97 protein-coding genes and 3 pseudogenes are annotated in these 109,327 nt (G+C 58.1%); 61 read left to right on the forward strand and 39 right to left on the reverse strand.

The features are described from left to right. Positions 1–44: 44 nt before the first annotated feature. From NTD87_RS02295 to NTD87_RS02320, 6 genes are all read left to right on the forward strand, one after another. Positions 45–953 carry a carbohydrate ABC transporter permease gene (locus tag NTD87_RS02295; RefSeq protein ID WP_262111715.1) on the forward strand — a complete coding sequence of 303 codons (909 nt, stop codon included), beginning with the start codon at positions 45–47 and terminating at the stop codon, positions 951–953. Further along, positions 946–1,782, forward strand: a complete 837-nt coding sequence (locus NTD87_RS02300) for a carbohydrate ABC transporter permease (protein ID WP_262111586.1) — start codon at positions 946–948, stop codon at positions 1,780–1,782. Before NTD87_RS02295 ends, NTD87_RS02300 begins: the two co-directional genes overlap by 8 nt. Before the next feature lie 3 nt (positions 1,783–1,785). Then, on the forward strand, positions 1,786–2,946 hold the full coding sequence (locus tag NTD87_RS02305; protein ID WP_262111588.1) for an ABC transporter ATP-binding protein: 1,161 nt from the start codon (positions 1,786–1,788) through the stop codon (positions 2,944–2,946). 209 nt (positions 2,947–3,155) lie between these two features. Further along, the gene (locus NTD87_RS02310) at positions 3,156–4,502 is read left to right on the forward strand and encodes a carbohydrate porin (protein ID WP_262111590.1); all 1,347 of its coding nucleotides are present in this window, start codon (positions 3,156–3,158) and stop codon (positions 4,500–4,502) included. A 126-nt stretch (positions 4,503–4,628) separates the two neighbouring features. Further along, positions 4,629–5,483, forward strand: coding sequence for a D-hexose-6-phosphate mutarotase (locus NTD87_RS02315; protein WP_262111591.1), 855 nt, complete (start codon positions 4,629–4,631; stop codon positions 5,481–5,483). Positions 5,484–5,648: 165 nt separating this feature from the next. After that, positions 5,649–6,608, forward strand: coding sequence for a MerR family transcriptional regulator (locus NTD87_RS02320; protein ID WP_262111592.1), 960 nt, complete (start codon positions 5,649–5,651; stop codon positions 6,606–6,608). Between the two features lie 3 nt (positions 6,609–6,611). On the opposite strand, the gene NTD87_RS02325 is transcribed toward NTD87_RS02320, so the two are convergent. Continuing rightward, positions 6,612–7,217, reverse strand: a complete 606-nt coding sequence (locus NTD87_RS02325) for a hypothetical protein (protein WP_262111594.1) — start codon at positions 7,215–7,217, stop codon at positions 6,612–6,614. 245 nt (positions 7,218–7,462) lie between these two features. Between NTD87_RS02325 and NTD87_RS02330 the strand changes: the two genes are divergently transcribed. From NTD87_RS02330 to NTD87_RS02345, 4 genes are all read left to right on the forward strand, one after another. Beyond that, positions 7,463–7,918, forward strand: coding sequence for a flavodoxin (locus NTD87_RS02330; RefSeq protein WP_262111595.1), 456 nt, complete (start codon positions 7,463–7,465; stop codon positions 7,916–7,918). A gap of 191 nt (positions 7,919–8,109) precedes the next feature. Continuing rightward, positions 8,110–8,892 carry a class II aldolase/adducin family protein gene (locus tag NTD87_RS02335; protein WP_262111596.1) on the forward strand — a complete coding sequence of 261 codons (783 nt, stop codon included), beginning with the start codon at positions 8,110–8,112 and terminating at the stop codon, positions 8,890–8,892. After that, on the forward strand, positions 8,892–9,794 hold the full coding sequence (locus NTD87_RS02340) for an alpha/beta fold hydrolase (protein WP_262111597.1): 903 nt from the start codon (positions 8,892–8,894) through the stop codon (positions 9,792–9,794). The genes NTD87_RS02335 and NTD87_RS02340 overlap by 1 nt, the downstream gene beginning before the upstream one ends. Positions 9,795–9,934: 140 nt before the next feature. Next, on the forward strand, positions 9,935–10,846 hold the full coding sequence (locus NTD87_RS02345) for an SDR family oxidoreductase (RefSeq protein WP_262111598.1): 912 nt from the start codon (positions 9,935–9,937) through the stop codon (positions 10,844–10,846). A 58-nt stretch (positions 10,847–10,904) separates the two neighbouring features. Here the strand turns inward: NTD87_RS02345 and NTD87_RS02350 are convergent, their stop codons facing one another. Together NTD87_RS02350 and NTD87_RS02355 are read right to left on the reverse strand one after the other, a co-directional pair. Beyond that, positions 10,905–11,162, reverse strand: coding sequence for a hypothetical protein (locus tag NTD87_RS02350; protein WP_262111599.1), 258 nt, complete (start codon positions 11,160–11,162; stop codon positions 10,905–10,907). Then, complete coding sequence (locus tag NTD87_RS02355) at positions 11,162–13,234, reverse strand: S-type pyocin domain-containing protein (protein ID WP_262111600.1); 2,073 nt, start codon at positions 13,232–13,234, stop codon at positions 11,162–11,164. The genes NTD87_RS02350 and NTD87_RS02355 overlap by 1 nt, the downstream gene beginning before the upstream one ends. Before the next feature lie 872 nt (positions 13,235–14,106). Here NTD87_RS02355 and NTD87_RS02360 point away from each other — a divergent pair. From NTD87_RS02360 to NTD87_RS02375, 4 genes are all read left to right on the forward strand, one after another. Beyond that, positions 14,107–15,900 (forward strand): DUF1302 domain-containing protein, encoded by a 1,794-nt coding sequence (locus tag NTD87_RS02360; RefSeq protein WP_262111601.1) that lies wholly within the window; start codon positions 14,107–14,109, stop codon positions 15,898–15,900. Positions 15,901–15,922: 22 nt separating this feature from the next. Further along, the gene (locus tag NTD87_RS02365; protein WP_262111602.1) at positions 15,923–17,290 is read left to right on the forward strand and encodes a DUF1329 domain-containing protein; all 1,368 of its coding nucleotides are present in this window, start codon (positions 15,923–15,925) and stop codon (positions 17,288–17,290) included. A 140-nt stretch (positions 17,291–17,430) separates the two neighbouring features. Beyond that, entirely contained in the window at positions 17,431–19,986 is a 2,556-nt protein-coding gene (locus tag NTD87_RS02370) for a LuxR C-terminal-related transcriptional regulator (protein WP_262111603.1), read from the forward strand. 152 nt (positions 19,987–20,138) lie between these two features. Then, positions 20,139–22,601: a dermonecrotic toxin domain-containing protein gene (locus NTD87_RS02375; RefSeq protein WP_262111605.1), complete on the forward strand. Its 2,463-nt coding sequence runs from the start codon at positions 20,139–20,141 to the stop codon at positions 22,599–22,601. A 25-nt stretch (positions 22,602–22,626) separates the two neighbouring features. Here the strand turns inward: NTD87_RS02375 and NTD87_RS02380 are convergent, their stop codons facing one another. Further along, a complete protein-coding gene (locus NTD87_RS02380; RefSeq protein ID WP_262111608.1) occupies positions 22,627–23,415 on the reverse strand; it encodes an IclR family transcriptional regulator in 789 nt (262 codons plus the stop codon). A 166-nt stretch (positions 23,416–23,581) separates the two neighbouring features. Here NTD87_RS02380 and hmgA point away from each other — a divergent pair, with 166 nt between their 5' ends. Genes hmgA through maiA form a run of 3 tightly spaced genes read left to right on the forward strand, consistent with a single transcriptional unit; the run spans position 23,582 to position 26,845 of the window. Next, a complete protein-coding gene (gene hmgA / locus NTD87_RS02385; RefSeq protein WP_262111612.1) occupies positions 23,582–24,886 on the forward strand; it encodes a homogentisate 1,2-dioxygenase in 1,305 nt (434 codons plus the stop codon). Between the two features lie 3 nt (positions 24,887–24,889). Next, a complete protein-coding gene (fahA, locus tag NTD87_RS02390; RefSeq protein ID WP_262111614.1) occupies positions 24,890–26,194 on the forward strand; it encodes a fumarylacetoacetase in 1,305 nt (434 codons plus the stop codon). 12 nt (positions 26,195–26,206) lie between these two features. Continuing rightward, the gene (gene maiA, locus NTD87_RS02395) at positions 26,207–26,845 is read left to right on the forward strand and encodes a maleylacetoacetate isomerase (RefSeq protein WP_262111615.1); all 639 of its coding nucleotides are present in this window, start codon (positions 26,207–26,209) and stop codon (positions 26,843–26,845) included. 166 nt (positions 26,846–27,011) lie between these two features. Here the strand turns inward: maiA and NTD87_RS02400 are convergent, their stop codons facing one another. After that, positions 27,012–27,872, reverse strand: a complete 861-nt coding sequence (locus tag NTD87_RS02400; RefSeq protein ID WP_178098709.1) for a MurR/RpiR family transcriptional regulator — start codon at positions 27,870–27,872, stop codon at positions 27,012–27,014. Positions 27,873–28,078: 206 nt separating this feature from the next. Here NTD87_RS02400 and zwf point away from each other — a divergent pair, with 206 nt between their 5' ends. The 4 genes from zwf (at position 28,079) to NTD87_RS02420 (ending at position 32,053) form a co-directional block, all read left to right on the forward strand. Continuing rightward, the gene (zwf, locus tag NTD87_RS02405; protein ID WP_262111616.1) at positions 28,079–29,548 is read left to right on the forward strand and encodes a glucose-6-phosphate dehydrogenase; all 1,470 of its coding nucleotides are present in this window, start codon (positions 28,079–28,081) and stop codon (positions 29,546–29,548) included. Further along, on the forward strand, positions 29,535–30,248 hold the full coding sequence (pgl, locus tag NTD87_RS02410) for a 6-phosphogluconolactonase (RefSeq protein ID WP_262111617.1): 714 nt from the start codon (positions 29,535–29,537) through the stop codon (positions 30,246–30,248). Before zwf ends, pgl begins: the two co-directional genes overlap by 14 nt. Before the next feature lie 17 nt (positions 30,249–30,265). Then, positions 30,266–30,931 (forward strand): bifunctional 4-hydroxy-2-oxoglutarate aldolase/2-dehydro-3-deoxy-phosphogluconate aldolase, encoded by a 666-nt coding sequence (locus tag NTD87_RS02415; RefSeq protein ID WP_262111618.1) that lies wholly within the window; start codon positions 30,266–30,268, stop codon positions 30,929–30,931. 396 nt (positions 30,932–31,327) lie between these two features. Further along, positions 31,328–32,053, forward strand: a complete 726-nt coding sequence (locus NTD87_RS02420) for an intradiol ring-cleavage dioxygenase (RefSeq protein ID WP_262111619.1) — start codon at positions 31,328–31,330, stop codon at positions 32,051–32,053. A 42-nt stretch (positions 32,054–32,095) separates the two neighbouring features. Here the strand turns inward: NTD87_RS02420 and NTD87_RS02425 are convergent, their stop codons facing one another. The 4 genes from NTD87_RS02425 to NTD87_RS02440 form a co-directional block, all read right to left on the reverse strand. After that, positions 32,096–33,277, reverse strand: a complete 1,182-nt coding sequence (locus NTD87_RS02425) for an aminotransferase class V-fold PLP-dependent enzyme (protein WP_262111621.1) — start codon at positions 33,275–33,277, stop codon at positions 32,096–32,098. Between the two features lie 20 nt (positions 33,278–33,297). Continuing rightward, positions 33,298–33,534: a DUF3820 family protein gene (locus NTD87_RS02430; protein ID WP_262111622.1), complete on the reverse strand. Its 237-nt coding sequence runs from the start codon at positions 33,532–33,534 to the stop codon at positions 33,298–33,300. A gap of 119 nt (positions 33,535–33,653) precedes the next feature. Further along, on the reverse strand, positions 33,654–34,124 hold the full coding sequence (locus NTD87_RS02435; RefSeq protein ID WP_071553717.1) for a MaoC family dehydratase: 471 nt from the start codon (positions 34,122–34,124) through the stop codon (positions 33,654–33,656). Between the two features lie 42 nt (positions 34,125–34,166). After that, positions 34,167–35,111: an alpha/beta hydrolase gene (locus NTD87_RS02440; protein ID WP_262111626.1), complete on the reverse strand. Its 945-nt coding sequence runs from the start codon at positions 35,109–35,111 to the stop codon at positions 34,167–34,169. A 229-nt stretch (positions 35,112–35,340) separates the two neighbouring features. Here NTD87_RS02440 and fadD2 point away from each other — a divergent pair, with 229 nt between their 5' ends. Both fadD2 and fadD1 read left to right on the forward strand, forming a co-directional pair. Continuing rightward, complete coding sequence (gene fadD2 / locus NTD87_RS02445; protein ID WP_262111627.1) at positions 35,341–37,029, forward strand: long-chain-fatty-acid--CoA ligase FadD2; 1,689 nt, start codon at positions 35,341–35,343, stop codon at positions 37,027–37,029. A gap of 374 nt (positions 37,030–37,403) precedes the next feature. Further along, positions 37,404–39,104, forward strand: coding sequence for a long-chain-fatty-acid--CoA ligase FadD1 (fadD1, locus tag NTD87_RS02450; protein ID WP_262111628.1), 1,701 nt, complete (start codon positions 37,404–37,406; stop codon positions 39,102–39,104). A gap of 186 nt (positions 39,105–39,290) precedes the next feature. On the opposite strand, the gene NTD87_RS02455 is transcribed toward fadD1, so the two are convergent. Next, complete coding sequence (locus NTD87_RS02455) at positions 39,291–39,668, reverse strand: hypothetical protein (RefSeq protein WP_262111630.1); 378 nt, start codon at positions 39,666–39,668, stop codon at positions 39,291–39,293. A 290-nt stretch (positions 39,669–39,958) separates the two neighbouring features. On the opposite strand from NTD87_RS02455, the gene NTD87_RS02460 reads away from it, so the two are divergent. Continuing rightward, positions 39,959–40,903, forward strand: a complete 945-nt coding sequence (locus tag NTD87_RS02460) for a YihY/virulence factor BrkB family protein (RefSeq protein WP_262111631.1) — start codon at positions 39,959–39,961, stop codon at positions 40,901–40,903. A gap of 2 nt (positions 40,904–40,905) precedes the next feature. After that, entirely contained in the window at positions 40,906–41,445 is a 540-nt protein-coding gene (def, locus tag NTD87_RS02465; protein WP_262111633.1) for a peptide deformylase, read from the forward strand. On the opposite strand, the gene NTD87_RS02470 is transcribed toward def, so the two are convergent. Continuing rightward, on the reverse strand, positions 41,442–41,867 hold the full coding sequence (locus NTD87_RS02470) for a GNAT family N-acetyltransferase (protein ID WP_262111635.1): 426 nt from the start codon (positions 41,865–41,867) through the stop codon (positions 41,442–41,444). The genes def and NTD87_RS02470 overlap by 4 nt on opposite strands. 360 nt (positions 41,868–42,227) lie before the next feature. Here NTD87_RS02470 and NTD87_RS02475 point away from each other — a divergent pair, with 360 nt between their 5' ends. From NTD87_RS02475 to NTD87_RS02490, 4 genes are all read left to right on the forward strand, one after another. Then, positions 42,228–43,169, forward strand: a complete 942-nt coding sequence (locus NTD87_RS02475; RefSeq protein WP_262111637.1) for a fatty acid desaturase — start codon at positions 42,228–42,230, stop codon at positions 43,167–43,169. A gap of 9 nt (positions 43,170–43,178) precedes the next feature. Then, the gene (locus NTD87_RS02480; protein ID WP_262111639.1) at positions 43,179–43,970 is read left to right on the forward strand and encodes a phosphate/phosphite/phosphonate ABC transporter substrate-binding protein; all 792 of its coding nucleotides are present in this window, start codon (positions 43,179–43,181) and stop codon (positions 43,968–43,970) included. A gap of 153 nt (positions 43,971–44,123) precedes the next feature. Next, complete coding sequence (locus NTD87_RS02485) at positions 44,124–44,669, forward strand: sigma-70 family RNA polymerase sigma factor (protein ID WP_262111641.1); 546 nt, start codon at positions 44,124–44,126, stop codon at positions 44,667–44,669. After that, positions 44,666–45,679, forward strand: a complete 1,014-nt coding sequence (locus tag NTD87_RS02490; RefSeq protein ID WP_262111642.1) for an ABC transporter substrate-binding protein — start codon at positions 44,666–44,668, stop codon at positions 45,677–45,679. The genes NTD87_RS02485 and NTD87_RS02490 overlap by 4 nt, the downstream gene beginning before the upstream one ends. Before the next feature lie 26 nt (positions 45,680–45,705). On the opposite strand, the gene gstA is transcribed toward NTD87_RS02490, so the two are convergent. After that, the gene (gene gstA / locus NTD87_RS02495; protein ID WP_262111643.1) at positions 45,706–46,314 is read right to left on the reverse strand and encodes a glutathione transferase GstA; all 609 of its coding nucleotides are present in this window, start codon (positions 46,312–46,314) and stop codon (positions 45,706–45,708) included. A gap of 99 nt (positions 46,315–46,413) precedes the next feature. Between gstA and NTD87_RS02500 the strand changes: the two genes are divergently transcribed. From NTD87_RS02500 to NTD87_RS27935, 3 genes and pseudogenes are all read left to right on the forward strand, one after another. Beyond that, positions 46,414–47,292 carry a LysR family transcriptional regulator gene (locus NTD87_RS02500; protein WP_262111644.1) on the forward strand — a complete coding sequence of 293 codons (879 nt, stop codon included), beginning with the start codon at positions 46,414–46,416 and terminating at the stop codon, positions 47,290–47,292. A 555-nt stretch (positions 47,293–47,847) separates the two neighbouring features. Next, positions 47,848–48,516 (forward strand): annotated as a pseudogene (locus tag NTD87_RS27930) (PAS domain-containing protein); the annotation flags it as partial. Between the two features lie 114 nt (positions 48,517–48,630). Continuing rightward, positions 48,631–49,062, forward strand: a pseudogene (locus NTD87_RS27935) (methyl-accepting chemotaxis protein); the annotation flags it as partial. Positions 49,063–49,142: 80 nt separating this feature from the next. Here the strand turns inward: NTD87_RS27935 and NTD87_RS02515 are convergent. From NTD87_RS02515 to NTD87_RS02525, 3 genes are all read right to left on the reverse strand, one after another. Beyond that, positions 49,143–51,053 (reverse strand): IucA/IucC family protein, encoded by a 1,911-nt coding sequence (locus NTD87_RS02515; RefSeq protein ID WP_262111645.1) that lies wholly within the window; start codon positions 51,051–51,053, stop codon positions 49,143–49,145. Positions 51,054–51,224: 171 nt separating this feature from the next. After that, entirely contained in the window at positions 51,225–51,968 is a 744-nt protein-coding gene (locus NTD87_RS02520) for an NAD-dependent epimerase/dehydratase family protein (RefSeq protein WP_262111646.1), read from the reverse strand. Between the two features lie 317 nt (positions 51,969–52,285). Further along, the gene (locus NTD87_RS02525) at positions 52,286–53,317 is read right to left on the reverse strand and encodes a LacI family DNA-binding transcriptional regulator (RefSeq protein ID WP_262111647.1); all 1,032 of its coding nucleotides are present in this window, start codon (positions 53,315–53,317) and stop codon (positions 52,286–52,288) included. A gap of 215 nt (positions 53,318–53,532) precedes the next feature. On the opposite strand from NTD87_RS02525, the gene NTD87_RS02530 reads away from it, so the two are divergent. Both NTD87_RS02530 and NTD87_RS02535 read left to right on the forward strand, forming a co-directional pair. Next, positions 53,533–54,066 (forward strand): gluconokinase, encoded by a 534-nt coding sequence (locus tag NTD87_RS02530; RefSeq protein WP_262111648.1) that lies wholly within the window; start codon positions 53,533–53,535, stop codon positions 54,064–54,066. A gap of 85 nt (positions 54,067–54,151) precedes the next feature. Continuing rightward, positions 54,152–55,504, forward strand: coding sequence for a GntP family permease (locus tag NTD87_RS02535; RefSeq protein ID WP_262111649.1), 1,353 nt, complete (start codon positions 54,152–54,154; stop codon positions 55,502–55,504). A gap of 118 nt (positions 55,505–55,622) precedes the next feature. Here the strand turns inward: NTD87_RS02535 and alaC are convergent, their stop codons facing one another. After that, positions 55,623–56,840 carry an alanine transaminase gene (gene alaC, locus NTD87_RS02540; protein WP_262111650.1) on the reverse strand — a complete coding sequence of 406 codons (1,218 nt, stop codon included), beginning with the start codon at positions 56,838–56,840 and terminating at the stop codon, positions 55,623–55,625. Positions 56,841–57,070: 230 nt separating this feature from the next. On the opposite strand from alaC, the gene NTD87_RS02545 reads away from it, so the two are divergent. The 3 genes from NTD87_RS02545 (at position 57,071) to NTD87_RS02555 (ending at position 59,111) form a co-directional block, all read left to right on the forward strand. Then, positions 57,071–57,733 carry a LysE family translocator gene (locus NTD87_RS02545; protein ID WP_262111651.1) on the forward strand — a complete coding sequence of 221 codons (663 nt, stop codon included), beginning with the start codon at positions 57,071–57,073 and terminating at the stop codon, positions 57,731–57,733. Positions 57,734–57,799: 66 nt separating this feature from the next. Beyond that, positions 57,800–58,288, forward strand: coding sequence for a GyrI-like domain-containing protein (locus NTD87_RS02550; RefSeq protein WP_262111652.1), 489 nt, complete (start codon positions 57,800–57,802; stop codon positions 58,286–58,288). A gap of 325 nt (positions 58,289–58,613) precedes the next feature. Further along, entirely contained in the window at positions 58,614–59,111 is a 498-nt protein-coding gene (locus NTD87_RS02555; RefSeq protein ID WP_262111653.1) for a GNAT family N-acetyltransferase, read from the forward strand. A gap of 4 nt (positions 59,112–59,115) precedes the next feature. On the opposite strand, the gene NTD87_RS02560 is transcribed toward NTD87_RS02555, so the two are convergent. Next, positions 59,116–59,601 carry a GNAT family N-acetyltransferase gene (locus tag NTD87_RS02560; protein ID WP_262111654.1) on the reverse strand — a complete coding sequence of 162 codons (486 nt, stop codon included), beginning with the start codon at positions 59,599–59,601 and terminating at the stop codon, positions 59,116–59,118. A 263-nt stretch (positions 59,602–59,864) separates the two neighbouring features. On the opposite strand from NTD87_RS02560, the gene NTD87_RS02565 reads away from it, so the two are divergent. Genes NTD87_RS02565 through NTD87_RS02575 form a run of 3 tightly spaced genes read left to right on the forward strand, consistent with a single transcriptional unit; the run spans position 59,865 to position 61,962 of the window. Continuing rightward, positions 59,865–60,209 carry a YciI family protein gene (locus NTD87_RS02565; RefSeq protein WP_262111655.1) on the forward strand — a complete coding sequence of 115 codons (345 nt, stop codon included), beginning with the start codon at positions 59,865–59,867 and terminating at the stop codon, positions 60,207–60,209. 26 nt (positions 60,210–60,235) lie between these two features. Then, on the forward strand, positions 60,236–60,727 hold the full coding sequence (locus NTD87_RS02570; protein WP_262111656.1) for an SRPBCC family protein: 492 nt from the start codon (positions 60,236–60,238) through the stop codon (positions 60,725–60,727). Further along, entirely contained in the window at positions 60,727–61,962 is a 1,236-nt protein-coding gene (locus NTD87_RS02575) for an RNA polymerase sigma factor (protein WP_262111657.1), read from the forward strand. The genes NTD87_RS02570 and NTD87_RS02575 overlap by 1 nt, the downstream gene beginning before the upstream one ends. A gap of 220 nt (positions 61,963–62,182) precedes the next feature. On the opposite strand, the gene NTD87_RS02580 is transcribed toward NTD87_RS02575, so the two are convergent. Next, positions 62,183–63,037: a LysR family transcriptional regulator gene (locus NTD87_RS02580; RefSeq protein ID WP_262111658.1), complete on the reverse strand. Its 855-nt coding sequence runs from the start codon at positions 63,035–63,037 to the stop codon at positions 62,183–62,185. A gap of 88 nt (positions 63,038–63,125) precedes the next feature. On the opposite strand from NTD87_RS02580, the gene NTD87_RS02585 reads away from it, so the two are divergent. Then, on the forward strand, positions 63,126–63,563 hold the full coding sequence (locus NTD87_RS02585) for a multidrug/biocide efflux PACE transporter (RefSeq protein WP_262111660.1): 438 nt from the start codon (positions 63,126–63,128) through the stop codon (positions 63,561–63,563). A 54-nt stretch (positions 63,564–63,617) separates the two neighbouring features. Here the strand turns inward: NTD87_RS02585 and NTD87_RS02590 are convergent, their stop codons facing one another. Beyond that, positions 63,618–64,376: an SDR family NAD(P)-dependent oxidoreductase gene (locus NTD87_RS02590; protein WP_262111662.1), complete on the reverse strand. Its 759-nt coding sequence runs from the start codon at positions 64,374–64,376 to the stop codon at positions 63,618–63,620. Positions 64,377–64,497: 121 nt separating this feature from the next. Here NTD87_RS02590 and NTD87_RS02595 point away from each other — a divergent pair, with 121 nt between their 5' ends. After that, positions 64,498–65,394, forward strand: coding sequence for a LysR family transcriptional regulator (locus tag NTD87_RS02595; protein WP_262111663.1), 897 nt, complete (start codon positions 64,498–64,500; stop codon positions 65,392–65,394). Between the two features lie 117 nt (positions 65,395–65,511). On the opposite strand, the gene NTD87_RS02600 is transcribed toward NTD87_RS02595, so the two are convergent. Further along, complete coding sequence (locus NTD87_RS02600) at positions 65,512–66,234, reverse strand: TylF/MycF/NovP-related O-methyltransferase (protein WP_071553741.1); 723 nt, start codon at positions 66,232–66,234, stop codon at positions 65,512–65,514. Further along, on the reverse strand, positions 66,234–67,097 hold the full coding sequence (locus tag NTD87_RS02605) for a helicase associated domain-containing protein (protein WP_262111664.1): 864 nt from the start codon (positions 67,095–67,097) through the stop codon (positions 66,234–66,236). Before NTD87_RS02605 ends, NTD87_RS02600 begins: the two co-directional genes overlap by 1 nt. Positions 67,098–68,027: 930 nt before the next feature. Between NTD87_RS02605 and NTD87_RS27940 the strand changes: the two are divergent. The 3 genes and pseudogenes from NTD87_RS27940 to NTD87_RS02615 form a co-directional block, all read left to right on the forward strand. Further along, positions 68,028–68,138: pseudogene (locus NTD87_RS27940) on the forward strand (hypothetical protein); the annotation flags it as partial. A gap of 228 nt (positions 68,139–68,366) precedes the next feature. Next, positions 68,367–69,071: a methyl-accepting chemotaxis protein gene (locus NTD87_RS27945; protein WP_410017449.1), complete on the forward strand. Its 705-nt coding sequence runs from the start codon at positions 68,367–68,369 to the stop codon at positions 69,069–69,071. Positions 69,072–69,183: 112 nt separating this feature from the next. After that, positions 69,184–69,615 carry a hypothetical protein gene (locus NTD87_RS02615; protein ID WP_262111667.1) on the forward strand — a complete coding sequence of 144 codons (432 nt, stop codon included), beginning with the start codon at positions 69,184–69,186 and terminating at the stop codon, positions 69,613–69,615. A gap of 64 nt (positions 69,616–69,679) precedes the next feature. On the opposite strand, the gene NTD87_RS02620 is transcribed toward NTD87_RS02615, so the two are convergent. Together NTD87_RS02620 and NTD87_RS02625 are read right to left on the reverse strand one after the other, a co-directional pair. Beyond that, positions 69,680–70,000 (reverse strand): PepSY domain-containing protein, encoded by a 321-nt coding sequence (locus tag NTD87_RS02620; protein WP_262111669.1) that lies wholly within the window; start codon positions 69,998–70,000, stop codon positions 69,680–69,682. A 164-nt stretch (positions 70,001–70,164) separates the two neighbouring features. Further along, a complete protein-coding gene (locus NTD87_RS02625; RefSeq protein ID WP_262111671.1) occupies positions 70,165–71,292 on the reverse strand; it encodes a glycerophosphodiester phosphodiesterase in 1,128 nt (375 codons plus the stop codon). Positions 71,293–71,542: 250 nt separating this feature from the next. Here NTD87_RS02625 and NTD87_RS02630 point away from each other — a divergent pair, with 250 nt between their 5' ends. Next, positions 71,543–71,872, forward strand: coding sequence for a DUF2025 family protein (locus NTD87_RS02630; RefSeq protein WP_262111672.1), 330 nt, complete (start codon positions 71,543–71,545; stop codon positions 71,870–71,872). Here NTD87_RS02630 and NTD87_RS02635 read toward each other — a convergent pair. Beyond that, positions 71,860–72,192 carry an antibiotic biosynthesis monooxygenase family protein gene (locus NTD87_RS02635; RefSeq protein WP_262111674.1) on the reverse strand — a complete coding sequence of 111 codons (333 nt, stop codon included), beginning with the start codon at positions 72,190–72,192 and terminating at the stop codon, positions 71,860–71,862. The genes NTD87_RS02630 and NTD87_RS02635 overlap by 13 nt on opposite strands. Further along, complete coding sequence (locus tag NTD87_RS02640) at positions 72,189–72,899, reverse strand: CTP synthase (RefSeq protein ID WP_262111676.1); 711 nt, start codon at positions 72,897–72,899, stop codon at positions 72,189–72,191. The genes NTD87_RS02635 and NTD87_RS02640 overlap by 4 nt, the downstream gene beginning before the upstream one ends. Before the next feature lie 15 nt (positions 72,900–72,914). On the opposite strand from NTD87_RS02640, the gene NTD87_RS02645 reads away from it, so the two are divergent. After that, positions 72,915–73,877 carry a LysR family transcriptional regulator gene (locus NTD87_RS02645; RefSeq protein WP_262111678.1) on the forward strand — a complete coding sequence of 321 codons (963 nt, stop codon included), beginning with the start codon at positions 72,915–72,917 and terminating at the stop codon, positions 73,875–73,877. Here the strand turns inward: NTD87_RS02645 and NTD87_RS02650 are convergent. Together NTD87_RS02650 and NTD87_RS02655 are read right to left on the reverse strand one after the other, a co-directional pair. After that, on the reverse strand, positions 73,862–74,398 hold the full coding sequence (locus tag NTD87_RS02650) for a DUF1003 domain-containing protein (protein ID WP_262111679.1): 537 nt from the start codon (positions 74,396–74,398) through the stop codon (positions 73,862–73,864). The two genes, NTD87_RS02645 and NTD87_RS02650, sit on opposite strands and share 16 nt — an antisense overlap. Before the next feature lie 164 nt (positions 74,399–74,562). Beyond that, positions 74,563–75,195: a TetR/AcrR family transcriptional regulator gene (locus NTD87_RS02655; RefSeq protein WP_262111680.1), complete on the reverse strand. Its 633-nt coding sequence runs from the start codon at positions 75,193–75,195 to the stop codon at positions 74,563–74,565. Between the two features lie 202 nt (positions 75,196–75,397). On the opposite strand from NTD87_RS02655, the gene NTD87_RS02660 reads away from it, so the two are divergent. Continuing rightward, the gene (locus NTD87_RS02660; RefSeq protein ID WP_262111682.1) at positions 75,398–76,453 is read left to right on the forward strand and encodes an MBL fold metallo-hydrolase; all 1,056 of its coding nucleotides are present in this window, start codon (positions 75,398–75,400) and stop codon (positions 76,451–76,453) included. A gap of 82 nt (positions 76,454–76,535) precedes the next feature. Here NTD87_RS02660 and NTD87_RS02665 read toward each other — a convergent pair whose 3' ends face one another. From NTD87_RS02665 to NTD87_RS02675, 3 genes are all read right to left on the reverse strand, one after another. After that, a complete protein-coding gene (locus NTD87_RS02665) occupies positions 76,536–76,856 on the reverse strand; it encodes a helix-turn-helix domain-containing protein (protein WP_262111683.1) in 321 nt (106 codons plus the stop codon). Positions 76,857–76,885: 29 nt separating this feature from the next. Then, a complete protein-coding gene (locus NTD87_RS02670; RefSeq protein WP_262111684.1) occupies positions 76,886–77,203 on the reverse strand; it encodes a helix-turn-helix domain-containing protein in 318 nt (105 codons plus the stop codon). Positions 77,204–77,297: 94 nt separating this feature from the next. Beyond that, complete coding sequence (locus tag NTD87_RS02675; protein WP_262111685.1) at positions 77,298–78,257, reverse strand: hypothetical protein; 960 nt, start codon at positions 78,255–78,257, stop codon at positions 77,298–77,300. A 213-nt stretch (positions 78,258–78,470) separates the two neighbouring features. Here NTD87_RS02675 and NTD87_RS02680 point away from each other — a divergent pair, with 213 nt between their 5' ends. The 3 genes from NTD87_RS02680 (at position 78,471) to NTD87_RS02695 (ending at position 83,795) form a co-directional block, all read left to right on the forward strand. Beyond that, complete coding sequence (locus NTD87_RS02680) at positions 78,471–79,448, forward strand: hypothetical protein (protein ID WP_262111686.1); 978 nt, start codon at positions 78,471–78,473, stop codon at positions 79,446–79,448. Between the two features lie 34 nt (positions 79,449–79,482). After that, on the forward strand, positions 79,483–82,995 hold the full coding sequence (locus NTD87_RS02685) for an alkaline phosphatase family protein (RefSeq protein ID WP_262111688.1): 3,513 nt from the start codon (positions 79,483–79,485) through the stop codon (positions 82,993–82,995). 554 nt (positions 82,996–83,549) lie between these two features. After that, positions 83,550–83,795 carry a type II toxin-antitoxin system Phd/YefM family antitoxin gene (locus NTD87_RS02695; protein ID WP_262111689.1) on the forward strand — a complete coding sequence of 82 codons (246 nt, stop codon included), beginning with the start codon at positions 83,550–83,552 and terminating at the stop codon, positions 83,793–83,795. A 304-nt stretch (positions 83,796–84,099) separates the two neighbouring features. On the opposite strand, the gene NTD87_RS02700 is transcribed toward NTD87_RS02695, so the two are convergent. From NTD87_RS02700 to NTD87_RS02730, 7 genes are all read right to left on the reverse strand, one after another. Continuing rightward, positions 84,100–84,492, reverse strand: a complete 393-nt coding sequence (locus NTD87_RS02700) for a very short patch repair endonuclease (protein ID WP_410017450.1) — start codon at positions 84,490–84,492, stop codon at positions 84,100–84,102. A 135-nt stretch (positions 84,493–84,627) separates the two neighbouring features. Continuing rightward, entirely contained in the window at positions 84,628–85,341 is a 714-nt protein-coding gene (locus NTD87_RS02705) for an HNH endonuclease signature motif containing protein (protein ID WP_262111692.1), read from the reverse strand. 117 nt (positions 85,342–85,458) lie between these two features. Next, complete coding sequence (locus NTD87_RS02710; RefSeq protein WP_262111694.1) at positions 85,459–85,992, reverse strand: Bro-N domain-containing protein; 534 nt, start codon at positions 85,990–85,992, stop codon at positions 85,459–85,461. 901 nt (positions 85,993–86,893) lie between these two features. Beyond that, positions 86,894–88,129 (reverse strand): ATP-binding protein, encoded by a 1,236-nt coding sequence (locus tag NTD87_RS02715; protein WP_262111695.1) that lies wholly within the window; start codon positions 88,127–88,129, stop codon positions 86,894–86,896. Between the two features lie 14 nt (positions 88,130–88,143). Continuing rightward, the gene (locus NTD87_RS02720; RefSeq protein WP_262111697.1) at positions 88,144–89,280 is read right to left on the reverse strand and encodes a DNA cytosine methyltransferase; all 1,137 of its coding nucleotides are present in this window, start codon (positions 89,278–89,280) and stop codon (positions 88,144–88,146) included. Positions 89,281–89,414: 134 nt separating this feature from the next. Then, positions 89,415–90,662: a ribonucleotide-diphosphate reductase subunit beta gene (locus NTD87_RS02725; RefSeq protein ID WP_262111699.1), complete on the reverse strand. Its 1,248-nt coding sequence runs from the start codon at positions 90,660–90,662 to the stop codon at positions 89,415–89,417. 663 nt (positions 90,663–91,325) lie between these two features. Beyond that, positions 91,326–91,589 carry a DUF2790 domain-containing protein gene (locus NTD87_RS02730; RefSeq protein ID WP_262111701.1) on the reverse strand — a complete coding sequence of 88 codons (264 nt, stop codon included), beginning with the start codon at positions 91,587–91,589 and terminating at the stop codon, positions 91,326–91,328. Between the two features lie 415 nt (positions 91,590–92,004). On the opposite strand from NTD87_RS02730, the gene acs reads away from it, so the two are divergent. Continuing rightward, positions 92,005–93,960, forward strand: a complete 1,956-nt coding sequence (acs, locus tag NTD87_RS02735; RefSeq protein WP_262111702.1) for an acetate--CoA ligase — start codon at positions 92,005–92,007, stop codon at positions 93,958–93,960. A 384-nt stretch (positions 93,961–94,344) separates the two neighbouring features. On the opposite strand, the gene NTD87_RS02740 is transcribed toward acs, so the two are convergent. After that, positions 94,345–94,644, reverse strand: a complete 300-nt coding sequence (locus NTD87_RS02740) for a hypothetical protein (RefSeq protein ID WP_262111703.1) — start codon at positions 94,642–94,644, stop codon at positions 94,345–94,347. 36 nt (positions 94,645–94,680) lie between these two features. Here NTD87_RS02740 and NTD87_RS02745 point away from each other — a divergent pair, with 36 nt between their 5' ends. The 5 genes from NTD87_RS02745 to argR all read left to right on the forward strand — a co-directional run bounded on the left by NTD87_RS02745 (position 94,681) and on the right by argR (position 98,830). After that, the gene (locus NTD87_RS02745) at positions 94,681–95,457 is read left to right on the forward strand and encodes an ABC transporter substrate-binding protein (protein ID WP_262111705.1); all 777 of its coding nucleotides are present in this window, start codon (positions 94,681–94,683) and stop codon (positions 95,455–95,457) included. A 92-nt stretch (positions 95,458–95,549) separates the two neighbouring features. Continuing rightward, positions 95,550–96,239, forward strand: a complete 690-nt coding sequence (locus NTD87_RS02750; protein ID WP_145016252.1) for an ABC transporter permease — start codon at positions 95,550–95,552, stop codon at positions 96,237–96,239. Continuing rightward, entirely contained in the window at positions 96,236–96,934 is a 699-nt protein-coding gene (locus tag NTD87_RS02755) for an ABC transporter permease (RefSeq protein ID WP_019693167.1), read from the forward strand. The genes NTD87_RS02750 and NTD87_RS02755 overlap by 4 nt, the downstream gene beginning before the upstream one ends. 38 nt (positions 96,935–96,972) lie before the next feature. Next, positions 96,973–97,737 (forward strand): ABC transporter ATP-binding protein, encoded by a 765-nt coding sequence (locus NTD87_RS02760; RefSeq protein ID WP_262111707.1) that lies wholly within the window; start codon positions 96,973–96,975, stop codon positions 97,735–97,737. Positions 97,738–97,849: 112 nt separating this feature from the next. Beyond that, the gene (argR, locus tag NTD87_RS02765) at positions 97,850–98,830 is read left to right on the forward strand and encodes a transcriptional regulator ArgR (RefSeq protein WP_262111708.1); all 981 of its coding nucleotides are present in this window, start codon (positions 97,850–97,852) and stop codon (positions 98,828–98,830) included. A 34-nt stretch (positions 98,831–98,864) separates the two neighbouring features. On the opposite strand, the gene NTD87_RS02770 is transcribed toward argR, so the two are convergent. Continuing rightward, entirely contained in the window at positions 98,865–103,898 is a 5,034-nt protein-coding gene (locus NTD87_RS02770; RefSeq protein WP_262111710.1) for a dermonecrotic toxin domain-containing protein, read from the reverse strand. 307 nt (positions 103,899–104,205) lie between these two features. Here NTD87_RS02770 and NTD87_RS02775 point away from each other — a divergent pair, with 307 nt between their 5' ends. From NTD87_RS02775 to astD, 4 genes are all read left to right on the forward strand, one after another. Next, complete coding sequence (locus tag NTD87_RS02775; protein WP_262111712.1) at positions 104,206–105,426, forward strand: aspartate aminotransferase family protein; 1,221 nt, start codon at positions 104,206–104,208, stop codon at positions 105,424–105,426. Positions 105,427–105,641: 215 nt separating this feature from the next. Further along, on the forward strand, positions 105,642–106,661 hold the full coding sequence (gene aruF / locus NTD87_RS02780; protein ID WP_262111713.1) for an arginine/ornithine succinyltransferase subunit alpha: 1,020 nt from the start codon (positions 105,642–105,644) through the stop codon (positions 106,659–106,661). 98 nt (positions 106,662–106,759) lie between these two features. Then, on the forward strand, positions 106,760–107,785 hold the full coding sequence (gene astA, locus NTD87_RS02785; protein WP_262111714.1) for an arginine N-succinyltransferase: 1,026 nt from the start codon (positions 106,760–106,762) through the stop codon (positions 107,783–107,785). Next, positions 107,782–109,251: a succinylglutamate-semialdehyde dehydrogenase gene (gene astD, locus NTD87_RS02790; protein ID WP_262111718.1), complete on the forward strand. Its 1,470-nt coding sequence runs from the start codon at positions 107,782–107,784 to the stop codon at positions 109,249–109,251. Before astA ends, astD begins: the two co-directional genes overlap by 4 nt. Positions 109,252–109,327: the final 76 nt, after the last annotated feature.

The raw sequence follows: 109,327 nt of genomic DNA on the forward strand, positions 1-109,327 counted from the left end.
GGGGTCACTGTGCGCATTCACTTCTCTTCACCTGGATTATCCCGATGAGCTCTGTGGCGGTTTTCAGCAAAGCCTCACCGTTCGACGCACTGCAGCGCTGGCTCCCCAAACTGGTTTTGGCGCCAAGCATGCTGATCGTCCTGGTTGGCTTTTACGGTTACATCATCTGGACGTTTGTTCTGTCCTTCACCAATTCCAGCTTCATGCCGAGCTACAAGTGGGTCGGCCTGCAGCAATACATCCGGTTGATGGAGAACGACCGCTGGTGGGTCGCGAGCAAAAACCTCGCGGTCTTCGGCGGCATGTTCATCGGTATCAGCCTGGTGCTCGGGGTATTCCTGGCGGTGCTGCTGGATCAGCGCATTCGCAAGGAAGGCTTCATCCGCACCATCTACCTGTACCCGATGGCGCTGTCGATGATCGTCACCGGTACCGCCTGGAAATGGCTGCTGAACCCGGGCCTGGGGCTGGACAAGATGCTGCGTGACTGGGGCTGGGAAGGTTTTCGCCTGGACTGGCTGGTGGATCAGGATCGTGTGGTCTATTGCCTGGTGATCGCCGCGGTATGGCAAGCCTCCGGGTTTGTGATGGCGATGTTTCTGGCCGGCCTGCGTGGTGTCGATCAGTCGATCATCCGTGCCGCTCAGGTCGACGGTGCGAGCCTGCCGACCATCTATTTGAAGATCGTCCTGCCGAGCCTGCGTCCGGTGTTTTTCAGCGCCTTCATGATCCTTGCGCACATCGCGATCAAGAGCTTCGACCTGGTGGCGGCGATGACGGCGGGTGGTCCGGGTTACTCCTCCGACCTGCCGGCGATGTTCATGTATTCCTTCACCTTCAGCCGTGGCCAGATGGGCATTGGTTCGGCGAGCGCGATGATGATGCTCGGCGCGATCCTGGCGATTCTGGTGCCGTACCTGTACTCCGAACTGCGAGGCAAGCGCCATGATTAATCAACCGCGTTTGAGCTTCAGTCGCGTGGCCATTTACGCCACCTTGTTACTGGCGGCGGCGGTCTACCTGATTCCACTGGTGGTGATGCTGCTGACCAGCTTCAAGTCCCCGGAAGACATCCGCACCGGCAACCTGCTGAGCTGGCCTCAAGTGATCGACGGCATTGGCTGGATCAAGGCCTGGGACGTGGTAGGTGGCTACTTCTGGAACTCGGTGAAAATCACCGTGCCGGCAGTGCTGATTTCGACCTTCATCGGTGCCATGAACGGTTATGTGCTGTCGATGTGGCGCTTCCGTGGCTCGCAATTGTTCTTCGGCCTGCTGTTGTTCGGTTGCTTCCTGCCGTTCCAGACCGTGCTGCTGCCAGCTTCCTTCACCGTCGGCAAGCTCGGCCTGGCCAATACCACCACCGGCCTGGTGCTGGTGCACATCGTCTACGGGCTGGCGTTCACCACGCTGTTCTTCCGCAACTACTACGTGAGCATTCCGGATGCGCTGGTGAAAGCGGCGCGGCTGGATGGCGCGGGGTTCTTCACCATCTTCGGGAAGATCCTGCTGCCGATGTCGATTCCAATCGTGATGGTCTGCCTGATCTGGCAATTCACCCAGATCTGGAATGACTTCCTGTTCGGCGTGGTTTTCGCCAGTGGCGATGCCCAGCCAATCACCGTGGCCCTGAACAACCTGGTCAACACCAGCACCGGGGTCAAGGAATACAACGTTGATATGGCGGCGGCGATGATCGCCGGGTTGCCGACACTGCTGGTCTACATATTCGCTGGCAAGTATTTCCTGCGTGGGCTGACGTCCGGCGCGGTCAAGGGGTAGAACATGGCAACTCTCGAATTACGTAACGTCAACAAGACCTACGGCAGCGGCTTGCCGGACACCCTGAAAAACATCGAACTGAAGATCGATGACGGTGAATTCCTGATCCTCGTCGGCCCGTCCGGTTGTGGCAAGTCGACCTTGATGAACTGCATCGCCGGCCTGGAAAACATCAGCGGCGGGGCGATTCTGGTGGACGACGCCGACATCAGCGGCATGAGCCCCAAGGATCGCGATATCGCCATGGTGTTCCAGTCCTACGCGCTGTACCCGACCATGAGCGTGCGCGACAACATCGCCTTCGGCCTGAAGATACGCAAAATGCCGGCCGCCGAGATCGACGAAGAAGTCGCTCGCGTCGCCAAGCTGCTGCAAATCGAACACCTGCTCAGCCGCAAGCCGGGTCAGCTTTCCGGTGGTCAGCAACAGCGCGTGGCCATGGGCCGTGCGCTGGCGCGGCGGCCGAAGATTTATCTGTTCGACGAACCGCTGTCCAACCTCGACGCCAAGCTGCGGGTCGAGATGCGCACCGAAATGAAACTGATGCACCAGCGCTTGAAAACCACCACGGTCTACGTGACGCACGACCAGATCGAAGCCATGACCCTGGGCGACAAGGTTGCGGTGATGAAGGACGGGATCATTCAGCAGTTCGGTACGCCAAAGCAGATCTACAACGACCCGGCCAACCTGTTCGTGGCGAGCTTCATCGGTTCGCCACCGATGAACTTCATCCCTCTGCGTTTGCAGCGCAAGGACGGCCGTCTGCTGGCGCTGCTCGACAGTGGCCAGGCGCGTTGCGAGCTGCCGCTGGGCATGCAGGACGCCGGCCTTGAGGATCGCGAAGTGATCCTTGGCATGCGCCCGGAGCAAATCGTTTTGGCGAACGGCGAGGCCAACGGCCTGCCGACCATTCGCGCTGAAGTCCAGGTTACCGAGCCGACCGGTCCCGACACCCTGGTGTTCGTCAATCTCAACGAAACCAAAGTCTGCTGCCGCCTGGCGCCTGACGTTGCGCCGGCCGTGGGCGAGACCCTGACCCTGCAATTCGATCCATCGAAAGTGCTGCTGTTCGATGCCAAGACGGGTGAGCGTCTGGGGACGGCCGGTCAAGCGCAAACCGAAGCGCGCGGCGACAACGTCGCTCAATTCAAAGGCAGATGAAGATCAAAAATGTGGGAGCGAGCCGGCTCCGGGCGGCGTTCCGACGATGACGGTGTGTCAGTCGACATCGATGTTGAATGAACGTCCGCTATCGCGAGCAGGCTCGCTCCCACAGGGGGATATGCGGCGCGCTGTTTGTCACTCGCCGCAACCGCTGTAAACCGCGTTAGATAAAAACAGTTAATAACAATAAAGACGAGGATGTAGGGATGAAGAAGAAAAACAACGCTCAGCTTATCTGCCAGTTGTCAGCTGTTGCGGTGATGACCATGGCCGGTAACGTACACGCGGCTGACGCGTTCAGCGCCGACTCCAAGTGGATGACGGGTGACTGGGGGGGCGAGCGGACCAAGCTGATCGAACAAGGTATCGACATCAAGGCGGACTACGTCGGTGAAGTGGGTGGCAACCTGCGCGGCGGCTACAACGACGACAAGACTGCGCGTTACGCCGACCAGTTTGGCCTGGGCGTGGCGTTGGACCTGCAAAAACTGATGGGCTGGGATAACACCCAGGCCAAGATCCAGCTCACCAATCGTAACGGTCAGAACATCTCCAATGACCGTGTCGGCGACCCGCGTGCCGGCACCTTGAGTTCCTCGCAGGAAGTCTACGGCCGTGGCCATATGGTCCGTCTGACTCAATTGTGGGTCCAGCATCAGTTCCTCGACAATAAACTGGACGTCAAAGCCGGTTACTTCGGCGAAGGCGAAGACTTCAACACCTTCCCTTGCGAGTTCCAGAACCTGGCATTCTGCGGTTCCCAAGCGGGTAACTGGGCGACCGGTATCTGGTTCAACTGGCCGGTCATGCAGGCGGCGCTGCGCGTGAAGTACAACATCACGCCTGAGTTCTATGCGCAGATCGGCGCGTACAACCAGAACCCATCGCAACTGGAGCACGGTAACGGCTTCAAGCTCAGCGGCAGTGGCACCAAGGGCACCGTCTTGCCAGTCGAACTGGTCTGGTCGCCGAAGGTCAACGACCTGCCGGGCGAATACCGTGTGGGTTACTACAAGAGCACGGCCGACGCCAATGACGTTCTCAAGGACAACAACGGTCAGGACGCCGCGACCACCGGTAACGGCTACCGCGTTCACGATAGCAAGCACGGCTACTGGTTCGTTGCGCAGCAACAACTCACCAGCCACAACGGTGACGCTTCACGCGGTCTGAACATCGCGGCCAACGCCACTTTCCATGACAAGGACACCAACGTCGTCGACAACTACCAGTCGCTGATGTTTGTGTACAAGGGCCCATTCGACGCACGTCCAAAAGATGACGTCGGGATCGGTTTTGCCCGTATCCATGTCAACGACGATGTGAAGAAAAACGCCGAGTTGGTCAACGCCGCCAATGGTGTCACCGACTACGACAATCCGCTGTTCTCGCCACTGCGTTCCACCGAGTACAACTACGAGATCAACTACGGTTTCCACGTTACCAACTGGCTGACTGTGCGTCCTAACCTGCAATACATCACTCACCCGGGCGGTGTCGATCAAGTCGACAACGCGGTGGTCGCCGGTTTGAAAATTCAGTCGGTGTTCTAACGCAGCTGCGATAAGCTCCTCTCCATGTGCGCATTTTGCGGACGGCCAAGGCTGTCCGCTTTTTTTTGGGGCGGCGCAGCCCCGTAGCTCCTATCGGTATGGCAATGATTTTCAGGACCGCGGCACATGCATGAGCATCCGCTACAACGCTTCTTCAAATCCCTGCGCGAGCGCCCGGTGTTTGCCTGGGAGCGCTATCAGCAGCGCGAGGTGCTGGTGATCGACCATCCGCTGTGTCAGGCGGTGTTCAGTCGTCAGGGTGCGCAGTTGCTGCATTTCCAGCCCAAGGGCCAAAAGCCCTGGCTCTGGTGCGCGGCGAAGTGGCCGCAGGTTGGGGCGATTCGCGGTGGCGTGCCGGTGTGCTGGCCGTGGTATGGCCGTCATCCGAGCGAAAACGCCTGGCCGTCCCATGGTTGGGCACGGCTGATCGACTGGAAGCTGATCGACAGCAGCAGCGATGACGACGGCGTGCGTCTGCATTGGCAATTGCAGCTATGTGACTGGCAGGTGGACCTGCACGCGCACTTGGGTGAGCGTATGGATTTGCGCCTGAGCACCGAGCATCAGGACAGTCTGCCGTGCCAACTGAGCCATGCATTGCACGCCTACTGGCGTATTGGTGACGTTGGTGAGGTAGCGCTGTCTGGACTCGATGGCGTGCAAGGTTATGACCAGCTCAAGCGTGAGTTTTGTGAGCAAAAAGGCGAGTTGCGGGTTGAGGGTGGCTGTCAGCGGGTGTTCCAGCACGAGGGCGAGTTGCAGCTCAAGGATCACGCCTGGCAGCGCCAGTTGTGCATCGACACCGGTGACAGCGCCGACACGGTGGTCTGGCATCCCGGGTCACGGCCGCTGCTGGGCGTGAGCTGGAATGAGATCTCGGAGTTTATCTGCGTAGAGGCGGCCAGTGGTGGCAGCGATAGCTTGAGCCTGGCCCCCGGGGAGCGGGCGCATTTGAGTTTGCAGGCGCGGGCGGGGGCTTAGCTCAGGGTAGGAGGCGTACTAGAGGGCTGCGTTTAAAAACAAGCAAGGATTATTCCTGGTTTTGTGAAAAGCGCCAGATATGTTTGTCAGATATACACCTCTTGCAATGTAGGAAGATGATGAGGGATAAATAGGATCCAATCTGGTACGGACGTTCCAAGATTTATGGTGACTATCACTGAACCTCCCCAGGCCTTGCAGTTTTCTCACCTGGAAAAACAGGAGCGAATGTTCCCGATTCGGGAGGTGGCGCGCCTGACGGGAGTCAATCCAGTGACCCTGAGGGCCTGGGAGCGACGTTATGGTTTGATTCAGCCGACACGCACTGAAAGTGGACATCGGCTGTATTCCATAACCGATATAGAGCGGGTTCGCAGCATTCTTGGCTGGATCGGACGGGGCGTGGCAGTCAGCAAAGTGGCCAGGATTCTGGCGAAGACCGGTGCGGTTCAGGTGCTGTCGAGCAGCATCCCGGATGAGCTGGTTCAGGCCGACTATGTCCAGTGGCAAACTCAGATCAAAGCAGCGCTCAGCCATTTTGACGATGTGGAGTTGGGGCAGATTTACGGCCAGGTATTTTCTACCTACTCACTGACGGTGACGTTCCAGGACATTTTAATGCCGCTGTGGGCGCAGTTACTCCAGCAACATGACCTGTTTGGACAAGCCAGCGAGTGGGTGATGCTGGATGGTTTCCTTCGAGCCAGGGTTCTCCAGCGTCTGGTTTTGATGCGAGGTTTGCAGTCGATACGGATAGTCATCGCAGCGATCGAGGGGCACTGTCGTGAGCTTGAGTTGCTGTTGGCTGCTTTGTATCTGGGCAGTAGCGAGGTGGGCGTCAGGGTGCTGGCACTGGGGCAGCCATTTGATGAGCTGACCCTGGTCTGTGAAAAGATCAAGCCGCACGCGCTGGTGCTGTTCTCCAATCAAGCGCCGACATCTGACTTCATACGCCGTCTGAATCGCCTGGCGATGGGCCTGGATTGCCGCCTGATGCTCGCCGGTGATTCGGCGGATCTGGCACAGGAAAGCCTGTCCGGGTCGTCGATTGGTTGTCTGGGAAGTGAAGGGGTGTTGATGCAGCAGCGTCTGCAGCAGTATCTCGCGGGAACGCTCGATACCTGACGCTCAGATGTGCAAGGCGGGATGTGTCAGGCGATGCTGCTGAAGGATGTACTGGCGCAGGCGTTCGGTTTCATCCTTGTCGCTCTGGCTGAGCCGATAGGCGTAATAGCCCTGTTCGGTTTCTCGTTCGTAAGCCCCGCGTAACGCAATGCGTTCGTAGCCCGAAGGGCTGAACCACAACGCAAAACTCTTCGGCGGTTTGGTCCGGTTACGGACTTCCAGCAAAATCCCTTTGAACGACACTTCGTGCACCCACAGCGTGCCGGGCTGGCCTTTGGCATTCTCTAGCGCTACGGGCTCCTCAAGCGCCAGGCGCCAAGGGCGAACCATCGGCCCGTCTTCGTAAATGCTCGGTACGCCCAGGCGCAAATGCAGGGCATGAAACTCATCCTCCACCAGGTGCAGTGGAAAGGTTATTTGCTGATTTTCGAAGTGTGCCTGGAGGGTCACCTGCTCATTGGCCGCCAGGCGTGTCAGCAAGTCGCGGATTTGCGATCCCCCATTAACCAACAGGCTCGACGTCGCATCGCGCACGTTGAGCTGCGGGTTGTGCTGCATGGTCTGGATGAAATCCAATTCATCCTGAGTCAGGAGGGCATCGCGGTGCATGGCTTGCTCGAAAGATATAATTACAAAGTCATTGGTGATTGTAGTTAATGACCATTAATTCGACAGCTTGTTTTGACCGTTTGTCGCTTTGAGTGCGTTCATTTTCTGTGTTGAATGAGGTACTGCATTTTATGACATGTTTACCAGCTGTCCACTGGCCGTCAGCGCCAGGGGAGAGGCAATCGCAGTTTCTTTACGCCAGCTGTTAATATCCCGGCCTTTTACTCAGCTTCAGGATCAGATTGATGAAAGTCGCCATCCTTTCCGGCTCGGTGTACGGCACGGCTGAAGAAGTCGCCCGGCATGCCGCCACCCTTCTCAAGGCTGCAGGTTTTGAAACGTGGCACAACCCGCGTGCAACCCTGGCCGATGTTCAGGCATTTGGGCCCGAAGCCTTTCTGGTCGTGACGTCGACCACCGGCATGGGCGAGTTGCCGGACAACCTGCAACCGCTGTATTCGATGATTCGCGATCAGTTGCCCGCCGCTTGGCGCGGTTTGCCGGGAGCGGTGATCGGTCTGGGGGATGCGAGCTACGGCGACACCTTTTGCGGTGGCGGCGAACAAATGCGCGAGCTGCTCGGTGAGTTGGGCGTGCGTGAAGTGCTGCCCATGCTGCGCCTGGACGCCAGCGAAAGCGTGACCCCGGAAACCGACGCCGAACCTTGGCTGGCGGAACTGATCAGCGCGCTGCGCGGCTGACCGGGTTGTTGAACCTGTTTGCAGCGCCGCTGTTGGCCCAGGTGTTGTGACAGCGTTCACGCCATTTAGCGGCCGACGGCTTGCTGACCCGGTAGGTCAGTAAGCTGGCTGCCAATGCAACTACACGAGTCCCGACAGCTGACTAAACTGCCTTCACACCCATAAAATAATAAAAACCGGAGGTCCTTGCCGTGAGTGTAGCCCCCGTTCAACCGACACCCGATGTCAAAGGCCAGGTCAGTGCCGCCGAGTGGCAAACCCGTGTGGATCTGGCGGCCTGTTATCGGCTGGTGGCCCTGTATGGCTGGGACGATCTGATCTTCACCCACATCTCGGCCAAGGTGCCGGGTACTGAAGATTTTTTGATCAATCCGTTCGGGATGATGTTTCACGAAATCACCGCGTCCAGCCTGGTCAAAGTCGATCAGGCCGGCAACAAGCTGATGGACAGCCCCTACGAGATCAATCCCGCCGGCTACACCATCCACAGTGCCGTGCATGAGGTGCGTCACGACGTGGTCTGTGTGCTGCACACCCACACGGCTGCCGGTGTGGCGGTTTCCGCGCAGAAGCAGGGCGTGTTGCCCATCAGTCAGCAGTCACTGTTTGTCCTGTCCAGCCTGGCGTATCACGCCTATGAAGGTGTCGCACTCAACCATGAAGAAAAGGTGCGCCTGCAAGCCGACCTCGGTGAAAACAATTTCCTGATGTTGCACAACCACGGGCTACTGACCTGTGGCAGCACCATTGCCGACACCTTTTTGATGATGTTCACCTTCCAGCGTGCCTGCGACATCCAGGTGCTGGCGCAGAACGGCGGGGCGCAACTGATTGCTATCGAACCGCAGATCCTGGCAGGCGCCAAGGCGATGATTGCCGGCGTGACCAAGAGCGCTCAAGGAATGGGCGGCGCGCTGGCCTGGCCGGCGTTGCTGCGCAAACTCGATCAACAAGCCCCGGGTTTCAGACTCTAATGCCACTCGCCGAGATTCCACTATGCGTCTGGCGCAAACGCGGCCAGAGCTTCGTCTTCCGTGGCCAGACCATCCGCTATTGGGTCGCCGGGCAGGGCGAACCTCTGTTGCTGCTCCACGGTTTCCCCACCGCCAGCTGGGATTGGCATTACCTGTGGCAGCCGTTAGCCCAGCGTTATCGGGTGATCGCTTGCGACATGCTCGGTTTTGGCGATTCGGCCAAGCCGATGGACCATGCATACTGCCTGTTGGAGCAAGCCGATTTGCAGCAGGCACTGCTGGAGCATTTGGGCGTCCGGTCGCCAGTTCACCTCCTGGCGCATGATTACGGTGACAGCGTGGCTCAGGAATTACTGGCCCGGCATGCTGAAGCGCGCATCGAGATTGGCAGTTGTGTGTTCCTCAACGGAGGCCTGTTTCCCGAGACTCATCGGCCGGTGTTGATGCAGAAACTGTTGCTCAGCCCATTGGGCTGGATGATCGGGCGGGCGTTTAGCCGGGATGGGCTGGTCAGGAGTTTCCGACAGATCTTTGGCCCCCAGACCCGTCCGAGTGAAAGCGAGCTGGATGATTTCTGGAGCCTGATCGACAACAACCACGGCACACACATCATGCACAAGCTGATCAACTACGTGCCGCAACGCCGCATGCAGCGGGAGCGCTGGCTCCGGGCCATGCAAGCTGGCGCCGTCCCGCTACGCGTGATTGATGGCGAAGCCGATCCGGTGTCCGGCGCCCATATGGTCGAACGTTATCGGCTGCTGATTCCCAATCCGGACACGGTGTTGCTGGCCGGGATTGGCCATTACCCGCAAATCGAGGCGCCGGTTCAGGTGCTCAAACACTACTTGGCATTTCGTGAGCAACTGAATCCCCCCGCGCTGAAGACTGCCTGTTCCTGACCGGTTCGAAAAAATCGCAGCCTGGACTCATCATCCCCCAGCCTTATTGCGCACCATTCAGCCTCAGCCCTGTTGATTGTGACCACTTGCACCGTGCCTGACACTCGGACTCACTGTCCCTGGCCTGCTGGAGTTTGGTAATGAAAGAGTCTGTGCGCTTCGAAGATAAAGTCGTGATCGTCACCGGTGCAGGCGGCGGCCTCGGACGGGCTCATGCGCTGTTGTTCGCCAGGCAGGGCGCCAAGGTACTGGTCAACGATCTCGGTGGCTCGGCTCAAGGTGAAGGTGCCAATGCGTCGGCAGCCGACCGTGTGGTGGCAGAGATTCGTGAGGCTGGCGGCACTGCCGTGGCCAACCACGATTCGGTGACCGACGGCGACAAACTGGTGCAGCACGCCCTCGATGCCTTTGGCCGCATCGACGTGGTGGTCAACAACGCCGGGATTCTGCGCGACAAGACGTTCCACAAAATGGACGACAGCGATTGGGACCTGGTTTACCGCGTCCATGTCGAAGGTGCTTACAAAGTCACCCGCGCCGCGTGGCCGCACATGCGTGAGCAAAACTACGGTCGAGTGATTTTCACCGCTTCGACCTCGGGCATCTATGGCAACTTCGGCCAGTCCAACTACGGTATGGCCAAACTCGGCCTGTATGGTCTGACCCGCACCCTGGCCATCGAAGGCCGCAAGAACAACATTCTGGTCAACGCCATCGCACCCACGGGCGGTACGCGCATGACCGAAGGCCTGATCCCGCCGCAAGTCTTTGAACAGCTGAAACCGGAACTGGTCAGCCCACTGGTGGTGTATCTGGCCAGCGAAAACTGCCAGGAAACCTCCGGCCTGTTCGAAGTCGGTGGTGGCTGGATGGGCAAAGTGCGCTGGGAGCGCAGTCTCGGCGCCGGGTTTGATCCGCGTGAGGGGTTCTCGCCAGAAGACGTTGCTGCCCATTGGGAGCAGATTTGCGACTTCGAAGGTGCAGCGCATCCCAAGGACAACATTGAGGCGCTGAAGGAAATGATGGCGAATTTGCAGAAGTATTCGCTTTAAGAAATCTGGGCCACCAAGCCGCACAGATGCGACTTGGTGGCTTCTCCGGCGTGTTTGGCTAGCCGTATCGATTTTCTGTTACGAAGCTGGGGGCTTTCCAATTAAGGCCTTTAGTCGCCAGCCCTTTTTCTCCCTTTGCCAATACCCCGTTTTCGAAGAGTCGTGCATAGACGCGTTGAAGTTCTCCGTGTCGGGTAGCTTCAGGTTTGTATCTCCCTATCATCATGTCCAAATGGGGCGTTGCTTTTACCAGTGCGAAGACCGTAACGATATCTTCCAGAGATTCATTCTTCACAATTTGCTCAATAGTATTCATTACCACATCTCCTTCAGAAATCTTTGATAGTCGCGTTTATCTTGTTCCTCTGCGGCGGCTAGTGCATTCGGCGTATAGAGTAGCGAGGGATCGTCTTTCAGTTTGAAGTCTTCCAACGTTGCAGTATGAACATTATTCCATACCGAGGAGTCTGCATCAGGCATCTCAGTGTCTCCATAGCCCAGAGCTCTAAATCTTTCGAGTTCCCTTATTTCATGAGTGTAGAAGCGTTTATCGGTGTCAGTTATCTCAAGCTCTCCTTTGAGAATTCTCTCCAGCCGATCGATCATCACTTTATTGGCATCAGACGGAAGAAACCGAGACGTATGCAAATTGACCATATTGACTCCTTCTTGGGAGGCGGTTGCAGACCGCCACTCCATTTCTAAAACTGGCCCACCTGTCTGTTCAGGATTGAAATCACGTCCGCTGTGTTCTCCCTCGACAACTGCTCCCTCATATGGGCTGTTGAACACAACATAGAGCGGCGGAATGCCCGAATCAGCCGGAAACACCGTGATGAAGCCACCAAAACTATAGAGATCCAACTCCGGAAATACATCGATCCGTCCTTCGACGGCAGTCACGGTAGTGCCGTTATAAACGAAAATGTTCGGCTCGCTCTTTGGAAGCGTAGTTGACGCGTTGTCCGGTTCCACAATTGGCGTCCAGGTCATGCCGGTGGACGACGCATCGGGGGTGTAGGACCTGTAGACGTTTATATCCGGATCGCGGGTGGCGAGCCGCACCGGCACTTTAGAAGGCACCGTCGTTCCGTTCGTGACTGCAACAAAGAACTCCGTTGTGTTGCCCACAGCTTTGGAGCCAATAGCCACCGGCAGTTCAATTTCTCCATTCACCGCCGCAATGACGTGCAAGTCATGGAGATCGTCGGGTGTGAGATCTGAAAGCGGAACGCTCAAGGCGTGAAGGTCACTGTTAGCCAATGGTGAGGGGAACAGCAGCGCCGCAAACCCGCCAATAATCGCGCCTGCCGAGGCGGTTGCTGCTGTGATCACGGCCGACACAGCCGTTCGCAGAGCCGCTTTCAAGGCAAGATTGGTCTCTATGCTTGTGGCAAGGTTTCCCGCTGCAACAGTAAAAACCGGTCCAACCGCGGCAGCGTGACCTGATACGGGAAACGGGCGATTGATCTGGGCGTTTTCAAGCGACGCTATTAGCGATCTAAGCCTCGCGGACTGTGCCTCTCGTTCTGCTCGTGCCTTTGCCGCATTTTCTTCTCGTGCTTTAGCTTCTTGCGCTATGCGCACCTGTTCGGCTAGCGCCGCGAGATGCGCTTGTTCGGCAGCGACGTGCCGCGCGGCTGCTTCTGCTGCAACCTGAGCCTGCTCGTTGGCCAATCGCTGAGCTTGTGCCAATGCTGCAACCCGCGCCTGCTCTCGAGTCTGGGCCTCTGCTTGCGCGTTCATATGTGCCAATTGTGCTGCGACCCTCTGAGCTTCCTGTTCCGCAGCCATACGGGCCTGATCATCTGCCTGAACAGCGCGGAGAAAGTTCTGCACATTGACGGATTGCTGGTTGAGCAACTGGATCGTTTGGGACAACAGGCGTGCGTCGTGGGCCGCCCTGTATGACGCGGTCCAGGCCTGCATCGCAGAGTCGACCGACTTTCCCATGGTCGAGGCTCTTGGGTGGAACTCATGCAAAGACCTGCCAATGGGGTCGACGCCATAAAAACTATTGGCGATCGCCGTTTTGCCATGAAACTCAGCGGTCTTTCGAAGCAACAGCGTGTGACGCACGCCCAACTCGCGAATGATCGCGTCGGCGGGTGGAAGCGGGGCGGTTGAACCTTCCAGTCTTGTTGCGGCCAGTTCATGCTCAATGGTCTGCGGTAGTTGACTTATTCGGATTGCATACTCCTGCTCCGAAGTCTGGATGACGGCCAGCAAGGTGTTAAAAGTTGTATCGACTATCGAATGGAAACCGAAGTGACCGCTGTAAGGAATGGTTGCAAAGTCGTTGCTGAAACCTCCACCTATGAGATCTATACCGGGTGGTGGCTGAGCACCAATGTAGAGTGCTTGAAGTTCCAGGGGAGGGTTTTGCATATTCATATCCTTTTGAATGTGCGCGATGTTTTAAAAGTAATAGTCTTGTTGTATATGGGGATGTTGCTTTGTGTGATTTAAAGTTACATCAGAAATAGAGGTTGTGGGTCTGAGAGGTGCGTGAGTCGTTACACGCAATGTTGAGTGAGGTTTCGACGGCACGGGAATAAAGACAGGATTATCGCTGGAGTAAAAAGATGTTTCTTATAGGACTTGCGGAAACTTATTGTAGGAAAACGAAAGGTCGTCGTTTACCGGAATGCCACCCATAAAAAAGGCCGCTGCAAACGCAGCGGCCAAGGTAAGACGTTGGATCCAGGAGCTACAAATCAACGTCAGTGAACACGGGACGATGAGCTGAAAAGGTTTCAATTCATCTGGATTCTGTCGCTCATCAGGCGGGAGGGTCACACCTCGGTACTCAGTGCTTTCGGCCCCACCATTGCCCTGAACGCCCGGCAAGAATAAGTGCTTATCGCCAAAGGAAAAATAGCGATTCGGTACAATGACTGTTACAACCTCGACAACAGTCGCGGCCACATACACCGTAGCAGCTGGCGAAGCCTGCGTTCGAGTGCGTAGCGCTCGTAAATCCTGACTGCAAGGTTGTCCTGACAAATCGTGGTGCCTGATTTCACGACGGCTTCGCCGCCGAACGCAGCCTTCGCCAGCTGCGACGGAATCCGTGTCTGGACCACGCCATGCGCGCCACTGATAACCCTTCATCCAGCCCATCCATGCCCGGCGTAAAACCCCGGCCCATGCGGGGATTCATCCTTTGGAGGTACAACGCGAATACCTCCTTGGTGCGCTTATCTCGCCCATAAGGCGGCAGTAGGGTGAGGCCTTCTGTCACTCACCGGGGAAGACGCATGACAAAAACAATAATGCGCGCCATCTTCACGCCGCAGGCGCTCGCCGTTGCGGTTGCCTTGGGTTGTTGCGCCCAGGCGCAGGCCGTCGATTTCAATATCGGGGAAATCGAAGGCACATTCGATTCTTCGCTGTCGATCGGCGCAAGCTGGGGCATGCGTGATGCCGACAAATCGCTGGTTGGCATCGTCAACGGCGGCACCGGCCAGTCATCGACCGGTGACGATGGGCGTTTGAACTTCAAGAAAGGGCAAGCCTATTCGGAAATCTTCAAGGGCATCCATGACCTCGAACTGAAATACGGCGATAGCGGCGTCTTCCTGCGGGGTAAATACTGGTACGACTTCGCGCTGCAAAACCGCGACCTGGAATTCAAGAACGTCAGCAACGACGACCGCAAGGAGGGCGCCAAATCTTCCGGTGGGGAGATCCTCGATGCCTTTGTCTATCACAACTACTCCATCGCCGACCTGCCGGGCACCGTACGCGCCGGTAAGCAGGTGGTCAGTTGGGGCGAAAGTACTTTCATCGGCAACTCGATCAACAGCATTAACCCCATCGACGTCTCGGCATTTCGCCGTCCCGGAGCGGAAATCAAGGAAGGCCTGATTCCGGTCAACATGCTGTTTGCCTCCCAAGGGCTGACCGACCAGCTCACGGTGGAAGGTTTCTATCAGTTGCAGTGGGACGAGACCGTTCTGGATAACTGCGGCACCTTCTTCGGCGTCGACGTGGCGGCTGAAGGCTGCACCAAGGGTTACACCGTCGGCAGCCCGGCGATTGCACCGTTGCAGCCGATTGCCGCAGCTTATGGCCAGGGCTTCGAAGTCAGCCGCGAAGGGGTGATCGTCCAGCGCGCCAGCGACCGTGATGCCCGTAATTCCGGGCAGTGGGGTACAGCGCTGCGCTGGCTCGGCGACGATACCGAGTACGGCCTGTACTTCATGAATTACCACAGTCGCACCCCGATTGTCGGCACCATCACTGCTGGCCGCTCGACGCTGTCAGCGCTCCCCGGCATTGTCGGCACCGCCAACTCGATTGCCCCGGGCACCGGTTCCGCCCTGGCGCAAAGCGTGATGCTCGGACGCGGCCAGTACTACCTCCAATACCCGGAAGACATTCGCCTGTACGGCGCGAGCTTCGCGACCACCTTGCCCACAGGCACAGCCTGGACCGGAGAAATCAGCTATCGGCCAAACGCTCCGATTCAGGTCAACACCAATGACCTGACGCTGGCACTGCTCAACCCGATTGCCGGTGGCGCCGCGTCGCCGATCAAGACCACGCCAGGCGCGGATAACAGTGGCTTTCGGCGCAAGGAAGTGACCCAGGTGCAAAGCACCCTGACGCACTTCTTCGACCAGGTACTCGGCGCGGAACGCTTGACCGTAGTCGGCGAGGCGGCGGTGGTGCGGGTCGGTGGTCTGGAGCCGCGCAGCCAATTGCGTTACGGCCGGGACTCGGTCTACGGCCAGTACGGCTTCGGCGGCGACACCGACGGTTTTGTCACCTCGATGTCCTGGGGGTATCGCGCGCGGGCGATCCTTGATTACGCCAACGTGATTGGCGGGATCAACCTCAAGCCCAACCTCTCCTGGTCCCACGACGTCAGCGGTTACGGCCCCAACGGTTTGTTCAACGAGGGGGCCAAGGCCGTGAGCCTTGGGGTCGATGCCGACTACCGCAACACCTACACCGCGAGCCTCAGTTACACCGACTTCTTCGGTGGCCATTACAACACCCTGACGGACCGCGACTTCCTCGCGTTGAGCGTCGGCGTGAACTTCTGATTTGTCTGAGAAGGATGATTTTATGCGCAAGATGATTCTGCAATGCGGTGCCCTGGCCCTGAGCTTGTTGGCAGCCAACGTGATGGCGGCAGTCTCGCCTGAAGAAGCCGCAAAACTGGGTACCAGCCTGACGCCGCTTGGCGCCGAGAAAGCCGGGAACGCCGACGGTTCGATTCCGGCCTGGACCGGTGGCATCCCTAAAAATGCCGGTGCGGTAGACAGCAAAGGCTTTTTGGCGGACCCGTTCGCCAGTGAAAAACCACTGTTCACCATCACCACGGCCACGGTCGACAAATACAAGGACAAACTTTCGGACGGTCAGGTGGCGATGTTCAAACGCTACCCGGACACCTACAAGATCCCGGTCTACCCGACCCACCGCACGGTGGCCGTGCCGCCGGACATCTACGAGTCGGCCAAGCGCAGCGCGCTGAACGTCACCAGCATCAACGACGGTAACGGTTTGGCCAACTTCACCGGTAACCGTTACTACGCCTTCCCGATTCCGAAGAACGGCGTCGAGGTGTTGTGGAACCACATCACCCGTTATCACGGCGGTAATTTAAAACGCATCATCACTCAGGTGACCCCGCAGACCAACGGCGCCTACACACCGATTCGCTTCGAGGAGGAGATCGCCGTACCGCAACTGATCAAGGATATTGATCCGGAAAAGGCCGCCAACGTGCTGACCTTCTTCAAGCAGTCGGTGACCGCGCCGGCCCGCTTGGCCGGTAACGTCCTGCTGGTTCACGAAACCCTTGATCAGGTGAAAGAGCCGCGCCTGGCGTGGATCTACAACGCTGGACAACGTCGCGTACGCCGTGCTCCGCAAGTGGCGTACGACGGGCCGGGCACCGCCGCCGACGGTCTGCGGACCTCGGACAACTTCGACATGTTTTCCGGTGCGCCGGATCGCTATGACTGGAAGCTGATCGGCAAGAAGGAAATGTACATTCCGTACAACAGCTACAAGCTCGATTCACCGAGCCTGAAGTACGACGATGTGATCAAGGCCGGGCACATCAACCAGGACTTGACCCGCTATGAGCTGCACCGGGTCTGGGAAATTGTCGGCACGGTCAAACCGAGCGAGCGGCACATCTACGCCAAACGCCACATGTACCTCGACGAAGACAGCTGGCAGGTGGCGCTGGTGGACCACTACGACGGTCGCGGTCAACTCTGGCGTGTGGCCGAGGGGCATGCCCAGTTCTACTACGATCACCAGACACCGGCTTACACGCTGGAAGCGCTCTACGACATCATCGCCGGCCGTTACATTGCCCTGGGGATGAAGAACGAAGAGAAGCACAGCTTCGAATTCGGCTTCGACGCCAAGGCTGCCGACTACACCCCGGCAGCCTTGCGCGCCGAGGGCGTTCGGTAAGGTTTTTGACCCATCGGCTGAGTAAAAGGTGACCTGCGGGTCACCTTTTTTATGGGCACCAATCAGCGCCCTGAATGTTTCTCAACAAGGCACTGGCAGAGGGATAGGGTTGCGTCACAACTATAAAAAGGCACACTGCAATGACCGCCATGACTCAGTGTCTGGACCGTCCAGGATTCCTGCCCCGTTTGTCTTCCCTGCACCTGCCGCGCAAGCGCCTGACCCAGCCGTTGCTGACGTCAACTGCACGGGTGAAATGGCTCTGCGCTCCCGCAGGCAGCGGTAAAAGTGCGCTGTTCGCCGAGTGCCTGCTGCAGAGGCCACCGCAGTGCATGGTTTACTGGTTGCCCTTGAACGGCGTGCTGCAAACTCCCGCCGAGTTCTGTCGAACGTTGGCGCAAGCGTTAGGGCTTGCGGTGCAAGACGAGCCGAGTCTGTTGGCGTACCTGATGCGATTGCAGACACCGACCTGGTTGTTTCTCGATGACTATTGCCGCGAACCGGCTCCGGAGCTGGACGCCTTGCTTGATCGCCTGCTGGCCCTCAGCAGCCCGGCCCTGATCTGGTGGCTGGGTGGGCGACGACGTCCGCATTGCAACTGGCCGCGCTTGTTGCTTGATGACGATTTGTACGAGTGTGCAAGCGCTGAGCTCGCATTCAACCGTGAAGAAATCCAGCAGTTGATCGATAAGCTCCCGCACCCTATGTGTGCGAACGCCAGTGAACGAATCTTTCAGCGCAGTGGTGGTTGGTGCGCCAGCGTGCGGGTCGCCTTGCTCGATGGCAGCGGGAGCAGTGCCACTGAACTCAAGCAAGAGCGTTCGGCGACCTTGCTCGATTACCTCGATTACGAGTTGTTCAGCGTTCTGTCACCGGAACTGTCCGAAGCCTGGCGAGTGCTCGCCCATCTGCCACGATTCAACGTCGGGCTCTGCGAGCATCTGTTTGGCGCGGGCGAGGGGGGGCAATGGTTACGAACCTTGCAGGAACTCGGTTGCTTCATCGAGCCCTGGGAGGACTCGGCAGACTGGCTGCAGGTGTTCCCGCCGCTGGCGAAGCTGGTGCGCGATGTTGAATGGGAGGCAGGCCGCTCGTGGCATCGTCGGGCCTGTCAGTGGTTCATGGCCGGGCAAGACTGGCAAGTGGCGTTCGAGCAGGCACTATTGGCCGAAGAGTTCGAGGTCGCGGTCAGCCTGTTGCAGCACTTCAGTTTCGAGCATTTGTTCCAGCATCAGAATGTGCTGTTGCTGCTGCGCCTGCATGAACGACAAGGTGCCGACTTGATGTTGGGCAGTGCGCAGTTGGTCGGGTTGATCACGGCTGCATTGTTGTTCGCTGGCCGCTTCGAGCAGGCGGGCGTCTGTATTGAGCAAATGGCGCGATTCGCACCGCAACCGTCGGCCAGTTTGCAGCGTCAACTGGTGGCGCGCTGGCAGGCGCAGCAGGGTTGGTTGTTGCACCTGCAAGGGCAGATGGATCCCGCGCGTGCACATTTTCTCGAGGCGTTGACCGAGCTGCCAGCCATCGCCTGGCCGGCACGTTTGCTGTGCTTGTCCGGGTTGACTCAGCAAGCCTTGCTCAAGGGTGAACTCGATGTGGCTCAGGCGTTCAATCGCCAGGCGTTGTGCCTGGCGCGAGCCCAGGGGGCGCTGCTGTTCGAGGGCTTGCTGGAGCTTGATCACGCGCAGTTGCTTGAGCAGCGCGGTGCTGCGCATCGCGCCGAAAGCCTGTTAGGCAGCATCAATGAATTGCTTTGCCAGCAAGCCAAATACGCTACGCCATTGCTGGGGCGGATTGCCTTGCGTCGTGGGCGGCTGGCCCTGAGTCAAGGCCATGACGCGCAAGCTGCCGAGTTTTTTGAGTCGGGACTCCAGGCGTGTGTGCACAGTCAGGACAAGCGTGCGTTGTACGGTTTTCTGGGGCTGGCCCAAGTGGCCGCCAATCGGGGCGATTACGCGCAGGCCTTCGTCTGCTTGCGAGATGCGGAGCGAATGATGCAGCGCCAGCACATTCCCGATACCGTTTATCGCGGTGTGCTGCTGCAAGTCAGCAGCCACTTCTGGTTGCAGCAGGGGCGCCCGGAGTTGGCCCACGAGGCCCTGACACGGGTGCTACGCCACTATCACGGGCCCGACGCACGACAGGCTCCGCCAGCGACGCTGGAGTTGATCCCGGGTCTGGAATATCTGTTGATACTGGCCGAGGTTCATCTGGGGCAGGCGCAAGCACCTTTGGCCCGACTCGAGACCCAGTTACAGTGCGCACGACAGCGGGGGATGTCGGGGCTGCAAGCGCAAGTGCATCTGGTGATGGCCGAAGTCGCCTGGCTGACGGGCAACCTGTTGTCTGCCCGGCAGTCGTTGCAAGAAGGATTGGCACTGGTCGAGCGCTGCAACGTGCAACAGGCGTTGCGTGATGTGCAGTTGCGTCAGCCACGGTTACTGGACGCTCTTGAATGTGTCGAGTCGGGTAGTCGTCCGCAGGCCCAGGCCCTTGCGCACAGTCCGTTGAGTCAGCGTGAAATAGAGGTGCTCAAGCTAGTGGCCCAAGGTAACTCGAACCAACAAATTGCCGATCTGTTATTCATATCCTTACATACAGTAAAAACCCATGCGCGACGAATTAATGGGAAGTTGGGTGTGGAGCGTAGAACTCAGGCTGTTGCTCAGGCAAAGTTTTTGGGGGTGCTGGGTTAGTTAAAATTTATAGTGGTGTTTATGGGGAGGCTTGTAATACAAGATTGGAAAGATATTGGGTTTTGATACCTGATGGGTTGTGCTCTAGATTGGCGCTCTTAAATAAGTGAGCGGCGGTTTGCCGTTTTATAAAGTGCCAAAAGGAAGAGTGCATGAATATCAAGGTTCCAATAACAATGCCGGTTGACAGGGTTCAGGAAGAACTTCCACGTCCATCGAAACGAGTAATGGCTGAGCAACCTCACCATATACCGGACTGGTTGCAGCGTGCCAGTGAAGAAGATCGTCAGTATTATCTTAATACAGAACAATCCCTGGCAAAAAATGAGCAGGTGCTGGAGAAGCTGCTGGCAGAAATCAAATCCCTCAAGGCTTGCGCACATTTCTTTGCTCAAGAGTTGGTCAGAACGCTTACCGGGGAACTCATCGACCCGGAGCGGATTTTCGTCAATGCTCGCCATACGTTCTATGTCGGGCAGCAGAAGGTCGTTCAGCGCAATCGGCTGACCCTTCCCGAGTTCCTGCTCAATGGTCTGCATGATGTGGCCTCTTTTCCTCTGGAGATCGTCCTCGAAGGTGAGGCGCTGCCTTCAGGCTTTACTGAGGAAGACCTCCTGGAGGCGATGAGAGGCCCGCGTCTGCGTCCGTGGTATGCCGAAAAGTTTGAAGAGAAATACCGAAATGAAGCCGTATTGCACGCTCTGCAGGCGGTGTTGGACAGTCGTACGGACCTGAGCTCGTTCAGCGCCAAACTGCAGGGGCATATCAGCACCGATAGCTTCGACATCGTCGATCGTGCCAGTCAGGGTATCGGACAAAACTCCCTGGGAAGTCTTTCGCTTATTGGTTCAAAAGTCGCCTTCCGGGGGATGATCGTTTATTGCGGACCGGAAGGTGAAGACGGTCCTTGCGTTCTCTATTCGCCGGAAGCTCCTGGGGGCCAGGTCTGGTACGAGTTCATCAGCATCAGGCAACTGAATACCCATATCATCCACCTGACGCGTCAGCCCGAAGGACGCAGCTACCTGCTCCAGCAGTCTCATGTCAGTGATCGAGACGCTGGTCTCGATGCGTATTTCAGGGATGTACAGGAGTTACCGAGCCAGTGGGGCGGTATCCAGCGCGACCCTTGGCCGGTGTCCGGTCCCGGCGCGTTACGCCAGGCTGTTTTGCTCGATGTCGGTTGGCTGAGGGGTGAAATGGCAGCGGTCATTCCCGCTGGTTATAGCTCGGCCTCGTCTGACCAACAAGGGTATTTCGCCCGGTTGAACACCGAGCTTAAAGCGTTGACCCGGCTTGCCACCCGCGAGACAGCGCTGATCAGCTACGAGAAGTTTGCGTTCAACCTCGTTAAACAGAGGGTTGAAGATGTTCTGACGGAATACGATGAAACAGTCGTCGTGAATCCCGATCTGATGGTGGTGGAACTGGATGAGTCGCAAGAGATGAGCTTGTCTCAACTCATCATCAAAGAACATCACATTACGGAAGAGAGCGGGCCGATCCATAACCCGGGACTCTACCCAAGACTGCGTTTGTCATATGGCCATCCAGCCATTTCTGATCAGTTGATGTCCGACGTATTGATGAAATACATCGTGGGCTGGTCGAAGACCTTGCGTCCGGGTGAGCGCTATATCGACATGCTGTCCACGGACTATCTGGATAAAAATGCGCCTGGTTACGCACTGAAGCGCGACGTGCATGTGAACGTGCAACTGCATGAAATGCAGCGCGCCGCGTTATCGGAACTCTTCAGCGGTAGGCTTGATCAGCAACAACGTTGGAGTATCTATGAGGCCGTTGAGCGGTTGCGCGATGAGGGGGCGTATGAAGACCCCGAGTCCCCTCAGCGCAACGGTGTGTACACGTTTCATCTGGAGGGCGGCAGGATCGAGGGCGTTTATGTTTTTCGCCTGATGAACAACGGTGTGGCCGAGGACTTGTTGTATACCCCTCATGCCCCGGATGACCGATGGTTTCGACCGTTGGCCGAGTTCGCCAAGTCGGTGAAGGTGAAAGGGTTAGGCAGTTATTACTGTAAGCGCGCCAAGTTCACTGACCAGCGGAAGGTTAACACTTACATCGAAAAAGTGCAGCGCAGCAGTGCCTACGTCGAGCCGCCGCGGCTGCAACTTGATAACCGTGTACATGACTTTTCTCTTTCTTACGCTGATATGATCAATCAGGTCATTGATGGTGTGGATGCTCAAACCACGAGTCTTGCCGAGTTGGTTGGCAAGCTGGTTTACGACGCGGCAGTAGCGGCAGTCACTGTTGTAGGCTGTGTGTTCCCGCCGATCGGTTTTGGACTGAGCGCCGTGGTGATTGCAAAAGGGGTGTTCGAAGGGGCCAAGGCTTATCACGAAGGTGATTATAAGGCGCTGTTCTCCAGCTACCTGGATTGCATGCTGGAACTGACTACGATGCGCATTGGCAAGTTGGGTTTTTCGCAGGTGCAGAAGGCGATTGCCAAGCGGTTAGGCGATGCGAATACCTGTTTGAGCGTGGTCTCTGCGTGCACCGGAAAAACAGTGGATCTGGCGGTGATGACGGCGTTGATGAAGGAGGCACTTGAGGAGCCTGAATCCAGCGAGCAGACGCTGCTGGAGTAAACACAGGCGTTCAGCGCCGAACGATTTAACCGACGACGGGCTCATAGCCCATCCGCCAACTCACGGCCCGGGTCGCCGCCAGCAATCGCTGCGCCGCCGGGCCGTTTTCGTCGGCGTGAAACAACGAAGTCGGGCCGACGATTGTCAGCACCGCCGCCACCTGGCCGACCGCATTGAACACCGGTGCCGAGAGCGCATCGACTCCCGGCATCAGCAAACCATGGACATGATGCAGACCGCGTTCGCGGATCTGTTCGCACAAGGTTGCGTAGGCCTGCCCGTCAGCCAAGGGATGGGCGGTCGTTGCTTGCAGTTCCAACGCACGTAGTTCAACGGTTTCGCGATTCGGCAAAAAAGCGCTGAACACCAGACCGGTGGATGAACTGAGCAGGGGCAGCACCGAACCCAGTTGCGTCACCACCGTCACTGCCCGCACCGCTGGTTCGATATGCACCACGGTCGCGCCCTGGTTGCCCCACACCGCCAAAAAGCAGGTTTCATTCAAGTCGTCGCGCAACTCGGCCAGCGGCAGGGCGGCGACTTTCAGCACGTCCATACTGTTTAAAGCGGCCAGGCCAACGCGCAAGGCTTCGCGGCCGAGGCCGTAATGGTTGGTGGCGGTGTTTTGCTCGGCAAAACCGCTGGCGATCAGCGCCTGCAAATAGCGGTGAACCTTGCTCGCTGGCATTTGCACGTGTTCGGCCAGACGCGACAACGACGTCGACGGCGACAACTCGGCCAAGGCCTTGAGGATGTCGGTGCCGACCTCTGCCGAGCGGACTTTCTGTTTACCGTTGCTGTCGCTGGTGCTCATGGAGGCGGTGTAATCCTGGGACGAATGGGCGTCTTTATAACTTGACGGTCAATACCAATCAAATTACGTTATGCGTAATCTGATTACGATAAAAATAACCTGGGCCTGCCAAGACTTCTGAACAAGAAGCCATGGGCTACGGCCTACTCCCTGTTCAGGAGGCTCCATGAACCTCGATTCAACGGCGCCGGCGCTGGCTTATCAGTCAGGCTTCGGTAACGAATTCAGCAGTGAAGCGCTGCCCGGCGCACTGCCCGTCGGCCAGAACTCCCCGCAAAAAGCCCCTTACGGTCTCTACACCGAATTGTTCTCTGGCACCGCGTTCACCATGGCGCGCAGCGAAGCGCGACGCACCTGGATGTACCGCATTCAGCCGTCGGCCAATCACCCGGCGTTCGTCAAGCTGGAGCGGCAATTGGCTGGCGGACCGTTGGGCGAAGTGACACCCAATCGCCTGCGCTGGAACCCGTTGGACATTCCTGGCGAACCGACCGACTTCATCGACGGTCTGGTGAGCATGGCCGCCAACTCGGGTTCGGAAAAACCGGCCGGGATCAGCATCTATCACTACCGCGCCAATCGCTCCATGGAGCGGGTGTTCTTCAACGCCGATGGCGAGTGGTTGCTGGTGCCGGAGTCAGGTCGGTTGCGCATCGTCACCGAGCTTGGCGTGCTGGAACTGGAACCGCTGGAAATCGCCGTGCTGCCACGCGGTTTGAAGTTCCGCATCGAACTGCTTGACCCACAAGCCCGTGGCTACCTGGCCGAGAACCATGGTGCGCCGCTGCGCCTGCCGGACCTCGGGCCGATTGGCAGCAACGGCCTGGCCAATCCACGGGACTTCCTGACCCCGGTCGCTTATTACGAAGACCTCAAGCAACCGACCACCCTGGTGCAGAAATTCCTGGGTGAGTTGTGGGGCTGCGAGCTCGACCATTCGCCGCTGAACGTGGTCGCCTGGCACGGTAATAACGTGCCGTACAAATATGACCTGCGCCGCTTCAACACCATCGGTACGGTCAGCTTCGATCATCCGGATCCATCGATCTTCACCGTGCTGACCTCGCCGACCAGTGTTCACGGTCTGGCCAACCTCGATTTCGTGATCTTCCCGCCGCGCTGGATGGTCGCCGAAAACACCTTCCGTCCACCGTGGTTTCACCGCAACCTGATGAACGAATTCATGGGCCTGATCCAGGGCACCTACGACGCCAAGGCTGAAGGCTTCCTGCCGGGTGGCGCATCGTTGCACAGTTGCATGAGTGCTCACGGGCCGGATGGCGATACCTGCACCAAGGCCATTAACGCCGAGCTTGCGCCGAGCAAAATCGACAACACCATGGCCTTCATGTTTGAGACCAGCCAGGTATTGCGCCCAAGCCGTTTCGCCCTCGATTGCCCGCAATTGCAAAACACTTACGATGCTTGCTGGGCCTCGCTGCCCGCTACTTTCAACCCAAATCGGAGATAACCCATGACTCAGACCACCCCCACTCGTAGCTGGGTTGCCTCCGCCAACGGCCACGCAGACTTCCCGCTGCAAAACCTGCCGCTGGGCGTGTTCAGCACACAGGGTTCGGCGCCGCGCAGCGGTGTGGCGATCGGTGAGCATATTTTCGATCTGCAAGCGGCGCTCGAAGCCGGTCTGTTTGACGGTGCCGCGCGCACCGCAGTGGAAGCCACCCGTGGCGGTCAGTTGAACGCTTTCTTCGACCTCGGTCGTGGTGCTCGTGTTGCCTTGCGTGAGCGTCTACTGGAACTGTTCGCCGAAGGCAGCACCCTGCACGGCAAGATCGAAGCCCAAGGCGCGAAACTGCTGCCATTGGCCGCCGATTGCCAGATGCACCTGCCAGCAAAGATCAATGACTACACCGACTTCTACGTCGGCATCGAGCACGCGCAAAACGTCGGCAAACTGTTCCGCCCGGACAACCCGTTGCTGCCGAACTACAAGTACGTGCCGATTGGCTATCACGGCCGTGCGTCGACCATTCGCCCGTCCGGCACTGACGTGCGTCGTCCGAAAGGCCAGACCCTGCCGGCCGGCCAGACCGAGCCGACGTTTGGCCCATGCGCTCGCCTGGACTATGAACTGGAGCTCGGCATCTGGATCGGCCAGGGCAATGAGATGGGCGATTCGATTGCCATCGGTGATGCTGCCGAGCACATCGCCGGTTTCTGCTTGCTCAACGACTGGTCGGCGCGCGACATCCAGGCCTGGGAATACCAGCCGCTGGGTCCGTTCCTGTCGAAAAGCTTCATCACCAGCATCTCGCCATGGGTCGTCACCGCTGAAGCACTGGAACCGTTCCGCCGTGCCCAACCGGCGCGTCCGGAAGGCGACCCGCAGCCGCTTCCGTACCTGTTCGACAAACGCGATCAGGCGGCGGGTGCCTTTGATATCGAACTGGAAGTGCTGCTGATCACTGAAGCCATGCGTGAACAGAATCTGCCCGCCCATCGCCTGACGCTGAGCAACACCCAACACATGTACTGGACCGTGGCGCAAATGGTCGCGCACCACAGCGTCAACGGTTGCCAGTTGCAGGCCGGCGACCTGTTCGGTTCGGGCACCTTGTCGGGGCCGCAAAACGGTCAGTTCGGCAGTCTGCTGGAAATCACCGAAGGCGGTAAAAAACCGATCGAACTGGCCTCGGGCGAGGTGCGCAAGTTCCTTGAAGACGGCGACGAAATCATCCTGCGTGCACGTTGCAGCCGTGACGGTTTCGCCTCCATTGGTTTCGGCGAATGCCGCGGCAAAATCCTGCCAGCGCGCTAAGAGGCTCAGGCTATGGAACTCTTTACCTACTATCGCTCGACATCGTCCTTTCGGGTGCGCATTGCCCTGGCACTCAAAGGCCTGGATTACCAGGCACTGCCGGTCAATCTGATCGCGCCGCAGGGGGGCGAACACAAGCAACCGGCTTATTTGCAGATCAACCCGCAAGGCCGGGTTCCGGCCTTGCGCACCGATGAAGGCGAGTTGCTGATCCAGTCCCCGGCGATCATCGAGTACCTGGAAGAGCGTTATCCGCAGGTGCCGCTGCTGTCCAAGGACCTGGCCAAACGCGCGCATGAGCGAGCGGTGGCGTCGTTGATTGGCTGCGACATTCATCCGTTGCATAACGTCAGCGTGCTCAATCAACTGCGCCAACTCGGTCATGATGAGCCGCAAGTGGTGCAGTGGATCGGCCACTGGATCACTCAGGGGTTGGCGGCGGTCGAGCAGTTGATTGGCGATGAGGGTTACTGCTTTGGCAGTGCGCCGGGGTTGGCGGATGTCTACCTGATCCCGCAGCTGTATGCGGCCGAGCGGTTCAACATTTCTCTTGAGGCTTATCCGCGGATTCGCCGGGTGGCGGCGCTGGCGGCGCAGCATCCGGCCTTCATCAAAGCCCATCCGGCGAATCAGCCCGATACCCCGAAGTAACGCCAAACCTGCAGGCGCAAGTGCCTGGAGCCAGTCGGCGAATACCTTGTGGGAGCGAGCCTGCTCGCGATGGCGGCCTGACAGTCAAGATTGATCTTGAATGTGATGGCCTCATCGCGAGCAGGCTCGCTCCCACAGGTCCTGCGCCTTATCTCGCTCGCCGACCTTAGTTAAACTCATCCCCAATCGGATACCGGCTGGCGTTGAGGCTTTCCTTGATCTTGCGCAGGTGCGGCTGGAAGTCGACGCCGCGGCGCAGGGTCATGCCGGTGGCGAGCACGTCGAGTACCGTCAGCTGGATAATCCGCGAGGTCATCGGCATGTAGATGTCGGTGTCTTCCGGCAGCGGGATGTTCAGGCTCAGGGTGCTGGCCTTGGCCAGTGGCGAACCTTCGGCAGTCAGGCCAAGCACCGAGGCACCGTTCTCGCGGGCAATGCGCGCCACTTCCACCAGTTCACGGGTGCGTCCGGTGTAGGAAATGATCACGAACAGCTCACCGGTATGGGCCACCGACGCAATCATCCGCTGCATCAGCACGTCGGCGTGGGCGGTGACCGCCAGGTTGAAGCGGAAGAACTTGTGCTGCGCATCCAGGGCCACCGGGGCTGACGCACCGAGGCCGAAGAAGTGGATCTGCCGGGCCTGGATCAGCAAGTCCACGGCGCGGCTGATCAGGTTCGGGTCCAGTGCCTGGCAGGCGCTGTCCAGTGAAGCAATGGCGCTGCCAAAGATTTTCTGGGTGTAGGCTTCAGGATTGTCGTCCGCTTCCACCGCACGGCTGACATACGCCGCGCCGCTGGCCAGGCTTTGAGCCAGCTGCAGTTTGAGTTCCGGGTAGCCGCTGACACCGAACGAACGGCAGAAACGGTTGACCGTCGGCTCGCTGACCGAGGCGGCCTGGGCGAGGGCGGCAATACTGAAGCGAGTGGCCTGCTGTGGGTTGAGCAGGATGACTTCGGCGACCTTGCGTTCGGCCTTGTTCAGGTCTGCAAGGCGATTCTGGATTTGTTCCAGTAAATTTCGCACGCGGTCCATTCATGTTCCTTAGGTCGGCTATGCAGATTGGGCCTGTGAAGCGGCCCATAATGGTGACCTATCCTACTGATGGCCCCGACCGACCACCACTTGGAATCTGTATTTTGGAAAAATGTTGTGGTTATTACTACATTTTTCCTTGAGCGATGCCTTAAAAAAAGGTATTTGTAGCTTAACTTGATAAAAGAACAAACATCATGCCTTCGATTACGGTTGAACCGTGCACCTTTGCCTTGTTCGGCGCCTTGGGCGATCTGGCCCTGCGCAAGCTGTTTCCTGCCTTGTACCAACTTGATGGCGCCGGTCTGCTGCACGAAGACACGCGTATTATCGCACTGGCCCGTGAACCGGGCAGCGAGCAAGAGCATCTGGCCTTTATTGCCCGCGAGCTGCGCCATTACGTCGAGGACAAGGAACTCGACGAAGCCGTGGTCGAACGCTTCCTGGCACGTCTGACGTACCTGCATGTCGACTTCCTCAAGACTGACGACTATATCGCCTTGGCGGAACTGGCCGGCACGGCGCAGCGGATGATTGCCTACTTCGCGACGCCGGCTGCGGTGTACGGCGCGATTTGCGAGAACCTGGCGAAGGTCGGTCTGAGCGAAAATACCCGTGTGGTGCTGGAGAAACCGATCGGTTCGGACCTGGAGTCGTCGCGCAAGGTCAACGATGCGGTGGCGCGGTACTTCCCGGAAAATCGCACCTATCGCATCGACCACTACCTGGGCAAAGAGACGGTGCAGAACCTGATCGCCCTGCGTTTCGCCAACAGCCTGTTCGAAACCCAGTGGAACCAGAACTACATTTCCCACGTGGAAATCACCGTCGCCGAGAAGGTCGGGATCGAGGGCCGCTGGGGTTACTTCGACAAGGCCGGCCAGCTACGGGACATGATTCAGAACCACCTGCTGCAGCTACTGTGCCTGATCGCCATGGACCCGCCCGCCGACCTCTCGGCCGACAGCATCCGTGACGAGAAAGTCAAAGTGCTCAAGGCGCTGGCGCCGATCAGCCCGGAAGGCCTGACCACTCAGGTCGTGCGCGGCCAGTACATCGCCGGTCACAGCGAAGGCAAGTCGGTGCCGGGTTATCTGGAGGAAGAAAACTCCAACACCCAGAGCGACACCGAAACCTTCGTCGCCCTGCGTGCCGATATTCGCAACTGGCGTTGGGCCGGCGTACCGTTTTACCTGCGTACCGGCAAGCGCATGCCGCAGAAGCTGTCGCAGATCGTCATCCACTTCAAGGAGCCGTCGCATTACATCTTTGCCCCCGAGCAGCGCTTGCAGATCAGCAACAAACTGATCATCCGCCTGCAGCCGGACGAAGGTATTTCCTTGCGCGTGATGACCAAGGAACAAGGTCTGGACAAGGGCATGCAGCTGCGCAGCGGCCCGTTGCAGCTGAATTTTTCCGATACCTATCGCAGCGCGCGGATTCCCGATGCCTACGAGCGGTTGTTGCTGGAAGTGATGCGTGGCAATCAGAACCTGTTTGTCCGTAAAGATGAAATCGAAGCCGCGTGGAAATGGTGTGACCAGTTGATCGCCGGATGGAAGAAGTCCGGTGATGCGCCCAAGCCGTACGCGGCCGGGTCCTGGGGACCGATGAGCTCCATTGCACTGATCACGCGGGACGGGAGGTCTTGGTATGGCGATATCTGAATTCAAACTGCCTCAGGGCGTCAGCGCCCATGAGTTTCGCAGCCCTGTGCTGCTGGCCGAAGGCCTGGCACTGACGGTGGCCAAGCAACTGAGCGACGCGATTGATGCGCGGGGCACCGCGACGCTGGTGGTCTCCGGTGGACGCAGCCCGGTGGCGTTTTTCCAGCACTTGGCCAAACAGGCGCTGGATTGGTCGAATGTGGTCGTCAGCCTGGCCGACGAGCGTTGGGTACCCGTGGAGCACGCCGACAGCAATGCCGGTCTGCTCAAGCGCTACCTGTTGCAAGGTCCGGCGGCCCAGGCGCAGTTCCTGAGCCTCTATAGCGCTCAAGCGAACCTTGAGCAAGCTGCGCAGCACGCCGACCGCTTGCTTGCCGAGTTGCCGACAATCGACGTGCTCGTGCTGGGGATGGGCGACGACGGTCACACCGCTTCGTTGTTCCCCAACAGCCCGAACCTGGCCGAAGCCTTGCGGGTCGACGGCACACGCCGTTGCTGGCCGATGCTGGCGCCGACCGTGCCGCATCAGCGCCTGACCATGAGCCGCGCGCTGCTGGCCTCGGCACAGTTCACTGTTCTCTCGATTTCCGGTCAGTCCAAGCTGACCACCCTGAGTGCCGCACTGGCCGGTGACGATGTCGCCGCAATGCCGATTCGCGCGTTTCTGCAACCCACGTTAGAGATTTACTGGTGCCCATGAGCCAAGGATCAGCCGCTATGACAAACACCCAACCGACCGTTTCCATGGCGGACAAAGTTGCCCTGATCGATAGCCTCTGCGTCAAGGCGCGGATTTTGCCGGTGATCACCATTGCTCGCGAGCAAGACATTTTGCCGCTGGCCGATGCCCTGGCGGCGGGTGGGTTGACGGCCCTGGAAGTGACCCTGCGTTCGCAGTTCGGTCTCAAGGCCATTCAGGTTCTGCGTGAGCAGCGCCCGGAGCTGGTCACCGGTGCCGGCACCGTGCTTGATCGCAACATGCTCGCCGCCGCTGAAGCCGCGGGTTCGCAGTTCATCGTGACGCCAGGCATTACCCGTGACCTGCTGGAAGCCAGCGTTGCCAGCCCGATTCCTTTGTTGCCGGGTATCAGCAATGCCTCCGGGATCATGGAGGGCTACTCCCTGGGCTATCGCCGTTTCAAGCTGTTCCCGGCGGAAGTCAGCGGTGGTGTGGCAGCGATCAAAGCCCTTGGCGGCCCGTTCGGCGAAGTGCGCTTCTGCCCGACTGGCGGTGTTGGCCCAGCCAACATCAAGAGCTACATGGCGCTGAAAAACGTAATGTGCGTCGGCGGTAGCTGGATGCTTGATCCTGAGTGGATCAAGAACGGCGACTGGGCACGCATTCAGGAGTGCACCGCCGAGGCGCTGGCCCTGCTGGACTGATTGGTTTTACCGGCTGTTTTTACGCAGAATCGTTGTAGTTGTGTTCTACGGCTTTACGGCGCACTTGGTCGGTGCGCCGTTTTTTTTGCCTACAGAAAATCTACGATTTTTTTCGTTCTAACCCCCGTAGCAGCTGCCGAGCCCGCGAGGCTGCGTTCGGCCGCGCAGCGGTCGTGAAATCAGGCAACGCGTTTTTCCAGGCAAACCGCGTATGCAGGATTTGCGAGGACTTCGTCCTCGAACGCAGCCTCGCGGGCTCGGCAGCTGCTACGGACGTAGTCCTTCACCGTATTTCAACGTTGTGTAGATACCTATGCTTCAGAGGCATACATAGTTACCGCAACCCACCCCGGAGAGCTCTTTATCCTGCGAGCAACTTATGGAAGAGAGCGACTCATGGACGAAAACGCAGCAATCACGGCACCCGAGCCAGTCTGTTTATTGGCCCCTGAACAGATCGCCGGCCCTTACTTCAGAAACCCCAGGTTGATCCGAAGGAACATCAGTGAAGGCGCCAGTGGCATTCCCTTGCTGCTCAAACTGAGCCTCATTGATGTCAAAAATGGCGAGCCGGTGACGGATGCCCTGGTGGACATCTGGCACTGCAATGCGCGAGGGGCCTATTCGGGCTGGAGCAAGATCGATCCGGATAAAGAGGTCGATGTCGGCGATATCGGCTCAGTCCCGCGTACGGATGACGACACTTACCTGCGCGGTGGGCAATTCACCGACCGCAAAGGTGTTGTCAGGTTTACCACGATTTATCCGGGCTTCTATGCAGGGCGAAGCGTGCACATCCACGTTGCCGTTCGAATCGTTTCCGGCAGCAATTACCTGGACGCACGGCACGTGGCCTGGGTCGGCCAACTGTACCTCCCCGAAGTGACGTCACGTCCGGTACTGGGCGCCAAAGACTATTCCGGGCGCAGTATTGCGCCGCTGCGCAACGATCAGGACGAGCTCTTTACCCGGATGCATGGGGAGGACTCGATATTGAACGTCCACACCATTGGCCGTGATTCCTGGGAAGACGGTTTTTTCGGGCAGTTGACCATTGGTATCGACAAGCACGCGATGTCCGCACAAATCAAACCCGAAGACTTCGACATCTATACCGTGTGAACACCGGGGTTGCGGTCAAACCCCGGTGCACATCGCCGCACATCAGCTCAGATCGATCAGTGCTTGAGCTACCCGATGCATGTCCCGTGCGGTGCTGGTCAGGCCCGGTGTAATGCGAATGCAGGTGCCGCACGCTGAGCCGCTGCGGGCTACGGTGAACAGGCTGTACTCGTTGAGCAGACGGTCGACCATCGCTTGCTGGTCGGCCTGCCGGGTGAAACGCATCGAAGTGATGCCGCAATACAGTCGCTGGTCATCCGGGGTCATGACTTCAATGCCCGGCACGTCGCGAACAGCCTCGACCCACAGATTGCGCAGGTAATTGAGTCGCGCACCTTTGGCGGCCGCGCCGCCGATGGAACGATGCTCTTCGAACACCAGTGGTAACGTCAGTAACGCCGGGATGTTGGGTGTGCTGTAAGGCGTGCGCGAGCGGATGTCGGTGACCGGGAAATGAAACTCGCCCATGTCGGGATCAATATCGGCCAGGCGCTGTGGGGCGATGTAGATGAACCCCAGGGTCAGTGGCGCGCCGATCCATTTGTGCAGGTTGTAGCCGGCAAAGGAGATACCCAGATCATCAAGGTTGAATTCGATCTGGCCGAGGGCGTGGGCACCGTCGAGGATTACATCGACCCCGTGCTCTTTGGCCGCGGCGGCGATCGCCTTGACCGGCATCACCAGACCGGTGCGATGGGTGACGTGGGTCAGCGCCATCAGCTTGAGCCGTGGGTAACGCACGAACGCCTCGCGGTAGCTGGCGACCAATGATTCGAAGCTGGCGGGATGGGAATGCTCGATCTCGATCACTTCGACACCGCGATGGTGTGCCAGCCAGCGCATCGCACTTTTGACCGTGTCGTATTCCAGATCGCAGAGCAGGACCTGATCACCCGGCTGTAAACCGTTGTAGTTGCGAATCAGCGATTGCAGCGCGTCCGAGGCGCTGCGGGTCAGGGCAACCGCTTGCGCGGGTACCCGTAAGAGTTCGGCCAACTGCCCGCGTATTTCCACGCTTTCAAGCTTTTCGAAACGCTGGCGCACATGCACCGAGTTGCTACGGTTGATGAGTTCGATGTTGCGCTGATATTCCTCGACGACGGTGCGCGACATGCGGCCGAAGTAACCGTTTTCCAGGTTGATGGGACCTGGCTGGACCTCGTAGCGGTCGGCGAACGTCTGCCAAAAGGCTTCATCATGGGCGCGGCGGGTGTTTTCGGGCATGGAGCGACTCGTGAAGGGGATCAGTGGCGAGGTTTGGGTTTGCCGTGCTTGGCGCGCAGCGGGTCGAGCAAGTCGGACAGGCCGTTGTGATCGATTTCCTGCATCAGGGCCAACAAACCACCCAACTCACCCTGGGGGAAACCCTCGCGGGCGAACCAGTTCAGGTATTGTCCGGGCAGGTCGGCAATGATGCGACCCTTGTATTTGCCGAAGGGCATTTCGCGGGTGACCAGCAGTTCGAGCTTTTCGGGATTCATCGATCAGTCGTCTTGATTCATACAGTCTGTAAAAAACGCCAGTCAGTCTGGCGTTTTTTGTGCCTTGAATGGCTCGCTCCCGGTCCCGGGCGTGGCACTCGGAACGGGAGCGATCGGCATCAGCCAATGCTGATAGCCGGCAATGTTGGCAGGGTCACGGTCTGCTGTTTGCGCGGTGCGAGGATCTCGGCTTCACCATCCACGACTAGCTCATCGCGCTGGTTGAATACCCGAGTGGCGATGCGCACGCGGAACTTCGGCAGCTTCTCGAGGATTTCCAGGCGTACGGTCAGGGTGTCGCCGATCTTCACAGGTTTCTGAAAGCTCATTTGCTGACCGATATAGATAGTCCCCGGCCCAGGCAGCTCGCAGGCGACGGCGGCGCTGATCAGTGCACCGCTGAACATGCCGTGGGCGATACGCTCCTTGAACATGCTCGCCGCGGCGAACTCGGCGTCCAGGTGCACCGGGTTGTGGTCGCCGGACATCGCCGCGAACAACTGAATGTCGCGCTCTTCGACGGTCTTGCTGTAGCTGGCGGTCTGGCCGACTTCGAGGGCTTCGTACGGGGTATTGGTAACCTGGGTCATGTGTCTTGAATCCTGTGACGAGTTAAGTGAAATAACCAAGCATTATTCGGTTCTGGGCGGCCGGCGATGGCTCAGTGCCTGGGCCAGCCAGTTGAGCAGGTCCGCGGTCACTTCATCGCGGTTGCTCTCGTTGAACAGTTCGTGCCGGGCCTGCGGGTAGATGTTCAGTTGCATACACTGGTTACCGGCCTCGCGCAGCGCATGGGCCAGAGCCTTGAGACGTTTGCCTTCGCTCACCGGATCACATTCACCGCCGATCACCAGCAACGGCAGGCCCGGATCGATCTGGGCGAGATTGGACGCTTTGCTGATTTGCTGCAAGCCGCCGAGCAGGTCGATCCACAGCTGGTTGGTGCAACGGTAGCCGCAGAGCGGGTCGTGGACGTATTTGTCGACTTCGGCCGGGTCGCGGCTGAGCCAGTCGAACGCGGTGCGATGAGGCTTGAAGGCCTTGTTGAATGAACCGAACGACAACCACTCGATCAACGCACTGCGACCGGTAGCGCCCTGGCGCCAGCGTTCGAAACGCGCAATCAGGCTCGCCACGCGGTACAGCGCCACCGGCTGGAAGTTCGAGCCACTGAGCACCGCGCCGTAGAGGCTGGCACTGTGATGCAGCAGGTAGGCCTGGGCGATGTAGCTGCCCATGCTGTGGCCGAGCAGCACAATCGGTGTGCCCGGATGGTGTTGGCCGATGTGCTGATTGAGGCAGGCCAGGTCTCCGACCACTTTGCGCCAACCGTCCTTGTCCGCAAAATGCCCGAGCACACCGTTTTCGGCGGTTTTGCCATGGCCGCGCTGGTCCGGCGCATAGACGCCGTAGCCCTGGGCACATAAAGCCTGCGCCAGACGCGCATAACGGGCGCTGTGTTCAGCCATGCCGTGGGACAGCAGGATCACCGCGTTAAGCGGGCCTTCAGGCAGCCACTGGTTGACGAAAAGTCGACTGTGGTCACTCGCGGTCAACCAGAAAGTGTCGTGGATCATGGCGATTCCTTTGCACGGTTTTGTTTAGGCGCGGCGTCGTTGCATTGTATAACTCATCAACCGTAGGGCGTGCGATGTGGGTGTCCCTCAGCAGCAAGATTCACATTATCAATGAGGCTCGTGCGCATATTTGCCTGAATCGCCATAACTGCTAGTGTCCCAGAAGCCCCGCTTTTCAGCGTCACAGAGATGCGGCCCCGGATTCGCTCAGGTAAAGAGGATAAGAACAATGCAACCTGATTTCTGGAATGACAAACGCCCGGTCGGCGTACCCAATGATATCGATCTGGGTGCCTACAAGTCGGTGATCGAGGTGTTCGAGCGTTCCTGCAAGAAATTCGCTGACCGTCCGGCGTTCAGCAACATGGGCGTGACGCTCACCTACGCGGAGCTTGAGCGCTACAGCGCGGCCTTCGCCGGCTACCTGCAAACACAGACTGACCTGCTGCCTGGCGATCGCATCGCGGTGCAGATGCCCAATGTCCTGCATTACCCGATTGCCGTGTTCGGTGCACTGCGAGCCGGCCTGGTCGTGGTCAATACCAATCCGCTGTACACCGCGCGTGAGATGCGTCACCAGTTCAAGGATTCCGGTGCCCGGGCGCTGGTGTACCTGAACATGTTCGGGCAGAAGGTCCAGGAAGTCCTGCCCGACACCGAGATCCAGTACCTGATTGAAGCGAAGATGGGCGATCTGATGCCGACCGCCAAGGGTTGGCTGATCAACACCGTGGTCGACAAGGTCAAGAAAATGGTGCCGGCCTACGACCTGCCGCGGGCGATTTCCTTCAAGAGTGCGTTGCGCCTGGGCCGCGGCCAGAGCATCAAGCCATTGAAGGTCAGCCTCGACGATGTCGCCGTGCTGCAATACACCGGCGGTACCACTGGCCTGGCCAAGGGCGCGATGCTGACCCACGGCAACCTGGTCGCCAACATGCAGCAGGCCCGTGCCTGTCTCGGCCAGTTCGGCAGCGATGGCAAACCGCTGTTGCGTGAAGGTCAGGAAGTGATGATCGCGCCGCTGCCGCTGTACCACATCTATGCCTTCACGGCGAACTGCATGTGCATGATGGTGACCGGCAACCACAATGTGCTGATCACCAATCCGCGGGATATCGCCGGCTTCATCAAAGAACTGAAAAACTGGCGGTTCTCGGCGCTGCTGGGGCTTAACACGCTGTTCGTCGCACTGATGGATCATCCGGACTTCAAGACCCTGGACTTCTCCAGCCTCAAATTGACCAACTCCGGCGGTACCGCGTTGGTCAAGGCTACCGCCGAGCGCTGGGAACAAATGACCGGTTGCCGGATCACCGAAGGCTACGGCCTGACCGAAACCTCGCCGGTGGCCTGCACCAACCCGTATGGCGACAAATCACGGATTGGCACGGTCGGCCTGCCAGTGCCGGGCACTACGTTGAAAGTCATCAACGACGAAGGCGTCGAGCAGCCCTTGGGTGAGCGCGGCGAGCTCTGTATCAAGGGCCCGCAGATCATGAAAGGTTACTGGCAGAAGCCCGAGGCCACCGCCGAAGTGCTGGATGCCGAGGGGTGGTTCAAGTCCGGCGACATTGCGGTGATCGACCCCGATGGTTTTGTGCGGATTGTCGATCGCAAGAAAGACATGATCATTGTCTCGGGTTTCAACGTGTACCCGAACGAGATCGAAGATGTGGTCATGGCGCACCCGAAAGTTGCCAACTGCGCGGTGATCGGTGTGCCGGACGAACGCTCCGGGGAAGCGGTGAAACTGTTTGTGGTGGCGCGTGAAGCGGGTATCAGCCTTGAAGAGCTGAAGGCCTACTGCAAGGAAAACTTCACCGCCTACAAGGTGCCCAAACACATCGTGCTGCGCGAGTCGCTGCCGATGACACCCGTGGGCAAGATATTGCGACGGGAGCTGCGCGATATCGCGTAATTCCTGAAGGCTGCGCTTCGCGCATTCGCGGGCAAGCCCGCTCCCACAGGGATCAACGGTGACCTTGTGGGAGCGGGCTTGCCCGCGATGCTTTTTGGGGGGTGAAACGCCGATTCCAGAGGGGTTTAAGGTCTGTATAGAACCTTTACTCTAAAATTGACTATTGAATTGTCTTGAGTCATGAAAGTGACTATAGGGGCTTTCTTTGGCTCTAGTAGGCCCTTGGCAAAGCTGCTACTCTCGGCGCGCTTTGTGACTTCTCGGCCTATGTAAAAGCCGGATCCATCAACAAAAAGTCATCAATACAAAACACACACCAATAATAATCGCATCAAATGCGGTGAAGAATTCGCGTTGCTGAGGAGTGGGCTTCCATGATCGAAGACTTTTGGAAGGATAAGTACCCAGCTGGAATTGCTGCCGACATCAATCCAGACGAGTATCCGAATATTCAGGCAGTGTTAAAGCAATCCTGCCAACGCTTCGCCAACAAACCGGCCTTTAGTAACCTCGGCAAGACACTCACCTACGGTGAGCTGTACGAATTGTCGGGTGCTTTTGCCGCTTACCTGCAACAGCATACCGATTTGCAGCCAGGCGATCGAATCGCCGTGCAACTGCCAAACCTGCTGCAATACCCGGTCGCCGTGTTTGGTGCTATCCGCGCCGGCTTGATCGTGGTCAACACCAACCCGCTGTACACCGCGCGGGAAATGGAACACCAATTCAACGATTCCGGCGCCAAGGCGCTGGTGTGCCTGGCGAACATGGCGCACCTGGCCGAGACCGTGGTGCCCAAGACGGGCGTCAAGCACGTTATCGTCACCGAAGTGGCCGACCTGCTGCCACCGCTCAAGCGCCTGCTGATCAACAGCGTCATCAAGTACGTGAAGAAGATGGTCCCGGCGTTCCATCTGCCCAAGGCCGTCAAGTTCAATGACGTGTTGAGCAAAGGCCACGGCCAGCCCGTGACCGAAGCCAACCCGGCCAGCAGCGACGTTGCCGTGCTGCAATACACCGGCGGCACCACCGGCGTGGCCAAGGGTGCAATGCTGACCCACCGCAACCTGGTGGCGAACATGATGCAGTGCAGGGCACTTATGGGTTCCAACCTGAATGAAGGTTGCGAAATCCTCATCACGCCGCTGCCGCTGTACCACATCTATGCCTTCACCTTTCATTGCATGGCGATGATGCTGATCGGCAACCACAACATCCTGATCAGCAACCCGCGCGACCTGCCGGCGATGGTTAAGGAGCTGTCGAAGTGGAAGTTCAGCGGTTTTGTCGGCCTGAACACCTTGTTTGTGGCTCTGTGCAACAACGAAGCGTTCCGCAAGCTGGATTTCTCAGGCCTGAAAATCACCTTGTCCGGTGGCATGGCCCTGCAACTGGCCGCTGCCGAACGCTGGAAAGCGGTGACCGGTTGCGCCATCTGCGAAGGCTACGGCATGACCGAAACCAGCCCGGTGGCCACCGTCAATCCAAACCAGAACATTCAGGTGGGCACGATCGGTATTCCGGTGCCGTCGACCCTGTGCAAAGTCATCGATGACGCCGGCGTTGAACAGCCGCTGGGCGAAATCGGTGAACTGTGCGTGAAAGGTCCGCAAGTGATGAAGGGCTACTGGCAGCGCCAGGAAGCCACCGACGAGATCCTCGACAGCGAAGGCTGGTTGAAGACCGGTGACATCGCGCTGATCCAGCCAGACGGCTACATGCGCATTGTCGATCGCAAGAAAGACATGATTCTGGTCTCCGGTTTCAACGTCTACCCGAATGAGCTTGAAGACGTGCTGGCCACCTTGCCGGGCGTGCTGCAATGCGCGGCCATTGGCGTGCCGGACGAGAAGTCGGGCGAGGCGATCAAGATTTTCATCGTCGCCAAACCGGGTGTCACCCTGACCAAAGAGCAGGTGATGACGCACATGCGTGCCAACGTCACCGGCTATAAAGTGCCGAAATCCGTCGAATTCCGCGATGCACTGCCGACCACCAACGTGGGCAAGATCCTGCGTCGTGAGTTGCGCGACGAAGAGCTGAAGAAGCTCGGCGTGAAGAAGGTAGGCGCGTAAAACAAAAGCCCCGCAGATGCGGGGCTTTTTGTTTTCAGCGATACCTGGATTGCCTTTGTGGCGAGGGGGCTTGCTCCCGCTCGGCTGCGAAGCAGTCGTCATTCAGATACTGAATAGACGCCGCTTGGTTTTGGGGACGCTTCGCGTCCCAGCGGGAGCAAGCTCCCTCGCCACAGGGATCGACGCTTACAGGCGGAACGGCGCGAAATTGACGTTGGTACCGGCCGGGCGCATGTCCTGAAGGTACGAGTCCTTGTCGGCGCTCAGTTCCAGGCTCAAGGCTGCCTTGCGCTTGCCTTCATTGCGCACTACCAGGCCTTCGAGCTTCTCGCGCAGGAACACTGTCGGCACTTTCAGGTGCAGCAGTTCGTCGGTGGCTGGCGTGTGCATCAGCAGATGAACCCATTCGTACTGACCAATGGCCAGACGAGCCACCGGGATATCAAACCACCAGATATTGCGGTTGCGGTTCAATTCGCTGAAATGGCAGTTGTTGACGCCAAGCACTGCACCGCCGAGTTCCTGGTTTCTGCGGGCAATGGCCTGCTTTTTATCGAGTTTCATAACGTTCCTACGGGATTGGATCTTCAGCGCCACGGCCTGAATACGTTGCGCATTCTCGGGGGTTGGCTGGCAAACATAAAGCCCAACCTGTCTTTGCTGATGAAATGACTTGATGAAAATAAATGAAACGTTGTGCAACGCCCACCTGCGGATGGCCGTTTTCATGGCGACTATGGTTAATTAACTCCCCTGCGAAATTGTCTCAAAGCTGCCAAACAGGTTACTTTGATGTAGAAAACGGCCCTTGAGTCGCCCCCGACTTCAACCTTTTTGCGGCGAAAGGAGACGCTATGATATTCCCGGATTTGAAAGGCTTGCCCCTGCACCGCGTGATGTTGCGCACCGTCACCGAGTTCATCGATGACGAGATGTCGACGTATGCCTCGGCGCTGGCCTATCAGATGTTGTTCTCGTTGTTTCCCTTCATTCTGTTTCTGATTGCCCTGATCGGTTTCCTGCACCTGCCGGACTTCTTTACCTGGCTGCGCCTTCAGTCGGAACTGGTATTGCCGCCGCAAGCGCTGGAGCAAGTGAACCCGGTGATCGACCAGCTCCAGCAATCCAAGGGTGGATTGCTCTCGGTGGGTATCGTCATTGCCCTGTGGACCGCCTCGGCAGGTGTGCGGTTGATGATGAGCGCGATGAACGCCGCCTACGATGTGGTCGAAGGCCGGCCGATCTGGAAGCGCTTTCCGCTGTCGGTTTTCTACACCGTGGGTATCGCCGGCATGCTGCTGGTCGCTGCAGCATTGATGGTGCTGGGGCCACAGGTGATGGAATGGATTGCGTCGCAGATCGGCATGGAAGAGTTCATCGTCACCCTATGGACGATTTTGCGCTGGCCGGTGATCGTGGTCCTGCTAATGGTCGCAGTCGCATTGATGTACTACGTGATGCCTGATGTGAAGCAGAAGTTTCGCTTCATAACCCCAGGCTCGGTGCTGGCTGTGGTGGTGTGGATCATCGCTTCCCTGGGCTTTGGTTTTTACGTCAAAACCTTCGCCAACTACAACGCCATGTATGGCAGTATCGGCGCGATCATCGTGCTGTTGCTGTACTTCTATATTTCCGCTGCGGTGCTGTTGCTTGGCGCGGAGATGAACGCGGTGATCGATCACATGTCGACCGAAGGCAAGAATCCTGGCGAAAAGGACTTCGGCGAACACGACGAAAAACAACACGTTTCGGGACTGGGCCGGGACCACTCGCTCAAACCGACCACTGACGAAGCCTGACGATGATCCGTGAAATTCTCAAAATGGGCGATGAGCGCCTGCTGCGCATCGCTGCGCCGGTACCGGCCGACATGTTCGACAGCCCCGAGCTGTGGCAGTTGATCGACGACATGTTCCAGACCATGGAAAGCGTCGGCGGCGTTGGCCTGGCGGCCCCGCAGATTGGTGTCGACCTGCAACTGGTGATCTTCGGCTTCGAACACAGCGAACGTTACCCGGACGCCGACGCCGTACCGCAAACGATCCTGATCAATCCGTTGATTACCCCGCTTGATCCGACGCTGGAAGAGGGCTTCGAGGGTTGCCTGTCGGTGCCGGGACTGCGCGGTGCCGTGGAGCGTTATCAGCACATTCGCTATGAAGGCCTCGATCCCAAGGGCGAGCCGATCGTACGAATTGCCTCGGGTTTCCACGCCCGTGTGGTGCAGCACGAATGCGATCACCTGATCGGCCGGTTGTACCCGTCGCGGATCACTGACTTTCGCAAGTTCGGGTTTACCGAGGTGATGTTCCCAGACTTGGACCCCGCGGCAGACGACTAAACCGGGCTGATCCCCAACACTCGGCCCATGGCAATCATCGGCTTGCTGCGGTTGTAGCGAGCCAGACGCTCGGCCAGTGCATAGGGCAGCAATGGGTTTGCAGTGAAACCATTGCGTTCATAAAAAGCGCGCAAGTCCGGGTGGCAGAACAGCCACACCGGTGCCGTGATCGGCAATAGCGCCTGGGCCATCAACGCCGCCGCAATACCTTGTCCCCGCAAGGCCGGGTCGACAAATAGCCCCGTCAACCAAAACCCCTCTGCCATTGGCCGTAAACAGAGCCCGGCGATGATCTCGCCGCGCTTGCCCACCCACAGTTGAGCGTCGCGAACGGCTTTCATCGATGACTGATGAGTACGGTAGAACTTGTTCAGCAAAGGCCACAGCGGCTCGGCAAGCTGGGTGTACTGGGTGTTGGGCATGTGCGAGAGGGTCACTGCGAAAAATGCGCCTATTATAAAAGAACCAACGCTGCGAGATAGGTGTATACCTGATCTCATATTCCCAGTTGATGGAGCGTGCATCATGAGCAAAGGCATGGATTCGAAGAAAGCGGCGAAAAAGAAACCGACCAAGACCGCCGTTGAAAAACGCGCTGACAAAAAGGCCAAAAAGGTCGGTGTGTTCGGGCACTGAGCCCGCTTTGACGGAGCCCGGCAATCGGGCTCCGCGTTCACTTCCAAGCAAATAACCCATCGATCTGCAAGATTTCCCTGCGCCGCTGCACAGAAGGGGATAAGGCCAACATTCGTCTGTTGGCTTATCCTCTTCTGAGCCGAGCCATGCCCCATTACCTTGATCAAAACCTGCGTGAAGAAATCGAAACCCTGCGCCGAACGTTTGCCGGTCGCAGCGAATGGCCGACCTGGCTGCTGCTGATCGGCGTCTACGCTGCCTGGTTTGGCGTGCTGCTGGCCAGTGCCTGGCTGGGAGTGTGGCTGAGTACGTTGCTGTTGATACCGATTGTAGTGCTGTGGATGTCGGTCCAGCATGAGCTGCTGCATGGGCACCCGACGCGCTTTACTGCGTTGAACAAACTCCTCGGCTACGCGCCTTTTGCGGTCTGGTATCCGTACACCCTGTACCGCGACAGCCACCTTGTGCATCACCGTGACGAAGACTTGACGTTACCGGGCCGCGACCCAGAAAGTCGCTACGTGAGTGCACAGCAGTGGCAGGGCAGTTCAGTGTTCGAGCGTAGCTTGCTCTGGCTGAACAAAACCGTGCTGGGGCGTTTCGCCGTCGGTGCGCCGCTGGCTTTGCTGGCGCTGGCCAGAGAGGAGTTCCAGCGCCTGCGCCAGGGGGATCGCCAGGCCTGGTTGATGTGGCTGACCCACGGCGCGTTGACCGTGCTGATGCTGGCGTTCATCGCTCGGTACAGCATTGTTCCCGTCTGGCATTACCTGTTGTTGATCAGCGTGCCGGCGTTGTCGGTAGGGGCGATCCGTTCCTACTATGAACATCGCCCGCATCCCGAGTCGCAAAAACGCACCGTGCTCAACGAGGCGGCGTGGCCTTGGCGCTGGTTGTTCCTCAACCTGAACCTGCACCTGGTGCATCACGATCTGCCGGGCTTGCCGTGGTTCTATTTGCCGCAGGTCTATCGCGCGCGGCGCGAGCAATGGCAGGCACGCAGTGGCGGGTTTCTGGTGAGCGGCTATGGTGAGCTGTTGCGTCAGCACGGGCTCAGGCCCGTGGACAGCCCTCAGCATCCTTTCAGTTGAGAACCGAGCATGACTTCAGGTTTTGCAGAGTTACTGATGTACGTCGCCCCCGAGCCCATACGCCTGGCTAATGAACGATGGCTGGGCCGCATCGTCGAGCGGCTCGGCGCCACCCGCTTGAGTGCTGAAGGCCTGTCGTTGATGGCGCTTTGGCGGGCGCCACACTTGCTGCTCACTCAGACCTGTGGCTACCCACTGATGACGGCGTTGCGCGGGCAGGTGCGGGTGATTGGTCGACCACGCTATGAACTGCCCGACAGCAGCGGCGGTAGCCATTGCAGCGTGCTGCTGATCCGTGCCGATGACCCGCGCCGGACCTTGCCGGCGCTGCTGGGTTGTCGAGCGGTGATCAATGGCGAGGACTCCAACAGTGGTATGAATCTGCTGCGCCACCGCATCGCTCCGTTGCAACGCAATGGTCAGTTTTTCTCCGGCGTCGCGGTCAGCGGCAGCCACCGGGAAAGCATGCGCTGGCTGCGAGACGGGCGCGCGGACCTTGCGGCCATCGACAGCGTGACCTTTGCTTATCTGGCGCGGCATGCGCCGCAGGAAGTCGAAGGCTTACAGGTGGTGGCGCGCAGTGCATTCAGCCCGACCTTGCCGTATATCGGCCTCGCAAGCCTGACGGATGATCACGTCGAGCACCTTCGCGAGGTGATGAATCAAACGTTGAATGAACTGCCTGAGGTGACTGAGACCCTGGGGCTCAGCGAGGTTTTACCGGCCACTGAAAGCGACTACCAGATCATCCTCGATTACCAGCAAGAGGCCGAAGAACTTGGGTTTGGACACTTGCGCTGAGGGTTGAAGCGAGCGCGGGGCAACGTGAACATTTATATTTCTAAAAAATATATAAAAATAGTTTTTAAGTATTATTAAAGAATAAGGCTCCTTGCTAGGATCGCTGCACCGGACCACCGGACATCCAGCGCAACCCTATTTATTGGAGCCTCCATGTCCGGCACCGACCTTTCTCACAGCGAATACGTGGGCGGATTGTTTCGCAGTCATTATGTTTGGCTGTGCAGTCGCTTGCGCGGCTACCTCGACGCGGGCATCAGCGCCGAAGACGTCGCCGCCGAGGCCTTTGTGCAGCTCCTCGACTCGCCGAACCTGGCGCCGATCCAACAGCCCCGTGCCTTGCTGACCACCCTGGCTCAGCGGGTGATTTATCGTCTCTGGTACCGACGGGACCGCGAGCGCGTACACCTCGATCAGTTGCAGCACATTCAGCCAGGCCTTGGGCCGTCACCGGAAGACTTGACGCAGCAGTGGCAGACCCTGAGCGTTCTCGATCAGGCGCTTGACCGCTTGCCGGGCAAGGTCAGGGCGACGTTCCTGTTATCGCGGCTCGAAGGCCTGACTTACCCGCAAATTGCCACCGAACTGGGCATCTCCCAGCGTTCGGTCAGCGTCTATATGACCCGCTGCCAGGCGCTTTGCCAGCGCAACGCCCATCAACTATTGCTCACACCCCCCACTTTGCAGAGGTCCGCATGAGATCAATCAAAACCTGGCTCGGCAGTTCGCTGCTGGTCTTGAGCCTTGTGGCGACACAGGCTCGCGCCGCAGAAAATGTCGCGCCCATCCACTTTGGTGACATCACCTGGGAAAGCGGCAGCCTGATCACCGAGATCCTGAGGTTGATCGTCGAGAAAGGTTACGGCTACCCGACCGACACGCTGCCGGGCAGCACCGTCAGCCTTGAAACGGCACTGGCCAAGGATGACATTCAGGTCATCGGCGAGGAGTGGGCCGGGCGCAGTCCGGCCTGGATCAAGGCTCAGGCCGAAGGCAAAGTGTTCGGCCTGGGCGATACGGTCAAAGGCGCCACCGAAGGGTGGTGGGTGCCGGAATACGTGGTCAAGGGCGACCCTGAACGCGGGATCAAACCGCTGGCGCCGGAGCTGAAATCGGTGGCTGATCTGGCGCGCTACAAGGACGTGTTTCGTGATCCGGAAGACCCGACGCGCGGGCGTTTCCTGAACAGCCCGACCGGTTGGACGTCGGAGATCGTCAACAGCCAGAAGCTCAAGGCTTATGGCCTGACCGAGAACTTCGTCAACTTTCGCACCGGCTCGGGCGCGGCGCTGGATGCAGAGATCAGCTCGTCGATTCGTCGTGGCAAACCGGTGCTCTTCTACTACTGGTCACCGACACCGTTGTTGGGACGCTTCAAACTGGTAAAGCTCGACGAACCGACCTTCGACGCCGAGGCCTGGAAGACCCTGGCCGACGTCAACAACCCGCACCCCAAAGGGACGCGTTCGATGCCGGCCAACCTGGCCATCGGCGTCTCGGCACCGTTCAAGGCCCACTACCCGGATCTGGTGGCGTTCTTCGAGAAGGTTGATGTGCCGATCGATTTGCTGAACCAGACCCTCGGCCAAATGAGCGAAAAACACCAAAAACCGCGTGAAGTCGCACAAGCCTTCCTGCGCGAACAACCGCAGGTGTGGCAAGGCTGGGTGCCGGCGCAGGTCGCGACGAAAGTCAGCAGCAGTTTGTGACGCAGTTGTGGGTGGGCGGTGAGTCTTCAGGCGTGCGCCACTTCCGCCGCCAGCGCTTCGCCCACGGCGGGCCGTGAGCCAATCCGCGCCTGAAAACGTTCCAGCGACGGCCATTGCTTCAGGTCGATATCAAACAAAGAAGTCCAACGCAGCACAGTGAACAGATAGGCGTCAGCGATGCTGAAGCGCTCGCCCAGCAGGTATTCCTGTAGTTCCAGTGTCTGGGTCAGAACGGCAAACCGCTTGAACAGTTTCTCCTTGAAGAGCGCTTTTACCTCATCAGGAAACTGCGCATTGAACAGCAGTCCCAGGCCACCGTGAATCTCACTCGAAATGAAGTTCAGTAGTTCCTGCAAACGCACTCTTTCCCAGGATCCGCACGCCGGTGCAAGGCCGGCAAGGGGGCGAAGATCGGCCAGGTATTGCAGGATTGCCGGTCCCTCGGTCAGCACATCGCCGTTATCCAGTTGCAGCGCTGCGACATAGCCTTTCGGGTTGATCGCAAGAAAGTCGGCGCCGTCCCGGGTCTTCTTGGTGCGGTTGTCGACGCGGACCAGTTCGAATGCCAGTTGCAGTTCGCGCAGAACAATGTGCGGTGCGAGGGAGCAGGCTTGAGGCGAAAAGTACAACTTCATGATCAGGGCTCTAGGTGAGGATTTTGATCAGTGTCATAGTCGCCCGCGCACTTCGTACAATTAATCTTTCAGACATCAGCCATAAGGACAGCTACTGCCATGATGAACCTGATGCATTGGCGGATGCTGGTGGCCATCGCCGACACGGGCAACATCACCCGCGCAGCCGAGCAGGTTGGCATGACTCAGTCGGGCGCCAGCCAGGCGTTGGCGCTGCTTGAGGACATGCTCGGCGTTCAACTGTTTGTCCGGGAAAACCGTCAGACCTTGCCGACCGCCGTCGGTGCGCAAGTGATCGAACAGGCGCGGGTGATGCTCCAGGCTCTCGGGATCATCCGGGCCACTACCGATGCGGCTCGGGATATTCAGCGTGGCACGATCCGCCTGGCCAGTTTCCCGATGGTGCTCGCGACTTTTCTGCCGCCACTGTTACGCCAGTTCAAACAGCTTTACCCCGGTATTCAGGTGGTAGCGCTGGAGGTTAGCGACAACGAAGTCGAAGCCTTGCTCAGTACTGGCTTGATTGATCTGGGCGTGGTGCTCAATCCGCCACCTGAGCGCAATGCCGGAATATTGGGGCGCGATACCTGGGTCGCGGTGCTGCCGATTGCGAATCCATTGGCTCGCCGAACCCACGAGCACGGGTTGATGCTGGCGGAGTTGGTCGAACAGCCGTTTGTGTTGGCCACGGGTGGTTGTAGCGTCAATGCCCGCAGCCTGGCAGCGGATGCTGGCCTGGCGCTGCTTGATGTACGGGTTGAAGTTCGAGAGTGGGGCAGTGCGTTCACGCTGGTTCGGGAAAACGTCGGGGTGACGCTGGTTCCGGAAATGACCTTGCCGACCCATCGCAAGGGGTTGCGGGTGCTGCCATTGGCGGTGCCCGTTCATCGAGAGTTTGCGCTGGTCGCCACACCGCTCAGGGAACCGTCTGCGGCGGTACAGGCGCTGCTGGCGATGCTCCAACCTGCGGTTATCTGACCGTCGGTAAAGGATGGCCTATTGATGGCCTTGCATCCGTAGCGTTGCTGTCTATGCTCACTCGTAACTACTTATGTCGGTTGAAATATGAAGCATGAAAGTGTCAATGCCTCAGGCTGATTGTGCTTGAGTCAGCGCTTTGTGGCCGGCAGTAAGTTGAACGGTGAATCGTGGGTAAGAGTGCGCAACTAAAGGCACCCCGGTGAAAGGGAATGTTTATTAGAGGGAGTTACTTGTGAATGTTGGGTCGGCCCCCTGTGCGGGGCGTCAAGAAAAGGATGGCTTGATAAGGGCGTTGCTTTAAGGACTCTCCGATTAAACATCATTTATCACCTGACACTTATCCTTATGTTGAGGATGCGTTTGCCTGTTCTGTGAAGAGTCGTCGTAGTCCGGTGAAAGACTAGGAACTTCCGTTAATCAAAAGACAGTGCTGAAGGTGATACCACCATGTTTAATCTACATCACAAGTCGGATTTGCTTGAGATAGAGCGATTCAGCTGCGCGTTGACTGAGGCCAATGCCAAGTTGGCGGCGGTCAGCCGCACCATGGCAATGATCGAGTTTGACGCCACTGGCGTGATCCTTGAGGCCAACGAAAACTTCTGCAAGGCCGTCGGCTATTCCATCGAGGAGATTCGCGGCAAGCATCACCGGATATTTTGTGAAGAGGATTACGCCAAAAGTGAAGACTACCAGCGGTTCTGGCGCGAGCTGGATCGTGGCGAGCCCAACAGCGGAACATTCTTGCGCTTGAATAAGGCTGGCAAGGAAGTCTGGCTTGAGGCCAGTTACATGCCGGTGATCGGGGCGGATCGGCGCGTTCGTAGTGTGATCAAGGTAGCGGCGGACATCACCGACCGAGTCAATAAAGAGCATGAAAACCAGAGCCTGGTGAATGCCCTGGGCCGCTCCATGGCGGTGGTCGAATTTTCCCCCGACGGCAGGGTTATTACCGCCAACGATAACTTCTTGCAGACCATGCACTATTCGCTTAACGAAATAGTCGGCCAGCATCACAGCATGTTCTGTCACCGATCCGTCAGTGAGTCCCCGGCCTACAAGGCATTCTGGGCTTCGCTCAATCGCGGCGAGTACCATTCCCGCCGGTTTGAGCGGGTTGATAAATACGGCCGCATGGTCTTTCTCGAAGCCTCGTATAACCCGATCTTCGACGCCAAGGGCCGCTTGTACAAAGTGGTCAAGTTTGCCAGTGACATCACTTCGCAAATGACGACATTGCAGACCGCTGCCGAGTCGGCCCATTCAACCTCGGTGCAAAACGACGCTTGCGCCCAGAAAGGCTCTCAGGTGGTGCAGCAGACCGTGCAGATCATCGAAGAGATCTCCAGGGATCTCAACGAAGCGGCCCTCAGCATCGATGCGGTCAGCAAACAGTCCGACATCATCGGCACCATTGTTCAGACCATTCGCGGCATTGCCGATCAGACCAATCTGCTGGCACTCAACGCCGCCATTGAAGCGGCGCGGGCCGGCGAACATGGACGAGGGTTTGCAGTGGTTGCCGACGAGGTGCGCAGCCTGGCGGCACGTACCAGTCAGGCGACACTGGAAATTGTCGACGTGGTGCGCAAGAACCACGATTTGTCCTTGAGTGCAGTGTCGAGCATGCAATCAAGTTTGAGCCGTACTGGACTTGGCGTGGAGTTGGCGAATGAAGCGGGAGAGGTGATCCTGGAAATTCAACAGGGTTCACGGCATGTGGTAGACGCCATCAGTCAGTTCAACTCGACGTTGCAACTTAATTAAAATCTCGCGTAACTAAAAAGGGTGCTCGATCAAGTGCTACGACTGGGTCGAGCCCCCTTTTGGCCGATCTCGCGCGCCTTTTAAGCGTGCCTGCGAAGCGGGTTGTTCAGACGACCCACGATGTCGAGCGCGCTGTCGAGCAAACGCATACGCACGAAGGACTTGGCCGGCCAGTCCTGTTCAAGCAAGGCCGATCGCTCGTTTGCCCAGCGCTGTGGCTCGACCCGTTCGCGCAGATTGTCAAAGCAGTCACTGACGTGGCTGGCCAACTCATTCCATAGCGTATCTTCCGGCACCTTCCAATGCCGAGCGCAGAGCAGCGTCAGTTCTCCGAGATGGCACATGAAGGTGGTGTGCAAGAGTTTGTCGCGCACGAAGTCCGCATCGTCATACAGCGTCATCTGCGGGTCATGCAACTGAAGGTCGAGGCCTTGCCGATGCAAGGTCTGGCGGTGAATCCTGATGTCGCCGAAGTCACGCACCATCAACCGGCTCAACTGCCCCTCGGCACTCATTACCATGAAGCTGTTCTGCTGGTGGGCCTCGAATGCTACCCCGTAAAGCAGGTACAGACCGAGTAATCCGGGAACGGCGATCGATAGATAGTCACGGAAAAAACGCAGCAGATCCGGCCTGCTGTCACCCCCTTGGGCCAACCTGACCCACTGGCGCAGCAACGGTTGTCCGTGCTCATCGAGGGCGAACAGGCTGCCAACGGGCACGGCCATTTCACCTGGCTGCAACAGGCTCGACGGATTGTCCCGATAAAGCACCGCCAGATGCCGGGAGCGTTCGTCATCCGCCGGTTGCGGCGCGTAATGCACGCCGATTCGTTCCGGCACGATGTTCAGCACGGCGCGGATCTGCGGCTCTCGCTCGAGCATTCGCAGCACTAAACCGCTGACCCTTGGCCCCATGCGCGCCGAGCGTGGTGAAAGGGTGCGCTGCACGCTGGTCAGTCGCAACGCCACCGGCAGTTTGACCATCGGTGAACAGCGGTCCGTATCGGGCACCACGGTGCGAAACGACAGGGTGGGCTGACCGTTGAACGCAATGAGGGTGGTCACGACCAGCAGGTGATCGGCAATCTCGCGTGCAAACGAGCGCGGCAGCTCCTCAGCGGCTTGCCACGGATGGACGGGGAGGGGCAGGTAGTCATCCGGGTCCAGGCCTCTGGCCAGAAGGCACTGGGTCAATTGTTCGGCCGCGAGGGGGAAATGCCCTTGCCACCAGTCGCGGTACTGCTCAGGTCCGCTCAACGATTCGACGTGAGCCCACTGTCGATGCAAAGCGCACAGGACGACAGGCACGCAGGCTTCGAATTCGGGTGATAGAGCGATGACCTCGGTGGTACTCAAACCCAGCTTGGTTTTGTAGTTAGGGTGCCAGGGATGACCCAGCGTGCCCCACTGCTCAAGCACCGATGTCGGGTTCTGCCGGGCGGGGTTGCCCTTGAGCCAGGTCAGCAGGTTATCGCCATCGGCATGCTTGAACTGTTCGCGAAGTTGCCGGCTCCAGCCCTGGTGAAAGGCCTGGCACAAGGTGGCGTTGCAGAAGCTGTCATCCAGCTCTTCGGCCAGCCGAGCGAGCACTTCGGGTGGCGGCAAAGGGTCAAGTTGCGCACTGAGCACGTTCAGCAACTGTGAAGGAAACAGCAGCTTTTGTGCCGGGCATTCAGAGCGATGCAAGGTGATGCTGCCCTGTATGTCCCAGCTGTTCATCCGCGCCGGGGTGAGCCCTTCGAAACAGAGTCGGGCACCATCGGGCAGCGTGAGCCAATACACCGAGCCATCGGCTTGCAAGGCGTTGGGATTGAGCAGGCCTTCGCGTAGCAGCGCTTGCAACAAGCGCTGAAAGCTTGCGCGGGCGCTGAGCTCGAGCGTATCGGCCAGGTGGCCGAGGTTTATCTGGCGAGACGTGAATGCCTCGGTCGCCAGGGCTTCGCTCCAGCGTGAGAGTAACCATTGCTGTTTTTGCGGGTCCATGTGCATGACAGACGACTCCTTGGGGCGATTAAAAGCAGCTCCAAAGAGGCTATGGCATGCGCGAAAAAATTGATGGCAAGCATTTCCGGCAAGTGTGTGAGACGCATCCTATGGTGTTGGCGGGAAGGTCCGAGAGCGGTTGGCGCGAGGCATTTCGCTCATTGTCGGGCGAGGTATTCAGAGGGGCGCGATGAGGATATCAAACAGCTGGAACGCATCATCTACCGGCTCATAGCCAAGCACCCGCGTGGTTTCGCTCAGGTCCAGACGCTTGAAGCGGTTATTGGAAATCCCGTGACCGATCAGGTGCTGCACACCTTCAACCTCCACTGAGCGCTGGAGTAGCTGCACCGCGTCGCGCGGGCTGAGCCATGCACTCAGGTCCCGGGCATTGGTCAGTTCATGACGATCCGGGAACTCGAATGCGCCAATGCGCAGCGCGATAGTCGACAGACCACGCTTGGCCGCATAGAAAGCACACAGGGCTTCGCCATAACATTTGCTGACACCGTAAAGATTGGCAGGCATGACGGGCATGCCCGGTGTGATCTGCCGGTCCACTGGGTAGCCTTCGATGGTTTGTGCGCTGCTGGCGAACACCAACCGTTTGCAACCGGCCGTCACGGCGGCCTCAAACAGATACGTGGTAGCCAGGATGTTGTTGGGTAACAACTCGTCGAACGATGCCGTGGCGTGGGGAATGCCGGCCAGGTGCACGATGACGTCGATGCCTTCGAGCACGGCACCGACGGCTGCCGCGTCACTCAGGTCGAGGCAGAGAAACCGATGCGGCGCGTCGACCGTGAAACCGGGCTCGACCCGGTCGGTGAGGACGAAGGTGTAGCGGTCCTTCGAAGCCTCGAAAAAAGTTTTGCCAATTCTGCCGCAGGCGCCGGTCAGCAGTACCTTGAGTCCGTTCATGTCTGTCTCTTTCTGGGGAGGAGTCGAGCGTCTGGAATCTATCAGCCCCCCTGCAATGGGCGATCTTAAATACTCGATAGTGCGCTTAAGCTCGCCGGCTCGGATGCGAGCGTCGGCATTGACACCGTAGCGCCTGGAGTGACGAGAGCCATTGCTGTTTTCAGGGCGTACATGGCGTTATCCGATGTTGAAAGTTGCGGATTTTTCGCCCGTAACAGCGGGTGTGCCGGATAAAGCTGTTTCAGCGTTTGGCCTGGCTGCCCTCGACGCAGCGGGGTCAAGGGCAACGCTCACACTTGCATCTAGAGCTGTCGGGCTCAGGTACTCTCGCGAACCTTTAATTCAAACCCCATGTCGACCACCGGCTTAGCGATCGAATTACCGGCCATCAACGTCAGCATGTGTTCGGCAGCACGGCGGCCGATGGCCTCACGCGGGGTGCTGATGCTGCTCAGGCGCGGCACCATGTGCGCCGAGGCCGGCAGGTCGTTGAAGCCGAGGATCGCCACTTGCTCGGGGATCTTGATCCCGTTGCGCAGGGCTTCGAGCAGGGCGCCCTGGGCCAGGTCGTCGTTACCGAAGAAAATGGCGTCGACCTGCGGGTGGGCAGCCATCATTTGCAGAAACAGCTCGCCACCAAGCCCTACCGATGAAGGGCGCGGTGTCAGCAACTCGAGGTCCGGGTCGTACAGGTTCGCTTGCTGCAAGGCACGCCGGAAGCCTTCGCCACGCAGCAAGGTGCGTTGGTCGAGTTGTGCGCCGATGTAGGCCAGATGCCGACGGCCACGCGAGATCAAATGTCCAGCGGCGGTTTCACCGGCGCTCAGTTGCGAGAAGCCGACGCAGTTCAGGCCGGCACCCGGGTCCAGATCCATCATGTAGACGCAGGGAATATTGCTGGTCTCGATCATCCGGCGGGCACTTTCGGTGCGATCAAAACCGGTCAGCAGCAGGCCGCGAGGCTGATAGGCCATATAGTTGCGCAGCAGGTTTTCTTCTTCATCACGGGAATAGTGATAGTTGCCGATCAGCACTTCGAAGCCCTTTGGACGCAGCACCTGGTGGATGGCTTCAAGGGTTTCGATGAACAGCAGGTTCGACAGCGACGGCACCAGCACCACCACCGAATGGCTCTGGGCCGAGGCCAGGGCGCGGGCGGCGGGGTTGACCACGTAGTTCAGTTCGAGAGCGGCCTGCTGGACCTTTTCCACCAGTTCGGTGGCGACGGTGCTGATGCCGCGCAGAGCCCTGGACGCGGTGATCGGGCTGACGCCTGCCAGACGAGCAACTTCGTTGAGGGTAGGGCGGCCAGTGGTGCGGGTATTTTTATCGTTTTTAGAGGAGGTCATCGGGCGGCTTGCCAAACAAAATTCAAGGCACTAAGGTAGCGCTGTCTCGATGCAGCTGCAAATGCTTGAGCAGGGTTTGCCTGATCCCTGCTTTTTGGCGTTGGGAAAGAACGTGCTACAACCCATAAAAATGACAAGAAGGCGTCGGCAATGCCTGCTTTTGCACTAGCGTTTCATTTGGCAAAGGTAGCGCTGTCTGCGCGCTGAGGTGTTACATGAGTCAACCTATCACCGCCCTGGTCATCATGGGCGTGGCCGGCTGCGGCAAGTCCAGCGTCAGCGAGGCCCTGTGCCAGCTCAGCGGCGCGACCGGCATTGAAGGCGATACCTTTCACCCTGCTGCCAATATCGAAAAGATGAGTGCGGGCATTCCCCTGAACGACGACGACCGTGCCGGCTGGCTCGACAGCCTGTGCGATGAGTTACGCCGCGTGGATGCCACGGGCCAACGCCCGGTGCTGACCTGTTCGGCCCTCAAGCACAGTTACCGTGAACGCTTGCGCAGCGCCTTGCCGGGCCTGGGTTTTGTGTTCCTTGTGTTGACCCCTGAAGTCGCCGCCGATCGTGTGGCCCATCGTCCGGGTCATTTCATGCCTTCGACGTTGATCGCCAGCCAGTTCGCCACCCTTGAATCACCGGTGGGCGAGCCGCTGACCCTGGCGCTCGACGCTTCCACGCAGACTGTCAAACAGCTGGCCGAACAGGCCAATGGCTGGTGGATCGAACACGGGCTGAAACGCCCGGTTTAAGTTTTGTTCCAATAGATAGCGCTGTCCCATTCGCAGACGGTTTAAACCCGCTTTAATAACAACAACAAACAGGAGATACCCCCCCATGTTTGGCATGTCCCACGAGTCGTTTCTGCTGCTTGATGCAGTGGTTACCGTGATCGGATTGATTGTCCTGATCACCCGGTTCAAGTTTCATCCCTTCATTGCATTGATCATTGCTGCCGCTTTTCTCGGGCTGACTTCAGGTATGCCGATTGGCACCATCATCAAGGCGTTCCAGGACGGCTTCGGTGGGGTACTCGGGTTTGTCGGGATCATCCTTGCGCTGGGCACCATGCTCGGCAAAATGATGGCCGAATCGGGCGGGGCGGATCAGATCGCCCAGACCCTGATTCGCGCGTTCGGTAAAGAGCGCGTGCAGTGGGCCATGATGTTCGCCGCCTTTCTGGTGGGCATTCCGTTGTTCTTCGAAATCGGCTTTGTGCTGCTGATTCCGCTGGTGTTCATCGTTGCCCGCCGCACCGGCGTGTCGATCATCAAGATTGGTATCCCGTTGCTGGCCGGTCTTTCTGCCGTGCATGGCCTGGTTCCGCCGCACCCTGGCCCGTTGTTGGCGATCGGTGTGTTTGGCGCGGACATCGGTAAAACCATTCTCTACGGTCTGATCGTCGCGCTGCCGACGGCCATTATTGCCGGCCCGATCTACGGTACGTTCATTGCCAAGTACATCCCCGGTCATCCTAATCAGGAACTGGTCGATCAGTTGTCCCGCGAGCCTCAGTCCAGCACCTTGCCGAGCTTCAGCATCACCTTGATCACCGTGCTGCTCCCGGTATTCCTGATGCTGCTCAAAACCTTTGCCGACATCGCGCTGCCGGACGGGCATTTCTTCCGTACGTGGATGGACATGATCGGTCACCCGATCTCGGCGTTGCTGCTGGCGTTACTGCTGTCGCTGTACACCTTTGGGCATCGCCAGGGCATCGGTTCCAAGCAAATTCTCAAACTGCTCGACGCGAGTCTGGCGCCGACCGCAGCGATCATCTTGATCATCGGTGCCGGTGGTGGCTTCAAGCAGATGCTGGTGACCAGCGGTGTGGGGGATGTGATTGGTCACATGGCGGTGAGCGCACAGATTTCACCGATTTTGCTGGCCTGGCTGGTAGCGGCAGTGATCCGCGTAGCGACGGGCTCTGCGACCGTGGCGACCATTACTGGCGCGGGCATTGTGGTGCCAGTGGTGGGGATGATACCGGGCGTGAACCGCGAGTTGCTGGTGCTGGCCACTGGTGCGGGCTCGTTGATTCTGTCTCACGTCAACGATGCAGGCTTCTGGCTGGTCAAGCAGTACTTCAACATGACCGTGGCCGAAACCTTCAAGACCTGGACCGCGATGGAAACCATTCTGTCCGTCGTTGCGCTGGGCTTCATCATGCTGCTGTCGTTGTTCGTCTAAGTACACCGCAAAAACAAATGTGGGAGCGAGCCTGCTCGCGAAGAGGACCTGACATTCAACGATGATGTTGACTGTCAGACCGCTTTCGCGAGCAGGCTCGCTCCCACCTTGTTATGTGTCAGACGTTAGGTTTGGCGACCAGCCCATCCGCCCGGAACATCCCGCGAATCCCGCGCACGGCCTGACGAATCCGGTCCTGGTTTTCGATCAGCGCGAAGCGTACATGGTCGTCGCCATATTCACCGAACCCCACCCCCGGCGAAACACAGACCTTGGCCTCGGCCAGCAGTTTCTTGGCGAACTCCAGTGAGCCCAGGTGCGCGTAGGCTTCAGGGATCTTGGCCCAGACGTACATCGAGGCTTTCGGATTTTCGACCATCCAGCCCAGTTCATGCAGGCCTTTGACCAGCACGTTGCGACGTTGCCGGTATTGCTCGGCGATGTCTTTGACGCACTGCTGATCACCTTCCAGCGCAGCGATGGCCGCCACTTGCAGCGGGGTGAAGGTGCCATAGTCGTGGTAGCTCTTGATCCGCGCCAGGGCGTTGACCAGTTCCGGGTTGCCGACCATGAAACCGATCCGCCAGCCAGCCATGTTGTAGCTTTTGGACAGGGTGAAAAACTCCACCGCAATGTCTTTGGCGCCCGGCACCTGCATGATCGATGGGGCTTTCCAGCCGTCGTAGACGATATCGGCGTAGGCCAGGTCGTGCACCACCAGTACGTCGTACTGCTTGGCGAGGGCGATCACGCGTTCGAAGAAGTCCAGTTCGACGCACTGTGCGGTCGGGTTGGACGGGAAGCCGAGAATCATCATCTTCGGTTTCGGGATCGAACCGCGAATGGCCCGTTCCAGTTCAGCGAAAAAATCCACGCCAGGAATCAGCGGCACCGAGCGCACTTGGGCGCCGGCAATCACCGCACCGTAGATGTGGATCGGGTAGCTCGGGTTGGGCACCAGCACGGTGTCGCCCTGGTCGAGGGTGGCGAGCATCAAGTGCGCCAGGCCTTCCTTGGAACCGATGGTGACGATGGCTTCGGTTTCCGGGTCGATGTCGACCTCGTAGCGATCCTTGTACCAGTTGGAAATCGCCCGGCGCAGGCGCGGAATACCTTTGGACGTGGAGTAGCCGTGGGTGTCCTCGCGTTGGGCAACCGTGACCAGTTTTTCAACGATGTGCGGCGGCGTCGGGCCGTCGGGGTTACCCATGCTCAAGTCGATGATGTCTTCGCCACGACGACGGGCGGCCATCTTCAGCTCGGCAGTGATGTTGAATACGTAAGGGGGGAGTCGATCTATGCGCGCAAAGCGGCGCGGCGAACCATGTTCGGCCATTGTTGCCTCGAATAACGTAAGCGCCCGGAACCGTCCGAGCGACGCTGGCCACTGCGGTGGCCTGTGGCGGAAGATAAGGGCGCTGATGGCCGATTGTCTAGTGGTCAGGTTCAACTATTTTCGATGACACTGCTGACCGAACGTGCAAATTTTTGCTGTGCGCCGGCGCGTGCGCGCTTTTTGCAAAACACGGCTGTCACTTAAAAAAACACCACCAGACGGGATGAAAAATGGAGTTTTCCAGCGGCTTTTTGCTGAGCCTTTCGCTGTGCCTGGATATCGGCGTGGCTAATATTGCGATGATCACACTGGCCATGCAGCGCGGGTATTTCCAGGGTTTCGCGTTGGGGCTCGGCACCTGTGTCGGCGACCTGGTTTACGCGGTGCTGGCGCTGGCCGGCATGACGGTGCTGCTGCAGTACTCGGCAGTGCGCTGGGTGTTGTGGGTGGGCGGTTCGGCGCTGCTGCTGTACTTCGCCGCGAAAATGATTTATTCGGCCATCCATCACAGCGCCGCGTTGGCGGAGGCGGGTGAGGTCAGTGCCGGCTCCCATCGCCGGGAGTTTTTCCGTGGGATTTTTCTGGCGATGTCATCGCCCAGCGCAATTCTCTGGTTCGCTGCCGTCGGCGGTACGTTGATTGCCCGTTCCGGGGGCGGCAGCCTGGCCAGTGCCGGACTCTTTCTGGCAGGGTTCTTTTGCGCCGGGCTGCTCTGGTGCGTGGCCCTGTGCCTGGCGGCAAGCCAGGGCGGCAAGCTCTTGGGTGACAAGCTTCTACGCTACTCTTACCTGGCATCTGCAGCGATCTTCTGCTATTTCGCGGTCTACGTGATCGTTTCCGGCTACCAGGAATTTATCGTCCCTGCGGCTGTTGCAGAACTTCCAGGCCTTTGACTGGGGGAATCCGGTTTGGCTTCTATACTTTTAGCCGAACCCACCTTCAGTTGCAGGAGATGATTCATGGACGAGCCAAAAAAAGGCGTGATCGCTGAGCCGCGCTTCGAAACAGGGCATTTTCTGTTGATCGCCGGGCTTGGCGGGCGGTTTAGCGCGGATACCACCGAAGGCATTCCCAAACTCTGGAAGAAATTCGAACCGCATATCGGCAATGTTCCAGGGCAAATAGGCGAGGTAACCTACGGCATCTGCTGCAACCCGGATGGTAAAGGCGGTTTTGAGTACATCGCGGGTGTCGAGATCAGCAAGCTCGATGATCTGCCAGAACTCTACCGCTGGATCGAAATTCAGCCTCAGCACTACGCGGTGTTCAAGCACGAAGGTGGGCTGGATACTTTGCCGCAAACCTTTCAGTACATCTGGAAAACCTGGTTGCCGCAGTCGGGTCATGAGGCTGCCGATGCTCCGGAGTTCGAGCGCTACAGCGACGACTTCAATCCGAAACTCAATACCGGTGTGCTGGAAATCTGGGTGCCGCTCAAAACTGCCTGAATGGGGTGAGAGGCGGGGTACTCAAGCGTCACCGCCTCTCGGTATCTGCACTATTTACCTTTGCCGATTCGGCGCGCTCGCAGCACGTCGATCGACAGCGTGATAAAGCCAAAAGCACTGATGGTGAACAGCATAAGAAGACCGATCTGAACGCTACTCATGGTGAGATTCCCTATTCATGTCGAGAGACAGAAACAAGAAATAGTCCGAACCTTAAGCGAAAGAAAGCCGCTATACGAAGGCTTTACGGGCCCGCAGATGATCGATATGCAGTCCTTATTAATTTATGATTCGCTCCCCCTTTTTTCGCTGACCAGGCCACGCCATGAACCCATCTACGACCGTCATTCGCCAGGTTACGCCCGCTGATCTTGACCGCTGCTTCGCTATTGAAATCCAGGCCTATGAAGGTGATGAGGCGGCCACTCGCGAGAAAATTGCCACGCGGATTGCCACTTGGCCACAAGGTTTTATCGTGGCCGAGGTCGAGGGTGTCGTCGCGGGGTTTATCAATTCGGGTGCGGCGTATCAGGTGGAAATGGCTGATGAGGCCTTCAAGGAAATGGTCGGCCATGACCCGGATGGCCCGCAGGTGGTGATCATGTCGGTGGTGGTGCATCCGGACTTTCAGGGGCAGGGCCTGGCAAAATGCTTGATGACCGAGTTCATCGCCCGCATGCGTGAGTTGAACAAGATCCGCATCAACCTGATGTGCAAGGAACGGCACATTGCGCTGTATGCCGGGTTTGGTTTTGCCTACCTCAAGGTTTCCGCGTCTGACCACGGCGGCATGGCCTGGCATGAAATGGCGCTGGATCTGTAACGGTTCAGAAGGCCAGGGTCAGGCGCCGCTCATAGCCGATACGGCCCTTGTAAGCGTTACCGCTGTCGACCCAGCCTTGCTTGAGATAGAGCCCGAGCGCCGATTCGTTTTGCGCATCCACCGAAAGCTCCAGGCCTTTGATTTCTGGCCAGGCCTGACGCGCTACCTGTGGCAGGGCTTGCAGGAAGGCTTTGCCATAACCCCTGCCCTGGTGGCGGTGATCGACCTGCAGCGCGTGCAGTGTCGCCGTGTCTTCATGGGCCCAGTGTGGCAGGAACGGCGGGCGTTTCAGCATCAGGAAGGCGACAGGAATATCGTGAGCAAGCAGGGCAAAACCTTTGATGCCATCGCCCGGTGCAGACAACAAGGTGTGCAACGCCGTGTCGATATCGCCAGAAAATTGCTGCTGCTGCGCAGGGATTTCGATGGCTTCCAGTTGCTGGCGCTGAGCGAGTGTCAGCTGTTCGTAGGGAACGAGTTGGGTGGTCACTGGCGGTGTCCGTGTTCCGACAAATATGAAGTTCGGATTTTAGCCAGTTTGCCGCGTCGACATTTATTTTATTTGAGCTGTCGATTTGGCTTTTGGCCAGACGACTAAGGGTGTCTTCACACAGAAAACACTCGCAGATTCATCATGAATGCGTCACTTCGATGTCGTCGCGGCACTGCTCGAGTTGCAACCCAGATCGTCGGGATTTTCGCCAAATGCTTAATCTGCAGCCATAGTTGATCAGCCCGATCACGGAGAGCCTTATGAAATACCTATGTCTGGTCTACAGCGACGAACGCCTGCTGCACACCTCGCCCGACAGCCCGGAAGATGCCGAGTGCATGGCCTACGCCGAGTCCGTGCAGGGCAGTGGCCGGATGCTCGCCGCCGAGGCACTGGAATCCGTTCAGGCCGCGACCACGGTGCGCATGCGTGGCGGCAAGCTGTCGATTACCGACGGCCCGTTCGCCGAAACCAAGGAGCAATTGGCCGGCTTCTATTTGATCGATGCGAAGGACCTGAACGAAGCCATTCAGGTTGCCGGCAACATCCCGGCGGCCCGGGTCGGCAGCGTTGAAGTGCGCCCAGTACGTGAGTTGAATCCCTGATAACCACCAAAAACAGGAGTTTTGCCATGAGCTTTCCCGAAGCAGGCGGCCAGCCTGCCGAACACGAGTTATCCATCTGTCGTTTGATTGATGCGCCACGCAGCAAAGTGTTCCGCGCCTGGACTGAACCGCAATTGCTCGCCCAGTGGTGGGGGCCCCATGGCATGACCACGCCGGAGTGTGAGATGGACCTGTGGGTCGGCGGCCAATTTCGCACGCTGATGCGCGCACCGGACGGCAGTGAGTACCCGACCTCGGGGGTGTACCTGGAGATCGTTGCGCCGCAGCGGATTGTGTTCACCGATGCCTTCAAGCCTGGCTGGATTCCTTCGGGCAAGCCGTTCATGACCGCCGAAGTGATGTTCGATGAGGTCGACGGCAAAACGCTCTACACCGCCCGCGCCATGCACTGGACCGAAGAGGATCGAAAGAACCATGAAGCCATGGGCTTTCATGACGGCTGGGGGCAGAGTCTGGATCGGTTGGTGACCCTGGTGACCACAGGCATGTCGGACTGATGCCGGGCGAGTCGGTCAAGGCGTTGGTCGAGAGGGTTTATCGCAACGAGTCGCGGCGCATTCTCGCCACATTGATTCGATTGCTGGGTGATTTCGACCTCGCCGAAGAGGCTTTGCATGAAGCCTTCTTCGTCGCGGTCGAACGCTGGCAGCGCGATGGCGTGCCCGATAATCCACGGGCCTGGCTGGTGTCGACCGGGCGTTTCAAGGCCATTGACGGCTTGCGCCGTCGGGCGCGATTTGCGGCCTCGCAAGCGGCGTTGGTCGCACAGCTCGAAGAACTCGAAGAGGCCGACTGGAGTGTGGATGATGTGGAAGACGATCGCTTGCGGCTGATCTTCACCTGTTGCCACCCGGCCCTGGCGGCGGATGCGCAGGTGCCGTTGACGCTACGCGAAGTCTGCGACCTGACCACGGAGGAAATCGCCCGGGCCTTTCTCGCCGCACCGTCCACCATTGCCCAGCGTATCGTGCGTGCCAAAAGCAAAATCCGTGACGCAAAAATCCCCTATCAAGTGCCTTCCATTGCCGAGTTACCCGAGCGCCTCGACAGTGTGTTGCGGGTGATTTACCTGGTATTCAACGAAGGGTATTCGGCGTCGGTCGGCAGTGAGCTGACCCGCGAAGACCTGACCCGCGAAGCGATCCGTCTTGGCCGCTTGCTGATGGAACTGTTGCCGGAGCCTGAAGTGATGGGGTTGCTGGCGCTGATGCTGCTCAATGAATCGCGGCGCCCGGCCAGAACCTCGGCGTCGGGTGAGTTGATCGTGCTCGATGAGCAGGATCGCTCGCTGTGGAATGCCCGGATGATTGACGAAGGGTGTGCGTTGATCGAGCAGGCGCTGAGCACGCGTGGTTTTGGACCGTATTGTTTGCAAGCGGCGATCTCGGCGGTGCATGCCGAAGCCACGACGGCCGAGCAAACTGACTGGCCACAGATTGTGGGGCTGTATGACGTGTTGCTGCGGGTGCAGCCGTCGCCGGTGATTGAGCTCAATCGCGCGGCGGCGCTGTCCAGACGCGATGGGCCGTTGGCGGGGCTGAGATTGATCGACGAGATTCTGCAGCGTGGCGAGTTACTCGACTATCACCTGGCCCATTCGGCGCGCGCAGAGTTTTGCCGGCAGTTGGGGCGTGTTGAAGAGGCGAGGGCGGCTTATCTGCGCGCCCTTGAGTTGACTCAGCAAGTGCCGGAACGGCGGTTTATCGAGCGGCGGTTGAGTGAGTTGCAATGATGGCCGCACTCATCGCCCGTAGCAGCTGCCGAGCCACGTTCGAGCTTGTAGCAGCTGCCGAGCCCGCGAGGCTGCGTTCGGCTGCGAAGCAGTCGTAAAGTCGGGCAACGCGTGTTTCCAGGCAAACCGTGGACTCAGGATTTGCGAGGACTTCGTCCTCGAACGCAGCCTCGCGGGCTCGGCAGCTGCTACGGATACGGAGGTGGTTTCGCAGCGTATTTCACTCCAGCATCTTGCCCAGCAACCAGCTCCCCGCCGGCCCCGGCGGATGCAGGCGTGACCAGAGCGCGTCGACTGCCACCGGTTTCGGCCAGCCGCGGACCTTGAGTTCCTGCAACGAACCTGCACCAAAGCGCCCGACCAGCCAGCGTGGCAAGGGGGCCCAGCCGAAGCCGCCTTGAGCCATTTCCAACAGCATCAGATAACTGGGCGCCGACCAGACCCGGCCTTGGGCGCGGGTTTCGTATGGATTGATGATGGTTGCCAGGCGCAACTCGCGGTGCTGTTGCAGGATGTTCTTGTCGACATGTTGCAGTGCCGCCAGCGGATGTTCGCGCGACACGAACAAGGCAATTTCCGTGCGCTCGTCGACCGTCGCGCTGTTCAGGTCTGCCGGGTAGTCAGACTGCATTTCGGCGAACGCGATATGCGCGCGACCGCGTTGCACCAACGCGATCAAGTCGTCGCACTCGGCAATCAGGCATTCGAGTTCCAGGTCCGGGTAACGCTGCTCGAAGTCGCTCAATGCGGCTTCAAAGCGGTCGGATTGATAGGTGTCGGAAATCGCTACCGTCAGTTTCGCCTCGACGCCCTGGGAAAGCTGCGCGGCGGTCATTTCGAGGCGGCTGGTGGCGGCCAGGATGTCCTCGGCGCGTTGCAACATGACATGCCCGGCCGACGTCAGGCTGGGCTTGCGACTGCTGCGATCGAACAGTGTCACGTTCAGGTCGATTTCCAGGCTGGCGACGGCCGCGCTGATGGTCGATTGGCTTTTGCCGAGTTTGCGTGCGGCTGCGGAAAACGAGCCTTGGGTCGCCGCCTGGACGAACGCCAGCAGCACTTCATGTGAGGCCATGAACTATCGCCTTGATCGATGGTTACTGGTTATGAAGTATCGGTGTGGTGACGGATGATGGCAACACATTCACCCAGGGAGCTTGATCATGAGCATCAATAAATCCTTTACCGAACGTGTTTTACAGGCCATTGGTTTCGAACTGCTGGCTGTCTTGCTGTGTACGCCACTGCTGGCGTGGCTGATGGACAAACCCATGGTCGACATGGGTGTCGCGACCATTGCCATTGGCCTGATCGCCCTGGCCTGGAACGTGCTGTTCAACGGCCTGTTCGACCGTCTGCTCAAGCGTTTTGCACTTGTCCCCAGCGCCTGGACGCGGGTTCTGCACGCCTTGATGTTTGAAGGCGGTCTGGTGGCCGTCAGCGTGCCGCTGATTGCCTGGTGGCTGAACGTCAGCCTGTTGCAGGCATTGATTCTGGACATCGGCGTGTTGCTGTTTTTCCTGCCCTACACCTACGTCTATCACTGGGCGTATGACGTGATGCGGGAGCGGTTTGTCATGCGCCAGTCTTGCGAGGGATAACAGCAAAGATCGTCCGAACGTGGCCTGAGCCTTCGGACGATCTTTTGAGCTTGATTACAAAAACATCCCACCCGAAGCTTCGATACGCTGCCCATTGATCCACTGGCTGCCCGGCGCCAGCAGCAGCGCAATGGCCGCGCCGATATCATCCGCCTGACCAGCGCGCCCCAGCGCCGTGTTGCTCGCCACCCATTGGTTGATGTCTGCGTTATCACGCACGGTACCGCCGCCAAAGTCGGTTTCGATGGCGCCTGGTGCCAGGGTGTTCACCGAAATGTTGCGTGCCCCAAGCTCCTTGGCCTGATAGCGGGTCAGCACTTCCATCGCACCTTTCATCGCTGCATAAGCCCCGTAACCCGGCAGGCTGAAGCGGGTCAGGCCGCTGGAAATATTGATGATCCGGCCACCGTCATTCAGCAGCGGCAGCAGGTTTTGGGTGAGGAAAAACGGCCCCTTCAGATGAATGTTCATCAGCAGGTCGAACTGCGCGACGGTGGTGTCGGCGAAGTTCGCATGGACGCCGACCCCGGCGTTGTTGATCAGAAAGTCGAAGTGCTGACGGTCGAAGTGTTGCTGCAACAGCGTCCCGACCTCAGTGCTGAAAGCGGCGAAGCGTTCGCTCTGGCCGACGTCGAGTTGCAGCATGGCAGCGCGACGGCCAAGGCTTTCGATTTGCGTGACGAGCGCCTGGGCTTCGTCGCCCCGGCTGTTGTAGGTGCCGATAATGTCGATGCCCTGGGCTGCCAGGTGCAGGGCGGTGCTTTTGCCGAGGCCGCGGCTGGCGCCGGTGATCAATGCGATTTTGCGGTTCATGGGACATTCTCCAGAGCAGTGAGTGATGATGGGAGAAAGTTTATTTATCCGCCTTGTGGTGATAAACAGGCTTAAATCGGAATCACTGGTCGGATTAACCGAACAATAAAGAGTCGGCCGCATGAACAAACTGGAACTGTTGCGCACTTTCGTCCGGGTCAGCGAAATGTCGAGTTTTACCCTCGCGGGCGAAAGCCTCGGCTTGCCCCGTTCCACCGTTTCCGAGCACGTCCAGGCCCTGGAAACCCTGCTCGGCACACGCCTGCTACAACGCACGACGCGCAAGGTTCAGGCGACCCAGGACGGTCTGGTGTTGTACGAGCGCAGCAAGGACTTGCTGTCGCACATGGATGAAATCGAAGGGTTGTTTCGCCAGGACGAGGCCTCGCTGACCGGGCGTATTCGGATCGACATGCCCACCATCCTCGCCCGGCGGGTGGTGATGCCGCGCCTGCCGGAGTTCATGGCGCTGCACCCCAACCTGGCGCTGGAAATCAGCAGCACCGATCGTCGGGTGGATCTGCTCAGTGAAGGCTTCGATTGCGTCGTACGGGTCGGCGCGCAACCGGATCAATCGGTGGTCGCTCGTCACCTGTGCGATTTCTCGATGGTCAACTGTGCAAGCCTGGCGTATTTGCAGCGCTACGGTGTTCCGCAACGGCCGGAAGACCTGGCGCAGCATCGGCTGGTCCATTACGTCGGCGTACTGGGTTCGCGGTCGGAAGGTTTCTTGTACGAGGAAGAGGGCACGTTGCATCGAATGCCGATGAGCGGCAGTGTGACGGTCAATAATACCGACGCTTACGAGTCAGCGTGTCTGGGTGGTTTCGGGTTGATCCAGGCGCCGCTGATGGGGATGCAGCCGTACCTGCTCAGCGGTGAGCTGGTGGCGGTCTTGCCGCAGCTGAGCGCACCGTCCCTGGAGGTTTCGCTACTCTATGCCCGGCAACGGCATTTGCCATTGCGGGTTCGAGCGTTCATGGACTGGCTGGGGCAGGTGATCCAGCCCATGGCCTGAAGAACGGCAAATCCCCCTGTGGGAGCGAGCCTGCTCGCGATGGCGGCAGTACAGTCGACATAGATGTCGGATGTTAGACCTCATCGCGAGCAGGCTCGCTCCCACTTGGGTTATGCGTCAGACGTGGAAGTAACCCACGCAGGAATCGAACGGCAGGCGCTTGAGTTCGATCTTGTTCAGGTCGAAGACTTCGCGCAGGGCTTTGGTTTCGCCCGGGAAGTTGCGGTAGGCGACTTCGTCCAGTACCACGATGGCGCCTTTTGGCATGTACGGCAGGAAGGTTTCCAGCGCGACTTTGGTCGACTCATACAGGTCGGTGTCGAGGATCAGCATCGCCACGACCAGGTCCGGACGGGTCTTGACCCACTCCGGTGCGGTCTTGCAGATATCGCCCTTGACCAGCTCGCAACGCGGGATGCGGTTGACCGGACGCAGCAGGTCGTTGGCGTCGATCATGTCCTGGATCAGCGACTGGTCGGTGTCGGAGAACATGGTCTCGTTGACGTCGGCCGGGTCTTCGTCCTTGTTGATGCTCTGGAAGCCTTCAAAGGTGTCGAAGCCAACGATCGAACGGTTGATCGCGTAGGGTTCCAGGATCATCGACAAGTGCATGTAGAGCATCAGCGAGTTGCCCTTGTACACGCCGCACTCGACGATCGCGCCCGGGATTTCGGCGACCTTCTTGAACAACTCCATGCGCGACAACGCAGCGGTGACGCCGATGCGGTTGGCGAACACAAAAGGGGCATCGGCCACGTACTCGGCGTCGACGCGCTTGAGGACGCCAGCGCGGGTTTCGTTGTATTGGGCCTCGGCAGGCGTAATGCGACGCTTGGTCATTATTTGATTCCTTGGAAATTCGAGAAGTCGTGGGCGTGGAAATAGTCTTTGAAGCCGGCGCCGACATCCGGGCACGCGCTGTCGACGTTGATTGCGCCGCGCTTGTGCTTCAGGTCGTCGAGGTGCATCAGGCGGAAATCCACGCTGAAGCGGGTGTTATCGGTGTAGTTGGGAACAGTGCCATGCAGGTGTGAACCGGAGAAAATCAGCATTTCACCGGTGTTGCCGGCGATGCGGACTTCCGAGGCACCGTTGATCTCTTCCTGAGGAACCGGATGCACCCGACGCTCTTCGGTGAGGTTGTCCTTGGCGCGATGGCGCTGGGTGTTGATCCACTCAGACAGGCTCCAGTCGGCCGAGGTGTTCTTCACCGGCACGTCGAAGTAGGCCGGGTTGATCATCATAGTCTGCTCGGGCTTGATGGTGTGCACCGGCATCCAGGTGTTGATCTGGCAGTCGACGCTGCCATACCAGGTGTCGCGGTGCGGCTTGTAGGCGTAGCTGACACCCGCGTGCAAGTAGTTGTAATTGGGTACGACGCGAACACGCGGCACATCGAAAATGTAGTCCTGCGGGTCAACGCCGATTTCCAGGGTAAACGCGCGGATCAAGTCCTTGGCGCGTTGGCTGTTGGTGAACTGGCCCTTGAGGCGGGTCACCAGCGCAACAAAATCCTCGACCGGCATCATGCGGTGCAGGGCGTGGTGATCGGTCTCGCCGTCGAATGCGGCGGTAATGCTCTCTTGGGCAAAGGCGCACAGCTCTTTGGCCGAGGTGAGCTCGGTGTTCAGGAAAATGTCGCCTGCATAGATGGCTTCTTTGAAGTCAGCTTTCTTCTGAAGCTGATTGATGTACAGATTCACGGTTCCCCTCCTGAGTGCATCGAGTCTTATATGAGTCGGCATGAGGCTAACAAACTGAAGCCCGATTGCGCTGAATCATTCTTGCTGCGTACGTACTCGGAGCGTCAATGGATGCATTCCCACGCAGAGCATGGCAACGCTGTTTGACGGTTCTGTGACAGTTTGGTGGCCTATGTAATGGAGCCTCTACCGGTGGTCGGGTCGGTTCAAGAAACCCTGAGCCGCGCCGATGACGCCTAGGCAGGATCAGGCACTTTGGTGCCTGGCCCGCACGTTGTTGACAGGGAGGTCCGGACATCCTGCGTGCCCCTTCGGTGCGTGTCTTATCCCTGTCATGAGTATCACTCGATGTTTTTGCAAAAATCCCTGAGAGCGCAAATCCTCGCACTGCTGAGCGGCAGCCTGATCGCGATGTTGCTGATCGCCCTGGCCTGTTTTCACTTTCTCTCCAGCGGGGTGCAGAACTATCGCAACCTGATCGAAGGTCCGCTGCATACCTCGCAACTGATCGATGAAGCCAATCTGCAATTCAAGGCTCAGGTGCAGGAATGGAAAAACGTCCTGTTGCGCGGCAAGCAACCGGCTGACCTGGACAAATACTGGAAGCAGTTCGAGGATCGTCAGGGAGACGTACAGAACATTCTCGGTGAGCTGACCCGCCAACCGGGCATCGAAGCGTCGCTCAAGGCTCGCCTTGAAAGCCTGCGTGATGCGCACCGTGCTCTCGGTGGCGCTTATCAAAAAGGTCGGGAGGCTTTCCTGGCGACTGGTGCCGACCCTACGGCGGGTGATAGCGCGGTCAAAGGCGTGGACCGCGCCACCAGTGAACAGATGAGCGAGTTGGTCAACGAATTGCGCAAGCAGGGGCGTGAGCAGTCGACGCTGATCAGTGCCAGCGCCGATCGCACGGTGTTGCTGGGAATCCTGGTGATGTTGGCTTCGGGTCTGTTGATTGGCTTGTTCAGCCTGTGGCTGGTCAACCGCAATCTGGTGGAACCCATCCGCAAGTTGATTGAATACGTTGCGCAATTGAGCCAGGGCCGTTTCGCTGAGCGGGTGGCGAGCGATCGTCAGGATGAGTTGGGCAAGCTGGCGGTCGCGGCCAACACGTTGCGCGATTTCCTTGCTGAGACCTTCAGTCGTTTGCAGCGCAGCGCGTCGGATCTGGACAGCGCCAGCGGCGAGTTGAACTCGATTGCGACGTTGATGGCCCATGGCACCAACGAACAGTTCAACCGCACCGATCAAGTTGCCACGGCGATGAACGAAATGTCCGCCACTGCCCAGGAAGTTGCTCGTCATGCCGCCGACGCGGCGCGGGCCGCCGATGATGCCGACCAGTCGGCCCAGCAGGGCGAGAAGGTCATGCAGGGAACGATTCATACCATCACCCGGATGCGCGGTGAAATCGCCAATACCGCCACCGTCATCCGCCAACTGGAAACCGACAGCGGGCGTATCGGCAAAGTGCTGGAAGTGATTCGCGGCATCGCCGAGCAAACCAACCTGCTGGCACTCAATGCCGCCATCGAGGCCGCTCGGGCCGGTGAAGCCGGACGCGGGTTTGCCGTGGTGGCCGACGAAGTACGCAGCCTGGCCCAGCGCACGGCGGCGTCGATCATCGAAATCAACCAGATCATCCAGAGCGTGCAGACCGGTGCGATAGACGCGGCGCAAGCCATCGAAAGCGGTCAGTCGCGCAGCGATGAGAGTGTCGAACAGGTCACTCAGGCCGGGGCCATGCTTGAGCGCATCACCGCGTCGGTGGAAGCGATTCGCGACATGAACCGTCAGATCGCCACGGCGGCCGAAGAACAGACTTCGGTAGCCGAAGACATTTCGCGCAACCTGACCGAGATCACCAGCATCGCCAGTACCAATCTGGACAACGTGCAGCGCACTGAAGCGGCGAGCAATAACCTGCACGGCTTGTCGGGGCAGTTGAGCGCGGTGACGGCGAGCCTGAGCGCCTAGGCAACAAACTGTGTATCGGCACGCTGACCGTGTCGGTACACAATCCCTCTCAAGAGTGGGCGTTGCGCGTCGATGATGGGTTTATCCCTGAACCGCATTGAAGGAAACGCCCATGGTCAGCATCACTTCGGTCTCGATCAATCAGACTCTGTCCACTCCCGCCAGCAATACAGCCATCAGCGACACCACTCAAAGCACAACCGCGACGGGCAGTTCGACCGCCGACAGTGGCAAAGTCGCCGCCGGTGGTGCACCCGCGTCGGGCACCAGCAGTTCGAGCAGCAGCGGTGAATCGGATGCGGTAAAAGAGCTGCGCAAGCAGATTGCCGAGCTGCAAAAGCAATTGCAGGAACAACAGCAACAACTGCAAGCGGCTCAGGCCAGTCAGGAAAGTGCGGATGCCAAAGTGGCGAAAGTCGCGACCGCCCAGTCGCAGATCGCATCCACCTCGAGTTCGTTACAGACCGCTAGCGCGGCGTTGTTGCAAGCGTTGCAGCAATCGGGCAGCAGTACGTCGGGGTCGTTGGTCAGTACGACGGCTTGATGGGACACAGTTAACAAAAAAAGCCGCGCAACCCGAAGGTCACGCGGCTTTTTTGGATGTCGACTTACTTGTCTTGCTTTTTGCTCAGTACCTGGCCGGTTTTGGCGTCCAGTTTCACGTTCCACTTAACATTTTTTGCATCACGGATTTCGACTTTGTACACATAAGTACCGGTCTTGGTCTTGTGCTCCAGTTCGGTGTCGGTGATGTTCGCAGCGGTGTTGCCTGGGTGCTCGGCGAGCGCGGCCTGATTGAGTTTCTCCATGTCCATGATGGTGCCGTCCTTGAGCAGGCCCGGGATCAGGTCCGGACGTACATCGGCCATGGCGAAGCCGGCAGTCAGGGTCAGGGCAGCGGCAGTGAAAAGGGCAGTCAGTTTTTTCATCGGTTCATTCCTTGGGTTTAGCTGTTTAAGTGGCATCAGGCTAACCAGCGCAACTTAACTCATCCTTAAATTTGCTTGAGCCGTTGGCTTCGTTTCAACGCGAAAAGAAGCCAACGTTTGTAGGAGTAATCTTGCAGGACGACTGAACCTTAGCAGCAGCCGACTCAGTAACCATTGACCTTGAGCAAGTCTGCAACACTGGCTGAGGCCGGGCGCTTGTAGTACTTGAGCAGTTCGCTGGCGCGGTTGGTGAAGATGCCATCGACACCGGCGTCCATCACCTTCTTGTAGTCCTCGGCATCGTCGATGGTGTAGACGTGCACCAACATGCCTTTGTCGTGGGTGTACTGGTTCATCCACGGTTGCACCAGATCGGAATAGCTTTGATCACCGCCGTTGGTCAGCGCTGCCGAAGGGCCAGTGCCGATGGCGCCCTGAGCCTTGGCGTAGTCGACCCATTGCTCGAATTCGGTGTTGTCCTTGGGTTCCTGCCTGGCGTAGTAAGTGGCTTTATCCTTGTCGCCGGATTCGGCGAAGGTCATCTTCGACTTTGGCTCGATACTGCCTTCGCCCACCCACAGCAGCAGAATTTTTGGCACTTGCGGCATTTCTTTTTGCAGCAGTTCGAGGCTGCTCTTCTCGAAGGTTTGCAGGATCACTTTGCCTTTGCCCTGACCGACTGCCAGTTCACTTTTGGCCAGCTTGGAACCTGCCGGGCTCAGCCAGCCGCGGTCCTGAAGCTTGTCCTTCAGATCGCGTTCAATGCCGGGAAACTGTTTTGGCTCCTTGGTTTCGATGTAAAGGCCAGGCTTGTGCAGCGGGTTGCCCTGGGCGATATCGATGATTTCGTCCAGGGTCAGGATTTTCAGACCGACGTAAGCAGGGCGAGCGCGATCCGGGTGGGCGGCGTTGAACCAACTGCCGGCGTCGAGGGTTTTAAGTTCGGCAATGGTGAACGCATTGGCCGGGCTGTCCTTGCGCTCAGGAAATTTGGTTGCCACGTCGGTGGTGCGTTGCAGGTTGTTGTCATGCAAGGCGAACAGCACGCCGTCCTTGCTGCGTTGCAGGTCCATTTCCAGGTAGTCGGCGCCCAGGTCACGCGCCAGTTTGTAGGAAGGGGCGGTGGATTCCGGTGCATCGAAAGAGGCGCCACGGTGGGCGATTACCGCTGGGTGCGGGATCCCGGTGGCGCTGGCCAGAGCCGACGGGCTCTGTTGGCTGGAAGCCTGTGCCTGGCCAAGTCCGAGCAGCAGGCTCAGCAACAGGGCACTTTTGGTGTAGGTAACAGGCATAGTCGAGGTCCTTTCGTAAGAAGCGATATCAAAGACGTACCTTTTAACAATTGAACGCCGGATGTGCCATCGCCAAACCGACATAAACGTGTTCGAGGGCTATTTTTACCGCGCTTTTGTGCAGCCCTTTGCAGTACGATCCACCTCGGCAGTTTCCCCGCCAGAGGGAAATCCCTGAATATTTTTTCTTCCTGCCCTGCGTGTAAACCATCGTTCAGCCGTCCTTCGGGACGCATCCGTGAGGTTTACCATGCGCATCACGTCCGAGCTTATCTGCCAGGCCGCCGACCAACTCAAAGGCTTCGTCGGTTTCAATCGCAAGACCGCTCACTACATCGTCCGCTTCAGCGAAGACTCGTTCGGCATGGATGTCGCCGATGACGCAATCATCCCCGCCTGCGAGTTCGTCTGGGCGCCTGAGGACGATCAAACCATGACCCTCAAGCGCGAGCTGATCCGGTTGCTGCTGGAGCAGAACATCGACGACCGGATCAACATCACCGAGCCGCTGCGGGTCTACATGCGCCGTGAGGATTTGCCGGAGATAACCGCCCTGCGCAGCCTGGTTCAGACCGACTGACGCTCGAACGCGTAAGCGCGTTCGACCTTGCACACCCGCGTGTGGAACGCTTCATACCAGGTCGAGCGCCCGCGTTCGCGGGTCGCACTGTGCTCGGCGTGCTGTTTCCAGGCGAGGATCGCAGCTTCACTGGCCCAGTAGGAAACGGTGATGCCCAGTCCGTCTTCACCCCGGGCTGACTCCACACCGAGAAACCCCGGTTGTTCGCGAGCCAGTTCGACCATGCGTTGTGCGGCTTGCTCGTAACCCTGGTCTACGGCGGTGCGCAGTGAAGTGAACATCACCGCGTAGTAAGGCGGCGAGGGTGTGTTGGCGATCATCTGCGGTTCCTCGCGCAGGCCTTGATAAAGGCGCTGACCAAGGGCGGCAGGGTGCCGGTTAGCGCCGCGCGTTCGGGTTGAAACAAGGTCGCGACGAAGAACGGATGATCGCTGAGTTCGATGGCCCGCAGATCACCCGCCGAATCGTGACCGGTGGCTTTAAGGCTGTGTGTCAGCAGTTGTTCTCCGAACGCTGGATTGACTCCGTAACGACAACGATAGCCTTCGCGAATCTCTGAGGTCCCATAGGCGTTGGCGATCAGCGATCCGTCAGTCAGGTGAATACCGTCTACCGCCTCGACCAACGAGCAGGCTAGCGGCGTGAGCACTGCGCGGGTGGCGTCCGGCGAGGTTTCCCCATGTTCGGCATCGGCCCAACCCAGGACGTTGCGCGCGTACTCAAGCACCGCGTGTTGAAAGCCACCACAGGTGCCAAGGAAGGGCCGCTGTTGTTCGCGGGCAAAGCGAATCGCTGACAGCGCACCGTCCATGTTGCGGTAGGGGCTGGCAGGCACGCACCAGAAACCGTCGAAGCCAGCCAATGGGGTATTTGCGTTGATGCGGTCGGTGGCCAGCCACTGAAAGTGCAGATCGACTTCATTGTGTAGCGCCGCCATGTTCAGTGCCAGGGGAATGGCCTGATGGGCGGTGACCTGTGGGTCGTAGTCACCGATCAGTGCAATGCGTAGTTGAGGGGGCGTTTCCATGGGGTCTCCCAAGACTTGTTGATTCCTGGAACCCACTATAGATTGGCGTTCACGCAATCAATATTGGCGTTTACCCAAGTGTTCAATGCACCCACGCACTATCAGTTGGACTACCCGGACCTCGCCCTGATTCTCGCTTTGGTGCGCGGCGGCTCCCTGGCACGGGCGGCGGGATTGTTGAAGGTCGATGTTTCGACAGTGTTTCGTGCGGTTCGGCGCCTGGAAGCCGCGTTGGGCCAAGCGCTGTTCGAGAAGAGTCGCGCAGGTTACTTGCCGACCACCCTGGCCCGAACCCTGACCGAGCAAGCTGAGCGCGCCGAGCAGGCGCTGGAAGCGGTGCGGATTGGCGTGGAGCAGGGCGGTGAAGTCATCAGCGGCACCGTGCGCTTGACCTGCACCGATTCGGTCCTGCACGCCTTGCTGCTGCCGGCACTTTCGCAGTTCATGCCCGCATACCCGGCGCTGACCCTGGAGCTGAGCACCTCCAACGATTTCGCCAACCTCAGCCGCCGCGATGCCGATATTGCCCTGCGCTTGACCCGCTCACCCCCGGAGCATCTGGTCGGACGGCGATTGGGCGCGGTGTCGTACCGAGTCTGCGCCAGTACGGCGTATCTGAAATCGGTTGAGCCGCATGATCTGGCGCAGTTGAGCTGGATCGCTCCGGATGACTTCCTGCCCGACCATCCGACCGTCACCTGGCGTCGTCAGCAATTTCCCGGTGTGCTGCCGAGCTATCGCTGCAACAGCATGCTCTCGGTCACTGAGTTGGTGCGCGCCGGGCTTGGCATTGCCGCGTTGCCGGACTTTCTGATCGACCCCGCGCAGGGGCTGCGCCCATTGAGCGAACCCCTGCTCGGTTACGACACCAGCCTGTGGTTGCTGACGCGCCCGGACTGTCGAGCGTTGCGCTCGGTGGTGACGCTGTTCGATGAGTTATCGCGCTGGGTGCGATTGCCTGATCAGGAACGTTGCTGATCCTGCAAAAAGTGTTGATGCATTTCTGAGGTCAGGTTTTCGATGCGCTCGGTCAGGGACTTGGTCATCTCGGTCAGTCGGGTGTTTTGTTCAAGCAGCGAGAGCAACTGCGCGGAGTGCTGCGCGGCTTGGGTTTGTCGCTCGGTATTGGCGACGGCCAAGGCCTCGCGGTGTTGCGCGTCGGCATCGGACTGCGCTTTGTCGCGCGCGGCCTGACGGGTTTGCGCCAGCAGAATCAGCGGTGCGGCATAGGCGGCTTGCAGGCTGAACGCGAGGTTGAGCAGGATGAACGGGTAGACGTCGAAAGTCGTTATCCCGGCGACGTTCAGAACAATCCAGACCCCGACGATGAGGGTTTGCGCGCCGAGAAAGGTCGGGGTGCCGAAGAAGCGTGCAAAGGCTTCGGCCTTCAATGCAAAGGTGTCGTTGCCGAAAGTTGATGCCAAATGGGCGTGCGGCCGGTGGAAGCGCAAGTGATCGACGGGGGCTGCGGGGTCTTTCTCGTGTTTGGTTGAATTCATGATGCTCTCTTCAATACCGTGGGACTGGGCACACTATAACCTTATAGATCCCTGCATCCGATTCGCGCTGAAACACTTTGTTGCGTTTTATTCAGAGCTTCCGCCCAGCGGTTAAAACACGCGAATAATGTCATTTATTCCACGAGCACTATTGAGTGTTCACTTCACTCGTTGTCGGCGTGGCCGCCCTGGCATTGATAGCAAGCCAGAAACATGTCCAGGGTCGACTCTACGACAGTGGTCTGCATTTCGGGTGACAGGGGTGGACAGTTCAGGGATATCTGCGGCCAGAAGGCAAATGCCTTGAGCATTCCCTGCACCTGCTGGGCAGCGAAGCCAGGGTCTGCAGGCTTGAGACGACCATCAGCTTGAGCTGCGCGAATCCAGGTGGTCAGCCCCTCTTCACGCTCGCCAATGCGCAGGACCATGTCCTGGACCCGTTCTGGCGAATGGATGGTGGCAGCGATGGCCACCCGTGCCAGATCAAGGAAGTTGTTGTCCCCCAGCAACTGCAATTTGCTGTGCAGTAACTGGCCGAGCTGTTCGCGCAGCGGCAGGTCTGCGCGATAGCTGTTGTCCTGCTGAGCGGTGACGTTGGTCCACAATCTTTGCAGAATTTCGGCGAACAGCTCTTCCTTACTGGGGAAGTGGTTGTACACCGTACGCTTCGACACACCCGCGGTGGCGGCAATCTTGTCCATGCTGGTGATGTCGAATCCGTTGGCGCGGAACTCGGCAATCGCCGCCTGAACAATGGCTTCGCGCTTACGGTCGGTGAGGCGTTGCGGAGCTGTCATAAATACGCTTCGGCAGAGTTGAAAGAGAATTACACCAGGCAGTTTACTTACTCCCGGCTTTGTTGCAATCTTGAAACTACACTGTGCAGTGTAATTTGTGCAGTCAAAAATAGAGTTTGCGGCTGACGCGTGCGTGCATTGGCCATTTATCGTCCGAAAAAGAAAGCCCGAACCTCGTCGGTTTTTCTGGAGTCACTCAAACATGGCCACTTTCTATTCCCAGGCTGATAGCGCCACTGAGTTGAAAACGTCCCGGCAGGAGCAGGGGCAGTACCGCAATAATGTGACCGTACCGCGGGAAGGTTTTCGCAAGACCTTGCGTATTTTCTGGAACATGCTGTTCCACAAACCGCGTAACACGCGACCGGCCGGTGTCATTCCGGTTCAAGCACTGACTCGCGAACAGCTTCTCAGCGCGCCGAATCACAGTGTGTTTCGCCTGGGTCACTCCACCGTGTTGCTGAAACTGCGCGACAAGTTCTGGCTGACGGACCCGGTCTTCGCCGAACGCGCATCGCCGGTGCAATGGGCTGGCCCCAAGCGCTTTCATCAACCGCCGATCAGCCTTGAGGAGTTGCCTCCAATCGAGGCGGTGATTCTGTCCCATGACCATTACGACCACCTCGACCATCAGTCGATCCTCAAGCTGGCGGACAAAACCAAACACTTCCTCGCGCCACTGGGTGTGGGTGAGACGCTGATCAAATGGGGCGTCGATGCGAGCAAAGTGCGTCAACTGGATTGGTGGGAGGGGACTCAGGTCAGCGGCATTCATTTTATCGCGACGCCTTCGCAGCACTTTTCCGGGCGCGGGTTGTTCAATGGCAACAGCACGCTCTGGGCCTCGTGGGTAATGATCGACGGGGACAAACGGATTTTCTTCAGCGGCGACACCGGCTACTTCGACGGTTTTAAAGCGATCGGCGAACAGTTCGGTCCCTTTGATCTAACACTGATGGAGACCGGCGCGTACAACGTCGACTGGCCGCACGTTCACATGCAACCCGAACAAACCCTGCAAGCACACATCGACCTCAAGGGCCATTGGCTGCTGCCGATTCACAACGGCACTTTCGACTTGGCGATGCACGCCTGGCACGAACCCTTCGACCGCATTTTGGCCTTGGCCTGGGAACGCAATGTTTCCATCACCACGCCACAGATGGGCGAAGCGTTCAGCCTGAGTCAACCGCAGTGCGGACGGGCTTGGTGGCTGGAGGTTGAAGAGGCGACAGATCAGTTGGTCGTTAACAGCTAGGGCGTGCGTCTATTTCACGGATTGTTCTGCGCAGATGCTGGTACGGCAGACTCTGCTAGTGCTGGGGGGAGGGAACCCCCTATCAGGGAAAAACCACTTCAATCCGACCTTCGCGTCTTGATCTCGGCGCTGGTTTGACGATGATCTGTACATCGCGTCCGAGCCGTGAGAGACACTCCATCATCTTGGCTTCACTGATGCCCCGAAATTTTCCGCGAAGCATTTCGGAAAGTTTGGGCTGTGATAACCCCAGGATCTCGGAGGCCTGAACTTGGGTCAGGTGACGGGCCTTTATGATTTCGCCGATCTTTGCCGCGAGTTGGGCTTTAAGGCGCATTTCGATGGTGTTTCGACTTTCCAGGTCGTCATAAATATTTCCGGTGCTTCCTTCGATCTCTATCATGTCTAGATCCTTGATAAATTTTGCGGGGATCACTCAATCATCGCGTAATCCGCCCGCCCCACCGGGTCAGGCGTAGAGCCTTTAACGCTCATGCCTCTACCCGGTGCAAAGCCCGGGAAGAACACCAGACCTTCGGCTTCAAACCGATAGGCGAGGGCCAGGCGGGTGACGTCGAGCAATTCACCGCCAGCCTCGAACCGTCGGATAGCTTCAACGGTAACCCCGGACTCCCTGGAAAACTCCTCCAGCGACCAGCCCAACATCGCACGTGCCTGCGCGCTGTGTTCAGGGGTGAATTGAAAAAGGGCGATACGTTCCAGGGTGATTTTCATCGCAAGAGAGGCCATGGTTTTCTCCGGGTTCGAAATTGGTCATTCAATAAGTACTGTGTTTTTGTACAGTTGTTTTCGACCCGGATCAAACTCAATTTTTTGATTGGTTCTACTTCGCTTCCAACCCCGGCACCTCCCGAATAATGAAGTGATCCAGATTCTCGATATCACCGCTGAACACCCCGAACGTCTGCTCGGGGTTTTTCTTGCTCGGCACCTGCTTCAGCTCCGGTGTCACGCCATAGAAGAAACAGTAAAGCTCCCGCTCGCTGCCGATGGCGCCCTTGATTTCCTCCAGGAAGGCTTTGCGTTTGCGGTAGTTCTCGATCAGGTTTTTGCTCAGGTAGACGTTCACCGAGTAGGGCTTCTTGTCGAGCCAGACCTTCTTCTCGAAATCGATGCGGAAACTGGTTTTGTAGTCCTTGATCGCTTTGATCTTGCCCCAGTAAATCAGCCCCTTGTTGTCCTGCAGGTATTCGATCTTCTTGAAGAACGCGCCGTAAGACGCCGTTTGCTCGCCAATCTTCAGCGGCATGCGTTTGAGCAGGTCCTTGTCATCGAAATTCGACACGAAGCACTCCACCGGGTGAGCGAAGACGCTGGTTTTGTCCGGTGCCGATTCGCGGGGCGGGTGCTCGGTGGTGCTGGTCGTGGCAGAAGGTTTCGGCTGATCCCGAGGCGCATCGACATCCGGCACTGGGGGGGACGGCTTGCGCACATACTGACGCCGGGTCAGCAGCAGCTCTGACGGAAAGTGCTCCTCAGGTCCGTCATCCACCTCGGCGCTTTCTGACCCTGGCGTTCTGAGGCTGACATAAGGACAGCCCTCGATATGCCGGGTGCCGGGCAGATTCTTGAAGTGTGGTGTCCGGATGTAATTGACGTTTTTCGCGTTGAACGTCCCCAGCCCGTTCGCCGCATCGAACGCCGTGCGACAGTCATCGTTGGGGCACTGAAAGCGCTCCTTGGCCGAGTCGAAGTCCATGGTTTCGTCGAAGTTCAGATCGCGCACGTCATAGATCGACAGTTTGTCGTCGAGGCTGATGCAGTAGGCGGTGTCGAATTTCATGGGCGCTCGGGTCCTTGAGAGATAGGTGGCGTATTAATAGCGGGTGGCGCGTGATGACGCACCTGTTGATTCACGTTCGTCGCATCAACCCCCTCCGTAATTGGACAAGACCCCATTGCCTGACTAGCGTTGTGAGACGGATCGCATTGCTCCATGCCTCATGCTGAGGCGCCGCTCCGAGCTGACAGTCAGTTGCATCTACAAGGAGGTCAGATGTTTGGTTCGGTCGTTCTGGACGCGATTCTCGGGATGTTGGCGCTGTTCACGCTGCTGGGTATTTTCGTCACCACCCTCACTGAAATCATTCAATCATTCTTCCAGAAGGTCCGGGCGAAGTACCTTTATGACGCCCTGAAGCTGTTGTTCACCGGCAAATTGAAGGGGCTGAACGACAGCGACCTGGCGTTCTTCCAGCAGGTACTCGAACACCCGGTGATCCAGTCCATGGCGCCACCGGGCCAACGCCCCAGTTACCTGGATCCGGCGATGCTGGCGCAGGTGGTGATCACGCTGCTACTGCACAAAGACGACACCACGACCCTCGATATTCCCCTCGACGAACTCAATGCAGCCCTGACCAAAGGCATTGCGCAGGTTCCCTCCGAGCACTTGCGTCGCGCACTGTCGACGTTACTTGCGGCGGCCCAGGCCAAAGTCACCACGGCTCAGGAACTGCTGTGCTCGTTCAAGACCCGGCTGGAGCACTGGATCAATGCGGTCATGGACCGCGCCGAAGGCTGGATGCGGCGTAATGCCAAAGTCGTGTCACTGAGCTGTTCGCTGGTGATTTGCCTGGTGCTCAACGTCAACGCGTTCGACCTCATGCAGGGCCTGGTGCGCAATGACACGTTGCGCGCGGCGGGCATGCAGATGGCCAGCAATCTGGTGACCAACAACTCGTCTGCGGCGCTCGATCAGCTCTGTGCAAATCGGGACGACAAGGCCCAGTGCCAGTTTGAGTCGGCATTGAGCGGTTTGCAGGCGCTGCCTCAGGGCGCTATCGGCTGGAATAACCAGCCGGCGTTTTTGCATCACGATCAGAAAAACAAAACCGCCTGGTTCGGCTACTGGTTGCTTGGGGTCATGACGGCGGCGCTGGCGGCCTCATTGGGCGGCGATTTCTGGTTCAAGATGTTGAGCCAGATGATTCGCCTGACGGGCAGCAAAACCGCCCCACAGCTCAAGCCCTGAGCGCTATCGGGCACATCAACTCAGGGAGAGCAACATGTCGAACAACTGGCCCGCCGAGATTGAGCACGTTGTCGTGCTGATGATGGAAAACCGTTCGTTCGATCATCTGCTGGGTGATTACAAAAGTATCAATCCTGCGTGCGATGGCATCGACCGTAACGCCCCCAGCACCAATCCTTTGACGGACGCCAGTGGCGGCTCAACGGTGATCACACAAACGGCGGAAATAACGGATTACTTCGCCCTGTGGGCGCCGCCCGCGCCTTCACCACCGGCAACACCCGCGAAGGACAGCGAAGGTTTCGACCTCGGCCATGAGTTCGTCAATGTGGTGAAGCAGCTGGATGTGTCACTCCAGACCAGCCTGACCGCACCCAAGCTCGATGGCTTTGCGCAGGACGCTTACGACAAGGCTCGCACGGATCTCAAGGTGTACAAAACCTGGTCCCGATCCATGGCCCAGCGGGCGATGAACTACATCCCGTTCGGCGCAACGCCCGCCGCCGATCCGCTGCCGGCGATCCAGGGACTGGCGCGCAACTTTACCGTGTGCGACCGCTGGTTTGCCTCGGTGCCGGGCCCGACCTGGCCGAACCGTTTTTTCGCCATGCTCGGCAGTTGCAACGGCCACTTGCTGATGCCGTCCACCGGCACCGTGCTGGCTGGTATCAAAAGCCTGATTGCGCAGTTTGGTGGCGACAGCATTTTTTCGCTGCTGCGGGACAAGGGCCACGATGTGCGCATTTACTCCGACGGCGCCATCCCGCTGGCGGCGCTGGTCAAGGGTGGTTTGCAGCACCTGAGCATCGACGACTTCAAGTCGGATGTCGCCGGTAACACACTGCCGGAGCTGTCCTGGGTCGAGCCGAGCTATGGCCTGCTCAACGGCAAGCTCGGGCCCAACGTGTCGCACCATCCACCGGAAGACCTGCGTTTTGGCGATCAGTTTGTCGGTGAAGTGTTCAACGCCTTGTCGGCCAACACAGACCTGTGGAACAAGACGCTGTTCGTGCTGCTGTACGACGAACATGGCGGTTTCCATGACCATGTGGTGCCACCGACTTGCGTGGCGACCGGTTCAACGGTCGATGTCGACTGGACGAACCCCTTCACCCGGCTCGGCGTTCGTGTTCCGGCGATCCTCGCCTCGCCATGGCTCAATCCGGGGTTGATTCCCTGGACCGACAGCCTCCAGGCGCAGCATTACGATCACACCAGTCTGCTGGCCTTTCTTTGCGATCATTTCCAACTGCCGCGCAGCGCTCTTGGCCCACGGGTGGTGGCTGCCCAGCACTTCGGCAACGCGCAGATCTGGCGCACTGCCGCAACCGTTACCCCTGCGCCGAAACTGGCAGCCACCGTCGTGCCAAGCCGCGCCGGGCTGCCATTGATCGAGTCCGAACTGGCGACCCAAAGCCGGCAGGTGGTGGACAGCGCCACCGGTTACCTCGATGGTCTTGACCCGGAGCAGATCTGGAAGAACAGCGCCCAAAGCGTCAGCAGTTTCCTCGACAACCGTACCCGTGCACTGGTTGATCCCGGCCAGACTATCCCCACATCTGCGGCGCCTAGTGCAGACAACCTGCAGGCGAAACTACGGCGTTTGCAGGACCTGATGGTCACCGCGTACAGCCAACCCCCCGGAGCGCCAGCCGTTGCGCAGCCTGCCAGCAAAGGCCTGGTAGAACCGGGGCCGGGTGTTGCGCCTGCTCGACTGAAAGTCCTGTGCCTGCCCGGTGTGGGATTCACACAGGCCGCCAACGGGCAGGGCAGCACCGACGCGAACTGGCAGGAACAATGGCGCACGCTGATTCGCAGCCAACTGGCGCAGAACGGTCGCGTCATTGATGACCAGGACATCGATTTTCTGCCCTTCGATGACCAACTCAAGAATGGGCCGGACTTCGCCCAGATCACCCGAGGCCTGGCGATGCTGCGGGCAGACGCCAGTGACAAGGCCGACGAGGCCACTTTTGGTAGCTGGGGCCTGCCGGTTAATCAGATGCTGCGCACCACCGTCGGCGCGATCGTGCAATGGATCGAAGACGCCGAGTTGCGCAGCGCACTGACCCAGCATCTGTTGGCGAAGATCGACGCGTTCGACCCGCAGATCATCTTCGCCCAAGGGCTGGGCAGCCTGATCGGTTACGACGCCTTGCGCCGTTCGGTGGCCAAAAAAGGTTCGGCACTGGAGCGCATCGACGGCCGGGTGCTCGTCAGCTTCGGCTCACCCATCGCGTTGCCGCTGGTGATGCGCGAAGTGTGGGGCGGGCGGGTCATGCGCTTGAGCGAAAACGGTCGAGGCATCCGCCGCTGGTTCCACCTCTACAACCCCAACGACGGCCTGCTGACCCGACCGATCACCTCGCCGGACTCCGCGCGCGTCGACCTGCAAACCGAATTCAGCGTGCCGCTGCGCGATGACCTGCTTGACCTCAATCACGCCGCCCAGGCGTACTTGTCGTCACCCACCAGCCAAACCGGCCTCTGGCCACAACTGGCCCGCGACGTGGTGGCGGCCCGCGCTCTTGAGGTGCCGGCATTCCTGTCCCGCAGCGGCCAATGCAAACGCCGCGCTCTAGTGGTTGGCATCAACGATTACCCCGACCCGAGCGCACGCCTCGACGGCTGTATCAACGACACATACCTGATCAGCCGCATGCTCCAGGAAAGCGGCTACGACGCCGGCGACATTCGTTTGCTGCACGACGCCCGAGCGACCCGGGCGAACTTTGTCGAGCGCCTCGAATGGCTGGTGGAAGGCGCCCGCGCCGGAGACGAGCGAGTACTGTTCTATTCCGGCCACGGCACCCAACTGCCGGCCTACAGCAGCAGCGGCGAAGCCGACCGCATGGACGAAAGCCTGGTGCTCTACGACTTCAACTGGGACGACGAAAACACCCACTTCACCGACAAACTGTTCCGCCAGTTCTACAGCCACCTGCCGTTCGACCCGAGCGGCCACGGCGCCAAACTCACCGTCATGTTCGACTGCTGCTACGCCGGCGGCATGAGCCGCGGCAACGGCCGCGTGCGCGGCATCACCCCACCCAGCGACATCCGCCACCGCATGCTGCGCTGGGACCCCTACGCCGGCGACTGGGACCGCCGACTCTACGCCACCGACAGCGACGGCCGCGACTTCAGCGAACACGACAACAAATCGCGCCTACTCACCCGCACCCGCAGCACCCAAGGCGCCGCCACCGGCCTGCGCCCCGAGAAAGAATCCCAACTGCTGCACCAAAGCGAACTCTACGGCCACCACGGCCCCTACATGCCGCTGATGCTCTACGCCGCCCGGGAAAACCAGAAAGCCAGCGAATACGAGGTGGGCTCCAACAGCTACGGCGCCTTCACCTACGCCGTGATAGAGCAACTGCGCAAGTTGCAGCAGGAGAATGCGACGTTGGGGTTTGATCAGTTGATTGCACAGGTGGGCAAAGTGCTGAGCGCGAGATCGTTGGGGCAAACACCGGAGATTGTTGGGCCGAGCGGGGTGAGGGAAGCGGTGTGCCCGTGGCGGATTAGTGGGTTGGGGAAGTGACGCTTTAGCTGAATTACAGCCAAAGAAAAAGGGCCGCTGGATGATCCTGTGGCCCTATTAACACCGAAATTCCAAAACCCGCCGCCAATCCCCTGTGGGAGCGAGCCTGCTCGCGATTCGCAAAACCAACACAACAATCAAGCCAGCCACCAATCTTGTGGCGAGGGGGCTTGCCCCCGTTGGGCTGCGAAGCGGCCCCAAATTCTGTAACCCGGGAGCATCAGACAAACTGAATTGTGCGGATTGACGACTGCTGCGCAGCCGAACGGGGCGGTGCGGCGTTCCGACAAGCCCCCTCGCCACGGTTTTTTGTTCTGCTCGATTATTCGGGATTCAACCGTTTCACCTTTGTATAAAGCGAAGCGGTGTAGTCCTCCCGATCACTTGAATGGTGACAACGTCGATGGCACTTGGGGCAGAGCACAACAGTTCAAATTGCTTCATCGTCAGTCGGCGGTCTTGAAAAGTCATTTTTGACAGACGGTCAGCTCAACACCTTGCCTATCGAAAATCTACGGCTTCGGCTAGCTTGGCTAACTCTGTGGAGGTGTCATATGACTGAACGGGTACAAGTCAACATGCACGAAGCAAAATCCCAGCTCTCCCAACTTGCTGAGCGTGCATGGCATGGCGACAAGGTTGTGATCACCAAGGCCGGCAAGCCTTATCTGGATCTGCTGCCCCATGTCGATACGCCTCGGGTACGCAAGCCTGGGCGGTTGAAGGGGAAAATTCGGATGTCTGCGGATTTTGACAAGACGCCCGAGGACGTCATCGAAGGATTTGAGGGCAGCCTATGAGGCGCTGACGGGATTATTCCGCAGTATGGGGTGCGGCTGGTTTCGGCACGATTGTGATGGGGGCGGAACACTGAGATTTCCAAACCCGCCGCAGATCCCCTGTGGGAGCGAGCCTGCTCGCGATGGCGTCGGTAAATATGTCACATAAACAAAATCCGCCGCCCGAACTTCAGGCAACGGATTTCTTCATTTCAGCTACGAATAATCAAAACCCTCGCAGCACCCGTGACGCCTTCCGCCACCAGGATTGACGTTGATTGAACGGATCATCCACCGATGATTGAGTGTCGGTTGATCACGACGGCTACAGCACCGCATGGCTTTTAGAGCGTAGCTGTTGAAGCAGTTGATCAAGCGTGTCTTGGCCCTTTTTGAGCTGGCATTCCCAAATGATTAGAACTCGCCAGCCCAGAACCTCCAACGCCTCAACGTTTTCAATATCCCTAGCTACGTTACGTGAAAACTTTTCATTCCAGAATTCACATCTGGTCTTTGGGGTCGAAGCATATCGACACTCTGGATGGTGATGCCAAAAGCATCCATGGACAAAGATACAGACCCGATATTTGGCCAATACAATGTCTGGCTTTCCAGGTAGGTTTTTTTTATGTATCCGAAATCGATAGCCGTGAGCGTGTAGGAACCTCCTGACCACGAGCTCAGGACCGGTGTTTATACTCCGAACGGCTGACATCATTCTTGATCGAGTCGCTTGGTCTACGACATCCACTCTGGTTACCTATTTGGTAATTCAGCATATGAATTTTGATCACCCTTTACAGGTCGAGATCTCGTCGTCGGGTCGTCTCGACGAAGATTTCGCTTCACCTCGTTATTCGGTAATCAGACGCGCCACCTTCTTGTAAAGCGACAGCGTGAATTCGTCCTTGTCGCTCGAATGGTGACAACGCTGATGACAATTCGAGCACAGCGCGACCGCATTACTAATACGATCCGAACCATTCTGTGCCAAATGCTTAACGTGATGCACCTCAAGAAACGGCAATCCGTTTTTCTCAAACGGAGCAGGCTGGCCACAGCCTTCACAGGTGCCGTTAGCCTCATTCCGAATCCAGGCTCTCACCTCTGGATCGCGTACATAAGACGTGTTGGTGGTGAGTCCTTGCTTTGGTTTCAAAATTCCCTTTGGCTGACCCTTAAGCGGTTGTTTCTGAAGTATAGAGGCTCGTAACTCTAGTGTTTCCTCATCGGCTGTGGGGGCAAAGACGTCAGCGGTCACAACACTTTCAGAGGCAAGCGCTGCACGAATACTGAGTTCAACATTAGCGCCTACATTTTTGGCTGGCTTGTATCCCTTGATGCGAGCACGGCCCATCTGCTCCAGGACGGTGGAGATGTTCTGCATCCGGAACTCAACAGAACCTTTGGTGCGGCTCGCTAAGGCACCTTGACGCAATAGGCGATTCTCAAGGGCCTTGTTGAACTTCTGATCGCTCTGCTCTAGATCGAGCATCTTCAAATAGGCATCGACCGCAGCCTTAATCTCCGAGTCGCTCCAATCGCTGTTCTTCTTTCCAGTGTCCATACAATCGCCGAGGGTTGAAAACCCTCGGACGATACTGAGTGGCCACTACTCCGTCTACGAAATTTCCTACAGAAAAATCCATTTCTCCGCTCGACTGCCGTAGCGAGAAACTACGCTTTAACCCGCCGAAGTCTTGGACCACTGAAACCAATCCACCACCTTCCTCCACCAAGGCCTAACCACCGGCACCCGCCGCCGCGTGCGGTTGAGCAACAGATAAGGCATATCCCGCAACCGAATCCAGCCCTCATCCTGCCAATGCAACAGGCTCAACGACATCTCCGGCCAATCCAGCAAACTCAACATCGGCCGATCTGTGTTTTTCGACTGCCCCGCATCACGTAATGCCGGCACCACCTGATGGGTCAACCACTCGCGCAACAACCGATGCCCCGGCGTGTAGTGATACACCAACAACGCATACACACCGGACTCGCTGAGCATCAGCCTCTTCTCCGGTTGGCCGTGGTCGCGAATCGTCAGCGTATGCCGCTGATCCTCGTCCAGCTTGCTGACCATACGCTCGTTCAAATAGACGCCCATTAACCGACCCAGATCTCGTGCGCAGAACCATGGCTGGTTTTCCAGGAGTAGGGCGTGAAGGTTGAGGTTGTGGCGAGAGAAGACTAGAGGGATGTAGGGATCAGACATGGCGGGCCCCCGGAGAAACGGGTGCATCAAGCGGATATCGATTAGACATTTTCCATGACCTCTACGTATGAACCTGGGTAAGGTAGGTACCCAACGTAGAGAGTGGACTTAAGAAACTCCAACCGGCTACACCCTATACACAGCTTGAAATCCGCATGACCTTGAGACGGTACGTGGGTTCATGTCTGTGTGGTGGGGCTTAGCGTCTACGTTGGGCGTTTCTTAGGCACCTGCAAGTAGCCTAGATAGGGACTCGATATCGGTCAATTAGGAAAAGGAATAATTTCTAGTAAGAATTTTCCAGGAAGGCTTGGTGACAAGGTTAAAGCCTTGTTGCAGCATTGAGGTGGACGACATTTCTATGGGCCGCCCACCTCATAATAGAAATAGTTAGTTTTCTAAGAGGGTCTGAAGCGCTTTGTAAGCGTTGTTTCGTATTTGGTTTACTTCCGTATGATCGGTTAGTACGCCGTCTTCGTGTATTATTCCATTTATTGTCGTGAGGTCTTTCTTGAACTTCCCTAGAGATAGTGCTGATGAGCGTCTATGATCGCCAGGTAAGTTTTCTGTGTTTTGTAACAGCCAGCTAATCATCTTTTGTAAGTTAGGAGAGTAGTCTTTTTTTTGTTTTTCTGTGAGGGCTCTATCTGCGAAATCTTGCTCTAGGAAGTATGACTCTTTAATTTCGCTGTAGAATTTATGTCTAATTGAAAACTCACGGATGGCACATTCGAATAGAACTCTTAGCAGTACAATTGCTGTGTAAGGAAACTTTTTTATCGATATTTCTTTGGCTTCTCGTAGCAAGGAGGTTATACGAGGGGAGCTGGATATAGTATTGATTTCATAGATTAAGTAATCCATGTCATTTGTGTGTATTGTGTTCTTTTCGTTACCGGGTTTAGCGTCTGGAGAGCTTCCCTGCATAGGCTTTATAGGTGAATTGGTTGGTCGAACATTCTTCCCTCCAGGCAATGTTAGAGGGGGGGGCTTGAGTGCCAGAAGGTGCCGGTGCCGATGGTGAACTTGGAGTCTTAGGTCTTCTTAGCTTTCGATTTTCTGTTCTATATAGGTCGGCAAGGCTTTTTAATAAAGCTAAGCTCTCTTCATGGGCTTTGTTGTTTGAATTTATTCCTGTTTTTTTGCTGTCCCATGGAAGAAGTGACGGATCTTCACAGACATAAAAAGCCCACCCTAAAAAACCGTGGTATTCATTGTGCCAACTGGTAGTCCATCCTGTTGTTTTGGTTTTGTCTGCAACTAGAATTATTCGATCATTGCAAACTATATACCAGCCATACTCTTTGGTGAGTTCCGCGATCCCCGATTTTAAGTCTTCGTAATCCGCATCAACGCTTTTTATGCGATAGTCTTGATGAAGACCTGCCTCCATGTATATGTTTACGCCAGATTCCGAGAGCAAAGTTTTCTCTCGTTTTTTTAGAAAGTCGGGATTGCGTATTTCTGGTCCAAAGGTGCCGATAGGAACATTGTTGATGAAAATTTTTAAACCTTTGGCGGTAAAGATGCCATATCTCTTCCTGATTTCGTCGGTGGTGGATTTTATCCAGATTGCCGAGCCTAAGTCAGAGTAAACTTCTCTATGTATGTCGCTAATCTTTATAATGTTAAATTTTTCATTTGTTGTTTTAAGGCGCTTTGCTTTTATTGTTAAAGTGTTTTCTACTGCTTTTCGGACTTCGTTTTCGGAAAAAGACAGGGAAAATTGATCTCTGCCATCATCCGTTGTCAGGTTTACTCGGCTGCCAAGTTTGAATATTGCGCGATTTAATCCGACGCCATAGTGCCCTATTCCATACGGGTGCTGAGATCTGCTTCCAATGGTGAAAGTCTTTTTGGATAGAGTGTTTTCGTCTATGCCGGAGCAGTTGTCGTGAATGGCTATGTCTTTGTTGTTGATGGATATTTTAATTTCGTATCCGCTGTAAGATGCAGGTAAGCTAAATTTATCTTTCTGTGTGTCAAACTTTAGAAGAGAGTTACGAGCTGCATCAATTGAATTGTCAATAAGGTCATAGATACATTCAATTGTGGTTACGTCTGACGTAAGTCCTTTTATTACATAATCAGGATCTGAGGCAAAACTAATATTGACTTCATTGTCTTCGATTGTCATTTGTCATTATCCCGTTAAGCGGCTAGCTTTCGTTCGAGTTTTTTACGGATGGCAGTTAGAAGTTGTGTTGACATTATTGGGGATACGCTGTTTCCGATCATTCTGAAAGAGTGCCAGATAGTAGGGTGAAACAAGAACCAGTCAGGGAACCCTTGCAAACGAGCGGCCTCTCTTACTGTAATAACTCGTGGTTCTGTTGGGTGTATTGGGCGCATGGCTTGATAACTGCCTTTGTCACTGCCTGTACCGGCTCTAAGTGTAGGGCAAAAACCATTTAAGTTCAGGCGAGGGTAGCGGCTGACTGGCTCAATCTTTCCTTGAATTGTATTCAGGAAGCGATCTACTACTACTTCTGTATGTTTGGTTCCCATTAGACCTGAAACTTTCCCTAGTAGTAAGCTGTCGATTGCTAACTGGGAACCGAGTCCGCTGGGTGGTAATGATCTCAAATGCTTAGCGTAATCTGAGATTAAATTTCTGCTTGGGTACTTAGCCCATGTGTAGTCGTTTTTAGAGTTGGATTTTTCAAAGGTCGGAGGAGGTAAATCGATAAGTGCCTCTCTAACGGTGGTTGGAGGGTGCTTGATTTCCTCTAGCAATGAATGAAGTTCGATGTTTCCAACATAGGCCGGATCAAAGCCAATTATCACAATTCTTTTTCGTGAGGTGGCGGCCCCGCAGTCAAGAGCGTTTATTCGAACTGGGCCTAATATTTTATAGTTGCCAGGAACGGTTGCTAAGCCTGCGTCAAGAATCTCCCTGTTCCCGTCGTCGAGTATTCCTTCCACGTTTTCCATAAGAAAAAAATATGGTTGTAACTCGTTTATCTGACGAAAAAAATGACCTATTAGGTTGTTGCGGGGATCATTGGGTTGTCTCCGTCCAATCCTACTAAAGCCTTGGCATGGTGGGCCGCCAATTATTCCATCTGGGCGAATATCGCCGATTATTTCCTTCCACGAGCGTCTATCGAGCAGGCCAATATCTGCCTGAATAACATTGGTGTTTGGAAAGTTTAGACGGTAGGCAGATTGTAAGTCTTGGTCAATATCCACTGCCGCTAGGGAATGGAAACCTGCTAGTTCGGCACCTAATCCAAGCCCGCCGCAGCCACAGAATAGGTCAATAATAGTAGGTTTTGTCGACGGCATGTATGTTCCTAATTTTTAAGGCTTTACTGATTTAAGCTATATGAAGATTAAGTCTGATTTTATTGAATTGCTCCAGATGTACAAAGCCTCGCAATAGCGAGGCTTTGTACAGGGGAGCATTGTTGAGCGAAGAATCAATCCCAGCTCAAAGCCCCACCAGTCTGATACTCAATAACCCGAGTCTCAAAGAAATTCTTCTCTTTCTTCAAGTCCATAATCTCGCTCATCCAAGGGAACGGGTTAGTAGTCCCCGGATACTCTTCCTTCAAACCAATCTGGCTCAAACGACGGTTAGCGATGAACTTCAGATAATCTTCCATCATCGCCGCATTCATGCCCAAAACCCCGCGAGGCATGGTGTCACGAGCGTATTCGATCTCCAGCTGCGTACCCTGCAGAATCATCTGGGTCGCTTCTTCCTTCATTTCAGCATCCCACAAATGTGGGTTTTCGATTTTGATCTGGTTGATCACGTCGATGCCGAAGTTCAGGTGCATGGATTCGTCGCGCAGGATGTACTGGAACTGCTCGGCGACGCCGGTCATTTTGTTGCGGCGGCCCATGGAGAGGATCTGGGTGAAGCCGCAGTAGAAGAAGATGCCTTCCAGAACGCAGTAGTAGGCGATCAGGTTGCGCAGCAGTTCTTTGTCGGTGTCGACGGTGCCGGTTTCGAACTTCGGATCGGAGATCGAACGGGTATACTTCAGGCCCCAGGTGGCTTTTTTAGCGACCGATGGGATCTCGTGGTACATGTTGAAGATCTCGCCTTCATCCATGGCCAGCGATTCGATGCAGTACTGGTAGGCGTGGGTGTGGATCGCTTCTTCGAACGCCTGGCGCAGGATGTACTGGCGGCATTCCGGGTTGGTGATCAGGCGGTACACGGCCAGGACCAGGTTGTTGGCAACCAGGGAGTCGGCGGTGGAGAAGAAGCCCAGGTTGCGCATCACGATGCGGCGCTCGTCGTCGGTCAGGCCTTCCGGGTCTTTCCAGAGGGCGATGTCGGCGGTCATGTTGACTTCTTGCGGCATCCAGTGGTTTGCGCAGCCGTCCAGGTACTTCTGCCAGGCCCAGTCGTATTTGAACGGGACGAGTTGGTTGAGGTCGGCGCGGCAGTTGATCATGCGCTTTTCGTCGACCGCAACGCGGGCGGAAGCGCCTTCGAGTTCGGCCAGGCCTTCGGCGACGTCGAGTTTGTCGAGGGCGGCTTTGGCGCGAATGATCGCAGCCGAGTCGGAGGCGGTTACGGCGCGGGCTTCAAGCGCTGCAGCACCACCGGCGCTGTCGAGGCGGTCCATGTTGGCTTCGGTTGCGTGGCCAGCATTGGCGCCTTTGGCGACAACTTCGCCGTCTTCTTTGTCGAATTCGTCCCAGCTCAGCATGACGTGTCGTCTCCTGCGTGAGGGCCAGTCGCCCGTGTGAAAACTCTGATGGTCGGTTTTTCACACGGCCCGGTGGCCGCGTTGTCTCTAAAAGGAATCGTTTGTTGCAGCAATACGCAGGCAAAAAACAGAAATGTGTACGGGTGTCCTGAAGTCGCTAAGGGCGGAGATAACGTCGTCAGCTCCTGCGGTGGCCTCAGCGTCCTGCATCCTCCTGTAAGGGGATGTTGCAGGCCCGATTTACGGGCGCATTATAGGTGTTTTTTCGTGGTTGTGGTGCGACGAAATGGCTCAGAGAACCCTCGGCAGGCCGCGTAATCAAGGCGGAGCAAGGGTTTACAGGGCTTTGGCCGATCAAGATTTTTTTTGGCGATTTTTAGCGACAGGGGAGAGGTTATGGCGTCGGTGTTTGCTGTCAAAACGCCGCAAGCCTGATGGGCCGGGACTTACAGGGGAGATAGGGTGTGGGGGTGGGCAGGATTGTGTTCAGTGTTGAGCGGAAATTGTTGAGAGGCTTTTCTGTTCAAAAAACAACCAAAAACGGCTATTTACACTACATGTAGTGTTTTGGTTCGGGTTTCTGTGGTTCCAGACACAACGACGCCCGACGAAGGTCGGGCGGTGATGTCGGGTTGGCAATGGGCAAGACGTCAGCGTTGATGATCAGCCGTTAGAGCAGCCGTTACCCATCACGCTGTAGCGCAGAATATGCCGTTGGCCGTTCGAGTCTTCATATTCCATGCGGGCCGGTACAACTTCGCAAACATCGGGAATTTCGCTCATGGAAACTACCTTGGCGATGTCCAGGTGAGTCGAGTAAGTGTATTCCTCTACCGGTACGGTGTTGTTGGCAACATCAGTCGGGATCTCGTCTGCCATGGCGGTTGCGCACAGACTGCTGAGGGCCAGAACCAATAAAGCTTTCATTTCAATTTTACCTTTCTGAGGTCGAATGGGGTCACGCAACCTTTTTGGGGTTGCGTGTGGAACTTGATTACTGAGTGTTGGATTAACTGCCTTCGTGGGGGCTGCAACTGGGTTAATCACGTTGCCTTGTTGGCGAGGCTGATTTTAGGCGTGCGAGTTGCACGTATATAGGTGTGCTTTTGATAAAGACTATTGGCATATCCTGTAATAATCTCGTAAAAACGACCTCGTACACTCCATAATCACCTTTCGAAAAACGGCTGAAACCCGCTGAAACCGGCGGGTCTGAGCGGTTTTGTCGGTAATTGCGACGTTTTGTAGGGGCTTGTTACTACCATCGTCGAATGGTTCTATAGGCTCGCCTCGGGCTACAACGGGGTCATACAAAAACAACTATTCCACCGAGGTAAGAAAGATGAGTGCGGCTTCCCTGTATCCCGTTCGTCCCGAGGTTGCGGCCAACACGCTGACTGACGAGGCGACCTACAAGGCCATGTACCAGCAGTCGGTCGTCAACCCCGACGGCTTCTGGCGCGAGCAAGCCAAGCGCCTCGACTGGATCAAGCCTTTCACCACGGTGAAGCAGACTTCCTTCGATGATCACCATGTCGACATCAAGTGGTTCGCCGACGGCACCCTGAACGTTTCCTATAACTGCCTGGACCGCCATCTCGCCGAGCGCGGCGATCAGATCGCGATCATCTGGGAGGGCGATGACCCTGCCGAGAGCCGCAACATCACCTATCGCGAGCTGCATGAAGAAGTCTGCAAGTTCGCCAACGCCTTGCGCGGTCAGGATGTGCACCGCGGCGACGTGGTGACTATCTATATGCCGATGATCCCCGAAGCCGTGGTCGCCATGCTGGCCTGTACCCGGATCGGTGCGATTCACTCGGTGGTATTCGGCGGCTTCTCGCCGGAAGCCCTGGCTGGTCGGATCATCGACTGCAAATCGAAAGTGGTAATCACTGCTGACGAAGGTCTGCGTGCCGGCAAGAAAATCTCGCTCAAGGCCAACGTCGATGACGCGCTGACCAACCCGGAAACCAGCAGCATCCAGAAGGTCATCGTGTGCAAGCGCACCGGTGGCAACATCAAGTGGAACCCGCACCGCGACATCTGGTACGAAGACCTGATGAAAGTCGCGGGCACTGTGTGTGCGCCGAAAGAGATGGGCGCCGAAGAAGCGCTGTTCATCCTTTATACCTCGGGCTCCACCGGCAAGCCGAAGGGCGTGCAGCACACCACTGGCGGCTATCTGCTCTACGCCGCGCTGACCCACGAGCGCGTGTTCGACTACCGTCCGGGCGAAATTTACTGGTGCACCGCCGACGTCGGCTGGGTTACCGGCCACACCTACATCGTCTATGGCCCGCTGGCCAATGGCGCGACTACCTTGCTGTTCGAAGGTGTGCCGAACTACCCGGACATCACCCGGGTGGCGAAGATCGTCGACAAGCACAAGGTCAACATCCTCTACACCGCGCCGACCGCGATTCGCGCCATGATGGCCTCGGGCACGGCCGCCGTTGAAGGCTTTGATGGCAGCAGCCTGCGTCTGTTGGGTTCGGTGGGTGAGCCGATCAACCCGGAAGCGTGGGACTGGTACTACAAGAACGTCGGCCAATCCCGTTGCCCGATCGTCGATACCTGGTGGCAGACCGAAACCGGCGCGACCCTGATGAGCCCGCTGCCGGGTGCGCACGCGCTCAAGCCTGGCTCTGCGGCGCGGCCGTTCTTTGGGGTGGTGCCGGCGCTGGTGGACAACCTGGGCAACATCATCGAGGGCGTTGCCGAGGGTAACCTGGTGATTCTCGATTCGTGGCCAGGTCAGGCGCGCACGCTGTATGGCGACCACGACCGTTTCGTTGACACCTACTTCAAGACCTTCCGTGGCATGTACTTCACTGGCGACGGTGCGCGTCGCGATGCAGACGGCTATTGGTGGATCACCGGTCGCGTGGATGACGTGCTCAACGTTTCCGGCCACCGCATGGGCACGGCCGAGATCGAAAGCGCGATGGTTGCCCACCCGAAAGTCGCCGAAGCGGCGGTGGTCGGTGTGCCGCACGACATCAAAGGGCAGGGCATTTACGTCTATGTCACGCTGATCGGTGGCGAAGAGCCGAGCGAAGCGTTGCGTCTGGAACTGAAAAACTGGGTGCGCAAAGAGATCGGCCCGATTGCCTCGCCGGATGTCATCCAGTGGGCGCCAGGCCTGCCGAAAACCCGTTCGGGGAAAATCATGCGCCGTATCCTGCGCAAGATCGCCACGGCTGAATACGACGGGTTGGGGGATATCTCCACCTTGGCGGACCCAAGTGTGGTGCAGCATTTGATTGATACGCACAAGACCATGAGCGTCGCTTAACGGCCGTTCTTGAGTCATCGAAGCCCTGCCCGGTGTTGAGCCTGGTGGGGCTTTTTTGTGGTGATCAGGTTTGGATTCTCTATTGCTTGGGCCGGCCTCATCGCGAGCAGGCTCGCTCCCACAGGGGATTTGTGGAGGGTGAAAAATCTGTGCAATTACTCGGTCAAATGTGGGAGCGAGCCTGCTCGCGATGGCGTCCTGTCAGGCCCCCGCAAACCTCGGGCGAATAAATATCGATTTGACGGTGCGATGTTTCTGAATGTTACCGGCGCTATCGAATGTGTAACCGTTCGCCCGATTTCGGGGCGTTGGGAAACGTAAAGCCCCGTTTCAGAGCCCGTTCAGGTCACCTGAAAAATAAGACATAACGCTGCGCTTGCCGGATTAGAAGGGTTTGCGAATAATAGGCCCGCTATTTGCAACATAGATCGGTTCACTGTCTTTTGCTCTTGCATAAACTTCAAGGGCTGTCAATGTGCTCGGTCGGGTTTCTCGGTGCTTCTGTAATTTGTTGTCGCATTGAAGAAATATCGGCTTCGGGCCTGTCGTTAGAATGCCGATCACTCGCTCGTCGTCGCCTGCGTTGAAATCAGGCGTTGAAATCAGTGTTGAATTCAGCACCGGTTTCCCACGATGCAGCGCCGCTTCCGTTTCCACCCATTCGCATATTGGGCTGTCGCTCACTCTGCCGTTTTCGCCCTATACCGATGGAGTCCTAAGATGAAGAAACTCGTGCTTCTTGGCGCCCTGGCACTGTCCGTGCTGTCCCTGCCAACGTTCGCCGATGAAAAGCCTCTGAAAATTGGTATCGAGGCGGCTTACCCTCCGTTCGCGTCCAAGGCGCCGGACGGCAGCATCGTCGGTTTCGACTACGATATCGGCAACGCCCTGTGCGAAGAGATGAAGGTCAAGTGCGTTTGGGTCGAGCAAGAGTTCGACGGTCTGATCCCGGCACTCAAGGTGCGCAAGATCGACGCGATCCTGTCGTCCATGTCGATCACTGACGATCGCAAGAAGTCCGTGGACTTCACCAACAAGTACTACAACACCCCGGCACGTCTGGTGATGAAGGCCGGTACTCAGGTCAGCGACAACCTGGCCGAGCTCAAGGGCAAGAAAATCGGCGTACAACGCGGTTCGATTCACAACCGTTTCGCTGAAGAAGTCCTGAAGCCGCTGGGTGCTGAAATCAAGCCTTACGGCTCGCAGAACGAAATCTACCTGGACGTGGCTGCCGGTCGCCTCGATGGCACCGTGGCAGACGCCACCCTGCTGGATGACGGCTTCCTGAAAACCGACGCTGGCAAAGGTTTCGCTTTTGTTGGTCCTGCATTCACCGACGAGAAATACTTCGGGGACGGCATTGGTATCGCCGTGCGTAAAGGTGACAAGGCTGAGCTGGACAAGATCAACGCCGCCATCGTCGCCATTCGTGCGAACGGCAAGTACAAGCAAATCCAGGACAAATACTTCAACTTCGATATTTACGGCAAGTAAATAGCTCGCAGCGGTAAGTCCGAAATGGCGCAAGCAACAGGATCTCTGAGGTTTGCGCCATTTTTTCATCCCAACTTTCGAGGACCTGAATCATGTTGAAAGGCTACGGGGCTGTCATCCTCGATGGCGCATGGCTGACGCTTCAGCTCGCCTTGTCGTCCATGGCCCTGGCCATTGTTCTGGGTCTGATCGGGGTCGCATTGCGCCTGTCGCCGGTGCGCTGGCTGGCCTGGCTGGGCGATCTGTATTCCACGGTGATCCGCGGGATTCCCGATCTGGTGCTGATCCTGCTGATTTTCTACGGCGGTCAGGACTTGCTCAACCGTGTTGCTCCATTGCTCGGCTATGACGACTACATCGACCTGAACCCGTTGGTCGCCGGTATCGGCACCCTGGGTTTCATCTTCGGTGCGTACCTGTCGGAAACCTTCCGTGGCGCCTTCATGGCGATCCCCAAAGGCCAGGCAGAAGCCGGTGCGGCATACGGCATGAGCAGTTTTCAGGTGTTTTTCCGGGTATTGGTGCCGCAGATGATTCGCCTGGCGATTCCTGGCTTCACCAACAACTGGCTGGTATTGACCAAGGCGACCGCGCTGATTTCGGTGGTCGGTCTGCAAGACATGATGTTCAAGGCCAAGCAGGCGGCAGATGCCACCCGCGAGCCTTTCACCTTCTTCCTCGCAGTGGCGGCGATGTACCTGGTGATCACCAGTGTCTCGTTGCTGGCATTGCGTCACCTTGAGAAGCGCTACTCGGTAGGCGTAAGGGCGGCTGATCTATGATCTTCGACTACAACGTCATTTGGGAGGCCTTGCCGCTGTACTTCGGCGGCCTGGTGACCACCCTTAAACTGCTCGCGTTGTCGCTGCTGTTCGGTTTGCTGGCCGCGTTGCCGCTGGGCTTGATGCGCGTCTCCAAGCAGCCGATCGTCAACATGAGTGCCTGGCTCTATACCTACGTGATCCGCGGCACACCGATGCTGGTGCAGCTGTTTTTGATCTACTACGGTCTGGCGCAGTTCGAAGCGGTGCGTGAAAGCTTCCTCTGGCCGTGGCTGTCCAGCGCGACGTTCTGTGCGTGCCTGGCCTTCGCGATCAACACCAGCGCCTACACCGCTGAAATCATCGCCGGCAGCCTGCGGGCAACGCCCAACGGTGAGATCGAAGCGGCCAAGGCCATGGGCATGTCGCGCTTCAAAATGTACAAGCGCATCCTGCTGCCGTCGGCCCTGCGCCGGGCGCTGCCGCAGTACAGCAACGAAGTGATCATGATGCTGCAGACCACCAGTCTGGCGTCCATCGTGACCCTGATCGACATCACCGGTGCCGCGCGTACCGTGAACGCTCAGTACTACTTGCCGTTCGAGGCCTACATCACCGCAGGCGTGTTCTACCTGTGCATGACGTTCATTCTGGTGCGTCTGTTCAAGATGGCCGAGCACCGCTGGCTGGGCTACCTGGCCCCGCGCAAGCACTGAAATACCACTGACTGACTGTTTTTGTGAGAACCGACAGCATGTACAAACTTGAAGTCCAAGACCTGCATAAACGCTACGGCAGTCACGAAGTGCTCAAGGGCGTGTCCCTGAAAGCGGCAGCCGGCGATGTGATCAGCATCATCGGCTCCAGTGGCTCCGGCAAAAGTACTTTCCTGCGTTGCATCAACCTGCTTGAGCAACCGCACGCCGGCAAGATTCTGCTCAACAACGAAGAGCTGAAACTGGTGGCGAACAAGGACGGCGCGCTGAAAGCCGCCGACCCGAAACAGCTGCAACGCATGCGTTCGCGGTTGTCGATGGTGTTCCAGCATTTCAATCTGTGGTCGCACATGACCGCGATGGAAAACATTATGGAAGCGCCGGTCCACGTGCTCGGCATGTCCAAGGCCGAAGCTCGTGAAAAGGCTGAGCATTACCTGGCCAAGGTTGGCGTGTCCCATCGCAAAGATGCTTACCCAGGCCATATGTCTGGCGGCGAACAACAACGCGTGGCGATTGCCCGTGCGTTGGCGATGGAACCTGAGGTGATGCTGTTCGACGAACCGACGTCGGCGCTTGACCCTGAGTTGGTGGGCGACGTATTGAAAGTGATGCAGGCACTGGCCCAGGAAGGCCGGACCATGGTCGTGGTGACGCACGAAATGGGCTTTGCCCGTGAAGTGTCGAACCAGTTGGTGTTCCTGCACAAAGGCGTGGTTGAAGAAAGCGGCAACCCGCGTGAAGTGCTGGTCAATCCACAGTCCGAACGCTTGCAACAATTCCTCTCGGGCAGCCTGAAGTAATCGCTCCCGTTACGCACCAAATTAGGTCATGCTGCGCACCGCGCGCCAGATGGTCTAATTTGGTTGCAGCCGCCTTCGGCTTTAACACTGTTTTCGTTTCGGATTGCCCGCCATGACTGCCCATCGAATTGGTTTCCTGATTTGGCCCAGCACTAAAGCCTTGACGCTGGCGCTGGCCGAGGAGGCCTTGCGTGTTGCTCAGCGGGTGCATCCGGAAGTTGTTTACGAACTGTCGTTCCTGCAGGCCGAAACGCCTGTCGACGGTGCCTGGCAATTGCCGGGTGAGCCCTGGGCCGGCAAGCTGGAAAATTTCCAGAAACTGTTTCTGCTCGCGGATGAGCCGCCGACCACTCTGGCGCCAGCGCTCAGCAGCGCGCTCAAGCAATTGGTGCGTGCCGGTTGTGTGATCGGTGGTTTGTCGGCGGGTGTCTATCCGCTGGCTCAGTTGGGTCTGCTCGACGGTTACCGCGCTGCGGTGCATTGGCGCTGGCAGGACGATTTTGCCGAACGTTTTCCGAAAGTCATCGCCACCAGCCATCTGTTCGATTGGGATCGCGATCGCCTGACCGCGTGCGGCGGGCTGTCGGTGCTCGACCTGTTGCTGGCGGTGCTGGCTCGCGATCACGGTGCTGAACTGGCCGGTGCGGTGTCCGAAGAGTTGGTGGTGGAGCGCATTCGCGAAGGTGGCGAGCGTCAGCGGATTCCATTGCAGAACCGTCTCGGCTCCAGCCATCCGAAGCTCACCCAAGCGGTGTTGCTGATGGAAGCCAACATCGAAGAACCGCTGACCACCGACGAAATCGCCCAGCACGTGTGCGTGTCCCGTCGGCAGTTGGAGCGGATTTTCAAACAGTACCTCAACCGTGTGCCGAGCCAGTATTACCTGGAACTGCGCCTGAACAAGGCCCGGCAGATGTTGATGCAAACCAGCAAGTCGATCATCCAGATCGGTTTGTCCTGTGGCTTCTCCTCGGGGCCGCACTTCTCCAGCGCCTACCGCAACTTCTTCGGCGCCACGCCGCGGGAAGATCGCAACCAGCGGCGCAGCAGCAGCCCGTTCGAATTGTCGTCGTTGCCGTCGGAGCGCGGTTGATTTCGCTCTGACAAGTCGTAGAGCCTGGCGCCGATTACTCGTCGGCGTCGGAGTCCCCGGACGATGACACCTCCATTTCTGCTTGGTCAATGACCGCATCGACGCCTGTCTGCTGGAAGTAGCTGATCAGCCGTTGCACGCTTTCTTCAGACAGTGGGTTACCCCTCAGATTGATGCTTTCGCTGACATCCACCGGCAGTTCCAGAATATCGGTCGGTATGTGAGTGATCGCGTTTGCGCTCAGGTCCACCGTTTCCATGTCCTTGAATTGCAGCAGCCCCGGTGGAAGTTCGGTGATGCCGGTGTCGTTCAGCAACAGGGTCGTGAGATGGGGCATCTGGCTGATGTCCGGAGTGATGCCCAGCGGGTTGTCGCTCAGATCCAGATAGTCCAGTCGGTCCATCTGCGCCAGCCCCAGCGTTGTCTGTGTTGTCAGGGTGATCTGGCAATCGGTCAGGGACAATGCCGTCAAATCGCCCATCCTGAAAACCTCCTCGGGTACGTTGCCCAGTCGATAGTTACGAATGGTCAGGCCCTTGAGACGGGGGAAGCTTTGCAGAAACCCCCCGACTCCGGAGGTCAGCCCTTCGTCACTGTGCAGATACAGCAGCGAGACGTGACTGAAGTCTGCGCGCAGCACCGGCAGGTCACCGGTGATGATGGTCGGCAAGGTCAGTTCGTAGGTCGACTGAAGATGCTGATTGAATTCGTCCAGGTCGGTTTGCCGGCGCCAGCAACGCTCTACAATCCGATTGAATTCATCCCGGATCGAATGTTCTTCCAGCAACTGCTGAGCGGTGAAGGGGACGCCGCTGACCGGATGCACGGCCGGGATGTCCGCTGTCCAGGCTGACAGGTCGTTTCTCAGTGTTTCGAGCTCGGTTTCCAGGCGTGTCAGTTCTGTCCTGCCGTCGGTCAGAGTGCCGGGCAACAGGTAAACAAACTCACTGGCTTCCTCTTGATCCATTCGCGGGTAAAGCGCTTGCGCTCGGCGAATATCAGCTTGTTCGGCAAAGACCCCGAGGTCATGACGGATTCGGACGAAATGGATTTTTATCCGTTCGCGGTCAGCGGCGAAAATCGGGTTACCTCCCAGGTCGAAGCCATTTTGGGTGTTGCTGGGCAGCTCGAAGAGAGCGGCGGGCAGCTCCTGGATCCTGTTGTCATTGAGCAAGGCGGTTCGAAGGCGTGGGCGGGTCAGCAAACCTGTCGGGAAATCAGATATTCCGGTGTCCGCCACGTCGATGTAGTTCAGATTCGCCATGTTTTCGACATTGGGGAGAAGTCCCAGCGGGTTTTTGTACAGGTCCAGTGTCATCAGTTGGCTCTGCGCAGACAGCGTCGCCAGACTTTCGGGGGTGAGAGTGATAGCGCAATCGCTGAGGATCAGTTCGTTGATCTGCGGCGATTGGCTGAAGGTGTCCGGGAGGTGGCCCAGGTTGAAGTCGCGTAATGACAGGCGACGCAAGCCGGAAAAGCTCCGCAGGAACTGGTGCACGCCTCGTGTGGCGCTATGACCATACATTGTCAGGGAGTCCGCGCGGGTAAAGTTGATGTTCAGTTGCGGCAGTTCGCCCAGTATCGGTCGGGAGAACTTGATATCGAACCTTTGATCGGGGGTGTCCGGAAGGGTTGCTTGTCGTCGCCAGCAGTCCAGTAACTCGTTACTGAAATGCCGACGGCTTTGTCTCTGAATGACGAGTTGCTCGGTGGTGAGTCTGGCTTGGGTGTCAGGACTAAACAGCGGGATATTGTCGATCCAGGGATTCAGGATGTCGTTGAGTTGTGTGTGCTCGAGTGTGAGTCGGTGAAGCTCGGCGCGTGGTCCGCCGGGATGGCGCTGCAATTGTTCGACAAAGGCCTGGAGCTCCTCGGGCGATAAATGGGGGAACAGCATATGGGTCCGGGCCTGTAAGGTCGGCGTATTGGTCGGCATACGGCGATAGCCATTCGAGCCGCCCAGCAGGCGCATGACGCTGGGGTCGTAAGCGGGTTTGAGGATCGGGTGTTGCGATAGCAACGAGCGTAACTCGTCACGGTTCAGGGCATGTTCGCGGATCAACTGTTTGAGTCTTTCGCCTTCGCCGATTCGAATGTTCAGCGCCACGCGCTCTGTATCTGGCAGCGCATTCAGCAGGCTGGAATAGGGTGTGTCGGCACCGCTGAGCTCCAGGCCTTCACTGTCAAAGGCCTGATACGCGTCTTGTTCGGTCAGTACCAACACCTTGTGGGTGGGTGCGTCCGCTTGGCCGATGCTGTCGATCAGGCGTCCTTCATAGGCGTAGTGCCGGATTTCGAGCCGCAGTTGCCCCGACCAGCCCGGCAGTCGTTCCAGCGTGTGCAAGGCCAGTCGATCGGTATCGAGGTTGTTGGCGGTCGATTTCAGCTCAAGACCCTCGTAGGCGCGTGTCGTGCGCACTTGTAACCCGGCCTCTTGAGTCAAGTCGGCAAGCCGTTTGGACAGTGTGCCGCGCTGGAGTTGTTGCAGTTCCTGTTCGCTGGCGGTATCGAGCACGGCTTCGGCCAGACTTTTTGGCAAGCCGTGTTCGGCATCAATGATTCTTTGCACCAGTGGACGGGCGCCTCGTTCGAGCTTGCGGTAGCGATTGTCGAACAGGGTTTCTCGCTTGCGGTCGGCCAGTTCTGCCAGTGTGTGACGCAGGGTGCGAGTCCGGGTTTCGAGGCGGGGGGAGGGGGTGCCGAAGTCTTCGCTCAACAGCGTTCGTATTTGCCTGTCCTCAAGTGTCAGGAGCCAGGTTTTGAGCAGGTCGCCGTCGTTCAGCCTGGAGACGTTGATTTGCGTGACGGGCACGTCCGGGTTGGGGCTTTGCCAGAGGGTTTGCGCTTTTTCGTTGATCAGCTGCAACCCTTTGTTTTCGGGCCAGTAACCGTTTTCGTTGAGTAACTCGAGTTGTGTCACCGGATCGGCCTTCAGGAAGTCTTCCGGCCGGTCGCTGCCGATCCGTTCGATGAAGGTTTGAATGTCCTGATCGATCTTGAAGCGTTTGAGTGTGTCGGCCAGCAACGGCGGTAGTCGGTCGACATGGACATACACCTTGCGCAGGGCGTTCTCGTGGCAGCCGCTGATGGTGAGCATGCGTTCGTGCTCGGCGGCAGAGAATCGCTCCATGTCTGGCCCGATGCGGCGCAGCAGGGTGGCCTGGTCCCAGCTCAGTGGCTGGTCGAGCTCGGTCTGCCAGGCTCCGGCACCGTTGTGTTTCAGTGCTGGCTGGTAGGCTTCGGGGCGAGTGGGGTGTTCAATGCGATGCTGGCCGGTTTCTGGATCCTCGATGACGGCGTAGCGTTTGTCTTCCAGTGCCAACAGGGTCTTGCCTTGATGGCGGTGCAGCCCCAGTTCATTGGGTGTTGAATCCTTGGGCAGCTCAGCGGAATGCTCATACGGGGCCAGGTCGGGCTTCCAGTAGCGGGTTTCTCCCTTGGGTGTTTTCACCATGTTAAAGCGGTCAATGAACTGAACGATTTCCCGGGGTAGCACCGCGCGAAACTCACCTGCCGCGATAGCGCCGCCCGCCGCAAACGTTCCCAGCTGTACAGCGGATTCAACGACCCCCATGAAATGCTCGAAAGCTTCAAGGGGCAGACCCTCTGCCCAGTCAACGATGCCCTCGAAGGTTTCGTCGAGCAGTTGGTAGGCCATATAGGCCAGCATCAGTTCGCCGAGAAACGGTACGAACGGCAGGGCGACGAAGGCGGCAATGTTGAGCAGTGCCGAAGCAATTTCACTGAAGGAATCCCATAGCGCCCATCGCACCCGCTGGTCGACAGTGGCGGTGGACACCGCGATGACGCGGGCATCGTTGAGGATTTTGTCGAGCTTTCGCTGGTAGAGATGAATCCACAGATTGCCGGTGATTGGCGTTGCAGCCAGTTGCAGATCGGGGCGCTCTGTCGGGTTTTCTCTCCAGGTGGGGCGCGGGTCACCCGCTTGAACCGGTTGCCAGGTGAAGGGGGTGAGACGGTTGTTCAACTGAGCGAAGAAGTGCCCGCGATCCTCATGGTCGATGAAGCGACTGAAAAACCTCTGGTAGTCGTGACTGCGCAGGCGCTGGATCAACGCCTCGGCGAATGCGCTGGCAGTGGGGTACTCCTTGATCGGGTGTTCGGGGTCGTCGGGAATGTAGGCCACCACCGGAACCGCTTCACGTGCGTGTTCCAGATTCGGGGCAAACAGTACGATCCCGGTCAGGCGGGCGTTCATGATCGTCAGGTCGTGGCAAAGCCACTGTTGTCCGTGCAGGCGCAGGTGCTGCACGCCGTCGGCGATTCCCAGGATCAGTTGCTGCATGCCTGCGCCCAGGTTGTTTTGCATACTCGCCAGATGCAGGGCGGCGATGAGTGCGGCTTTCTGGCTGTCGCGCACCTTGGGTTGCAGGATGGCGGCGACCAGTTTGTTGCTGACCCCCAGATTGTCTTCGAGGTAGGTTTTGTAGCGATCGCCGATGTCCAGTTCCCGGCACAGTTCGGTAAACGCTGCGATAGGCATGGTTTGCCGGATATGCGGCAGTTCACTGAATTGTCCCGTGGTGGAAGGGGCGCTGATATAGGTCGAGGCGGGCTCAAAGGCGTCGTCCTCGGTCTCGCTGCTTTCGAAGTTGTGCAGCGCGGCATCCAGCAGGGAAACCGTCCAGATGCGTGCCGCCCCCGATTTCAGTCGCAGCCAGGGGATGTTCGCCGGGATGTAAAGACGCAAAAAGGTGTTGCTGACGTCCAGTTCCAGGCCAAAGCGTTCCTTGATCGCGGCATGAAGCAGTGGCTCGGCGAATGTGCTGGCGTTCTGTAAATGTGCCAGGGTCTGATCGACACGGTTCTGCGCTGTCCAGTGTTGTGCGTTGAGTTTGCATAATTCGGCGTGCTGGTTCTGGGGCGCGTCCTTGAGCCCGATGGGCAGGCGCGGTTTGACCTTGCGTAAGGTTTCTCGCTTTTGCGGCGTTGCCTGGGTCAGCCACGGAGGAATGACGCTCATCAGGTGCTGATAGTGAACGTCCTGTCTGAAGGGCGGCAGTAGGTCGAGAAGCGTGGCGTTTGGGGATTCGTTTGTGAGGCTCATGGGTGGGGCCGTTCGCGTTTAAGAGGCGCCTAGGAAAACTCACGCACGCAAGCGGCAGGTGTTACATGATTACCGCCCTCGTCAAACCGGGATGAGTTAGTTCTCGACAAGCCTGCCTATAACCTGTGCCAGCAGTTTAAACTGCGCCTTTGCGACGCTATTTGTCGCATTGCCGTAAACCCGTTCAAATACGGGGTTTGCGCTATAAGAAGTTGTCGCTTGGCGGCAAGGCCGGGCTGAAAACTGTCCTTACAATCCCCCCATCGCTCGCCAGTTTCAGGCGGGTGTTTCTCATCAGGAGACTCCGATGTCCGTTGAGCACGCTGCGGTACAACGCGCCGATTTCGACCAGGTAATGGTTCCCAACTACGCGCCTGCCGCTTTCATTCCGGTGCGTGGCGCCGGTTCCCGCGTTTGGGACCAGTCTGGCCGCGAGCTGATCGACTTCGCAGGCGGGATTGCGGTTAACGTATTGGGCCACGCCCACCCGGCGCTGGTCGGTGCCTTGACCGAACAAGCGAACAAGCTGTGGCACGTGTCCAACGTGTTCACCAATGAGCCGGCCCTGCGCCTGGCCCATAAGCTGATTGACGCGACTTTTGCCGAGCGTGTGTTCTTCTGCAACTCTGGCGCCGAAGCCAACGAGGCCGCCTTCAAGCTGGCCCGTCGTGTGGCTCACGATCGCTTCGGTTCCGAGAAGTACGAAATCATCGCCGCGCTCAACAGCTTCCACGGCCGTACCCTGTTCACCGTGAACGTCGGTGGCCAGTCGAAGTACTCCGATGGTTTCGGTCCGAAGATCACCGGTATCACTCACGTAAAATTCAATGATCTGGAAGCGCTCAAAGCCGCCATTTCTGACAAGACTTGCGCGGTAGTACTGGAGCCGATCCAGGGCGAAGGCGGCGTATTGCCCGCTGAGCTTTCGTACCTGCAAGGCGCTCGTGAGCTGTGCACCGCGCACAACGCGCTGTTGATTTTCGACGAAGTACAGACTGGCATGGGCCGCAGCGGCGAGCTGTTCGCTTACCAGCATTACGGCGTGACCCCGGACATCCTGACCAGTGCCAAGAGCCTGGGCGGTGGTTTCCCGATCGCGGCGATGCTGACCAGCGAAGACCTGGCCAAACACCTGGTGGTCGGCACCCACGGCACCACTTACGGCGGCAACCCATTGGCGTGCGCCGTGGCTGAAGCGGTCATCGACGTGGTCAACACCCCAGAAGTGCTGAACGGTGTCAAAGCCAAGCACGATCTGTTCAAGACCCGCCTGGAGCAGATCGGCGCCCAGTACGGCCTGTTCACTCAAGTGCGTGGCCTGGGCCTGCTGCTCGGTTGCGTGTTGAGCGATGCCTGGAAAGGCAAGGCCAAGGACATCTTCAATGCCGCTGAAAAAGAAGGCCTGATGATTCTGCAAGCCGGCCCGGACGTGATTCGTTTTGCGCCAAGCCTGGTGGTTGAAGACGCGGACATCGAGCAAGGTCTGGAGCGTTTCGAACGCGCCGTGGCCAAACTGACTCAAGCCTGATAGTGACATCGACGCCTGATCATTCAGGCGTCGAACCAAATTTTTAGTCCGGGCAAGATCCAGGTGGGAGCTAGCCTGCTCGCGATGAGGGCCTGACAGCCAACATCATTGTTGTCTGACAGGACGCCATCGCGAGCAGGCTCGCTCCCACAGTGTCTCAAGGATCGGCCCGGCCTTTTTTTCCTCTGTGTGTTTTTCGAGAAAGGAGTGACACCATGCTGGTGATGCGCCCCGCGCAAATGGCTGATCTGGGCGAGGTACAGCGTCTGGCTGCGGACAGCCCGATTGGTGTCACTTCCTTGCCGGATGATGTCGAACGCCTGAGCGACAAGATCGCCGCGTCCGAAGCCTCGTTCGCCGCCGAAGTCAGCTTCAACGGTGAAGAAAGTTATTTCTTCGTCCTTGAAGACACCGCCACCGGCAAACTGGCGGGCTGCTCGGCCATCGTCGCGTCGGCCGGTTATTCCGAGCCGTTCTACAGCTTCCGTAATGAAACCTTCGTGCACGCCTCTCGCGAGCTGAAGATTCATAACAAGATCCACGTGCTCTCCCAGTGCCACGACCTGACCGGCAACAGTCTGCTGACCAGCTTCTACATGCTGCCGGAGCTGGTGGGGTCGGCCTGGTCGGAACTCAATTCCCGCGGTCGCCTGCTGTTCGTCGCCAGCCATCCGGAGCGTTTCGCCGATTCGGTGGTGACCGAGATCGTCGGTTACAGCGATGAAAATGGCGACTCGCCGTTCTGGGACGCCATCGGTCGTAACTTCTTCGACTTGAACTACGCCGCCGCCGAGCGTCTGTGCGGGCTCAAGAGCCGGACGTTCCTCGCTGAGCTGATGCCGCATTACCCGATCTACGTGCCGTTGCTGCCGGACTCTGCCCAAGAGGCGATGGGCCAGGTACACCCGCGTGCGCAGATCACCTTCGACATCCTGATGCGCGAAGGCTTCGAGACCGATCATTACATCGACATTTTCGACGGTGGCCCAACGCTGCACGCACGTGTTTCGGGGATCCGTTCGATCGCCCAGAGCCGTGTAGTGCCGGTGAAGATTGGTGAACCTGTCAAAGGCGCCGGTCGTCAGTACCTGGTGGCCAACGCCCAGTTGCAGGATTACCGCGCCGTATTGCTCGAGCTGGACTATGCGCCGGGCAAACCGGTGACGCTGGATCTTGAAGCAGCCGAGGCCCTGGGCGTCGGTGAAGGTGCCAGCGTGCGCCTGGTAGCGGTTTAACGCCTGCCGCCGTGCCTATAAAGAAAGAGTGCCTGGAAAGAATCCTGGAAAGCAGCGAGTTTCACGGGTGGCGCAAGCGGCCCGTTTGAGGAGATAGCATGATCGTTCGTCCCGTACGCAGCAGCGATTTACCCGCTCTGATCGACCTGGCCCGCAGCACCGGCACCGGCCTGACCACCTTGCCGGCCAACGAAGAGCGTCTGTCTCATCGTGTTGGCTGGGCTGAAAAGACCTTTCGCGGCGAAGCGGGGCGCGGCGACGCGGACTACCTGTTCGTGCTCGAAGACGATAACGGTCGCGTGGTGGGTATCTCCGCCATTGCCGGCGCCGTCGGCCTGCGTGAGCCTTGGTACAACTTCCGGGTCGGTCTGACCGTCAGCGCATCGCAAGAGCTGAACATCTACCGAGAAATCCCGACGCTGTTCCTGGCCAACGACCTGACCGGCAATTCCGAGCTGTGCTCGTTGTTCCTGCACGCCGATTACCGCACCGGTCTCAATGGCCGCATGCTGGCCAAGGCGCGGATGCTGTTCATCGCTGAATTCCCGCAGCTGTTCGGCAACAAGATCATCGCCGAAATGCGTGGTGTGTCCGATGAAGCCGGGCGCTCGCCGTTCTGGGAAAGCCTGGGTCGGCACTTCTTCAAAATGGAATTCAGCCAGGCCGACTACCTGACCGGTGTGGGCAACAAGGCGTTCATCGCCGAGCTGATGCCAAAGTTTCCGCTGTACACTTGCTTCCTCTCTGAAGACGCACGCAGCGTGATCGGCCAGGTTCACCCAGACACCGAGCCGGCGCTGGCGATGCTCAAGAGCGAAGGTTTCAGCTACCAGGGTTACGTCGATATCTTCGACGCAGGCCCGGCCGTTGAATGCGAAACCGGCAAGATCCGTGCGGTCCGCGACAGTCAGGCGCTGGTGCTGGCCATCGGCACCCCAGGTGACGACGCGACGCCATTTTTGATTCACAACCGCAAACGCGAAGACTGCCGGATCACTGCCGCGCCAGCACGCTTTGCTGCCGGTACCCTGGTGGTCGACCAACTGACCGCCAAACGTCTTCAACTCAATGCCGGCGATCAAGTACGTGCCGTGCCGTTGTCTGCTGCTCGGGAGTCGAAATAATGAATTCGCTTTATATTGCTGGTGAATGGCTGGCTGGCCAGGGTGAGGCTTTTGAGTCGCTGAACCCGGTGACCCAGCACGTGCTGTGGTCGGGGCAGGGCGCCAGCGCCGCTCAGGTCGACAGCGCCGTGCAAGCTGCACGTCAGGCGTTCCCGGCCTGGGCCAAACGTTCCCTGGAAGATCGCATCGGCGTGCTGGAAGCCTTTACCGCCAGCCTGAAAAAACATGCGGACGAACTGGCTCACTGCATCGGTGAAGAAACCGGTAAGCCGCTGTGGGAAGCGGCGACTGAAGTGACCAGCATGGTCAACAAGATCGCCATTTCGGTGCAGAGCTACCGCGAGCGTACCGGCGAGAAGAGCGGCCCGCTGGGCGACGCCACCGCCGTGCTGCGCCACAAGCCTCACGGCGTGGTCGCGGTGTTTGGTCCTTACAACTTTCCTGGGCATTTGCCGAACGGTCACATCGTTCCGGCACTGCTGGCCGGTAACAGCGTGCTGTTCAAGCCAAGCGAGCTGACCCCGAAAGTCGCCGAGCTGACGGTCAAGTGCTGGATCGAAGCCGGTCTGCCGGCTGGCGTACTGAACCTGCTGCAAGGCGCGCGTGAAACCGGGATCGCGCTGGCGGCCAATTCAGGGCTAGACGGTCTGTTCTTCACCGGTTCCAGCCGTACGGGCAACCACCTGCACGCGCAGTTCTCCGGTCGTCCGGACAAGATCCTCGCGCTGGAGATGGGCGGCAACAACCCGCTGGTGGTCGATCAGGTCGCAGACCTCGATGCGGCGGTGTACACCATTATTCAGTCGGCGTTCATTTCTGCCGGACAGCGTTGCACCTGCGCCCGCCGTTTGCTGGTGCCGCAAGGCGCCTGGGGCGATACGCTGCTGGCGCGTCTGGTAGCGGTCAGCGCGACGATCGAAGTCGGCGCGTTTGATCAGCAACCGGCACCGTTCATGGGTTCGGTGGTTTCGCTGGCGGCCGCAAAAGCACTGATGGACGCGCAAGAACACTTGCTGGCCAACGGCGCCGTGTCGCTGCTGGAAATGACCCAGCCACAGGCCAACGCCGCGTTGCTGACCCCAGGCATTCTTGACGTCAGCGCAGTCGCCGATCGCCCTGACGAAGAGCTGTTCGGTCCGTTGCTGCAAGTGATTCGCTATGCTGATTTCGAAGCAGCGATCGCTGAAGCCAACGACACCCAATACGGCCTGGCCGCCGGTTTGCTGTCGGATTCCGAAGCGCGTTATCAGCAGTTCTGGCTGGAAAGCCGCGCCGGTATCGTCAACTGGAACAAGCAACTGACGGGTGCTGCGAGCAGCGCACCGTTCGGCGGTGTGGGGGCCTCGGGCAACCATCGCGCCAGTGCCTATTACGCGGCGGATTACTGCGCGTACCCGGTGGCCTCGCTGGAAACCCCGAGCCTGACCTTGCCGGCCGCCCTGACCCCAGGCATAAAAATGGCGTGATGCCCAATCGCGAGCAGGCTCGCTCCCACAAGGGCGATGAAATCCCTGTGGGAGCGAGCCCGCTCGCGCAGGCCGC

This window comes from Pseudomonas sp. 6D_7.1_Bac1 (assembly GCF_025465945.1).
Lineage (GTDB): Bacteria > Pseudomonadota > Gammaproteobacteria > Pseudomonadales > Pseudomonadaceae > Aquipseudomonas.

Excerpts from the sequence above, each read along its gene's own strand:
- acs (WP_262111702.1), top strand. The coding sequence starts at position 92,005 with ATGAGTGCGGCTTCCCTGTATCCCGTTCGTCCCGAGGTTGCGGCCAAC.
- NTD87_RS02370 (WP_262111603.1), top strand. The coding sequence starts at position 17,431 with ATGACCGCCATGACTCAGTGTCTGGACCGTCCAGGATTCCTGCCCCGT.
- NTD87_RS02755 (WP_019693167.1), top strand. The coding sequence starts at position 96,236 with ATGATCTTCGACTACAACGTCATTTGGGAGGCCTTGCCGCTGTACTTC.
- NTD87_RS02590 (WP_262111662.1), bottom strand. The coding sequence starts at position 64,376 with ATGAACCGCAAAATCGCATTGATCACCGGCGCCAGCCGCGGCCTCGGC.
- NTD87_RS02500 (WP_262111644.1), top strand. The coding sequence starts at position 46,414 with ATGATGAACCTGATGCATTGGCGGATGCTGGTGGCCATCGCCGACACG.
- NTD87_RS02595 (WP_262111663.1), top strand. The coding sequence starts at position 64,498 with ATGAACAAACTGGAACTGTTGCGCACTTTCGTCCGGGTCAGCGAAATG.
- NTD87_RS02615 (WP_262111667.1), top strand. The coding sequence starts at position 69,184 with ATGGTCAGCATCACTTCGGTCTCGATCAATCAGACTCTGTCCACTCCC.
- NTD87_RS02655 (WP_262111680.1), bottom strand. The coding sequence starts at position 75,195 with ATGACAGCTCCGCAACGCCTCACCGACCGTAAGCGCGAAGCCATTGTT.
- NTD87_RS02330 (WP_262111595.1), top strand. The coding sequence starts at position 7,463 with ATGAAAGTCGCCATCCTTTCCGGCTCGGTGTACGGCACGGCTGAAGAA.
- NTD87_RS02530 (WP_262111648.1), top strand. The coding sequence starts at position 53,533 with ATGAGTCAACCTATCACCGCCCTGGTCATCATGGGCGTGGCCGGCTGC.
- NTD87_RS02430 (WP_262111622.1), bottom strand. The coding sequence starts at position 33,534 with ATGAATCCCGAAAAGCTCGAACTGCTGGTCACCCGCGAAATGCCCTTC.
- hmgA (WP_262111612.1), top strand. The coding sequence starts at position 23,582 with ATGAACCTCGATTCAACGGCGCCGGCGCTGGCTTATCAGTCAGGCTTC.
- NTD87_RS02480 (WP_262111639.1), top strand. The coding sequence starts at position 43,179 with ATGACTTCAGGTTTTGCAGAGTTACTGATGTACGTCGCCCCCGAGCCC.
- NTD87_RS02375 (WP_262111605.1), top strand. The coding sequence starts at position 20,139 with ATGAATATCAAGGTTCCAATAACAATGCCGGTTGACAGGGTTCAGGAA.
- NTD87_RS02545 (WP_262111651.1), top strand. The coding sequence starts at position 57,071 with ATGGAGTTTTCCAGCGGCTTTTTGCTGAGCCTTTCGCTGTGCCTGGAT.
- NTD87_RS02520 (WP_262111646.1), bottom strand. The coding sequence starts at position 51,968 with ATGAACGGACTCAAGGTACTGCTGACCGGCGCCTGCGGCAGAATTGGC.
- NTD87_RS02555 (WP_262111653.1), top strand. The coding sequence starts at position 58,614 with ATGAACCCATCTACGACCGTCATTCGCCAGGTTACGCCCGCTGATCTT.
- NTD87_RS02575 (WP_262111657.1), top strand. The coding sequence starts at position 60,727 with ATGCCGGGCGAGTCGGTCAAGGCGTTGGTCGAGAGGGTTTATCGCAAC.
- NTD87_RS02775 (WP_262111712.1), top strand. The coding sequence starts at position 104,206 with ATGTCCGTTGAGCACGCTGCGGTACAACGCGCCGATTTCGACCAGGTA.
- def (WP_262111633.1), top strand. The coding sequence starts at position 40,906 with ATGATCCGTGAAATTCTCAAAATGGGCGATGAGCGCCTGCTGCGCATC.
- NTD87_RS02320 (WP_262111592.1), top strand. The coding sequence starts at position 5,649 with ATGGTGACTATCACTGAACCTCCCCAGGCCTTGCAGTTTTCTCACCTG.
- NTD87_RS02720 (WP_262111697.1), bottom strand. The coding sequence starts at position 89,280 with ATGCCGTCGACAAAACCTACTATTATTGACCTATTCTGTGGCTGCGGC.
- NTD87_RS02705 (WP_262111692.1), bottom strand. The coding sequence starts at position 85,341 with ATGGACACTGGAAAGAAGAACAGCGATTGGAGCGACTCGGAGATTAAG.
- astA (WP_262111714.1), top strand. The coding sequence starts at position 106,760 with ATGATCGTTCGTCCCGTACGCAGCAGCGATTTACCCGCTCTGATCGAC.
- NTD87_RS02770 (WP_262111710.1), bottom strand. The coding sequence starts at position 103,898 with ATGAGCCTCACAAACGAATCCCCAAACGCCACGCTTCTCGACCTACTG.
- NTD87_RS02310 (WP_262111590.1), top strand. The coding sequence starts at position 3,156 with ATGAAGAAGAAAAACAACGCTCAGCTTATCTGCCAGTTGTCAGCTGTT.
- NTD87_RS02365 (WP_262111602.1), top strand. The coding sequence starts at position 15,923 with ATGCGCAAGATGATTCTGCAATGCGGTGCCCTGGCCCTGAGCTTGTTG.
- NTD87_RS02665 (WP_262111683.1), bottom strand. The coding sequence starts at position 76,856 with ATGATAGAGATCGAAGGAAGCACCGGAAATATTTATGACGACCTGGAA.
- NTD87_RS02515 (WP_262111645.1), bottom strand. The coding sequence starts at position 51,053 with ATGCACATGGACCCGCAAAAACAGCAATGGTTACTCTCACGCTGGAGC.
- pgl (WP_262111617.1), top strand. The coding sequence starts at position 29,535 with ATGGCGATATCTGAATTCAAACTGCCTCAGGGCGTCAGCGCCCATGAG.
- NTD87_RS02420 (WP_262111619.1), top strand. The coding sequence starts at position 31,328 with ATGGACGAAAACGCAGCAATCACGGCACCCGAGCCAGTCTGTTTATTG.
- NTD87_RS02440 (WP_262111626.1), bottom strand. The coding sequence starts at position 35,111 with ATGATCCACGACACTTTCTGGTTGACCGCGAGTGACCACAGTCGACTT.
- NTD87_RS02550 (WP_262111652.1), top strand. The coding sequence starts at position 57,800 with ATGGACGAGCCAAAAAAAGGCGTGATCGCTGAGCCGCGCTTCGAAACA.
- NTD87_RS02700 (WP_410017450.1), bottom strand. The coding sequence starts at position 84,492 with ATGATGTCAGCCGTTCGGAGTATAAACACCGGTCCTGAGCTCGTGGTC.
- NTD87_RS02350 (WP_262111599.1), bottom strand. The coding sequence starts at position 11,162 with ATGAATACTATTGAGCAAATTGTGAAGAATGAATCTCTGGAAGATATC.
- NTD87_RS02570 (WP_262111656.1), top strand. The coding sequence starts at position 60,236 with ATGAGCTTTCCCGAAGCAGGCGGCCAGCCTGCCGAACACGAGTTATCC.
- NTD87_RS02635 (WP_262111674.1), bottom strand. The coding sequence starts at position 72,192 with ATGATCGCCAACACACCCTCGCCGCCTTACTACGCGGTGATGTTCACT.
- NTD87_RS02415 (WP_262111618.1), top strand. The coding sequence starts at position 30,266 with ATGACAAACACCCAACCGACCGTTTCCATGGCGGACAAAGTTGCCCTG.
- NTD87_RS02300 (WP_262111586.1), top strand. The coding sequence starts at position 946 with ATGATTAATCAACCGCGTTTGAGCTTCAGTCGCGTGGCCATTTACGCC.
- NTD87_RS02485 (WP_262111641.1), top strand. The coding sequence starts at position 44,124 with ATGTCCGGCACCGACCTTTCTCACAGCGAATACGTGGGCGGATTGTTT.
- NTD87_RS02750 (WP_145016252.1), top strand. The coding sequence starts at position 95,550 with ATGTTGAAAGGCTACGGGGCTGTCATCCTCGATGGCGCATGGCTGACG.
- NTD87_RS02685 (WP_262111688.1), top strand. The coding sequence starts at position 79,483 with ATGTCGAACAACTGGCCCGCCGAGATTGAGCACGTTGTCGTGCTGATG.
- NTD87_RS02725 (WP_262111699.1), bottom strand. The coding sequence starts at position 90,662 with ATGCTGAGCTGGGACGAATTCGACAAAGAAGACGGCGAAGTTGTCGCC.
- NTD87_RS02490 (WP_262111642.1), top strand. The coding sequence starts at position 44,666 with ATGAGATCAATCAAAACCTGGCTCGGCAGTTCGCTGCTGGTCTTGAGC.
- NTD87_RS02565 (WP_262111655.1), top strand. The coding sequence starts at position 59,865 with ATGAAATACCTATGTCTGGTCTACAGCGACGAACGCCTGCTGCACACC.
- alaC (WP_262111650.1), bottom strand. The coding sequence starts at position 56,840 with ATGGCCGAACATGGTTCGCCGCGCCGCTTTGCGCGCATAGATCGACTC.
- NTD87_RS02425 (WP_262111621.1), bottom strand. The coding sequence starts at position 33,277 with ATGCCCGAAAACACCCGCCGCGCCCATGATGAAGCCTTTTGGCAGACG.
- NTD87_RS02670 (WP_262111684.1), bottom strand. The coding sequence starts at position 77,203 with ATGGCCTCTCTTGCGATGAAAATCACCCTGGAACGTATCGCCCTTTTT.
- NTD87_RS02295 (WP_262111715.1), top strand. The coding sequence starts at position 45 with ATGAGCTCTGTGGCGGTTTTCAGCAAAGCCTCACCGTTCGACGCACTG.
- zwf (WP_262111616.1), top strand. The coding sequence starts at position 28,079 with ATGCCTTCGATTACGGTTGAACCGTGCACCTTTGCCTTGTTCGGCGCC.
- NTD87_RS02625 (WP_262111671.1), bottom strand. The coding sequence starts at position 71,292 with ATGCCTGTTACCTACACCAAAAGTGCCCTGTTGCTGAGCCTGCTGCTC.
- NTD87_RS02730 (WP_262111701.1), bottom strand. The coding sequence starts at position 91,589 with ATGAAAGCTTTATTGGTTCTGGCCCTCAGCAGTCTGTGCGCAACCGCC.
- NTD87_RS02305 (WP_262111588.1), top strand. The coding sequence starts at position 1,786 with ATGGCAACTCTCGAATTACGTAACGTCAACAAGACCTACGGCAGCGGC.
- NTD87_RS02580 (WP_262111658.1), bottom strand. The coding sequence starts at position 63,037 with ATGGCCTCACATGAAGTGCTGCTGGCGTTCGTCCAGGCGGCGACCCAA.
- NTD87_RS02340 (WP_262111597.1), top strand. The coding sequence starts at position 8,892 with ATGCCACTCGCCGAGATTCCACTATGCGTCTGGCGCAAACGCGGCCAG.
- NTD87_RS02435 (WP_071553717.1), bottom strand. The coding sequence starts at position 34,124 with ATGACCCAGGTTACCAATACCCCGTACGAAGCCCTCGAAGTCGGCCAG.
- maiA (WP_262111615.1), top strand. The coding sequence starts at position 26,207 with ATGGAACTCTTTACCTACTATCGCTCGACATCGTCCTTTCGGGTGCGC.
- NTD87_RS27945 (WP_410017449.1), top strand. The coding sequence starts at position 68,367 with ATGTCCGCCACTGCCCAGGAAGTTGCTCGTCATGCCGCCGACGCGGCG.
- NTD87_RS02600 (WP_071553741.1), bottom strand. The coding sequence starts at position 66,234 with ATGACCAAGCGTCGCATTACGCCTGCCGAGGCCCAATACAACGAAACC.
- NTD87_RS02710 (WP_262111694.1), bottom strand. The coding sequence starts at position 85,992 with ATGTCTGATCCCTACATCCCTCTAGTCTTCTCTCGCCACAACCTCAAC.
- NTD87_RS02455 (WP_262111630.1), bottom strand. The coding sequence starts at position 39,668 with ATGAAACTCGATAAAAAGCAGGCCATTGCCCGCAGAAACCAGGAACTC.
- NTD87_RS02745 (WP_262111705.1), top strand. The coding sequence starts at position 94,681 with ATGAAGAAACTCGTGCTTCTTGGCGCCCTGGCACTGTCCGTGCTGTCC.
- NTD87_RS02585 (WP_262111660.1), top strand. The coding sequence starts at position 63,126 with ATGAGCATCAATAAATCCTTTACCGAACGTGTTTTACAGGCCATTGGT.
- NTD87_RS02695 (WP_262111689.1), top strand. The coding sequence starts at position 83,550 with ATGACTGAACGGGTACAAGTCAACATGCACGAAGCAAAATCCCAGCTC.
- fahA (WP_262111614.1), top strand. The coding sequence starts at position 24,890 with ATGACTCAGACCACCCCCACTCGTAGCTGGGTTGCCTCCGCCAACGGC.
- fadD1 (WP_262111628.1), top strand. The coding sequence starts at position 37,404 with ATGATCGAAGACTTTTGGAAGGATAAGTACCCAGCTGGAATTGCTGCC.
- NTD87_RS02660 (WP_262111682.1), top strand. The coding sequence starts at position 75,398 with ATGGCCACTTTCTATTCCCAGGCTGATAGCGCCACTGAGTTGAAAACG.
- NTD87_RS02315 (WP_262111591.1), top strand. The coding sequence starts at position 4,629 with ATGCATGAGCATCCGCTACAACGCTTCTTCAAATCCCTGCGCGAGCGC.
- NTD87_RS02715 (WP_262111695.1), bottom strand. The coding sequence starts at position 88,129 with ATGACAATCGAAGACAATGAAGTCAATATTAGTTTTGCCTCAGATCCT.
- aruF (WP_262111713.1), top strand. The coding sequence starts at position 105,642 with ATGCTGGTGATGCGCCCCGCGCAAATGGCTGATCTGGGCGAGGTACAG.
- NTD87_RS02650 (WP_262111679.1), bottom strand. The coding sequence starts at position 74,398 with ATGAATTCAACCAAACACGAGAAAGACCCCGCAGCCCCCGTCGATCAC.
- NTD87_RS02460 (WP_262111631.1), top strand. The coding sequence starts at position 39,959 with ATGATATTCCCGGATTTGAAAGGCTTGCCCCTGCACCGCGTGATGTTG.
- NTD87_RS02325 (WP_262111594.1), bottom strand. The coding sequence starts at position 7,217 with ATGCACCGCGATGCCCTCCTGACTCAGGATGAATTGGATTTCATCCAG.
- NTD87_RS02675 (WP_262111685.1), bottom strand. The coding sequence starts at position 78,257 with ATGAAATTCGACACCGCCTACTGCATCAGCCTCGACGACAAACTGTCG.
- NTD87_RS02535 (WP_262111649.1), top strand. The coding sequence starts at position 54,152 with ATGTTTGGCATGTCCCACGAGTCGTTTCTGCTGCTTGATGCAGTGGTT.
- NTD87_RS02360 (WP_262111601.1), top strand. The coding sequence starts at position 14,107 with ATGACAAAAACAATAATGCGCGCCATCTTCACGCCGCAGGCGCTCGCC.
- NTD87_RS02475 (WP_262111637.1), top strand. The coding sequence starts at position 42,228 with ATGCCCCATTACCTTGATCAAAACCTGCGTGAAGAAATCGAAACCCTG.
- NTD87_RS02630 (WP_262111672.1), top strand. The coding sequence starts at position 71,543 with ATGCGCATCACGTCCGAGCTTATCTGCCAGGCCGCCGACCAACTCAAA.
- NTD87_RS02345 (WP_262111598.1), top strand. The coding sequence starts at position 9,935 with ATGAAAGAGTCTGTGCGCTTCGAAGATAAAGTCGTGATCGTCACCGGT.
- NTD87_RS02380 (WP_262111608.1), bottom strand. The coding sequence starts at position 23,415 with ATGAGCACCAGCGACAGCAACGGTAAACAGAAAGTCCGCTCGGCAGAG.
- gstA (WP_262111643.1), bottom strand. The coding sequence starts at position 46,314 with ATGAAGTTGTACTTTTCGCCTCAAGCCTGCTCCCTCGCACCGCACATT.
- NTD87_RS02760 (WP_262111707.1), top strand. The coding sequence starts at position 96,973 with ATGTACAAACTTGAAGTCCAAGACCTGCATAAACGCTACGGCAGTCAC.
- NTD87_RS02640 (WP_262111676.1), bottom strand. The coding sequence starts at position 72,899 with ATGGAAACGCCCCCTCAACTACGCATTGCACTGATCGGTGACTACGAC.
- fadD2 (WP_262111627.1), top strand. The coding sequence starts at position 35,341 with ATGCAACCTGATTTCTGGAATGACAAACGCCCGGTCGGCGTACCCAAT.
- NTD87_RS02470 (WP_262111635.1), bottom strand. The coding sequence starts at position 41,867 with ATGCCCAACACCCAGTACACCCAGCTTGCCGAGCCGCTGTGGCCTTTG.
- argR (WP_262111708.1), top strand. The coding sequence starts at position 97,850 with ATGACTGCCCATCGAATTGGTTTCCTGATTTGGCCCAGCACTAAAGCC.
- NTD87_RS02680 (WP_262111686.1), top strand. The coding sequence starts at position 78,471 with ATGTTTGGTTCGGTCGTTCTGGACGCGATTCTCGGGATGTTGGCGCTG.
- NTD87_RS02355 (WP_262111600.1), bottom strand. The coding sequence starts at position 13,234 with ATGCAAAACCCTCCCCTGGAACTTCAAGCACTCTACATTGGTGCTCAG.
- NTD87_RS02620 (WP_262111669.1), bottom strand. The coding sequence starts at position 70,000 with ATGAAAAAACTGACTGCCCTTTTCACTGCCGCTGCCCTGACCCTGACT.
- NTD87_RS02525 (WP_262111647.1), bottom strand. The coding sequence starts at position 53,317 with ATGACCTCCTCTAAAAACGATAAAAATACCCGCACCACTGGCCGCCCT.